106 protein-coding genes, 1 tRNA gene and 1 pseudogene (2 of these 108 only partly in view) are annotated in these 112,780 nt (G+C 72.6%); 58 read left to right on the top strand and 50 right to left on the bottom strand.

What is annotated here, in order from left to right:
- The 6 genes in view from RAN62_RS00785 to RAN62_RS00760 are tightly spaced (at most 25 nt apart) and all read left to right on the top strand, a layout consistent with a single transcriptional unit that may run on beyond the window.
- Positions 1-35 carry the end of a methyl-accepting chemotaxis protein gene (locus RAN62_RS00785; RefSeq protein WP_305782451.1) on the top strand. The gene continues 427 nt to the left of window position 1, outside the view, so 35 of the gene's 462 nt are visible here — the last part of the coding sequence; its start codon lies beyond the left edge, outside the window; the stop codon is at positions 33-35.
- Positions 36-60: 25 nt separating this feature from the next.
- Positions 61-510, top strand: coding sequence for a YchJ family protein (locus RAN62_RS00780; RefSeq protein ID WP_305782450.1), 450 nt, complete (start codon positions 61-63; stop codon positions 508-510).
- Between the two features lie 2 nt (positions 511-512).
- A complete protein-coding gene (gene kynU / locus RAN62_RS00775; protein WP_305782449.1) occupies positions 513-1,739 on the top strand; it encodes a kynureninase in 1,227 nt (408 codons plus the stop codon).
- On the top strand, positions 1,736-2,659 hold the full coding sequence (locus RAN62_RS00770; protein WP_305782448.1) for an amidohydrolase family protein: 924 nt from the start codon (positions 1,736-1,738) through the stop codon (positions 2,657-2,659). Before kynU ends, RAN62_RS00770 begins: the two co-directional genes overlap by 4 nt.
- Positions 2,656-3,468, top strand: a complete 813-nt coding sequence (locus RAN62_RS00765) for an SDR family oxidoreductase (protein WP_305782447.1) — start codon at positions 2,656-2,658, stop codon at positions 3,466-3,468. Before RAN62_RS00770 ends, RAN62_RS00765 begins: the two co-directional genes overlap by 4 nt.
- Complete coding sequence (locus RAN62_RS00760; protein ID WP_305782446.1) at positions 3,465-4,346, top strand: serine hydrolase domain-containing protein; 882 nt, start codon at positions 3,465-3,467, stop codon at positions 4,344-4,346. Before RAN62_RS00765 ends, RAN62_RS00760 begins: the two co-directional genes overlap by 4 nt.
- Here RAN62_RS00760 and RAN62_RS00755 read toward each other — a convergent pair.
- Positions 4,336-5,355 carry a Gfo/Idh/MocA family protein gene (locus RAN62_RS00755; protein ID WP_305782445.1) on the bottom strand — a complete coding sequence of 340 codons (1,020 nt, stop codon included), beginning with the start codon at positions 5,353-5,355 and terminating at the stop codon, positions 4,336-4,338. The genes RAN62_RS00760 and RAN62_RS00755 overlap by 11 nt on opposite strands.
- A 45-nt stretch (positions 5,356-5,400) precedes the next feature.
- Positions 5,401-7,587: a putative bifunctional diguanylate cyclase/phosphodiesterase gene (locus tag RAN62_RS00750; protein ID WP_305782444.1), complete on the bottom strand. Its 2,187-nt coding sequence runs from the start codon at positions 7,585-7,587 to the stop codon at positions 5,401-5,403.
- A gap of 87 nt (positions 7,588-7,674) precedes the next feature.
- Between RAN62_RS00750 and RAN62_RS00745 the strand changes: the two genes are divergently transcribed.
- The 3 genes from RAN62_RS00745 to RAN62_RS00735 all read left to right on the top strand — a co-directional run bounded on the left by RAN62_RS00745 (position 7,675) and on the right by RAN62_RS00735 (position 10,621).
- Complete coding sequence (locus tag RAN62_RS00745; RefSeq protein WP_305782443.1) at positions 7,675-8,499, top strand: methyltransferase domain-containing protein; 825 nt, start codon at positions 7,675-7,677, stop codon at positions 8,497-8,499.
- A gap of 65 nt (positions 8,500-8,564) precedes the next feature.
- A complete protein-coding gene (locus RAN62_RS00740; protein WP_305782442.1) occupies positions 8,565-9,674 on the top strand; it encodes a sensor histidine kinase in 1,110 nt (369 codons plus the stop codon).
- A gap of 38 nt (positions 9,675-9,712) precedes the next feature.
- The gene (locus tag RAN62_RS00735; RefSeq protein ID WP_369077129.1) at positions 9,713-10,621 is read left to right on the top strand and encodes a response regulator; all 909 of its coding nucleotides are present in this window, start codon (positions 9,713-9,715) and stop codon (positions 10,619-10,621) included.
- A 94-nt stretch (positions 10,622-10,715) separates the two neighbouring features.
- Here RAN62_RS00735 and RAN62_RS00730 read toward each other — a convergent pair whose 3' ends face one another.
- The 4 genes from RAN62_RS00730 to RAN62_RS00715 form a co-directional block, all read right to left on the bottom strand.
- Positions 10,716-12,218: a glycoside hydrolase family 130 protein gene (locus RAN62_RS00730; protein WP_369077128.1), complete on the bottom strand. Its 1,503-nt coding sequence runs from the start codon at positions 12,216-12,218 to the stop codon at positions 10,716-10,718.
- Positions 12,215-13,300: a glycosyltransferase gene (locus tag RAN62_RS00725; protein WP_305782440.1), complete on the bottom strand. Its 1,086-nt coding sequence runs from the start codon at positions 13,298-13,300 to the stop codon at positions 12,215-12,217. Before RAN62_RS00725 ends, RAN62_RS00730 begins: the two co-directional genes overlap by 4 nt.
- The gene (locus tag RAN62_RS00720; RefSeq protein ID WP_305782439.1) at positions 13,297-14,442 is read right to left on the bottom strand and encodes a glycosyltransferase; all 1,146 of its coding nucleotides are present in this window, start codon (positions 14,440-14,442) and stop codon (positions 13,297-13,299) included. Before RAN62_RS00720 ends, RAN62_RS00725 begins: the two co-directional genes overlap by 4 nt.
- A gap of 106 nt (positions 14,443-14,548) precedes the next feature.
- Positions 14,549-15,559 (bottom strand): glycosyltransferase family 4 protein, encoded by a 1,011-nt coding sequence (locus RAN62_RS00715; protein ID WP_305782438.1) that lies wholly within the window; start codon positions 15,557-15,559, stop codon positions 14,549-14,551.
- A 61-nt stretch (positions 15,560-15,620) separates the two neighbouring features.
- Between RAN62_RS00715 and RAN62_RS00710 the strand changes: the two genes are divergently transcribed.
- Positions 15,621-17,315, top strand: coding sequence for a glycoside hydrolase family 13 protein (locus tag RAN62_RS00710; protein ID WP_305782437.1), 1,695 nt, complete (start codon positions 15,621-15,623; stop codon positions 17,313-17,315).
- Here the strand turns inward: RAN62_RS00710 and RAN62_RS00705 are convergent.
- Complete coding sequence (locus RAN62_RS00705; protein WP_305782436.1) at positions 17,305-17,451, bottom strand: hypothetical protein; 147 nt, start codon at positions 17,449-17,451, stop codon at positions 17,305-17,307. The two genes, RAN62_RS00710 and RAN62_RS00705, sit on opposite strands and share 11 nt — an antisense overlap.
- 174 nt (positions 17,452-17,625) lie before the next feature.
- Between RAN62_RS00705 and RAN62_RS00700 the strand changes: the two genes are divergently transcribed.
- Positions 17,626-18,144 (top strand): hypothetical protein, encoded by a 519-nt coding sequence (locus RAN62_RS00700; RefSeq protein WP_305782435.1) that lies wholly within the window; start codon positions 17,626-17,628, stop codon positions 18,142-18,144.
- The gene (locus RAN62_RS00695) at positions 18,141-19,019 is read left to right on the top strand and encodes an NADP-dependent oxidoreductase (protein WP_305782434.1); all 879 of its coding nucleotides are present in this window, start codon (positions 18,141-18,143) and stop codon (positions 19,017-19,019) included. The genes RAN62_RS00700 and RAN62_RS00695 overlap by 4 nt, the downstream gene beginning before the upstream one ends.
- A gap of 31 nt (positions 19,020-19,050) precedes the next feature.
- Here the strand turns inward: RAN62_RS00695 and RAN62_RS00690 are convergent, their stop codons facing one another.
- Entirely contained in the window at positions 19,051-21,360 is a 2,310-nt protein-coding gene (locus RAN62_RS00690; protein ID WP_305782433.1) for a putative bifunctional diguanylate cyclase/phosphodiesterase, read from the bottom strand.
- 125 nt (positions 21,361-21,485) lie between these two features.
- Between RAN62_RS00690 and RAN62_RS00685 the strand changes: the two genes are divergently transcribed.
- Positions 21,486-23,483 carry an N-acetylmuramoyl-L-alanine amidase gene (locus tag RAN62_RS00685; RefSeq protein ID WP_305782432.1) on the top strand — a complete coding sequence of 666 codons (1,998 nt, stop codon included), beginning with the start codon at positions 21,486-21,488 and terminating at the stop codon, positions 23,481-23,483.
- A 77-nt stretch (positions 23,484-23,560) separates the two neighbouring features.
- Entirely contained in the window at positions 23,561-24,100 is a 540-nt protein-coding gene (locus tag RAN62_RS00680) for an NUDIX hydrolase (protein WP_305782431.1), read from the top strand.
- Positions 24,101-24,392: 292 nt separating this feature from the next.
- Here RAN62_RS00680 and RAN62_RS00675 read toward each other — a convergent pair whose 3' ends face one another.
- From RAN62_RS00675 to RAN62_RS00655, 5 genes are all read right to left on the bottom strand, one after another.
- Complete coding sequence (locus RAN62_RS00675; RefSeq protein WP_305782430.1) at positions 24,393-24,953, bottom strand: nucleotidyltransferase family protein; 561 nt, start codon at positions 24,951-24,953, stop codon at positions 24,393-24,395.
- A 32-nt stretch (positions 24,954-24,985) separates the two neighbouring features.
- On the bottom strand, positions 24,986-25,888 hold the full coding sequence (locus RAN62_RS00670; RefSeq protein WP_305782429.1) for a GlxA family transcriptional regulator: 903 nt from the start codon (positions 25,886-25,888) through the stop codon (positions 24,986-24,988).
- Complete coding sequence (locus tag RAN62_RS00665; protein WP_305782428.1) at positions 25,885-26,469, bottom strand: isochorismatase family protein; 585 nt, start codon at positions 26,467-26,469, stop codon at positions 25,885-25,887. Before RAN62_RS00665 ends, RAN62_RS00670 begins: the two co-directional genes overlap by 4 nt.
- 95 nt (positions 26,470-26,564) lie before the next feature.
- Positions 26,565-28,292 (bottom strand): alpha/beta hydrolase, encoded by a 1,728-nt coding sequence (locus RAN62_RS00660; protein WP_305782427.1) that lies wholly within the window; start codon positions 28,290-28,292, stop codon positions 26,565-26,567.
- Between the two features lie 71 nt (positions 28,293-28,363).
- Entirely contained in the window at positions 28,364-28,507 is a 144-nt protein-coding gene (locus RAN62_RS00655; protein ID WP_305782426.1) for a hypothetical protein, read from the bottom strand.
- A 53-nt stretch (positions 28,508-28,560) separates the two neighbouring features.
- On the opposite strand from RAN62_RS00655, the gene RAN62_RS00650 reads away from it, so the two are divergent.
- Positions 28,561-29,067, top strand: a complete 507-nt coding sequence (locus RAN62_RS00650; RefSeq protein WP_305782425.1) for a cytochrome P450 — start codon at positions 28,561-28,563, stop codon at positions 29,065-29,067.
- Here RAN62_RS00650 and RAN62_RS00645 read toward each other — a convergent pair.
- Positions 29,062-29,541 carry a hypothetical protein gene (locus tag RAN62_RS00645; RefSeq protein WP_305782424.1) on the bottom strand — a complete coding sequence of 160 codons (480 nt, stop codon included), beginning with the start codon at positions 29,539-29,541 and terminating at the stop codon, positions 29,062-29,064. The genes RAN62_RS00650 and RAN62_RS00645 overlap by 6 nt on opposite strands.
- Positions 29,538-30,098, bottom strand: coding sequence for a hypothetical protein (locus RAN62_RS00640; protein WP_305782423.1), 561 nt, complete (start codon positions 30,096-30,098; stop codon positions 29,538-29,540). Before RAN62_RS00640 ends, RAN62_RS00645 begins: the two co-directional genes overlap by 4 nt.
- A 95-nt stretch (positions 30,099-30,193) precedes the next feature.
- On the opposite strand from RAN62_RS00640, the gene RAN62_RS00635 reads away from it, so the two are divergent.
- Positions 30,194-31,129 (top strand): sugar kinase, encoded by a 936-nt coding sequence (locus RAN62_RS00635; protein WP_305782422.1) that lies wholly within the window; start codon positions 30,194-30,196, stop codon positions 31,127-31,129.
- A gap of 24 nt (positions 31,130-31,153) precedes the next feature.
- Here the strand turns inward: RAN62_RS00635 and RAN62_RS00630 are convergent, their stop codons facing one another.
- Positions 31,154-31,831, bottom strand: coding sequence for an HAD family hydrolase (locus tag RAN62_RS00630; protein ID WP_305782421.1), 678 nt, complete (start codon positions 31,829-31,831; stop codon positions 31,154-31,156).
- Between the two features lie 25 nt (positions 31,832-31,856).
- On the opposite strand from RAN62_RS00630, the gene RAN62_RS00625 reads away from it, so the two are divergent.
- Positions 31,857-32,735, top strand: a complete 879-nt coding sequence (locus tag RAN62_RS00625; protein ID WP_305782420.1) for a pyridoxal-phosphate dependent enzyme — start codon at positions 31,857-31,859, stop codon at positions 32,733-32,735.
- Between the two features lie 106 nt (positions 32,736-32,841).
- Entirely contained in the window at positions 32,842-34,263 is a 1,422-nt protein-coding gene (locus RAN62_RS00620; protein ID WP_305782419.1) for an amino acid adenylation domain-containing protein, read from the top strand.
- A 3-nt stretch (positions 34,264-34,266) separates the two neighbouring features.
- Here the strand turns inward: RAN62_RS00620 and RAN62_RS00615 are convergent, their stop codons facing one another.
- The 5 genes from RAN62_RS00615 to RAN62_RS00595 form a co-directional block, all read right to left on the bottom strand.
- Complete coding sequence (locus RAN62_RS00615; protein ID WP_305782418.1) at positions 34,267-35,109, bottom strand: lipase family protein; 843 nt, start codon at positions 35,107-35,109, stop codon at positions 34,267-34,269.
- Positions 35,110-35,194: 85 nt separating this feature from the next.
- Positions 35,195-35,317: a ribosomal protein bL36 gene (locus tag RAN62_RS00610; protein ID WP_015624451.1), complete on the bottom strand. Its 123-nt coding sequence runs from the start codon at positions 35,315-35,317 to the stop codon at positions 35,195-35,197.
- A 4-nt stretch (positions 35,318-35,321) separates the two neighbouring features.
- Entirely contained in the window at positions 35,322-36,254 is a 933-nt protein-coding gene (locus RAN62_RS00605; RefSeq protein WP_305782417.1) for an alpha/beta fold hydrolase, read from the bottom strand.
- 44 nt (positions 36,255-36,298) lie between these two features.
- A complete protein-coding gene (locus RAN62_RS00600) occupies positions 36,299-36,706 on the bottom strand; it encodes a hypothetical protein (RefSeq protein ID WP_305782416.1) in 408 nt (135 codons plus the stop codon).
- Between the two features lie 128 nt (positions 36,707-36,834).
- Positions 36,835-37,335, bottom strand: coding sequence for a flavin reductase family protein (locus tag RAN62_RS00595; protein WP_305782415.1), 501 nt, complete (start codon positions 37,333-37,335; stop codon positions 36,835-36,837).
- Positions 37,336-38,072: 737 nt separating this feature from the next.
- On the opposite strand from RAN62_RS00595, the gene RAN62_RS00590 reads away from it, so the two are divergent.
- From RAN62_RS00590 to RAN62_RS00560, 7 genes are all read left to right on the top strand, one after another.
- Positions 38,073-38,717: a winged helix-turn-helix domain-containing protein gene (locus tag RAN62_RS00590; protein ID WP_305782414.1), complete on the top strand. Its 645-nt coding sequence runs from the start codon at positions 38,073-38,075 to the stop codon at positions 38,715-38,717.
- 83 nt (positions 38,718-38,800) lie between these two features.
- Positions 38,801-39,760, top strand: a complete 960-nt coding sequence (locus RAN62_RS00585) for a DUF6454 family protein (RefSeq protein WP_305782413.1) — start codon at positions 38,801-38,803, stop codon at positions 39,758-39,760.
- A gap of 53 nt (positions 39,761-39,813) precedes the next feature.
- Positions 39,814-41,070, top strand: coding sequence for an FAD/NAD(P)-binding protein (locus RAN62_RS00580; RefSeq protein WP_305782412.1), 1,257 nt, complete (start codon positions 39,814-39,816; stop codon positions 41,068-41,070).
- Positions 41,071-41,226: 156 nt separating this feature from the next.
- Entirely contained in the window at positions 41,227-42,276 is a 1,050-nt protein-coding gene (locus RAN62_RS00575) for a S1 family peptidase (RefSeq protein ID WP_305782411.1), read from the top strand.
- 102 nt (positions 42,277-42,378) lie between these two features.
- Positions 42,379-43,242, top strand: coding sequence for an aldo/keto reductase family oxidoreductase (locus RAN62_RS00570; protein WP_305782410.1), 864 nt, complete (start codon positions 42,379-42,381; stop codon positions 43,240-43,242).
- A gap of 89 nt (positions 43,243-43,331) precedes the next feature.
- Positions 43,332-43,553, top strand: coding sequence for a type II toxin-antitoxin system VapB family antitoxin (locus tag RAN62_RS00565; RefSeq protein ID WP_305782409.1), 222 nt, complete (start codon positions 43,332-43,334; stop codon positions 43,551-43,553).
- A complete protein-coding gene (locus RAN62_RS00560) occupies positions 43,550-43,969 on the top strand; it encodes a PIN domain-containing protein (protein ID WP_305782408.1) in 420 nt (139 codons plus the stop codon). The genes RAN62_RS00565 and RAN62_RS00560 overlap by 4 nt, the downstream gene beginning before the upstream one ends.
- 171 nt (positions 43,970-44,140) lie before the next feature.
- Here RAN62_RS00560 and RAN62_RS00555 read toward each other — a convergent pair whose 3' ends face one another.
- Positions 44,141-45,472, bottom strand: a complete 1,332-nt coding sequence (locus RAN62_RS00555) for a hypothetical protein (RefSeq protein WP_305782407.1) — start codon at positions 45,470-45,472, stop codon at positions 44,141-44,143.
- 39 nt (positions 45,473-45,511) lie between these two features.
- Complete coding sequence (locus RAN62_RS00550) at positions 45,512-46,237, bottom strand: methyl-accepting chemotaxis protein (RefSeq protein WP_305782406.1); 726 nt, start codon at positions 46,235-46,237, stop codon at positions 45,512-45,514.
- A 132-nt stretch (positions 46,238-46,369) separates the two neighbouring features.
- Here RAN62_RS00550 and RAN62_RS00545 point away from each other — a divergent pair, with 132 nt between their 5' ends.
- From RAN62_RS00545 to RAN62_RS00535, 3 genes are all read left to right on the top strand, one after another.
- On the top strand, positions 46,370-47,272 hold the full coding sequence (locus RAN62_RS00545; RefSeq protein WP_305782405.1) for a serine hydrolase: 903 nt from the start codon (positions 46,370-46,372) through the stop codon (positions 47,270-47,272).
- 197 nt (positions 47,273-47,469) lie between these two features.
- Positions 47,470-49,095 (top strand): PAS domain-containing protein, encoded by a 1,626-nt coding sequence (locus RAN62_RS00540; protein WP_305782404.1) that lies wholly within the window; start codon positions 47,470-47,472, stop codon positions 49,093-49,095.
- Between the two features lie 61 nt (positions 49,096-49,156).
- Positions 49,157-49,420, top strand: a complete 264-nt coding sequence (locus RAN62_RS00535; protein ID WP_369077137.1) for a response regulator transcription factor — start codon at positions 49,157-49,159, stop codon at positions 49,418-49,420.
- A 6-nt stretch (positions 49,421-49,426) separates the two neighbouring features.
- Here RAN62_RS00535 and RAN62_RS00530 read toward each other — a convergent pair whose 3' ends face one another.
- From RAN62_RS00530 to RAN62_RS00520, 3 genes are read right to left on the bottom strand one after another with little or no spacing between them, the layout of a single operon-like run.
- Positions 49,427-50,020, bottom strand: a complete 594-nt coding sequence (locus RAN62_RS00530; RefSeq protein WP_305782403.1) for a DedA family protein — start codon at positions 50,018-50,020, stop codon at positions 49,427-49,429.
- Entirely contained in the window at positions 50,008-50,793 is a 786-nt protein-coding gene (locus RAN62_RS00525; protein ID WP_305782402.1) for an MBL fold metallo-hydrolase, read from the bottom strand. Before RAN62_RS00525 ends, RAN62_RS00530 begins: the two co-directional genes overlap by 13 nt.
- Positions 50,790-51,290, bottom strand: coding sequence for a DUF1990 domain-containing protein (locus tag RAN62_RS00520; RefSeq protein ID WP_305782401.1), 501 nt, complete (start codon positions 51,288-51,290; stop codon positions 50,790-50,792). The genes RAN62_RS00525 and RAN62_RS00520 overlap by 4 nt, the downstream gene beginning before the upstream one ends.
- Positions 51,291-51,346: 56 nt before the next feature.
- On the opposite strand from RAN62_RS00520, the gene RAN62_RS00515 reads away from it, so the two are divergent.
- From RAN62_RS00515 to RAN62_RS00500, 4 genes are read left to right on the top strand one after another with little or no spacing between them, the layout of a single operon-like run.
- Positions 51,347-52,318 carry a diacylglycerol/lipid kinase family protein gene (locus tag RAN62_RS00515; RefSeq protein WP_305782400.1) on the top strand — a complete coding sequence of 324 codons (972 nt, stop codon included), beginning with the start codon at positions 51,347-51,349 and terminating at the stop codon, positions 52,316-52,318.
- A 5-nt stretch (positions 52,319-52,323) separates the two neighbouring features.
- Positions 52,324-53,403, top strand: a complete 1,080-nt coding sequence (locus RAN62_RS00510) for a YihY/virulence factor BrkB family protein (protein ID WP_305782399.1) — start codon at positions 52,324-52,326, stop codon at positions 53,401-53,403.
- Positions 53,404-53,436: 33 nt separating this feature from the next.
- Positions 53,437-54,951 (top strand): phosphatase PAP2 family protein, encoded by a 1,515-nt coding sequence (locus tag RAN62_RS00505; protein ID WP_305782398.1) that lies wholly within the window; start codon positions 53,437-53,439, stop codon positions 54,949-54,951.
- Positions 54,948-55,727 (top strand): endonuclease/exonuclease/phosphatase family protein, encoded by a 780-nt coding sequence (locus RAN62_RS00500; RefSeq protein WP_305782397.1) that lies wholly within the window; start codon positions 54,948-54,950, stop codon positions 55,725-55,727. Before RAN62_RS00505 ends, RAN62_RS00500 begins: the two co-directional genes overlap by 4 nt.
- Here RAN62_RS00500 and RAN62_RS00495 read toward each other — a convergent pair.
- Positions 55,714-57,312, bottom strand: a complete 1,599-nt coding sequence (locus RAN62_RS00495; RefSeq protein WP_305782396.1) for a GGDEF domain-containing protein — start codon at positions 57,310-57,312, stop codon at positions 55,714-55,716. The two genes, RAN62_RS00500 and RAN62_RS00495, sit on opposite strands and share 14 nt — an antisense overlap.
- 263 nt (positions 57,313-57,575) lie before the next feature.
- Between RAN62_RS00495 and RAN62_RS00490 the strand changes: the two genes are divergently transcribed.
- Positions 57,576-58,298, top strand: a complete 723-nt coding sequence (locus tag RAN62_RS00490; protein WP_305782395.1) for a DJ-1/PfpI family protein — start codon at positions 57,576-57,578, stop codon at positions 58,296-58,298.
- Positions 58,288-59,310, top strand: coding sequence for a GlxA family transcriptional regulator (locus RAN62_RS00485; RefSeq protein WP_305782394.1), 1,023 nt, complete (start codon positions 58,288-58,290; stop codon positions 59,308-59,310). The genes RAN62_RS00490 and RAN62_RS00485 overlap by 11 nt, the downstream gene beginning before the upstream one ends.
- Here the strand turns inward: RAN62_RS00485 and RAN62_RS00480 are convergent.
- Positions 59,259-61,253, bottom strand: a complete 1,995-nt coding sequence (locus tag RAN62_RS00480; protein WP_305782393.1) for a fibronectin type III domain-containing protein — start codon at positions 61,251-61,253, stop codon at positions 59,259-59,261. The genes RAN62_RS00485 and RAN62_RS00480 overlap by 52 nt on opposite strands.
- A 233-nt stretch (positions 61,254-61,486) precedes the next feature.
- On the opposite strand from RAN62_RS00480, the gene RAN62_RS00475 reads away from it, so the two are divergent.
- Entirely contained in the window at positions 61,487-62,377 is an 891-nt protein-coding gene (locus tag RAN62_RS00475; protein WP_305782392.1) for a hypothetical protein, read from the top strand.
- A 227-nt stretch (positions 62,378-62,604) separates the two neighbouring features.
- On the opposite strand, the gene RAN62_RS00470 is transcribed toward RAN62_RS00475, so the two are convergent.
- From RAN62_RS00470 to RAN62_RS00455, 4 genes and pseudogenes are all read right to left on the bottom strand, one after another.
- Positions 62,605-62,790 carry a DUF4236 domain-containing protein gene (locus RAN62_RS00470; protein ID WP_305782391.1) on the bottom strand — a complete coding sequence of 62 codons (186 nt, stop codon included), beginning with the start codon at positions 62,788-62,790 and terminating at the stop codon, positions 62,605-62,607.
- Between the two features lie 227 nt (positions 62,791-63,017).
- Positions 63,018-63,473, bottom strand: coding sequence for an RrF2 family transcriptional regulator (locus RAN62_RS00465; RefSeq protein WP_305782390.1), 456 nt, complete (start codon positions 63,471-63,473; stop codon positions 63,018-63,020).
- 124 nt (positions 63,474-63,597) lie between these two features.
- Positions 63,598-64,583: pseudogene (locus RAN62_RS00460) on the bottom strand (helix-turn-helix domain-containing protein).
- A gap of 252 nt (positions 64,584-64,835) precedes the next feature.
- Positions 64,836-65,267, bottom strand: coding sequence for an SsgA family sporulation/cell division regulator (locus RAN62_RS00455; protein ID WP_014446635.1), 432 nt, complete (start codon positions 65,265-65,267; stop codon positions 64,836-64,838).
- A 316-nt stretch (positions 65,268-65,583) separates the two neighbouring features.
- On the opposite strand from RAN62_RS00455, the gene RAN62_RS00450 reads away from it, so the two are divergent.
- Positions 65,584-66,063: a TIGR02611 family protein gene (locus RAN62_RS00450; RefSeq protein WP_369077127.1), complete on the top strand. Its 480-nt coding sequence runs from the start codon at positions 65,584-65,586 to the stop codon at positions 66,061-66,063.
- A 61-nt stretch (positions 66,064-66,124) separates the two neighbouring features.
- Positions 66,125-66,196, top strand: a tRNA-Val gene (locus RAN62_RS00445).
- A gap of 263 nt (positions 66,197-66,459) precedes the next feature.
- Here RAN62_RS00445 and RAN62_RS00440 read toward each other — a convergent pair.
- The 5 genes from RAN62_RS00440 to RAN62_RS00420 form a co-directional block, all read right to left on the bottom strand.
- Positions 66,460-68,523, bottom strand: a complete 2,064-nt coding sequence (locus tag RAN62_RS00440; protein WP_305782388.1) for an Hsp70 family protein — start codon at positions 68,521-68,523, stop codon at positions 66,460-66,462.
- Entirely contained in the window at positions 68,520-70,334 is a 1,815-nt protein-coding gene (locus RAN62_RS00435; protein ID WP_305782387.1) for a dynamin family protein, read from the bottom strand. Before RAN62_RS00435 ends, RAN62_RS00440 begins: the two co-directional genes overlap by 4 nt.
- Entirely contained in the window at positions 70,321-70,911 is a 591-nt protein-coding gene (locus RAN62_RS00430) for a hypothetical protein (protein ID WP_305782386.1), read from the bottom strand. The genes RAN62_RS00435 and RAN62_RS00430 overlap by 14 nt, the downstream gene beginning before the upstream one ends.
- Positions 70,912-70,959: 48 nt before the next feature.
- Positions 70,960-72,651, bottom strand: coding sequence for a dynamin family protein (locus RAN62_RS00425; protein ID WP_305782385.1), 1,692 nt, complete (start codon positions 72,649-72,651; stop codon positions 70,960-70,962).
- 274 nt (positions 72,652-72,925) lie between these two features.
- Positions 72,926-74,659 (bottom strand): alpha/beta hydrolase, encoded by a 1,734-nt coding sequence (locus RAN62_RS00420; RefSeq protein WP_305782384.1) that lies wholly within the window; start codon positions 74,657-74,659, stop codon positions 72,926-72,928.
- Positions 74,660-74,790: 131 nt separating this feature from the next.
- Here RAN62_RS00420 and RAN62_RS00415 point away from each other — a divergent pair, with 131 nt between their 5' ends.
- Entirely contained in the window at positions 74,791-75,273 is a 483-nt protein-coding gene (locus RAN62_RS00415) for a GNAT family N-acetyltransferase (protein ID WP_305782383.1), read from the top strand.
- Here RAN62_RS00415 and RAN62_RS00410 read toward each other — a convergent pair.
- Complete coding sequence (locus RAN62_RS00410; protein ID WP_305782382.1) at positions 75,248-76,420, bottom strand: glycosyltransferase family A protein; 1,173 nt, start codon at positions 76,418-76,420, stop codon at positions 75,248-75,250. The genes RAN62_RS00415 and RAN62_RS00410 overlap by 26 nt on opposite strands.
- The gene (locus RAN62_RS00405; protein WP_305782381.1) at positions 76,417-77,505 is read right to left on the bottom strand and encodes a hypothetical protein; all 1,089 of its coding nucleotides are present in this window, start codon (positions 77,503-77,505) and stop codon (positions 76,417-76,419) included. The genes RAN62_RS00410 and RAN62_RS00405 overlap by 4 nt, the downstream gene beginning before the upstream one ends.
- Positions 77,506-77,797: 292 nt before the next feature.
- On the opposite strand from RAN62_RS00405, the gene RAN62_RS00400 reads away from it, so the two are divergent.
- Positions 77,798-78,502, top strand: a complete 705-nt coding sequence (locus tag RAN62_RS00400; protein ID WP_305782380.1) for a hypothetical protein — start codon at positions 77,798-77,800, stop codon at positions 78,500-78,502.
- Here RAN62_RS00400 and RAN62_RS00395 read toward each other — a convergent pair.
- Positions 78,441-78,674, bottom strand: coding sequence for a hypothetical protein (locus tag RAN62_RS00395; protein WP_305782379.1), 234 nt, complete (start codon positions 78,672-78,674; stop codon positions 78,441-78,443). The two genes, RAN62_RS00400 and RAN62_RS00395, sit on opposite strands and share 62 nt — an antisense overlap.
- 123 nt (positions 78,675-78,797) lie before the next feature.
- Between RAN62_RS00395 and RAN62_RS00390 the strand changes: the two genes are divergently transcribed.
- Positions 78,798-80,000 (top strand): MFS transporter, encoded by a 1,203-nt coding sequence (locus tag RAN62_RS00390; protein ID WP_305782378.1) that lies wholly within the window; start codon positions 78,798-78,800, stop codon positions 79,998-80,000.
- Positions 80,001-80,048: 48 nt separating this feature from the next.
- Here the strand turns inward: RAN62_RS00390 and RAN62_RS00385 are convergent, their stop codons facing one another.
- Both RAN62_RS00385 and RAN62_RS00380 read right to left on the bottom strand, forming a co-directional pair.
- Positions 80,049-80,345 (bottom strand): type II toxin-antitoxin system Phd/YefM family antitoxin, encoded by a 297-nt coding sequence (locus RAN62_RS00385; protein ID WP_305782377.1) that lies wholly within the window; start codon positions 80,343-80,345, stop codon positions 80,049-80,051.
- Between the two features lie 76 nt (positions 80,346-80,421).
- Positions 80,422-83,316 (bottom strand): GH92 family glycosyl hydrolase, encoded by a 2,895-nt coding sequence (locus RAN62_RS00380; RefSeq protein WP_305782376.1) that lies wholly within the window; start codon positions 83,314-83,316, stop codon positions 80,422-80,424.
- 158 nt (positions 83,317-83,474) lie between these two features.
- Between RAN62_RS00380 and RAN62_RS00375 the strand changes: the two genes are divergently transcribed.
- Positions 83,475-84,020, top strand: a complete 546-nt coding sequence (locus tag RAN62_RS00375) for a hypothetical protein (protein ID WP_305782375.1) — start codon at positions 83,475-83,477, stop codon at positions 84,018-84,020.
- A 107-nt stretch (positions 84,021-84,127) separates the two neighbouring features.
- On the opposite strand, the gene RAN62_RS00370 is transcribed toward RAN62_RS00375, so the two are convergent.
- Entirely contained in the window at positions 84,128-84,931 is an 804-nt protein-coding gene (locus RAN62_RS00370; RefSeq protein WP_305782374.1) for an SDR family oxidoreductase, read from the bottom strand.
- A 109-nt stretch (positions 84,932-85,040) separates the two neighbouring features.
- Between RAN62_RS00370 and RAN62_RS00365 the strand changes: the two genes are divergently transcribed.
- The 3 genes from RAN62_RS00365 (at position 85,041) to RAN62_RS00355 (ending at position 89,744) form a co-directional block, all read left to right on the top strand.
- A complete protein-coding gene (locus tag RAN62_RS00365; protein WP_305782373.1) occupies positions 85,041-86,573 on the top strand; it encodes a M4 family metallopeptidase in 1,533 nt (510 codons plus the stop codon).
- A 133-nt stretch (positions 86,574-86,706) separates the two neighbouring features.
- Positions 86,707-88,137: a pectate lyase gene (locus RAN62_RS00360; RefSeq protein WP_305782372.1), complete on the top strand. Its 1,431-nt coding sequence runs from the start codon at positions 86,707-86,709 to the stop codon at positions 88,135-88,137.
- 5 nt (positions 88,138-88,142) lie between these two features.
- Positions 88,143-89,744: a rhamnogalacturonan lyase B N-terminal domain-containing protein gene (locus RAN62_RS00355; protein ID WP_305782371.1), complete on the top strand. Its 1,602-nt coding sequence runs from the start codon at positions 88,143-88,145 to the stop codon at positions 89,742-89,744.
- 75 nt (positions 89,745-89,819) lie between these two features.
- On the opposite strand, the gene RAN62_RS00350 is transcribed toward RAN62_RS00355, so the two are convergent.
- The 5 genes from RAN62_RS00350 to RAN62_RS00330 all read right to left on the bottom strand — a co-directional run bounded on the left by RAN62_RS00350 (position 89,820) and on the right by RAN62_RS00330 (position 95,495).
- A complete protein-coding gene (locus RAN62_RS00350; protein ID WP_305782370.1) occupies positions 89,820-92,045 on the bottom strand; it encodes a DEAD/DEAH box helicase in 2,226 nt (741 codons plus the stop codon).
- Positions 92,046-92,047: 2 nt separating this feature from the next.
- Complete coding sequence (locus RAN62_RS00345) at positions 92,048-92,929, bottom strand: hypothetical protein (RefSeq protein WP_305782369.1); 882 nt, start codon at positions 92,927-92,929, stop codon at positions 92,048-92,050.
- A 150-nt stretch (positions 92,930-93,079) separates the two neighbouring features.
- Positions 93,080-94,141, bottom strand: coding sequence for an amidoligase family protein (locus tag RAN62_RS00340; protein WP_305782368.1), 1,062 nt, complete (start codon positions 94,139-94,141; stop codon positions 93,080-93,082).
- Positions 94,138-94,980, bottom strand: a complete 843-nt coding sequence (locus RAN62_RS00335) for a hypothetical protein (RefSeq protein WP_305782367.1) — start codon at positions 94,978-94,980, stop codon at positions 94,138-94,140. The genes RAN62_RS00340 and RAN62_RS00335 overlap by 4 nt, the downstream gene beginning before the upstream one ends.
- Positions 94,977-95,495 carry a SigE family RNA polymerase sigma factor gene (locus tag RAN62_RS00330; protein ID WP_305782366.1) on the bottom strand — a complete coding sequence of 173 codons (519 nt, stop codon included), beginning with the start codon at positions 95,493-95,495 and terminating at the stop codon, positions 94,977-94,979. The genes RAN62_RS00335 and RAN62_RS00330 overlap by 4 nt, the downstream gene beginning before the upstream one ends.
- 154 nt (positions 95,496-95,649) lie before the next feature.
- On the opposite strand from RAN62_RS00330, the gene RAN62_RS00325 reads away from it, so the two are divergent.
- Together RAN62_RS00325 and RAN62_RS00320 are read left to right on the top strand one after the other, a co-directional pair.
- Entirely contained in the window at positions 95,650-96,474 is an 825-nt protein-coding gene (locus RAN62_RS00325) for an SDR family oxidoreductase (protein ID WP_305782365.1), read from the top strand.
- Positions 96,475-96,573: 99 nt separating this feature from the next.
- On the top strand, positions 96,574-97,593 hold the full coding sequence (locus RAN62_RS00320; protein ID WP_305782364.1) for a phosphotransferase family protein: 1,020 nt from the start codon (positions 96,574-96,576) through the stop codon (positions 97,591-97,593).
- Here the strand turns inward: RAN62_RS00320 and RAN62_RS00315 are convergent.
- The gene (locus tag RAN62_RS00315; RefSeq protein ID WP_305782363.1) at positions 97,548-98,417 is read right to left on the bottom strand and encodes a dioxygenase family protein; all 870 of its coding nucleotides are present in this window, start codon (positions 98,415-98,417) and stop codon (positions 97,548-97,550) included. The two genes, RAN62_RS00320 and RAN62_RS00315, sit on opposite strands and share 46 nt — an antisense overlap.
- 127 nt (positions 98,418-98,544) lie before the next feature.
- On the opposite strand from RAN62_RS00315, the gene RAN62_RS00310 reads away from it, so the two are divergent.
- From RAN62_RS00310 to RAN62_RS00255, 12 genes are all read left to right on the top strand, one after another.
- On the top strand, positions 98,545-99,327 hold the full coding sequence (locus tag RAN62_RS00310; RefSeq protein WP_305782362.1) for a polysaccharide lyase family 7 protein: 783 nt from the start codon (positions 98,545-98,547) through the stop codon (positions 99,325-99,327).
- A gap of 17 nt (positions 99,328-99,344) precedes the next feature.
- Positions 99,345-100,349, top strand: coding sequence for a magnesium transporter CorA family protein (locus tag RAN62_RS00305; protein WP_305782361.1), 1,005 nt, complete (start codon positions 99,345-99,347; stop codon positions 100,347-100,349).
- Between the two features lie 121 nt (positions 100,350-100,470).
- The gene (locus tag RAN62_RS00300; protein ID WP_305782360.1) at positions 100,471-103,494 is read left to right on the top strand and encodes an FtsX-like permease family protein; all 3,024 of its coding nucleotides are present in this window, start codon (positions 100,471-100,473) and stop codon (positions 103,492-103,494) included.
- On the top strand, positions 103,491-106,490 hold the full coding sequence (locus RAN62_RS00295) for an FtsX-like permease family protein (RefSeq protein WP_305782359.1): 3,000 nt from the start codon (positions 103,491-103,493) through the stop codon (positions 106,488-106,490). The genes RAN62_RS00300 and RAN62_RS00295 overlap by 4 nt, the downstream gene beginning before the upstream one ends.
- Positions 106,491-106,499: 9 nt before the next feature.
- Entirely contained in the window at positions 106,500-107,150 is a 651-nt protein-coding gene (locus RAN62_RS00290) for an ABC transporter ATP-binding protein (protein WP_305782358.1), read from the top strand.
- 18 nt (positions 107,151-107,168) lie between these two features.
- Positions 107,169-107,624: an OsmC family protein gene (locus RAN62_RS00285; RefSeq protein ID WP_305782357.1), complete on the top strand. Its 456-nt coding sequence runs from the start codon at positions 107,169-107,171 to the stop codon at positions 107,622-107,624.
- A gap of 62 nt (positions 107,625-107,686) precedes the next feature.
- Positions 107,687-108,526 carry an ABC transporter ATP-binding protein gene (locus RAN62_RS00280; RefSeq protein WP_305782356.1) on the top strand — a complete coding sequence of 280 codons (840 nt, stop codon included), beginning with the start codon at positions 107,687-107,689 and terminating at the stop codon, positions 108,524-108,526.
- A 52-nt stretch (positions 108,527-108,578) separates the two neighbouring features.
- The gene (locus RAN62_RS00275) at positions 108,579-109,517 is read left to right on the top strand and encodes a ribose-phosphate diphosphokinase (protein WP_305782355.1); all 939 of its coding nucleotides are present in this window, start codon (positions 108,579-108,581) and stop codon (positions 109,515-109,517) included.
- Between the two features lie 520 nt (positions 109,518-110,037).
- Entirely contained in the window at positions 110,038-110,412 is a 375-nt protein-coding gene (locus RAN62_RS00270) for a hypothetical protein (RefSeq protein WP_305782354.1), read from the top strand.
- Complete coding sequence (locus RAN62_RS00265; RefSeq protein ID WP_305782353.1) at positions 110,409-110,843, top strand: hypothetical protein; 435 nt, start codon at positions 110,409-110,411, stop codon at positions 110,841-110,843. The genes RAN62_RS00270 and RAN62_RS00265 overlap by 4 nt, the downstream gene beginning before the upstream one ends.
- A gap of 14 nt (positions 110,844-110,857) precedes the next feature.
- Positions 110,858-111,742: a roadblock/LC7 domain-containing protein gene (locus tag RAN62_RS00260; protein WP_305782352.1), complete on the top strand. Its 885-nt coding sequence runs from the start codon at positions 110,858-110,860 to the stop codon at positions 111,740-111,742.
- A gap of 79 nt (positions 111,743-111,821) precedes the next feature.
- Positions 111,822-112,244, top strand: coding sequence for a roadblock/LC7 domain-containing protein (locus RAN62_RS00255; RefSeq protein WP_305782351.1), 423 nt, complete (start codon positions 111,822-111,824; stop codon positions 112,242-112,244).
- Positions 112,245-112,269: 25 nt separating this feature from the next.
- Here RAN62_RS00255 and RAN62_RS00250 read toward each other — a convergent pair whose 3' ends face one another.
- Positions 112,270-112,780: the 3' portion of a hybrid sensor histidine kinase/response regulator gene (locus tag RAN62_RS00250; protein ID WP_305782350.1), read on the bottom strand. The gene runs 1,556 nt beyond the window's last position; 511 of the gene's 2,067 nt are visible here — the last part of the coding sequence; its start codon lies beyond the right edge, outside the window — the gene reads right to left on this strand; it ends in the stop codon at positions 112,270-112,272.

Below are 112,780 nucleotides of genomic sequence, written 5' to 3'. Positions count from 1 at the left end.
TCAGCGAGATCGTGGTGGACCAGCAGTACCACTGAGCCGCGCGAAGGGAAGAATGGTCTTATGGCCCGACGTGCAACGCGCCGCCGTCCCGCGGCGCGGACCGAGATGACGACGACCATGGCGTGCCCGTGCGGGCTCGGCCAGGCGTACGGGCAGTGCTGCGGCGCCGCCCACGAGGGCCGCCCGCCGGCCACCGCCGAGGCGTTGATGCGCTCGCGGTACGCCGCCTTCGCGCTGGACAACGCCGACTACGTGCTCGCCTCGTGGCATCCGGACACGCGGCCGGCGGAGGTCGAGCCCGACCCGCAGCTGCGCTGGATCCGGCTGGAGGTGCTCGGCTCGACCGGCGGCGGGCTCTTCGACGCCGAGGGTGTGGTCGAGTTCAAGGCGCACTTCCGCGACCACGGCCGGGCCGGCGACATGCACGAGCGGAGCCGCTTCGTCCGGCACGACGGGCGCTGGGTCTACTGGGGGCCGATCCTGGCCGACGGCACGCTTGCCAATATCTGACCATGACCGATGACTGGCAGAAGCGCGCCAAGGACCTCGACGCGGCCGATCCGCTCGCCCCGCTGCGCGACCGTTTCCTGATCGAGGACTCCGACGTCGTCTCGTACCTGGACGGCAACTCGCTGGGCCGCCCGCTGCGCGCCACCGCCGAGCGCCTCGACGCGTTCGTGCGGGGGCAGTGGGGCGGGCGTCTCATCCGCGGCTGGACGGACGAGTGGCTGGACTGGCCGATGCGGCTCGGCGACCGGCTCGGCGCGGTGGCCCTCGGCGCCGCCCCGGGGCAGGTGGTGGTGGCCGACTCCACGTCCGTGCTGCTCTACAAGCTGGCCCGCGCGGCGGTCGAGGCCCGGCCCGGCCGCCGGACCGTCGTGCTCGACACCGACAACTTCCCCACGGACCGTTACCTGCTCGAGGGCATCGCCGCCGAACGGGACCTCACGCTGGAGTGGATCACCACCGACCCGGCCGCGGGCATCACGGCGGAGCAGGTCGCCGCGGCGGTCGGGCCGGACACCGCCCTCGTGCTGCTCAGCCACGTCGCCTACCGGTCGGGGTGGCTCGCCGACGCCGCCGCGATCAACGCGGTCGCGCACGCCGCCGGGGCGCTCACGCTGTGGGACCTGTCGCACTCGGTGGGCTCGGTGCCCGTCGAGCTCGACGCGTGGGACGCCGACCTCGCCGTCGGCTGCACGTACAAGTACCTCAACGGGGGTCCTGGTGCGCCGGCTTTCGCGTACGTCCGGAAGGGCTTGCAAGCCGACATCCGGCAGCCGATCTGGGGCTGGATGGGGCACCGCGCCGCGTTCGAGATGGGCCCGGGCTACGAGCCGGCGCCGGGCATGCGCGGCCTGCTCAGCGGGACGCCGCCGATCCTCGCCATGGTGCCGATGGACGCGAACTTGGACGTGCTGGCCGAGGCGGGCATCGACGCCGTGCGCCGCAAGTCGTTGCAGCTGACGGACTATGTTCTCGGGCTCGCCGACGAGTGGCTGGCGCCGCTGGGCGTGACGGTCGCCGGCCCGCGCGACCCGGCGCGGCGCGGCGGTCACGTGACGCTGACCCGGCCCGGGTTCGAGGCGCTGCTCGAGCCGCTGTGGACGGCGGGCGTCATCCCCGACTACCGGCGGCCGGACGGGTTGCGGATCGGGCCGGCCCCGCTGAGCACGAGCTTCGCCGAGGTGCACCACGGCCTCGGCGTCCTGCGCGACCTGCTCGAGCAGCAGCGGTGACCTGGCTCCTCCCGGACACCCTCTGGCACGACGGCGCGCTGCGCACCGGGCTCGCGTGGCGCGCCGGCGTGGTGTCTCTTTCCTCATCCGGACAGCGGCTCTCCGGAACGCTCTTGCCCGGGCTGGTCGACGCGCACGCGCACACGCAGCTGATCGACGTCACGGCGCTGCGCGGGCTGAGCGGTGTGTGGGACCTCGGCGGGAACCCGGCGGTGGTCGCCGGCCAGGCTTTGCGGTGGGCCGGACCGTTTTTGATCGCTCCCGGAGGCTATCCGTCGGACCGGTCGTGGGCGCCGGCCGGCAGCTGCCGCGAAGTCCTTTCGGTCACCGACGCGGAGGCTGCCGTGGCGGAGGTGGCGGCGGCCGGCGCCACGCTCGTCAAGGTGACCGCGCACGCGGGCGGGCCTGTGCTGCCGGCCGCGACACTGGCCGCGCTGGTCGATGCCGCACACACGTTGCGGCTGCCGGTCGTCGTGCACGCCGAGGGTCCCGGGACGGTGGCCGCCGCCTACGAGGCAGGGGCTGACCTGCTCGCGCATACGCCGTGGACGTCGTCGCTCGACGACGGGCTCGTGCGGGCGTGCGCCGGGCGCATGACGTGGATCAGCACGCTCGACATCCACGGGTACGGGGAGGAGACCCCGGCGCGGGGCACGGCGATCGGCAACCTGCGGCGCTTCGCCGAGTACGGCGGGACGGTGCGCTACGGGACCGATCTGGGCAACGGTCCCCTCCCGCCCGGCATCAACGCCCGGGAGATCCGGGCGCTGCTGGCGGCGGGGCTGACACCCGCGGACGTGGTGGCCGCCATGACCGACAACGATTGGGCGGCCCCGGCCTGGGTGCCGGCTGGGCTGGACCTGGATCCGGGACGGTTCCCGGAGTCCCTGGCCGCGGCGGGGCCTATCGTCGGGACATGACGATCGTGGTGAGCGGGGCGACCGGGCGGCTCGGCGGACGGATCGCGGCACGGCTCGACCGGCCGCAACGGCTGCTCGTCCGGGACGCCTCGCGCGCGCCGGCCATCCCCGGCGCCGAGGTGGCCGTGGCGGAGTACGCGGACCGGGCGGCGGTGCGGAAGGCCCTCGAAGGCGCGGAGACGGTGCTCATGGTCTCCGCCGCCGAGGCGCCCGACCGGGTCGAGCAGCACCTCTCGTTCGTCGACGCGGCGGTGGAGGCGGGCGTGCGGCACCTCGTCTACACGTCGTTCCAGGGCGCGGCGCCCGACGCGACGTTCACGCTCGCCCGCGACCACTGGGCGACCGAGGAGCACATCAAGGCCACCGGGCTCGCGTACACGTTCCTGCGCGACAACCTCTACGCCGACTTCGTGCCGCTCCTGGCCGGCGACGACGGCGTGATCCGCGGGCCGGGCGGCGACGGGCGGGCCGCCGTGGTCGCGCAGGACGACGTCGCGGACGCGGCCGTGGCGGTGCTTCGGTCGCCGGGCGAGCACGCCGGGCGTACCTATGATCTGACCGGGCCGGAGGCGCTGACCTTCGCCGAGATGGCGGCGATCGTCGGGCCGGGGGTCCGCTTCCACGACGAGACGGTCGAGGAGGCGTACGCGTCCCGTGCGAAGTACGGCGCACCCAGCTGGCAGGTCGACGCGTGGGTGAGCACCTACCTGGCGGTGGCGTCGGGTGAGCTGGCCGCCGTCAGCCCCGCGATCGAGCGGCTCACCGGGCACCCCGCGACGACCTTGGCGACGGTAGTCTCCGTCCGATGAGGATCGCGGGGGAAGTCTTCTACCAGCGGGGCGACGAGGTGATCGTCGGGCGGGAGTCGCCGCTGCGGCACCAGATCGCGTCGATCAGCAAGCAGTTCACGGCGGCGGCGGTGCTCCTGCTCGCGCAGGACGGCAAGCTGACGCCCGAGGACCCGCTCGACCGGTGGTTCCCCGGCTGGCCCGGCGTCACGCTGCACCACCTGCTCAGCCACACGTCCGGCATCGCGCACTGGGCGGACCACCCGGAGCTCGACCTTCGCGTGAGCCCGCCGGACTTCGTCGAGCTGGCGAGGGGCTGGCCGGTCATCACGGCGCCGGGCACGGAATTCCGCTACAGCAGCCCCGGCTACGTCCTCCTGGCGCACGTGGTGCAGGAAGTCGCGGGCGAGCCGTTCCGCGACTTCCTCACGCGCCGCGTGTTCGGGGCGGCGGGCCTCGTCCGTACCTTCTCGGGGTTGCCGGGAGACCGCACGGACGTGGCGGCGGGGCACGACGCGCAAGGCAACGCGGTGCCGTCCTGGGATCTCGACGGGCTCGGCCTGGGCACCGGTGACATCTGGAGCACCACGGCCGAGCTGATCACCTGGATGGACCGCCTGCACGAGGGCGCGGTCATCGGCGAGCCGTGGCGCACGCTGATGCTGACCCGGCGCGTGGCCACCGGCGGCGACGACTTCGGCAGCGGCTACGGCTACGGCGTCTTCACGGGTACGTGGCACGGCGAGCCGTGGATCCAGCACAGCGGCGACAACGCGGGCTACAAGTCCTTCGCCGCGATCCTGCCCGAGTCACGTCGGCGCGTCGCCGTGCTCACCGACAGCGACGCGCTCGTCGGCGAGCACCTGCAAACACTGCTGGAGCGCCTGCTCAGAGCTTGACGGTCTCGCCCGTGGTGGCGCTCACGCGGGCGGCGTCGAGGACGTCCATCGTGCGGATCGCGTCGCGGGGGTCGACCGGGAGCGGGCCCTCGCCCCGGACGGCAGCCGCGAAGGCCGGATAGAACTCGTCCCAGCGGCCGCGCTCGCTGCGCACCGGGGCGCCGGTCGCGCCGCGGTGCAGGCGGCCCCACGTGTGCTCGGGCTCGACGCCCCAGCGGTCGCCGAGGCTCGCGGGGGAGCGGCCCGCCTTCAGCGCGGCCTCCTGACCGTCCAGGCCATCCACGATGTACGTGCCCGTCGTCCCGCTGACCCGGAATCGCGGGCCGGGCGACGCCTGCCGCCAGCTGCCCCACAGATGCGACTCGACGCCGCTCTCGTGGTGCAGGGCCACGAAGACGTCGACGTCGATGTCGTCCTCGAGGCGCATCTCGGCGTACACCCGGGTGGCCGGGCCGAAGAGCACGTGCGCCTGGTCGACGAGGTGCGCGCCGAAGTCGAGCAGCGTGCCGCCGCCGGCCTCCGGGGGCCGGCGGGCCGGGTCGAAGCGCTCGAAGCGGGACTCGAAGCGGCGGACGTCGCCGAGCGTCCCCTCCGCGAGGAGCCTGCGCACGGTGCGGAAGTCGGAGTCGTAGCGCCTGTTCTGATAGACGCTCAGCGGCACGCCCTGCTTCGCGGCCAGCTCGACCACCTCGCGGGTGGCCTCGGCGTCGAGCGAGAAGGGCTTGTCGACCACCGTGGCCAGGCCGAGCCCGATCGCCTCGCGGGCCAGGCTCGCGTGGGTCGCGGCCGGCGTCGAGATCGTGACGGCCTCGGCCCCCGCCGCGGCGAGGTCGGCCAGCGTGTCGAAGGCCGGCACGTCCGGATGGCTCTTGGCCAGCTCCGCACGCCGCTCCGCCGAGCGGGTGACCACCCCGGCGAACTCGACGCCCTCCGCCGACGCGAGCAGCGGGGCGTGGAAGATGCGCCCACCCGAGCCGTAGCCCACCAGACCGATCCGTGTTGCCGTCATGTTTCGGATCTTACAAACCCGGGTGCGGGCCTACTGTGATCCAGTTCACTTCGTGAGACGCGGAGCGGTGCGGGCAAGGTCACTGGCGGTCATGACAGGCGCCACGTACGGGCCCTGGGCCCCCGTGGCGCGGGTCTCGTGCAGCCGCGCCAGCTGCTCGGCGGACGTCACGCCCTGGACGATCGACTCGGTGCCGAGCAGGGTGCTCACGGACAGCACGAGGTCCAGGGTGCCCGGGTCGCCGGTGAGGAACGAGCCGTCGATCTTGAGCTGGTGGATCGGGAAGGCGCGCAGCGACGCGAGGGAGACGTAGCCCGTCCCGAAGTCGTCCAGGGCGATGCGCACGCCGTGGGCGGCCAGGTGCTCGAGCCGCGCCCGGGCCCGCGGGTCGTCGATGTGCTCGCTCTCGACGATCTCCAGGGTCACCCGCTCCGGCGCCAGCCCGCACCCGTCCAGCGCGGCCAGCAGCGCGTCGGTGAAGCCCGCGTCGACGAGCTGGTGCGCGCTCAGGTTGAGACCGAGGCGCAGCCGGTCGCCGCCGGGCATCGACGCGGTCTCCGCCGCCACGGTACGCAGGAAGTGCGCCGTGATGACGCCGATGTCCCCGGTACGCTCGGCCAGCTCCAGCAGCTCGCGGCAGTTGACGGCGCCCTCGGCCGGGTGCTGCCACTGCAGCAGGGCCTCGACGCCGCCCCACGAGCCGGTCGCCAGGTGTGTCCACGGCTGGTAGTAGACGTGGAGTTCGCCGCGCTCGAGGGCGTACGGGAGCTGGTCCTCGAGGGTGCGGTGCCGCGCGACCGCGCCGTGCTTGTCCGCGCTGAACAGTTCGGTCCGGTTCTTGCCGCGCGCCTTGGCCGCGTACATGGCGATGTCGGCCCGGCGCGACAGCTCGCTGGCCGTGACGCCGGGCTCGGTCAGCGCGATCCCGATGCTGGCGCCGACACGCACCGTGGCCGCGGCGAGGCGCATCGGCTCCACCAGCCGGCGGCCCAGCCCCTCCGCGATCTCCTGCGCCTCGCCCGGCCCGGCCAGCCCGGTGAGCAGCAGCACGAACTCGTCCCCGCCCAGGCGCCCCGCGACCCCGCGAACGCCGCCGGCTTCGGTGATGCGCCGGGCCACCTGGACGAGCAACTCGTCGCCGGCCGCGTGCCCATGCCCGTCGTTGACCTGCTTGAAGTCGTCCAGGTCGATGTTGAGCAGGGCGACCGTACCCGGGTCGCGGTGATCGACCGCCGCGATGAGCTCGCGGAAGAACTTGGCCCGCGTGGGCAGCTGGGTCAGGGCGTCGTGGTTGGCCTGGTGGTCCAGCTCGAGGTGCGAGCGCAGGTTGGCCTCGCCCAGCCGCATCTGCGTGCCCAGCGTGCGGAAGGCGTCGACCAGCGGGTCCGGCAGGTCCCGGGTCGCGCCGAGGACGCGGTAGCGCCTGCCCGGCAGCAGCTCCTCGACCAGCCAGCGGCGGATGCGCGGAGCGTCGGCGTGCAGCACGCTCGCCGGCCCGGTGAGCACGCTTTCGGGCAAGAGGCGGTCGGTCAGCTTGTCGTTCAGGCCGCCCTCGGCGATGACCCGCAGCCCGCCTTCTTCCCTGTGCAGGACGAGAAACCCGGTGCCCGGGCTCACGCGGATCAACTCCCGGGCGGCGGCCAGCGCGATCTCCGGGAGTTCATCCAGCTGCGTCGCGGCCAGGATCTCTTTTCCCGTACGGGCGAGCAGCGCGTCGCGCGCGGCGGCCTGCTCCTGGCGGCCGAGCGCGGCGTAGATGGCCCGGGTGAGCACGGTGACCAGGATGATCTGCGGCACCATCTGCACCGACCGGCCGACGTCGACGAGGGCGCCGATCGGGGTCGGCGCGGCGATCAGGGCGGCCGGCAGCGACAGGGCGCCGAAGACCGAGCGGACGGCCCAGGAGCGCGTCGTCCCGTACAGCGACTGGACGAGCAGCAGGACCATGGTCAGCCCGATGGTCGACACGGGGTCGCGCAGGGCCGAGCCCGCCACAGCGACCAGGGCCGGCAGGACGATCGGGTCGAGGATCCACGGGCGTCCGCGCAGACAGGTGACGACGAAACCGGCGGCGATCGCGCCCAGAGACAGGTAGGCGAGCAGGTTCCAGGTCGGCGAGTCGGTGCCGATCTCGCCCGCCAGGCCCGCGACGCTCAGACCCGCGAGCAGCATCGCCCCGAGCCGCACCCGGCCCAGCGTCGCTTCTCCCACGTTGGGTTGATCGGCAGTCACTCTGTGCAACTTAGTTGTCCCCCGGGGGCCGTGTCGGATGACCGACGGGTACGGGCACCCGGCGGCGGCGCGGGTCAGGATGGCGCGATGGAGCCCGCACAGCTGGACCGCCCGCCCTTCACGGATCTCGACGGCATGACGCCCGAGATAGCCGCGCTCGCGGTCGCCATGCTCGACCGGATGTCCGGCCACCCCGAGATCCGCCGGGTCCGGCACACCGCGTGGGAGGCGCTGCGGCCCGCGCCGGGGCAGCGGCTGCTCGACGCGGGCTGCGGCGCCGGTGACGTCGCCCGGGCGCTGGCCGCCGCGGTGGGGCCGGACGGCGAGGTGGTCGCCCTGGACCGGTCCGAGGTGACCCTGACCGCGGCGCGCGAGCGTGATCCCGACGGCCCGATCCGCTATGTGTCCGGCGACGTCGCCGCCCTCGACCTGCCCTCCGGCGGCTTCGACGGCGTGTGGTGCGAGCGGGTCCTGCAGCACGTCGCCGACCCCGGCCGCGCCGTCGCCGAGCTGGTCCGGGTAACCCAGCCCGGCGGGCGCGTCTGCCTGATCGACACCGACTGGACCTCGCTGGCCTTCGACGGGGTCGGCGCGGCCCTCGCCGCCGCGGTCATCGACCATGCCCGGGGGCTGCTGCCCGACGAGGCCGACATGGGCCGGACGCTCCGGCGCCGGCTGGTCGAGCGGGGCCTCACCGGCGTGACCGCGGTGCCGGTGACCTGCTACTTCCCGGATCCGGAGTCGGCGGCGGTGGTGCTGCCCATGGTCAACCCGGCCGTGCCGTCCGAGACGTGGCCGCTCCCGCCGGAGCTGCGCGACTCCTGGTTCTCCCGGGTCGCCGCGGCCGGCGAGCGGGGCGACTTCCTCGCGGTGCTGACCATCTGGGTGGTCTGCGGGACGGTACCCACTTAAGTAGGTGGCGAATGGCTACTTTCGCGGGTTACGGGACGGCGCGGGCGGACCGTACCGTCCTGGGCATGAAACGGTCATGGCCGCGGGAGCTGGGCCTGGGCTGCCTCGGCGCGGCGCTGGGCGGCTGGTTCCTCCACGCGTCGGTGAGCGAGGGCGACGGCGCCCCGGTCGTCGTCGAGGTGGTCGCCGGGGTGCTCGCCTTCGCCGCCGTGGTGGCCTTCCGCCGCAGCCGCCCGGTGGGCCTGACGCTGGTGCTCATCCCCGCGGGCATCATGCTGGCGCTGCCCATGGGCTTCACGCCGCTCGCCCTCGTCGCGGTCGGGCTGCGCCGGCGGGCCCGGGTGGCCGCCACCCTGACCGCGCTGCACGCCGTCGCGGTCGCCGGGGTCTATCTGGCCGTCATGGGGCCCACCCGGCTCTATGCCGAGACCGCGACGTTCCTGATCCTGCTGCACGTGAGCCTGGTCGCCGTGGCCATGCTGGTCCGGTCCCAGCGGCTGCTGGTGCGCTCGTGGACCGAGCGCGCCCGGCAGGCCGAGGAGGGCGAGCGGCTGCGCGTCGAGCAGGCCCGGCTGGCCGAGCGCGAGCGCATCGCCCGGGAGATGCACGACGCCCTCGCCCACCGGATCTCGCTGCTGGCCGTGCACGCCGGCGCCCTCGAGGTGCGCCGCGACGCCCCCGAGGCGGAGCGGCAGGCGGCGGCCGTGGTGCGGCAGGGCGCCCACGACGCGCTCGAGGACCTGCGGGGCGTCATCCGGATGCTGCGCGAGCCGGCCGACGACCGGCCGCAGCCGGCGCTCGCCGACGTGCCCGCGCTGGTGCGGGAGTCGCGCGAGGCGGGCGCCCGGATCGAGCTGACGCTCAGCGCCGAGGAGCCGGTGCCGGCCGGGGTGGGGCGGCACGCCTACCGCATCGTGCAGGAGGGGCTGACCAATGCCCGCAAGCACGCGCCCGGGGCGAAGGTGACGGTCGCGGTGACGGGGCGGGCCGCGGAGGGGCTGGTCGTCGAGGTCGGCAACGGGCACCTCGACGCGGCGGGGCAGCGGCTGCCCGGCGCGGGGGCCGGGCTGGTCGGGCTGGCCGAGCGGGTGCAGCTGGCCGGGGGCCGCTTCGAGCACGGGCCGACCGCGGACGGCTGGTTCCGGCTCCGCGCGTGGCTGCCGTGGCACCCGTGACCGGGGCTTCGGGGGCGCCGGCGGATGGTCGCGGGCCGGTGGACGAGGCCGGGCCGCTCGCCGGGGCCGGGGCGGCGGACGGTGGCGGGCCGCACGACGAGGCCGGGGCGGCGGACGGTGGCGGGCCGCTCGACGAGGCCGGGCCGGTGGACGGCTCGCGGGTGGTGCGGGTGCTGCTGGTGGACGACGACGCGCTGGTGCGGGCGGGGCTGACGATGATGCTCGGGGCGTTCGACGACATCGAGGTCGTGGGCGCGGTCGGGGACGGGAGCGAGGTGGCCGCCGCCGTAGGGGCGAGCGAGCCGCACGTGGTGCTCATGGACATCCGCATGCCGGGCGTCGACGGGCTGACCGCGGCCGAGGCGCTGCGGGCCCGGCCGGGGGCGCCCGAGGTGATCGTGCTGACCACGTTCGACACCGACGAGCACGTGCTGCGGGCGTTGCGGGCCGGGGCGGGCGGGTTCCTGCTCAAGCACACGCCGCCGGCGGAGATCGCGCGGGCGGTGCGGCGGGTGGCGGCGGGCGAGCCGATGCTGTCGCCCGAGGTGCTCCGGCGCGTGATGACCTTCGCGTCGGGTGCCGCCGGGCCGCAGCGCGAGGCGTCCGCCGGGCCGCAGGGTGAATCGCCCGCCGGGTCGCGGGGTGAGGCGGCGGCCGGGTCGCGGGGCGGGGTGCTTTTCCGGGCGCGCAGTGGAGTGGTCGGCGGGGCGGCGGGGGAGGCCGAGCGGGAGGCGCGGCGGGTGCGGGCGCGGGCGGCGCTGACCCGGCTGAGCCCGGGGGAGAGTGATGTGGCCGGGCTCGTGGCGCAGGGCCGCACCAACCAGGAGATCGGCACGGCCCTGCGGATGAGCACGGCGACGGTGAAGGCCTACGTGTCGCGGATCCTCACCAAGCTCGACCTGACCAACCGCGTCCAGGTCGCCATCCTGATCCGCGACGCGGAGTGACGCCCCGTTCGCCGGCCCTCCGCCCGCCGACCCGCCGTCCCGCTCGCAGTCGTCGCACGCGCTGCCGTCCGGCCCGTGTGCGTCCGGCCCGTGGTCAGGCCACCGGGACCATGGCGCCGAGGAGGACTTCCATGCTGATGCTCGCGAAGCCGACCCGGACGTCGCTGGCGCCGTAGGGGAGCCAGAAGCGGCCGTCGTGGACGAGGCCGCCGCACGAGTAGACGACGTTGGGGACGTAGCCCTCGCGCTCGATCTCGTCCGGTTCGAGGAGGCCGCTCGGCAGGTCGGCGATGACGCGCTCGGGGTGGTCGAGGTCGAGCAGCATCGCGCCGATGGCGTAGCGGCGCATCGGGCCGACGCCGTGGGTGAGGACGAGCCAGCCGGCCCGGGTCTCGACCGGGGAGCCGCAGTTGCCGACCTGGATGAGGTCCCAGCCCCGGTGCGGCATGAGCAGCGGGACGGCCTCCTGCCAGCGGTTGGACTCGTCGCGCTCGCTGAGGCCGAGCGTCTCGCCGTCGGAGCGGCACAGGGCCAGGTGCCGGCCGTGGACGGGCCGGGGGAACAGCGCCATGCCCTTGTTCTGGGCGGCCGGCCCGCGGAGGGCGGTGACCTCGAAGTGCCGCATGTCGCGGGTCTGGAGCATGCGGCCGCCGATGTGCCGGCCGTCGTAGGCGGTGTAGGTGGCCGCGTACGACATGCGGCCGTCCTCCTCGAGGACCTGGACGAAGCGCGCGTCCTCCATGCCGTTGCTCTCGGCGGGGGCGGCCGGCCACAGGACCCGCTGGTGCAGCGGCACGGTGACGGGGAAGGCGACCGCGTAGTCGGCGGCGACGATCTCGCGCATGACGGCCAGGGTCTCGCCCGTGGTGGGGCGGGCGAGCAGCTCGCCCGGGAGGTGGCCGAGGATCTCCTCGAACTCCTCGTCGGAGTAGCGCTCGGGCAGCGAGGACAGCACGGTCGCGGACAGCTCGGTCTCGATCTCGTGCTCGGCCAGGCCGGCGGCGAGGAGGTCGCGCTGGTGCTTGGCCCCTGTGCGCTCGCCGACCATCAGCGGCCCCTCGCGCTCCTCGAGCTCGATGCGCTCACCGGGGCCGACGACCGCGGAGCAGAAGCCGATGGACGAGATGTGGCCCTCGCCGATCTGGCGCAGGCTGACGGCGACCCGGAGCTGGCCCGGCTGGAGCCCGCCCTGGTCGGGGTGCGGCACCATCGACGGGTTGCACAGGGCTGCCGCCTCGACCGCGAACTCGTGGCTGAAGTAGGCCCCGATCAGCGACCGCGCGTTGGGCGACAGCTCGATGTCCGGCGGCACCCGGTGGTGCACCAGGTCGAAGTGGTGCGCGAAGGTCGTGAGCAGGTCGTGGTGCCGCCCCGCGAAGCGGGTCAGCACGTCGTCGAGCAGGCGGGCGATCTCGTCCTCGTCGAGCTGCAGGATGCGGTCGATGAGGCTGGACACGCGGTTGCGGCCGGACTGGGCGTCCTCGCCGGGCAGGAAGAGCTTGATGACGACGCGGCGCCCGTCGGGCTGCATCGTCAGCGCGTGGCGCAGGGCGAGCGACGAGGTCTGGGCCGGCTGTGGGTCGAGGATTGCGGTCACGCCAGTCCCCCTGACGGTCGGGTCGCGCCGCGCCGGGCTGCCCACGCGCGGGCGTGCTGCAGCGTGGCGACGAGGGCGAGAGTGGATTCGGCTCCTTGGTTCAGATTAGGGCCATCCGGGGTCAAACCGTCATGACATCCACCAGTCAGGGGGTCGTACATGACAAATCCGCCGTCGTTGTCGCCGAGGAACCACGCGATCGCCTGGAACAACGGGGCGTCCCAGGCGTCGTCGCCGGTGACGGCCGCGGCGGTGGCGCACGCGTCGGCGGTGCAGGCCGCCTCGATCGGCTGCTGGTCGTACCGGTGCTTCGGCGTGCCCGGCCGCCACCCGCCCACCGGGACCGTCGACAGATGGCCCTCGTGCTCCTGCATGGCGCAGAGCCAGCGCAGCATCCGCAGGCCGTCGGTGAGCAGCGGCTCGTCGCCGAGCAGGTCGCCGGCGTGGATCAGCACCTCGGCGAGCGCCGGGTTGGCGTAGGTGAGCTCGCGCTCGGGCCACACCCACTCCGGGTCGCCGCCCGGCAGGCCGATCACGGTGGCCGCGTCGGCCAGCAGCTCGGCGGCCTCGCGGCAGGAGGAGTCGGCGCGGAGCAGGGCCGCGGCGCCGAGCCCGGCGAAGGCCATCGCGCGCGGCCAGGGCGAGCGCTGCCGGGCGCCGATCAGGAACGCCGTACGCGCCTCGCGCCTGATCCACGGCACGGTGCTGCGCGCGGCGGCGGTGCCGAGCCCGTGCAGCGCCCGTCCCCACCAGTCGCCGGTGCTCGGCTCGTCGAGCCAGCGCCGGTCGTACGAGAGCCGGTTGCGCACCCGCCCGTCCGCCGCCATCGCGTGCGTGACGAAGCCGAGCCAGCGTTCGGCGAGCGCCGTGACCTGGGCGGTCGGTTGCACCTCGCGGGCCGCCACGAGCAGTCCCCGGGCGACGTCGTCGACGCAGTAGCCGTGCTCGCGGCGCGGGATGGCGTGGCGGGCGTGCTCGAGCAGCCCGGTGTCGTCGGAGAGCCGGGCGAGGTGCGCCCAGCTGGGCTCCGGCGCGTCGATCAACTGCAGCGGCGGCGGTACGAGCCGCAGGGTCACACTCATGCGGGCACCGAAGCGACAGCGACGGGCGTACGCGCGGCGAGCAACCGGGCAGCGAGGCTCTGGTAGCGATGGGCGACCGCGGGCCACCGCAGCGTCGGACCGCCGGCCAGCCCGGTGAGATGCCCGGTGACGTCCGGCGCCTGGACAAGGTGCCGGATCGCGGCGGCCATCGCCTCGGGGTCCTGGTGCGGCACGAGGATGCCCGGCCCGTCGGCGAGCAGCTCGACGGCGTGCGGGAACTCGGTCGCGACCACGGGCACGCCGGCGCCGACGGCCTCGATCAGCACGCCGGAGGTGACCTGCTCGGTGGAGTCGTACGGGAGCACGACCACGTCGGCGGAGCGGATCAGCCGGCTCAGCGCGGTCTCGTCGAGGTACACGTCCTCCCAGCGCACCCGCTCGGCGACGCCCAGCTCGGCGGCGAGGGCCTTCAGCGAGTCGCGGTAGACGTCGCCGTGGTGTTCGAGCACCTTCGGATGCGTACGCCCGGCGACCGTGTAGACCGGCTCGGGCAGGTGCGCCAGCGCCCGCAGCGCCCACTCGATGCCCTTGCCCGGCCCGAGCAGCCCCCACGTCAGCAGGTGCGGGACGTCGTGACGTTCCCGCGGCACGCTCGTGTGGCTCGCGGCGCCGTGCGGGATCACGGTCACCTTGCGCGGGTCGACCCGGTAGCCGCCGGTCAGCCGTTGCCGCGCGGTGTCGGTCATCGTCACGACGGCGTCGGCGGCGGCCACGATGCGTTCCAGCACCGAGCGCTGCGACGGCGACGGCGTGGTGAGAACGGTGTGCAGCACGACGATCGTGGGGACCCGCAGGGCGCGCAGCAGGGGCAGCACCTCGTCGCCGTCGGCGCCGGGGTAGATGCCGTACTCGTGCTGGACGATCGCGACGTCGAAGCGGTTGAGGGCGTTCGCCGCGGCGGTCCAGCCGCCGGGCGTACCCGTCGGCCAGGTGTGCACCACCCGGGGTGCCGCGCGGTCGATCGCCAGGCCACCGCCGTCGGCCGCGTCCGCGTCGAGCAGCCGCACGACCCCGCTGCCGGGCGCGCCGCCGGTCAAATGGCCGGCGAGCGCCGCATTGAAGGTCGCCAACCCGCATTGCGTCGGCGGATAGGTGCTCAGAAAACCGTAGGTCACGGGCATGACAGGGCCCTTTCTGATCAGGCGGCCGCCTCCCCGCGCGCGCGGAAGTGCAGAAATAGAACCTTTCGGAGAATCGCCGCGAATGGTTAATTCGACGGTAACAAAATCAAGCCGTTCGGCTGAGAAGTTTGCGATACATCGCCAGGTAGTCGTCGACCATGCGGTCGGCGGAAAAGCGGCTGCGCGCGCGGGCCCGGCACGCCGCCCGGTCCAGCCGCCCGATGCCCTCGACGGCCGCCACCGCCTGGTCCACGTCGCCGACCAGCCGCCCGGTGACGCCCTCGTCGACGACCTCCGGCATGGACCCCTTCCGGTACGCGACCACGGGCGTCCCGCAGATCATCGACTCCACGACGGAGAGCCCGAACGGCTCGGCGAACCGGATCGGGTGCAGCAGCGCCGCGCCGCTCCCGAGCACGCGCGCCCGGTCGGCCGGCCCGACGGATCCCAGGTAGACGACCTGGTCGCCGTCGATGTGCGGCTCGACCCGCTCGTGGAAGTACGCCTCGTCCTGCACGATCCCGCACAGTGTCAGCCGCCGCCCGGCCCGGCGCGCGATCTCGATGGCCAGATCGGTGCCCTTGTCCGGATGGATGCGCCCGAAACAGATCAGGTCGTCGCCGCCGGTGGCCGAGAACGGCAGCGTCTCCACGTCCACGCCGTGATAGACCGTGCCGAGATAGTCCAGGTCGTGGCTGCGGTCGGCGTCCGAGATCGACACGTAGGCCGAGCGTCCCCGCCGGTACGCGGGCAGGATGTTCCGCCCCGAGAAGCCGTGGATCGTGGTGAGCAACGGCGCCGCGCAGTGCTCCGAGAAGGCGAGCGGCAGCCAGTCGAGGTGGTTGTGGACCAGGTCGAACTCCTTCGAGCGGCCCAGCGCGTACGCCACGTGCAGCGCCTCCCACACGCGGCCGTCGAGGTCCGGGTCCTCCTCGTAGCCGTGCACCGCGACACCGTCGAGCGTGGCCTTGGTGACCGAGTCGAGCGTGGCGAACAGTGTCACGTCCACGCCCCGCGCGGTCAGGCCCTCGGCGAGCAGGCTCGTGACCAGTTCCCACGGCCCGTAGTGCACCGGGGGCGTACGCCAGGCGATCGGTCCGAGCAGCGCGACCCTCATGATCCCGAGTATGGGAGGGGAACGCGTGTTTCGTCCGTGGTTTGCGTGTTAAAGAGGGACCATGGACAACCCGTGGTGGCACAGTGCCGTCGTCTATCAGATCTATCCGCGCAGCTTCGCCGATGCGGACGGCGACGGGATGGGGGACCTCCGCGGGATCATCGACCATCTGGACCACATCGCCGGGCTGGGCGTCGACGTGGTGTGGCTGTCGCCGATCTATCCGTCGCCGCAGGACGACAACGGCTACGACATCAGCGACTACCAGGACATCGAGCCGGTCTTCGGCACCCTGGCCGACTTCGACGAGCTGCTGGCCGGCATCCACGACCGCGGCATGAAGCTCGTCATGGACCTGGTCGTCAACCACTCCTCCGACGAGCACCCGTGGTTCGCCGAGAGCCGGCTGTCGAAGGACAGCCCGAAGCGTGACTGGTACTGGTGGCGCCCGGCCCGCGAGGGTTTCGAGCCCGGCACGCCCGGCGCCGAGCCGACCAACTGGGGCTCGGTCTTCGGCGGCTCCGCGTGGGAGTACGACCCGGCCACCGGCGAGTATTACCTGCACATCTTCAGCCGCAAGCAGCCGGACCTCAACTGGGAGAACCCGGCGGTCCGCGACGCGGTGTACGAGATGATGAACTGGTGGCTCGACCGCGGCGTCGACGGGTTCCGGATGGACGTCATCGACCACATCTCCAAGGACGTCTCGCTGCCGGACGGCGCCGTCGCGCCCGGTTCGCTCTACGGCCAGGGCGCCCCGCACTACATGCACGGCCCGCGCAACCACGAGTTCCTGCACGAGATGCACGAGCGGGTCTTCGCCGGCCGGGAGGCGCTGCTGACCGTCGGCGAGATGCCGGGCGTGACCGTCGAGGAGGCGGTCAAGTACACCGACCCCGCGCGCGGCGAGGTCGACATGGTCTTCAACTTCGACCACGTGTGGGTGGACCGGGGTGCGGACCCGTGGCAGCTCTACCCGTTGCAGCTCACCAAGCTCAAGGGCATCTTCGCCCGGTGGCAGGCCGGCCTGCGGGAGAAGGGCTGGAACAGTCTCTACTGGAACAACCACGACCAGCCGCGGGTCGTGTCGCGCTACGGCGACGACTCACCCGAGTGGCGGGAGCGCTCGGCCAAGATGCTCGGCGGCGTGCTGCACCTGCACCGCGGCACCCCGTACGTCTATCAGGGCGAAGAGCTCGGCATGACGAACTATCCGTTCGGCACGATCGCCGACTTCCGCGACATCGAGGCGCTCGGGCACTACGCGCAGGCGACGGAGCACGAGGGCCGCTCGCCGGAGGAGGTGCTCACCGTGCTCCGGGCCCGCAGCCGCGACAACGCCCGTACGCCGATGCAGTGGGACTCCTCGGCGCAGGCCGGCTTCACCACGGGCACGCCGTGGCTGGCGGTCAACCCGAACCACAAGGAGATCAACGCCGCCGCGGCGGTCGCCGATCCGGACTCGGTCTACCACTTCTACCGCCGGCTGATCGCGCTGCGGCACGACGAGCCCGCGGTCGTGTACGGCGACTTCACCATGCTGATGCCGGCCGACGAGCGCCTGTACGCGTACACCCGCCGGCACGGCTCCACGGAACTGCTCGTGATCGGCAACTTCACCGGGGAGCCCGTGACGGCCGAGGTGCCGGACGCCGGGGCGTGGCAGGAGCTCGTCCTGACCAACGCCCCGGCCCCGGAGAACTGGGTCCTCGAGCCGTGGCAGCTCGTCGTCTACCGGCGGCAGGTCACGCCGTGATGGTGTCCCAGCTGTAGGCGAGCAGCGCGAACGCGGCGCCGAGCAGCGCGAGCGAGACGCCCCGCGTGCCGATCGGCAGGGCGGCGAGGACAAGCAGGATCACGGCGATGAGATAGAACAGTCCCTGGATGGACATCGGAGAGCCTCGATTCTGGTGGGGGTGTGGCGGCGCGCCATGTACCCCCGCCGGAAGCGCTCCCAAACATGATCACGGCTGCGGCGGGTAACCCGTGATCTGAGCCGCCTGCCGGGCCGGGCTGAGTACGGCTACTCACGTCCGGCCGCGCGCCGCGCGGAAGGCTCTTCTCCCATGACGGACTTCATCAATTGGCTGGGCCGGTTCACCGTCGGGACGCTGGGCATCGGGGCGTTCACCGTGGTCAACGCGACGGTGGCCTGGTGGTGGATCGGGCCGCAGGGCGCGGTGCCGGCGGGCCCGGAAGCCGGCTACGCGGTGCGGCCGCCGCAGATCGCGCCGGGCGTGGAGGCCGCCGCGGGCGTCTTCGGCCTGCTCCTGGCGGTCGCGACCGTGGCGGTGCTCGGCTGGGCCACCGTCACCCGCCGCATCTCGCCGCGGTGGTGGCTGGTCGTCCCGGCGGTGGCGGTCGCGGGCGGGACGATCGGGCTCATCGGCCGCGCCGTGACCGCGCCGGTCGCCGGCGCCAACCTCGGCGCCGGCCTGGCCGTCCTCGTCCTCGGCCCGATCGCGGTGGCGCTGTTGCTCTGGTCGGCCGGGTGGACCGCGATCCTCGTGCGCGCGATGCTGCGGCCGCCGGTCCGCCCGCGCTTGACCTCAACCAATGTTTACCTTGCACGATCGGCCGCATGAGAGCTGTCGTGTTCGACCGCTTCGGCGGCCCCGGGGTCCTGCGCGTCGCCGAGCTGCCCGATCCGGAGCCCGGCCCCGGCGAGGTCCGGGTGCGCGTGGCCGCCGCCGGCGTGCAGCCCTTCGACGTCGCCGTGCGGCAAGGCGTCATGCCAGGACTGCCGATCGTGTTCCCGCAACGGATCGGCCAGGAGTACGCGGGCGTCGTGGAGAAAGGCGACCTGCCGATCGGGACGCCGGTGCTGGGCTCGACGATGCTGAGCGGGCACGCCACCCACGTTGTGGTGCCGGTCGCCAACGCCGTTCCGAAGCCGGAGCATCTCGACTTCGCCACGGCGGCGGGGATGGTCGCGGCGGCGCAGACGGCTTCCGGGGCGCTGCTCGAGCTGGACGTCACCACGGGGGACGTCCTGCTCGTGCACGCGGCGGCCGGCTCGGTGGGCACGCTCGCGGTCCAGCTGGCCCGGAAGGCGGGCGCCACGGTGATCGGCACGGCGAGCCCCGGCAACCACGACTATCTGCGGTCGCTGGGTGCGCTGCCGGTGGCGTACGGGGAAGGGCTGGTCGAAGCCGTGCGGGCCCTCGGCCGGAAGGTGACCGTGGCGCTGGACGCCGCGGGCGGGGAAGCCGTCGCGCAGTCGATCGCCCTGGGCGTGCCGGGGGAGCGGGTCGGCACGATCGTGGACGACGCCGCGGCGGCCGGGCACGGCGCCCGTGTGGTGCGGGCCGGGCGTGATCCGGAGCGGCTCGCCGCCGTCGTCGCGCAGCCCGATCTGGTCCTGCCGATCCGTGGCTACCCGCTGGACGAGGTGGCCGCGGCGCACGCGGCGGTCGAGAGCCGCCACGGCCGGGGCAAGGTCGTGCTCACGCCGATGTGAAGGCCGCCGCCTCGGCCGCGGCAAGGTGTGCTCACGCCGATGTGAAGGCCGCCGCCCGTAGCGGCTTGCCGAAGAGCCAGCCCTGCCCGAGCTCGCAGCCCTGGTCCCGCAGCCAGTCGCGCTGCACCTCCGTCTCGACGCCCTCGGCCACCACGCGCAGGCCGAGGGCGCCGGCCAGGGCGAGCACCGCCCGGACGATCTGCTCCTCGGAGCCGCCCGTGCCGACCTGCGAGACGAACGAGCGGTCCAGCTTCACGACGCCCACCGGCAGCCGGTTGAGATAGCTCAGCGACGAGTAGCCGGTGCCGAAGTCGTCGACGGCCATGACGACGCCGAGCGCGTGCAGCTCGTCGAGCGTGGCGAGGGCCGTCTCCAGATCCTCCATCACGCCCGACTCGGTGATCTCCAGCCACAGCGCCCCGGGCGGCAGCCCGGTCTCGGCCAGCACCTCGCGCACCACCCCGACCAGCGCCTTGTCGCGCAGCTGACGGACGGACACGTTGACCGACACGTGCAGCGGGCGCGACCCCGGCGCGGCGGCCGCCCGCCAGGCGGCGAGCTGGTGCACGGACTCGCGCAGCAGCCACGCCCCGGCCTCGACGATCAGGCCGGTCTCCTCGGCGATCGGGATGAACCGCAGCGGCGACACCGCCCCGAGCTCGGGGTGCTCCCAGCGCATCAGCGTCTCGAAGCCCTCGCGCTCGCCGGTGCCCAGATCCACGATCGGCTGGTACGTGGCGTAGAGCTCGCCGCGCTCCAGCGCGCCCCGCAACGCCTGCTCGAGCATCAGCCGGTCGCGGACGTCGTCGCGCAGCGAGCTGTCGAACAGCGCGTAGGCGTTGCGCCCCGAGCCCTTCACCTTGTTCATGGCCGTGTCGGCGTCGCGGATCAGCTCGAGCGCCTGGGCGCCGCCGCCCGTCTTGGCCACGCCGATCGAGGCCGAGACGACGACGCTGCCCACCGACAGCTCGAACGGCCGCCCGAACTCGGCGAGCACCCGGGTGGCCAGCGACTCCGCCGTCGCCGTGTGCGAGGGGCTGGCCAGCGCGATCACGAACTCGTCGCCGCCGATCCGGCACACCAGATCGGTGCCGCGCACGATGGCGCCGAGCCGGCCCGCGACCGCGCACAGCAGCTCGTCGCCGACCCGGTGCCCCCAGTGGTCGTTGATCATCTTGAACCGGTCGAGGTCGATGAACAGCAGGCTGATCTCCTGCCCCTCGGCCGCCGCCCGGTCGCCCCACGCGGTGATCGTCTCGGTGAGCAGCTCGCGGTTGGGCAGGTCGGTGAGGGCGTCATGGGTGGCCCGGCGCCGGCCGGCGCTCTCCGCCCGGGCGCGCGAGTCGTTCGAGCGCACCACCCGCCACAGCACGGCCATGATCATGAGTACGCACAGAGCGGCCCGGACCGTGCCGTCGAGCGGCCCGTGCATCGACTGCACGGTCGTCACGACGACCGGCACGGTGACCAGCAACGCGATCGCCACCATGCGCGGCTTGCCGAGCGTCCGCACGATCACGTGCTGCGGCTCGGTGAGCGTCCGCATCGAGGGGTGCAGCGTGCCCGCGCCGAAGAGCAGGAACGCGCCCGTGAAGAGCGTGTTGATCGTGGTGAGCGACGGGTCCGCGATCTCGTTGTCGCGCAGCATGAAGAGCAGGTCGCCGGCGAGCATCGTGCCGGACCCGGCGATGAGCAGCCACAGGGCGGGCGCGCGCACGCCGCCGGCCAGGGCGAGCTGCACGACCAGCATCAGCAGCACGACGTCGAGGACCGGGAAGAACGCGTTGGCCACCCGGATCGGGTCGATGCCGCCGCTCTGGTCGATCGTCGGCGACATGACGAACGTCCACGCCATGAACGCGGCGGCCGCCCCGACGAGCAGGGCGTCGCTGCGCGCCGGATCATCGTCGTCGGCCCGGCGGCGGCGCAGCATGCTCGCGAACGCGTACCCCATCACCAGATAGCCCGGCACGACGAACGCGTCGGGCCAGAGCGACCGGATCGTCGGCGGGGACTCGCCCGCCCCGGGCACGGCGGCCCGCACGATCATGCCCGCGAGGAAGAGCAGCCCGGCGACCCCCATGTGCACCCATGGTCGGCGGTCGGCGGGCACGGCGATGCGCAGGGCGCCGAACCACACCGCGGACAGGGCGGCGACGATGCCGATCAGGCCGGCCGCGTCCTGGACCGGCGCCGGACCCGCGACCAGCAGCGCCACGAGTGCGGCGCCGACGGCCAGGAAGGACCGGGACACCACCCGGGCGTACGGCGGCAGCGCGGAAGCGCGCCGACCGGCCGGCCGGACCACGGGGGCGCGCTCCGGTGCGAGCACAGGGGTCACGTAGCCATGATCGGCATCCGCGCCGCCGGGCTTAATGTGACAAAAACCCGTGAAAGCCCTCACGAATCGTGAGTTCGTTTCATCCTGTTCTGGGCCGGTACGAAGTCTTTCGCGGGGGGATACGCGTGAAGAGCGCGCACAAGCGAGTCCTGAGTACGTCACTGGGTACGGCGATGCTGCTGGGAGCGATGGTCGTGGCGACCGCGTCCGGAGGAGCGTCGGCCGCACCTTCCGATGAGGCGACCTTGCAGACTGTTCCGCTGGGCGTGGGCCGGCAGGCCTTCTCGGCCGGGCGGGCGACCGGATCGTTCAGCCTGGTCGGCGCCACCTGGGCGGATGCCCGGGAGCGGCTGACCGGAAAGGTCCAGGTGCGGACGCGGTCGGCGGACGGGCGGTGGACCGGGTGGCAGTCGCTGGAGGCGGACAACCCCGCCCCGGCCGCGCCCGGGTCACAGGACGCCGCGGCCGCGCGGGGCAGCACCGACCCGCTGTGGGTCGGCCCGTCCGACGGCGTCGAAGCGCGTGTCACGGGGGGCGGCCCGGTGCCCGCCGGGCTGCGGCTCGACCTGATCGACCCGGGGGCGGGCAGCGCCGCGCCGGCGCTGGAACGCAAGGCGGTCACCGAGCCGGCGCGGCCGATCCCGCCCGTGGTGACCCGGGCGCAGTGGGGTGCGAACGAGAAGCTCGTGAAGGGCGCGCCGGAGTACACGACCGACGTGGAGGTGCTTTTCGTGCACCACACGGCCGGGACCAACGGCTACAGCTGCGCGGACTCGCCGGCGATCATCCGGAGCATCCAGGCGTACCACGTGAAGAGCAACCACTGGAACGACATCGGCTACAACTTCCTCGTCGACAAGTGCGGCACGCTGTTCGAGGGGCGGCGCGGCGGCATCACCCGGCCGGTGCTCGGGGCGCACACGCTCGGCTTCAACGCGCACAGTGCCGCCGTGGCCGTGCTCGGCAACTACTCGTCGGCGGCGGTGACGGCGAAGGTCCGTACGGTCATCGCGCAGCTGGCGGCGTACAAGATCGCGGGTTATGGTCACGCCCCCGGCGGCCGCGCGGCGCTGGTCTCCAGCGGCAGCGACCGCTACGCCAAGGGCAGCACCGCGATCCTCAACCGCATCTCCGGGCACCGCGACACGGGCATGACCGAGTGCCCGGGCAACGTGCTCTACCGCCAGCTCGGCGCGATCCGCAGCCTCGCGTCGGCGGCCCCGTCCGCCCCGGCGATCACGAAGATCAACGGCGCGGTGCAGTCGGACGGCACCTGGTTCACGCGCGGCACGATCCGGCCCTACTGGACGCCGGGCACGGTCTACCGCCTCATGAACCGCTACGACGTGTACGTCGACGGCGTCCTCACCGCGTCGGTGCCCCGCGACCAGCGGCAGCAGCTGCTCACCCTGACGCCGGGCCGGCACACGATCCGGGTGCGGGCGCTCGCCCTCAACGGCCAGGTCAGCTATACCGACACGGCTGTCTACGCCGACGCGACCCTGCCCGCGTTCCCCACCGGCCCGAGCCTCTCGCTGCGCACCGGCTCGCTCAACAACATCGTCCCCGTCCGGCTGCGCTGGGCGGCGTCGGACGCGGGCGGCCTGCGCGACGTGACCCTGACCAGCCCGCTCACCCGCGACCTCGGCCCGCGGGCGACGACCTGGGCGGGGACGGCCACGTTCAACACCGCCACCGTGTACGCCCTCCGCGCCACCGATCGCGCCGGCAACGCCCGATCGGTGGCCACCACCCGCACCGCGGTGCTGCTGTCCGACGGCAGTGCCACGCGCACGGGGGCGTGGCGCACCGCGACCGGGACGGCGTACCTGGGCGGTCAAGCGTCGCGGGCAACCACCGCGGGCGCGTCGCTGAGCTGGACCTTCACCGGCCGCTCGGCCGCGCTCGCGGTGACCCGCACCGCGGTCTCGGGCGAAGCCCAGATCTACGTCGACGGCGACCCGGCGGGCGTGATCGACCTGCGCGCGACCGAGACCTTGTACCGGCGCGCGGTGTGGACCCGCTCCTGGACCAGCACGACCGAACACACCGTGAAGCTCGTCGTCCGCGGCACGAAGGGCCGCCCCGGCGTCATCTCGGACGGCCTCGTCTATCTCAAGTAGGCTTTCCCGACGTATGCGAGCTGCTCGACCGCCGGCGGCGGGCGTCATGGTCGTGCTCGCTCTGCGACCATCGGCCGATGCTGTCCGCACTGATCTCCGGCCTGCGCCCGCATGACGACCTCGAGGCGGCCCACCTCGCCGACGCCCGGGCGTGGCTCGCCTCCACCCGTGACATCTATCGAAGGGTCAAACCCGCAACCCCACCTCAACACCTCGTCTCGTACGTCGTCCCGACCGACCCGGACACCGGCGACGTCCTGCTGGTCGACCACCGCAACGCCCGGCTCTGGTTGCCGCCCGGCGGTCACGTGGAACCGGGCGAGGACCCGGCCGCCGCCGCGGCCCGCGAGTTGCACGAGGAACTCGGCGTGTCCGGGGCCGCCCCCGAGCCGATCTTCCTGACAGTGACAACAACCGTCGGCGTGGACGCCGGACACGTGGACGTGAGCCTGTGGTACCCGGCGAAGGTGTCCCGCACCGCGGAGCTCACCGTCGACGCGGGCGAGTTCGCGGCGGTCCGGTGGTGGACGCGCGCGGAGATCGCAGCGGCGGACCCGGCTCGCTTCGATCCGCACCTGGGCCGCTATCTGGCCAAGACGGGTGCGGCGGCCGGCTGAGTTCCGTGCCCCGGGCGATCCGGGACCGGGCCGTCGCCCGGGGACTGCTGCCGCCGGTGGGAGGGCCGTCGTGGGAGTCCCGACAACCTACGCTCCTGAAGGCGGCCGGGGCCGGTCACCTCCTCTACGGCACCGACTTCGCGGCCCGGCCCGCCGGTCAGGTCGGCGTGATCACGCGCGACCTCGACAACGATCCCGCCCTGGACGCGCGCGTCCGGGACGCCGTGAACCGCGGGAACGCCGTGCGCCTCTTCCCGGCTTCACCGCGGCGGGGCGAGGACCGGAGGAGTGGTCAGGCGCCGGGCGGGACGTCGAGGTCGGTGTCGTCGGCGACGTCTCCGACCGGGACCAGGCGGACCTCGGCGGCGTGGGCGCGCAGGTAGTCACGGGCGCCGCGGTCGCCGTGGGCGGTGGCGAGGACGCCGGGCCAGTGGTCGCGGCCGAGGAGGACGGGGTGGGAGCGGCGGCCGTCGTAGGCGCCCATGGCGAGGGCTGCGGGGGCGGCGTGCGCGGCGACCCGGCGTACGGCGTCGGGGGTGACGCCGGGCATGTCGACCAGCAGGACCATCGCCGCCCCGGCCGGGGTGGCGGTCAGGGCGGTGAGACCGGTGCGCAGGGACGATGCCATGCCGGTGGCCCAGTCGGGATTGTGGACGGTGTCGAGCCCGGGGGCGGCGGCGCGCACGTCGCCGGCCGCGGCGCCCACGACGACGAGGACGCGGTCGAGGCCGGCGGCGGTCAGGGTGGCGGCGGCCCGCTCGACGAGGAGCTGCCCGTCGAGGCGGACGAGAGCCTTGGGCATGCCGTAACGACGCCCGGCGCCCGCGGCAAGCACCAGCCCGGCAGTCTGCATGCGGCGAGTCTAGGGTCTCGCGGGCGGCGAGTTCAGGTCGCGCGGGCGCGGAGGCGGCGGAGCATGCGGGCGTCGCCGAAGCCGACCGCGCGGGCGGCGGCTTCCACGGTGTGGCCGCGGGCGATGAGGTGCTCGGCGCGTTCGAGGCGGAGCTGCTGCTGGTAGCGGAGGGGGGTGCAGCCGGCGGCGGCCTCGAAGCGGCGGGTCAGGGTGCGTTCGCTGAGGCCGGCGGTGCGGGCCAGGTCGGCCAGGGGCAGCGGGTCGGCGAAGTGGGCGTCGATGCGGTCCTGCACGCGGTGGACAGCGTCGCTGAGGTGGGCGCGGTGCCGGAGCATGACGCTCTCCTGCTGGTCGTCGCCGTTGCGCCGGGCGTAGACGACCATGTTGCGGGCCACGCGGGCGGCCGCTGCCGGGCTGTAGCGGGTGGCGACGAGGTGCAGGGCCAGGTCGATGCCGCTGGCGATGCCGGCCGAGGTGATGACGCGGTCGTCGGCGACGTAGAGGACGTCGCGCACCACGGTCGCCCGGGGGTGCCGGCGGGCGAGCTCCTCCTGCAGGTCGTGATGGGTCGTGCAGCGGCGGCCGTCGAGCAGCCCGGCCCGGCCGAGCGCCTCCGCCCCGGCGCAGACGCTCGCGACCGTGCCGCCGCGCGCGTGGTGGCCGGCGATCCGGGCCAGGGTCGCCGGGCCGAACTTGTCCGCCCCGCCGGCCATGTGCCAGCCCGGCACGATGATGAGGTCCCTCGGCTTCAGCTCGGGCCACTCCGTCGCGGCGTGCAGGGGCACGCCTTGGTGGCTCGGGACCACGGGCCGCTCCGCGACGTGGTCGAGGCGGTAGGCGAGCCCGTGGTCGGCCGCGGTCGAGAAGACCTGGGCCGGGCCGGCGAGGTCGAGCAGATGCACCCCCGGCGCCAGGACGAAGACCACTCTGCTCACGATCCGGTCAGCTCCCGCACGGTGGTCACCCTAGCGAACCGGCCCGCCAGCGCATATTCCGTACGGGCGATGACGTCGGCGACCGGCAACGTGCGCGGGTCGGCGAGCAGTTCCGCCACGCTGCGCCCGGCCGGGGCGTCGCGGTGCGCGATGGGGAACGTCGTGGTGGCGTCGGTGACGAACGTGACGGCGTAGCCGTAGTCCGCGGCCAGCCGGGTGGTCGTCTCGACGCATTGCTCGGTCTGGATGCCGCACACCGTCACGTCGCGGACGCCGCGCCCGGTCAGCAGCTGCTGCAGGGATGTCGTCGTGAATGCGTTGCGGGAGGTCTTGGTGAGGATCGGCTCCCCGTCCCGGGCCTCGAGCCCGGCGACGAGCCGCACGTGTCCCGACTCCGGGTCGAACGGCCCGCCGCTGCCCGGCTCGGCGTGCAGCACCCACACCACGAGGTCGCCGGCGGCGCGGGCGGCGTCGACGAGACGTTGCACCGGCACGGCGATGTCCGGGTTGCCGACGGCCTCCCACAGCGGGCGCACCCGGAACGACTCCTGCACATCAATCACGATCAGCGCTTTGCTCATGTTGTTGATCCTGCGCCGCCGGAACGTTGCGGGGTAAGACACAGTCGCGCCCCGCACCGGAACGATCCGGTCACGGGGCGCGGAGAGCCGACGGGTCAGCGGTTGCCGTTGAAGATGGACGGCGGCAGCGGTGTGGCCACCGGCGGCCGGGCGGTGACCGAGGCCGGGGTCGCCACCGGCTGCGTGGTCATGAGCGGCGTGGTGAACGGCTGCATGTCACCCGCGCAGCTCAGCCCCTTCGCGGGCGGCTTGCCGGTGAGCAGGAACGCGTCGACCGCGCCCGTCACGCAGGCCGAGGTGCCGTACGAGGTGTGCCCCCAGTTGTCGCTCGACAGCAGCCGGCCGTTCGGCAGCCGGCGCGAGGCGGACACCGCGTCGTCGTGATTGGTCGCGGGATCCCACTTCGCCCCCACGAACAGCACCGGCGCGTCGGTGCGGACGTCGAAGGGACCGGTGTACGCGTCCTCGTCCCGCACCGTCCACGTGTCCCGTGCACAAGGTGCGGAGAGCCAGCCCCAGACCCGCCCGAAGTACGGCGCCCGCTTGTCCGCCGCGGTCATCAGCTCCGGCCACATCGACACGTCGCGCGGATGCCAGGCGTCGGTGCACAGGACGGCGGCGAGGGACTCGGTCGTGTTCAGGTACGGGAAGTCGCGGCCCAGGTGGTCGCGAGCAGCAGCCGTGGCCCGCTGACGCAGCGCGGTCTTCGCCCCGGCGGTCGCGGCCGGTGACGCCGGGAACATGAGGTCCCACACGTACTTCGCGAGCGCTGTCACCAGGGCGCCCGCGTCCGTCCCGTACAGGGAGCCGAGAACGCCGCCCACGAAGTCGCCGTACGTGATGGTGAAGGTCCCGTACGGGTCGCTGAAGGTCAGGGGTTTCGTGCGCAGCCGCGCCGCGATCCGCTCGAAGTTGGCGAGCGGGTCGCCGGCGGCGAAGACGCAGTACTTCTCGCCGGCCTTGTCGCACCGGCGCAGCAGCTCGCGCAGGGCCCGATAGGCGCCGTTGCCCGACCGCAGTCGCGCGTCCTGCTCGCGGCCGGAGGTGGCGGGCGAGCCGACCCAGTGCACGGGGTCGAGCACGCCGTCCGCCACGATGGCCCGGAACCGGTCCGGGAACATGGCGGCGTAGTACTGCCCGATCACGGTGCCGTAGCTCATCCCGAAGAAGGTGAGCTTGCCCTCGCCCAGGGCGCGGCGGACCATCTCCAGGTCGCGCACCACCTCGGCGGTCGACATGGCCGCGGACAACGGGCGGCCCGTCGTGGAGCACGCCCGGCCGACCTTCTTGGCCGCGGCGACGTACGCGGACTCCTGGTCCCGGCCCCACGGCACCGTGACGTTGAGATCGGCGAGCACCGCGGTCTGCGCCTGCGTCGACCGCCAGCACTCGACGTGCTCGCTGGCCCCGACCCCGCGCGGGTCGACGCCGAGGATGTCGAACCGCTCGCGGACGGCCGCGCTGAGGAACGCCGGCGCCGCGATCGCCATGTCCGTCGCGGCGCCGCCGGGGCCGCCCGGGTTCACGAAGAGCGTGCCGATGCGCTTCGCGGGATCGGTCGCGGGCATCCGCAGCATCGCGACCTCGGTCGTGGCGCCGGTGGGCTCGTCGTAGTCGAGCGGCAGCCGGGTGACCGCGCACTGGGCGACGTCGTAGCACTTGTACCAGTCCAGCTTCGGCACCGGCACCCGGTCGAGCTTCGCGGCCTCACTCCCGGGCGAGGAACTGACGGGCGGCGCGGAGGAAGCCGGGGCGGCGAGGCAGCCCAGGCTCATGAGCCCGGCGACCCCGGCTGTGAGCAGGCGTTTTGCGAGAGGTGACATGGCTCGGATGGTAGGAACGGAAGGCGGCCCCACGCCGCGCGACGACGAAGAAGCACCCGGCCAGGCGACGGTCAGGCGGCCACCGCGTGACACGCGCCGTAGCCGTCGGCGCGGGCGACTATCCGGCCGTCGCGAACCCGCACGGCACTCTCCGTCGCGTCGCTGACCGCCGCGACGCCCGCCGCGGCCGCCAGGGCGCCGGACTCGTCGTGCACGATCCGCAGCCGGCACCACGCCCGCTCCGGCACAGCGGGGCGGAGGCAGCACGATGCAGCAGACCGAGGGCGAGGAACACGCGCGGCTGCGCAGGCTCGTGTCGCCGGCGTTCACCGCCCGGCGCGCGGCGGCGTTCCGGCCGCGGATCGAGCGGATCGTCGACCGGCTGCTGGACGGGCTCGACGACGGCACGGGCCGGGTGGACTTCCTGACGCGGTTCGCCCAGCCGCTGCCGATGGACGTCATCACCGAGCTTGTCGGCATCCCCGCCGACCGCCGGGAAGACTGGCGCGCGTACGGTGCGGCCCTGGCCGCCGTCAACCGTGATCCGCGCGTGTTCCCCGAGCCGGAGCGGCTGGACTTCGGCCGTCCGATCGGCGGTCACCTGGGCTACGCGTACGGGCCGCACTTCTGTCTCGGTGCGGCCCTGGCCCGCGTACAGGTGGAAGTGGCAGTTGTCGCCCTGCTGAAGCGCTTCCCGGGGCTCGAGCTGATCGCCGCGGAGCGGATGCCGGACCCCGGGGCGTGGCGCCTGAGCACCCTGGAGGTGGCGCTATGACATCGGCTCCAGCTCGGCCGGCAGCGGCAGCCCGAGCGCCCGCAGGAACCGGGCCGTCTTGATCTCCACGAACAGCTCGGCGTCGTCCATGTCGTCGACGTCGAGCTCCTCGTCCAGGTCGATGGCGGGCTCGATGTCCTCCGCCAGGTACTCCGCCAGCTCCGCCTCCTTGGCCCGGCGGGCCGGCGTGTCCGCCCCGGTCAGCCCGGCCCACCACGCCGCCAGGCCGGCCGCCTCACGCGCGACGTCCGTGGGCGGGGAGGCGTCCGGCGACTCGAAGTACGTGCGCGGGGTCAGCCCCAGATAGGCGACGCCGCTGCCCGTCCCGGCCGGCTGGTAGGTGACCGTCGTGACGTCGCTGTCGTGCACGGTGACGGCGAGCCACGGCTCGTTCGCGCCGGGCAGCGGCTCCTCGTAGTCGTACGAGGCCCAGGCGCCGTCCGCGAACCGGAAGTTGCCGAAGAAACCCGTCACGACTCGACCGGCTCCTTCGGCTTGCGCGAGGGCAGGCGCAGGGACCGGCCCGGCGGTTCCTCGGGCAGGGCGGGCGGCGGCGTGAGGCGGATCTCCAGTTCCTCGCGGACCGCCGCCTCGAGCTCCTGCATCACCAGCGGCACGTGGCCGAGCATCTCGCGGACGGCCTTGGCCGAGTCGACTCCGGGCGGCGGGGTGACACTGGGGGCGTACACCTTCTCCAGCAGGAGGTGGACCGCCATGACCGCGCTGCGCACCGGCCCGGACGCGAGCAACCGGACCCGCATGAGGGCCGGACCGGTCTCGTCGAGATAGAGGTGCGACGCCGGCATCGGCTGCCCCGAGTCGAGCGCCAGGCGCAGCCGCGCGGCCGACCGCTCGAACTGGGCCAGCAGCGCGACATAGGCGTCCCGCCGCTCCGAATACCACCGCTCGGTGCGCGCCGCCCGGGCGCGCGCGAATCGGTCCCGGGCTTGAAAAAGCACGGCCAAACCCGCTCCTAGCAGGGCAAACACGACGGCGACGAGGGGCAGCCCCCACCACGGGATCTCAGACACGCGACCACCGTAGCGATGCCGGGCGGACGGCGCACCGCTGGCCTCGGACGGGGGGATGAGGGGATGCTGAACGCCCACCGAGGAAAGGGGCGGGCATGACGTCCGGAGGCCTGCTGACGTTCGGCGAGACGATGGGTCTGGTCGGTGCCGACGGGATCGGGCGCCTCGAGCACGCCCGCGCGGTCACCTTCGGCATCGGCGGCACGGAGAGCAACGTCGCCGTCGGCGTGGCCCGCCTCGGCGGCCCGGCCACGTGGATCGGGCGGGCGGGCCCGGACGCGACCGGCGACCTCATCGAGTACCGGCTGCGGGCCGAGGGGGTCGACGCGGTGGTCCTGCGCGACACCGCCTTCACCGGCCTGATGGTCAAGCACCGGCGCACCGCCGGCCTGCTCCACGTCGACTACCACCGGGCGGGCAGCGCCGGCTCCCGGCTGTCCCCGGCCGACATTCCCCCCGATCTCGTACGGACGGCAGCCCTCCTCCACGTCACCGGCATCACCCCGGCCCTGAGCGCCACCGCCCGCGCGACCGTCTTCCAGGCGGTCGAGACGGCCCGCGACGCCGGCGTCCCCGTCTCGTTCGACTTCAACTACCGCGCCAAGCTCTGGTCCCGCTTCGATGCCGCCCCCGTCCTCCGCGACCTCGCCGCCCGCGCCGACATCGTCTTCGCTGGCCCCGACGAGGCCGCCCTCGTCGTCGAAGGGTCGCCCACGTCCGCCCTCGCCGCCATCGGCCCCCGCGAAGTGATCGTCAAGGACGGCGCCCACGGCTGCACCGCCCTCATCGACGGCGAACCCCACACCGTCGCCGCCCTCCCCGTGACCGTCGTCGACCCGGTCGGCGCGGGCGACGCCTTCGTCGCCGGCTACCTGGCCGACCGTCTCGCGGGCGCAACCCCCCGCCAACGCCTGACCACCGCGATCGCCGCGGGTGCCTGGGCCGTCACGGTCCCGGGCGACTGCGAAAACCTGGCGACCCGCGCCGACCTCGCCACCCTCACGACCGCCACCGACAACGTCGCCCGCTGACGCTCCCCGGCGGCGGCAATGTAGTCAGCGTGGGCGGGGCAGCGGAAGGTCACGCAGAGTGGTGATGCGGTGCTGCTCGTCGTGCGGGCCGCGGGCGAGGCGGTCGAGGTGGATGGCGTGCAGGCCGGCTTCGCGGGCGGCGAGGACGTCGAGGGCGTGGTTGTCGCCGACGCTCACGACGCGGTTCACCGGGCGGCCCCAGCGGTCGCACGCGCGGCGGAAGGCTTCGGGGTCCGGCTTGGCGACGCCGAGGTCGTCGACGGTGAAGACCGGTCCGAGGAGGGCGGCGATGCCCGTACGCTCGAGCTTCTTGCGCTGTTGATCCTTCGAGCCGTTGGTGAGCACGGCGGCCGGCACGCCGGCGGCGGCGAGGGCGGTCAGGGCCGGGACCACGTCGTCGTACGCGGACCAGGCCGCCTCGTAGTGACGCAGGTAACCGGCGAAGACGGCGTCGAGCTCGGCGTCGGTGCCGGAGACGCCGAGGAAGTCGCGGAGCCGGCGCCGGCGCTGTTCCGCGTACGTGACCCGGCCCGCCCGCCACGCCGCGAGGTGCGGCTCCTGCAACTCCGACCAGCGGGCGACCGCCTCGTCCGTCGCGGCGAGCCCGAGCGTCGGCAGCCAGGCCCGCAGCCCGGCGTCGGCGGCCGCGTCGTGGTCGACGAGCGTCCCGTCCAGATCGAGCAGCACCGCGAGCGCTTCCACGGGCGGGATCCTATGCTCGGCAGTCGTGACGATCAGGCCGATCCCCCTGGCCACGTGGCCGACCCCACTCGAGCCGGCGCTGCGCCTCGCGGCGGAGCTGCGGCTCGACGAGCTGTGGCTCAAGCGTGACGACCTCACCGGTCTCGGCGGCGGCGGCAACAAGGTGCGGAAACTTCAGTACACCTGCGCCGAGGCGGTCAAGGCCGGCGCCACGCGGGTGGTCACGACCGGTGCGCCGCAGTCCAACCACGCGCGCCTGACCGCCGCGGCCGCCGCCCGGCTGGGCCTCGGCTGCACGCTCGTGCTCGCCGGTGACCCGCCGCCGGCCGCCCGCGGCAACCTGATCCTCGACGAGCTCGCCGGCGCCACCGTGGTCTGGGCCGGCGCCGAGCCCGTCGCCGAGGTGGCGGCCCGTCAGCCAGGTCACGTCATTCCGTTCGGCGGCACGTCGGCCTTCTCGGCGCAGGGCTATGTGGACTGTGCCCGTGAGCTGCTCGCCCAGCTCCCGGACCTCGACCTCGTCGTGGTCGCCGCCGGCTCGGGCGGGACGATGGCCGGGCTGGTCGCCGCCCTCGGGCCGGAGCGGGTGCTCGGCGTCGACGTGGGCGCCGTCCCGGACATCCGCGCGACGGTCGCCGGACTGCTCGACGGGATGGGCCGGCCGGTCGGCCCCGCGGCGCTGCGGATCGACCACACCCAGGTCGGCGACGGGTACGCGACGCTGGCCCCGGCCGCCCGCGCCGCCGTCGAACTCGCGGCGCGCACCGAGGGCCTGTTCCTCGACCCGACGTACACGGGCCGGGCGCTGGCCGGTCTCACGGCGGCCCGCCCGGGCGGCAAGGTCGTGTTCGTGCACACCGGCGGCCTGCCCGGGCTCTTCGGCCACCCCGCCTTCGCCGGTTGACCCGCGGATGAGCCGGTTGACCCGCGGACAAGGGGAGCCGCCCGGCGAGCAGTCCGCCGCGGGGTGACGTCGCGCGTGGTGCTGGGGGTACCCGCATACTTGCCGCGTGGACGAGGTCGCGTTTCCCCGTACGCCGGACGGCCGGCGCAGCAGCACGAGCTTCGGGCGGGCGGTGGTCGCCGCCGCGCTGGAGGCCGTCGATCCGGGCGCCGCGGAGCGGGCCGGGCGCGAGCAGAACTGGCGGTCCGGCTATCTGCGGCACTTCCGGGCGCTGGTCGAGGCCGATCTGACCGACGGGTACGCCACCGCGGGCGCCGGCCTCGCGGCAGTCCACGAGCGGGTGGTCGTCGCGCGGGGCGACGGGGACGTGCCGCTGTCCGAGGTGTTCGCGGTGCCCGCCCGGCCGCCGGCGACGTTCACGGTCGCGGGGACGGAGAAGGCGGAGCGCGAGCTGCTCATCCCGTACGGGAAAGAGGTCTTGCGGGGTGACGCCCTGCACCGGCAGCTCGATGCGTGGATCGCACGCGGGGTGATCGAGGCGTCGTGCGCGGAGCTGGTGCGCGAGGTGGCCGCCCACCCGGAGTGGCTCGATCTGTCCGACCAGCGGCTCGTCGTGCTGGGCGCGGGGGCCGAGCTCGGTCCGCTGCCCGCCGTGCTCGCGTGGGGCGGCACGGTGCTGGGCGTCGACCTGCCGCGGCCGGAGCTGTGGGAGCGGGTCGCCGACACGGCCCGGCGCAGCGCGGGGACATTGATCGCGCCCGGAACGTCTCCAGTGGACGCCGGCATCGATCTGCTCAGCGGGCTGCCCGAGGTGGCCGCCTGGCTGCGGGAAGTGCCGGGCCGCCTGGTGCTGGGCAATTACGTGTACGCACCGGGGGCCGCCTATCCGTTGCTGTCCGCCGGGGTGGACGCTCTGGGCGTACGGCTGGTGGAGGAGCGGCCGGAGACGGCGCTGGCGTTTCTCGCCACGCCGACCGACACCTTCGCCGTGCCGGGGGCCGTTGTCGGCGAGGCGGCGTCGCGTTATCGGGCGCGATCGGCCCGGGTCAAGGTGGCGCAGGCGGTGTCGGGCGGGCGGCTGCTGGCCCCGCACTATCCGGAGGGCGCCGATCCGGGCATCGCCGACAGTCTCGTGCCGCAGCAGGGACCGAACTACGCGCTGGCGAAGCGGATCCAGCGCTGGCGGGCCACGGCGGCCCGGCGGGCGGGGACCGATGTCGCGTTCGCGGTGGCGCCGCCGACCCGGACGCGGTCGGTGACGCGGAACAGGTTGCTCGCGGCGGCGTACGCGGGGGCGCATCTGTTCGGGGTCGAGGTCTTCGAACCAGCGACCAGCAACCGGCTGATGGCGGCGCTGCTGGTGCATCAGCTGCGCAATCCCCGGCCGGCGGCGGCGCGGGCGTGGACCGACGAGACCGTGGGCGCGGCGCACGGCGGGTTGTGGCGGGTGCCCTATTCGCCGCGTACGGCGCTGGGGCTGGCGGCGGCGCGAGGGCTGCTGGAGCCGTCGGTCATCCGGGGGTCGTGAGAGTCAGGCCTTACCGGCCAGCCAGGATTCGACGGTGGCGATGACCGGTTCGGGGGAGCGGCGGGCCCAGCGGAAGTGGTCCGGCGTCGCTTCCACAGTGGCCCGATCGACATGCGCGGGCAGGCGGCGGGCCAGATGCTCGACGGCCGGGGCGGTGATCATGGCGTCGCCGGCGATCGTCACGAGCAGCGCCGGGAGCTCGAGGGCGGCCAGGGCGGCTTCGTAGTCGGTGCGGTCGCCGTGCAGCCGGTAGCGACCGTGCCGCGCCTCGTAGCCCCAGTCGGCCATCATCAGGCGGGGCTGGCGGCCGGCGAAGCCCAGGCGGTGGCCCGGCCAGTAGCCCAGCGATCCGGTGACCGCGCCGACGAAGCGGACCCCGGCGGCGCGGCGCACGCGGGCCAGGGGAGTGGCGTGCGCGGCCTTCGAACTGGTGCCGGTGCCGATCGTGACGACGGCGGCGGGCTTCGTACCTTCGGTGGTCGCGGTGGCTCCGGACAGGAGGGCCAGCTGACCGCCGAGGCTGTGACCGGTGAGGACGAAGCTGCCGGCCCGGCGCACCGCGTCGCTCGCGAAGACGGCGGGCAGATCCTCGCGCAGCAGGTGGGCGTACCCGAAGGAGGCCTTGCGCAGGTCCGCCACCGGGCTGCGGGGCATGCCGCGCAGCTCGACCCCGACGACGTGCCGGCCGCGCGCGGCCCAGGCGTCGAGGAACTTGTCGTAGTACGCGAGCGGCACGCCCAGCGCCGGCAGGAAGACGATCGAGGCCGCCGCGCCGGTAGTGCCCCGCTCCTCGACGGTCAGCGTGACGCCGTCGGCGGAGGACACCGGGTGCACGAGAGGATCCATGATCTCAGTGTGCCGGGCCGGGAACGAGAGACGCCGGAGACCCGTGGCGGCGGGTCCCCGGCGTTGGATGTCACGGTATCGCGTCTCAGCCCTGGCGGCCGTTCCACCGCGGATTCTTGCGGTTGATGACGACCATCCGCCCCCGGCGGCGCGTCACGACCGAGCCGGGCTTGCTCTTCAGCGACCGGAGCGAGTTCCGAACCTTCATGGTGTTACCTCCCGCGTTCCGGAACGTCGCCGGTGCCTCCCGCATTCCGCTCGCTCTCCTCCACCGCCCGGGCGAAGGCGACCGTCTGCTCCACGACGAGATCCGGGCTGTGCAGGACGAGGTCGTGACCCGCGCCCGGCACGACGACGGTCCGGACGTCCGGCACCCGGTCGCGGACGCGGGCGGCGGTGGCCCCGGCGTCGTAGAGCTGGCTGCGCTCGCCGAAGATCGCCAGCACCGGGGCCTGGATCCGGCCCAGCTCCTCGTCGCTCAGCGGCGTGACCTTGGGCAGCCGCGGGCGGAAGGTGAAGGTGCCCTTGGCCAGTCGCGGGATCGCGTCGTCGAGCAAGGTGCTGTTGTGGAACCACCGGGCGGCGCGGTGCCGCAGCGGCGCGGGCGCGAACATGAGCAGCCCGGTGACGATGATCCACGCCATGAACCGCCGCGTGACGCGCCCGAACCCGCCCGCGTCGAGCAGCGTGATCGACGCCGCCCGGCCGGGGTCGTCGAAGTGGTGCAGCAGGGCGACCCAGCCCCCGTACGAGCACCCGACGAGATGCGCCCGCCGGACGCCGAGCCCGTCGAGTGTCTCGGTCAGCCAGCGGGACAGGTCCGCGGGCGTGCTGATCGGCGCGGTCTGCGTGGAGAGGTTCGGCTCGCCGATCAGGTCGAGCGCCAGCACCGGCCGCTCCCGGGCCAGGCCGGCGACGTGCGGCGTCCACATCAGCGACCCGCCGCCCGACCCGGCGAGCAGCACGAACGGCGCCGCGGTGCTCCCGGCCGGCCCGCTGCGGAACACCCGGGTGCGCCCGAAGCCGGTCGGCACGTCGGTCTCGGTGCGGCCGACCGGCCAGCGCCGGTCGATGAGGTCCCGCAGCACGGCGAGGTGACGGGCCCGGTCGTCGTCGGTCCGGAAGCGGCTCAGCTCGGCGGTCATGTTTTTATGGTACGCGTGAACCATAAAAACGGCGACCCGCGGTGTCAGGCGCGGACGTCGAGCAGGTCGCCGCTGGTCAGGACGGTGCGCAGCTGACCGAGGTCGACGCCTTTGGTCTGGAGCAGCTCGACGAGCTTGGTCGCGCTCGTGGCGGAGGTCGTCACGTCGTCCTCGCTCATGTCGAGAAGACCGCTGAGCTGGTTCAGCTTGGACGAGTCGCGCAGCCCGGCGACCTCACCGCGGGAGCCGTCCGGCCCGCCGGGCGGCGGGGGCGGCGGCAGGTCCCGGGTGCGCGGGGCCTGCCCGGTGACCTGGTCAGCGGCCTGCGAAGTGCCCTGGATGGTGTCGGCGGCGGCCGGCTCGGTGGCGGTGACCGGACGGGTCTGCGGCGTCCAGGCCCAGGTCTGGGTCCAGCCCGGGCCCGACGAGCCCAGGGCGCTGATCGAAGTCATGACGAGTTCCTCCTCGGTGGGCCGGCCGCCGGCCCGTACGAGGGGTGTCATCGGCCTGTGATCCGCGATCTTGTGAGCTTTTGGATTTCTCTCAAGAACTCACAGGTCCGTCACAGCCAGGGTCGCCGTCAGGCGGTGCGGCGCAGATGGGCGTAGCTGCCGTCGTGGTAGACGAGCGGGGTCACCGTGGCGTCCTCGAGGTGGTCCCCGGACAGGGGCGTGGCCAGGACGATGGTGTGGTCGCCGGCCTCCACGCGCTGGGCGACGCGGCAGACGATGGTGGCGAGGACGCCGTCGAGCAGCGGTACGCCGTCGGGGCCCTCGTGCCACGCGCCGTGCGCGGCGAAGCGGTCGATGCCGCGGGCCGAGAAGGTGCGGGCCACGTGCTCCTGCGCCTGGGTGAGGACGTGCACCGCGATCGTCGACGCGGCGCTGATCGTCGGCCAGGCCGAGGCGGTGTGGGCCAGGCAGAAGGAGACGAGCGGCGGGTCGAGCGACACGGACGTGAACGACGTGGCCGTGAAGCCGACGGGTGGGGCGCCCGGCGCGGTGATGACGACGACGGCCGCGGCGTGCCGGCGCAGCAGGGAGCGGAAGAGCTGCGCGTCCACGAGGGTGGTGTCGGTCATGGGATCTCCCTTGGCACGGAGACGGAGGAGCGGAGGAGCTGCAACGCCGCAGATGCCTTCCACTGAGTGGGATGTGCCTCCCCGGGGGGCCAGGGCAGCGGTCGGCACGACCCCACGCTTCCCCGGAAGCCGGGGCGGCGTCAACGCGATCTCATATCCTAGTAAACCTATGGGGTTTTGTTGACATGACGGCGGCCGCCGGGAAGTATGGCCACCATGCCCACCGTAGCCGTTCATCATGGACAGTGGTGACCTCGCTGCGGAGGGTGACTCCAGGGCAATGTTGTGGGCGGTGTCACCTATGCGGGTGGCCGCCGGGATGCCATTGTGATGTGGCGGGAGACTGATCCCGCCCGATGGATGTGCTGTGACCGGACGCGACCGAGCGGGAAGGGTGGTTGACATGCAGTTGCGCGACGTGCGCCTGACGTCCCGCCTGGCCATCGATCTCCTCCGATGCGCCAGCGCGCGGTGTCGTTCCTCCCGGTGACCCGGCCGGTGCGCTGACCCGGTGCGGGTGAGGGTGTTCGCGATCGCGGCGACGACGGCGTCGGCCCGCGGTGATCTCGCCTCCAGGGCATGATCGTCCCCGTCGTGAACGACCCTCGGTGATGACCTCTTCCGCATGACCATGGGCGCGCTCCCGCGCCGTCAAACCTATCCCGCACATGGGAGAAGTATTCTTCAACCGCCGCCGAGATCCGGCTGCGGTGACACCTCACCCGGAGGCCCGTCTCATGTCCGTCCTCGCCGTCGCCGATCTCGCCCTCCCCTCGGCCCGTCCCTCCGCCCCGAAGCCGGTCGCCGAGCTCGCCGCCAAGCGGGCCGACGCCGCGGCGAAGCACATCGCGCCGCACGTGGCCGCCGCCCTGCGGGTGCCGGGCCTCCGGTCCCGGCCGGGCCGCCTGCGCGCGGTGACGGGCGACGCCGCCCCGAGCGTGACCGTCACCATCACGCTCGGCGCGCCCGGCACCGAGGAGAGCGAGCGCGTCCTCGCCGCCCTCCGCGACCTGGTCGTCGCGGCCGGCCCGGACGCCGCCGTCGCCCTCGACGCGCCCGCCTTCGCCCCGGTCGCCCGGCCCGGCCTCACCGGCCTGCACCTCGACCCGCGGCCGCGCACCGCCACCCTCGACGGCGTCCCGCTCGAGCTGAGCCGTCTCGAGTACGAGCTGCTGCTCTTCCTGGCCCGCCACCCCCGACAGGTCTTCAGCCGCAACCAGCTGCTCGGCCACGTGTGGGGCCACACCCACACCACGGTCCGCACGGTGGACGTGCACGTCAGCCGGCTCCGCACGAAGCTCGGCGACCCGGACATCGTGACCACCGTCTACGGCGTCGGCTACCGCCTGTCCGAGGAGGCCTCGATCACGATCGCGGACTGACTTACCGGGGCGAGGCGAGCTGTTCCGGCCGCGTTCACCCCGGCGGTCTTTCCCGCGCCGCCGCCGGGGCCGACAGTGGCCGGATGCAGAGGATCCAGAAACTCGCCCTGGCCGGGGTCGCCGCGGCCGCCGTCCTCACCGCCGGCAGCAGCGCCGTGGCCGCCCCGGTGACCCGTGACTCGGACACGGTCACGAACCTGCGCGCGGTCACCCGCTCCACCGCCTGGGAGCAGCTGTCCGCGCTGCGGCTGTCCTTCCCCACGTACCACCCCGAGGGCCTGGTCGTGACGAAGGACCGCTTCTACCTGAGCTCGACCGAGATCATCGAGCCGACGGTCAAGTATCCGGCGCCGGTCGACGGCTATGACCGGACGCCGGGCCGGGGCGTCGGGCACCTCTTCGTGATCGACCGGTCCGGGCGGCTGCTGAAGGACATCGTGCTCGGGCACGACATCGTCTATCACCCCGGCGGCATCGATCTCGCCGGCTCGGAGTTGCTCGTGCCCGTCGCGCAGTACCGGCCGGACAGCTCCACGGACATCTATCGGATCGACACGCGGACGTTGCGCGTACGCAAGGCCTTCTCCGTGCGGGACCACATCGGCGGCATCGTGTACGACCCCACCCGCGACCGGCTCGTCGGCAACACCTGGGGCTCGCGGACGTTCTACGAGTGGACGCCCGCCGGACGGCAGCTCGCCACGTGGGCGAACCCCTCCCACCTGCTCGACTTCCAGGACTGCCAGTATCTGCCCGCCGCGAAGATGGCGTGCGGTGGCATCACCGGCCTGACGCAGACGCCGGCCGCCGGGGGCGCCGCGGCCACGTACGAGCTGGGGGGCATTTCCCTCATCGATCTGCGCACGCGGACGATCGTGAACGAGTTCCCGTTCCAGCAGTGGTCGGCCGCCGGGCACGTGATGACGCGCAACCCGGTCAAGCTCGCGGCGGACGGCGGTGTGCTCACGATGTGGGCGGCACCGGACAATGGTGAGGAGACCGGCGGCACCCGGATCTACACCTGGCGTGCGGCGGTGCGATGAGGGCCCTAAAGACTCCTGCGCCTATCGTGTAGATAGGGAATGAGGAGGAGTTCATGCGGCGTACGGTGGCAGTGGTGGGCGGCGGGTGTTCCGGCGTCCTGACGGTCCGGGAGTTGCTGCGGCGGGGCGAGGACGACGTCGTGCTCGTCGAGCCGGGGGAGCCGGGCGGTGGGGTCGCCTACGGGCACGCGCGGCCCTGGCACGTCCTCAACTCGCGGGCCGGGGCGATGAGCGCCGATCCCGACGACCCGGGCCACTTCGTGCGCTGGTCGGGGGCGGCGCCGGGCGAGTTCCGGCCGCGCGCCGAGTACGGGCGCTATCTGCGTACCGTCCTGGACGAGGCGGCGGCGGACCACCCGGGCCGGCTGCACCTGCGCCGCAACCGCGCGACGGCCGTCCGCGGGGGCACGGTCCTGCTCGACGACGGCACGGACATCCGGGCCGATCACGTCGTCCTCGCCACCGGTGGTCCGGCGTCGGCCCGCCCGCGCCTGGACCACCCGCGCTACCTGGACGACCCGTGGCAGCCCGGCGCCCTCGACGCCCTCCCGCCCGACCGGCCCGTGCTGCTCGTCGGCACCGGCCTCACCGCCGTCGACGCCGCGCTCACCCTCACGGCGGACGGGCGCCGGACCGCCCCGGTCGTCGCGATCAGCCGCCGGGGGCTGCTGCCCCTCACGCACACCGTCGACGCCGCCCCGCCCGCGGCGCCCGCCCTCGACGACTGCGCGACGCTGCGCGACGTCGTCCGGGCGGTGCGCTCGGCGACGGCGGAGGCGGGGGACTGGCGGGCGGTGGTCGACGGGCTCCGGCCGTACCTGGATCAGTTGTGGACGGCCCTGAGCCCCGCCGAGCAGGACGCCTTCCTGCGGCATCTCGCCCGCACCTGGGAATGTCACCGGCACCGCATGGCGCCGGAGATCGCCGCGCGGGTCGTCGCGCTGCGCGAGGCGGGCCTGCTGGAGATCCGCCGCGGCGGGGTGGCGGCCTGGCCGGGCCTCGGCGACTACGCGGCCGTGGTCAACTGCGCGGGCCCGGGCAAGCTGCCGGGCGCCGCCGGGCCGCTGGTCCAAGACCTGCTTTCCTCGGGTACGGCCACCGTGGGCCCGCACGACCTGGGACTCGCCGTGGATCCGGCGGGCCGGGTCATCGGGGCGGACGGCCGCGTGAACGAGCGGCTGTGGCTCATCGGGCCGTTGCGCCGCGGCTCCCAGTGGGAGACGACAGCGGTGCCGGAGATCCGCGCGCAGGCGCAACGACTGGCGCGCGAAACGCGTTCCGAGCATCCCGACTTGGTGATAGCCCCGTGATATGCAACGGTCGTTTCCGCAGCTCAGAGCCGCTTTGGCGGCCGTCGAGGCGGTAGGGGCGGCTCTTGTCGACGCATTGAGTTCTCTCAATACTACGGATGGCACGAGGTGCGCCGGACATGCCCGGTGCACCCCCCATCCCCCTGGGAGGACCCTGTGCGTAACCCCGGCACCAAGCTCGGCCGACCGATCGTCGGCCTGGCCGCCGTCCTGCTCGCCGGCAGCGCGTTCGCGTCACCCGCGACCGCGGCCTCATCGGCGGCCGCCCCCGCCGCCGACCAGTCCCTCGCCTCCTCGAAGCTGGCCAGCACGCTGAACGCCCAGCTCGGCACCAAGACCGCCGGGTCGTACGTCGACTCGTCCGGCAAGCTGGTCGTCAACGTGACCGACGCGGTGACCGCCGCCTCGGCGACCGCCGCGGGCGCCTCGGTGCGCTACGTGAAGAACTCCGGCGCCGCCCTGGCCGCCGCGGAGACGACCCTGAAGACCGACCTCAAGACGCCCGGCACGTCGTTCGCGATCGACCCGGTCACCAACAAGGTCTCGGTCCAGGCGGACGCGAGCGTCACCGGCGCCAAGCTGGCCGAGGTCAAGGCCACCGTGGCCAAGCTCGGCGACAAGGCCTCCTTCGAGCAGGTCCCCGGCACGCTCTCCACCCTCATCTCGGGTGGTGACGCCATCTACACCGGCGGCTCGCGCTGCTCGCTCGGCTTCAACGTCCGCAGCGGCAGCACGAACTACTTCCTGACGGCGGGCCACTGCACCAACGCCGGCACGACCTGGACCAACGGCTCGACCACGCTGGGCACCCGCGCCGGCACGAGCTTCCCGGGCAACGACTACGGCATCGTGCGCTACACGACCACCAGCGTGACGATCAGCGGCGCGGTCGGCTCCCAGGACATCAGCTCCTCCGGCACCCCGGCGGTCGGCACCGCGGTCACCCGGCGCGGCAGCACCACCGGCATCCACTCCGGCACCGTCCAGGCCCTCAACGCCACGGTGAACTACTCCCAGGGCTCGGTCTCCGGCCTCATCCGCACCAACGTCTGCGCCGAGCCCGGCGACAGCGGCGGCCCGCTCTACCGGGGCACCGTCGCCTACGGCCTGACCTCGGGCGGCAGCGGCAACTGCTCCTCCGGCGGCACGACCTACTTCCAGCCGGTCGTCGAGCCGCTGAGCGCCTACGGCGTGGCGGTCTGGTGACCCTCTGATCCCTCTCGTGAGGCCCCGGCGCACGCGCCGGGGCCTTACGCACTTTCAGGTGCCTCCTTCCCGGCGGGCGGCGGCCGACGCACAGTGGTCGCCATGACAACATCTCTTCCCGGCGGCACCTGGACCCTCGGCGACCTGACCGTGACCCGGTTCGGCTACGGCGCCATGCAGCTCGCCGGCCCGGGGGTCATGGGCCCGCCCGCCGACCCCGGCGCGGCCCGCGCGGTGCTGCGCGAGGCGGTCGCGCTCGGCATCACCCACATCGACACCGCCGACGCGTACGGGCCGCACGTCACCAATCAGCTGATCCGCGAGGCCCTGCACCCGTACCCGGCGGCGCTGCACATCGTCACCAAGGTCGGCGCCCACCGTGACGAGCAGGGCGGCTGGCCTCCCGCCCGCGACCCGGAGAGCCTGCGCCGCGCCGTGCACGACAACCTCGACCGGCTCGGCCTCGACGTGCTCGACCTGGTCAACCTGAGGCTCGGCAACGCCCTGGGCCCGGTGCCCGAACCGGTCGCCGAGGCCTTCGGCACACTGGTCGAGCTGCAGCGTGAGGGCCTGATCCGGCACCTCGGCGTCAGCAACGCGACGCCGGAGCAGGTCGCCGAGGCCCGCGCGATCGCCCCGATCGTCAGCGTCCAGAACATGTACAACCTCGCCCACCGCACCGACGACGCGCTGATCGACGAGCTCGCCGCCGCGGGCATCGCCTACGTGCCCTTCTTCCCGCTGGGCGGCTTCAGCCCCCTGCAGTCGTCCGCCCTGGACAGCGTGGCCGCCCGCCTCGGCGCGACACCGATGTCGGTCGCGCTGGCGTGGCTGCTCCAGCGCTCACCCAACATCCTGCTCATCCCGGGTACGTCGTCCGTGGCCCACCTCCGCGAGAACATCGCGGGCGCCGGCCTCCCCTTCTCCGCCGGCGACATCGCCGAGCTGGACAAGATCGGCGCCTGACCCCGTCGCGGGCCTCATCAGCCCGCTCGGCCGCCGCGGATGTTGGTAATGTTGGAGCCTTCGATACATCGCCAACATCGGAGGTGCTGATGGCTGTCACGCAGATCGACCTGGACGACGAAGCGCTCGCCGAGGCCATGCGGTTGTCCGGGGCGAAGAGCAAGAAGGAAACCGTCAACCTCGCACTGCGCGAATATGCCGCTCGCCACCGGCGGATCGCGGCTCTCGATCACTATGCCGCTGCCGCGCGGGACTGGGACTACGAGGGCTGGCAGGAGATGCACGCGGCCGGCAAGGTGCCGGGCGAGTGATCAGGTATCTCATCGACTCGTCGGCCCTCTGGCGCATCCTCCGCGACGACACCTTGCGTAAGGCGTGGGGCGGCACGGTCTCCGATCACGCCATCGGCTCGTGCCACCCGCAGCGCACGGAGTTCCGCCGCTCGGCCCGCAACCTCGGCGAGTTCGAGCAGATGACCATGATGTTCGCCGATCTCTATCCGGACGTCGCCGTGCCGAAGAGCGCATGGCAGTGGATTGGTTCGGCTCAGTATCGGCTGCTCCGCGCCGGGGCTCACCGAGCCTTGTCCTGCGTTGATCTGCTGCTCTGCTCCTGCGCGGCCATCGGCGGCCTGACCGTTCTGCATGATGACAACGACTTCGCCGGCGCGGCCCGTCATCTGCCTGATCTGGCCGAGCGCCGAGTTCACGACGTTCCGGCGACCTGACGCCGGGCCCGGTCGTCCGGCAAGTATGCGGAAGCGGGGGCTCGTGGGCACTGGACTGTCCCGAGGCCGCCCGGGGCCGTCTTGGTGCAGGACAGCCCGGACAGCGGCGGCAGCGGGGCCGGGACGGCAGCGGCCGGGCCCGTAGCCACGGTCACTTCATGGTTCCCGTACCTATGAATCGGCAGGACCGGCCACGGCCTCAACGACGGCAGCGGGCTGGAGGGGCACGGTGATCGTGGTCTCGGCGTTCGCGACGGTGAGCCGGACCGTGCCGTCCTCGGCGGTCGTGGCCGTGACCGTCGCGTCCTCGCCGGGTACGGCCGAGAGCATCGTCGCCACCAGGTGGCGCAGCGGCGCGGGGTCGGCGCGGACGTGCGGCAGGTCACCGGGGGTGACGTCCGAGAGCTCGCGCACCAGCGCGGCCAGGTCGATCTCCGGGGGCTCGGCGCCGGGCGGGGTGAGGAAGCTGCCGACCAGGGCCTGCTGGGCGCCGAGGGAGCGGTCGAGCTGCTCGGCGACCTCGGCGGCGATCTCGCGGTCGGCGCGGGCGGTGGCGGACATCTGCAGGTACATGAGGATGCCGAACATCGTGGCCAGGGTGGCGCCGGCGATGACGACGACCATGTCGGTACGCCCGGCGTTCGGCAGCAGCGCCTGATAGCTCGCGCCGCTGCGGAGCACCCATTGGCGCTCGCCGGCCGAGAAGTTGGACGTGTAGCGGAACGCGGCGTTGCCGTTGCGCACCACCGCGGCCACCTCGGCCAGTTCGCCCGAGCCGGAGCGGGTCAGCAGCTGGACGTCGAGGTCGTTGCCGGCCGTGGCGAGCGACAGGCCCGTGGCGATGAGATCGCGGGCGGCCACGTTGAGCACCAGGAAGCCCTCGGCGCCCGTGACCGGGGCGACCACGTCGAAGGACAGCTGCTTGTCGGTCCCGTCCAGCCGGACGTAGGCGTCGGAGATGGCGATCGTCTTCTCCTTCGCGGCGACCTTCGTCACGTCGACGACTGCCTGCGCGGCGCCCTGGTCGGCGCCGACGGGCGGGGCCTTCTGGTCGGCGAGGCCCGCGGTGAAGACCGGATAGAGGTGTTCGCGCAGGCCGGCCGGCCCGGGCTGCTTGGTGAACCCCGTGGCGCCGCGGGCCCGCCAGCGCGTGGTCAGGCCCGGACTGTCGGGGACGACGAGCGACAGCGCGCGTACGGCCGTGAGCTCCTGCGCGTCCACCGCCGCGGCGAGCTTGGAGAAGGCGCCGGCCGTCGGCTCGGGCAGGGCGGTGAGCGCGGCGGCGGTCAGGCGCACGGCGTCGGAGTAGCGGCCGAGCTCATTGACGACCGTGGTCTGCACGGCGGCGCTCGAGGCGGCGAGGCGGGCCTGGGCGCTGCGCTCGAGGGCCCCGCGCAGCCGCACGCCGAAGCCGAACGACACCGCCACGCCGCCCAGGATGATGATCAGCGAGAAGAACGCCGCCCAGGGGCGCGACCACCCGCTGTTCCGCTCTCCCGCCACTCGTACCAATTTAGCCGTATTTGGAGCAGCTTGAGAGGCTTACTCCTCGGCGGCGTCGACCCGCTCCTGGCCGCGCCGGCGCAGCATCTTGAGGCCGGGCAGGCCGACGATCGCCAGGTGCAGGTCGTTGGTCACCTCGAGCAGCGAGTGCAGGTCGGGGCCCACCTGGTCGAGCTTGTTGAGCAGCGGCAGCACGTCGTCGGTCAGGTGCTCGCGCAGCTGCGGCAGCTGGTCGATCATCCGGATCGCCGCGGTGACCTCTTCCGGCGTGAGGTCCTCGATGAACCGGGCCAGCAGGGGCGCCGCCTTGCGCAGCGTCGGCGCGTAGCCGTCGAGCAGCTCCCGGCTCTCGCCCACCGCCGCGCCGGCCGCGCCGATGACGGTCTTGGTCTCCGCGACCGCGCCGCCGGCCTGGCTGATGATCGCGCGCGTGTCGGTCACGGCGGTCTCGGCGTCGGCGCTCACCCGGCCGACCCGGCTCACGATGGCCTCGGCGCCGGTGGCGACCTGATCGGCGCGGGAGATGATCGCCTGGGCGCTCGCCACGGCGCTCTCGGCCTCGCCGGCCACCCGCTCGACCCGGTCGATCAGGCTCTCGGCCCGCTCGGCCAGCACGGTGATCCGGCTCACCAGGAGCTCGGCCTGGCCGAGCAGGCCCAGCATCCGCACCGGCACGGTGGCCGCCGAGGCCGCGACCTCCACCGCCTGACCTGCCGCGTCACGCGTCAACCGGACCAGGGAGGCAGGGGTGGGAAGCAACGCCATGACCCCATTGTGCCCCGGCCCATCCATCACTAACCGTGTTGACCGGTGCGCCTAACGTGCGAGGGTTTGAACATCACCGGGGTGGGAGGGCAGTATGCACGGGTGCGGCGTTCTCGAATCGTGATTTTCGTAGTGGCTGCAGTGGTCATCCTGGGCGGTGGATCTCTCATCGCCCTCGGCCTGCGCGGCGACGGTGGCGGCTCCGGCGGCGGGCTGCTGCCCAGCTCACTCACGCTGGGTGACGACAGCCCCACGCCCTCGGCGTCCCCCTCGCCGACCGGCCCGACCCCCGAGGAGCTGGCCGCCGCCGCGCGCGCCAAGCAGGTCAAGGCGCTCGACAAGGCCCTCAAGAAGCTCGACGCCGAGTCCCCCGAGTTCTCGGTCGCCGTGCTCGACAAGACCACCGGCGCCAGGTACGCCTACCGCGGCACCGAGAAATACGAGACCGCGAGCATCGTCAAGGTGCAGGTCATGGCGTGCATGCTCCTCGAGGCCCAGGAGAAGGACCGCGACCCCACCTCCGGCGAGATGGCCCTGGCCAAGCCCATGATCCGGCTCAGCGACAACAACGCCACCACGTCGCTCTTCTCCCACCTGGGCGGCCGCACCGCGATCAGTGCGTGCAACAAGAAGCTGGGCCTCACCCAGACCACGGTCAGCAGCTCGTGGGGCCTGACCAAGACCACGGTCAACGACCAGGTCAAGCTGCTCGGCGAGCTGGTCGACACCAAGGGCCCGCTCGACGCCGCGTCGCGCAAGACCGCCTTCGGCCTCATGAACTCGGTCGACGACACGCAGACCTGGGGCGTCCCCGCCGCCGGCAAGACCGGCGAGACCACCACCGTCAAGAACGGCTGGCTCTCCCGCTCGACCGACAACAACCTCTGGATCATCAACACGGTCGGCCGCATCACCGGCGACGACGACACCAACGTCTCGATCGCCGTCCTGTCGCACAACAACCAGTCGATGGACAGCGGCATCAAGCTGGTCGAGAAGGTCGCCAAGCTGACCCGCACCTACCTCAAGTACTGATTCTCTGAGTACGGGAACCATGAGGCGACCGTGGCTACGAGCCCGGCCGCTGCCGTCCCGGCCCCGCTGCCGCCGCCGTCCGGGCTGTCCTGCACCAAGACCGCTCGGGGCACACCCGGCGGGAGAAATGGCGCAAAGGGTAGCGCTACGTATATAGCGACATGGACACACCGCAACCCCGCTGGTACTAGTAGGGCGTGCTGAGGGCCTTGGAATGGTTGGTGCTCGGCGGTGGCAGCGCCGCCGCCATGGTCTACGGTGTGCGCCGGCACCGGCCCGCCCGGATCGGACCGTGGCTGCTGCTCGCCGGGGCGATCCTGGCGAGCACGGCCGGCGACGTGCTGACCGCGCTCGGCCGGACCGGGGCGGCGGACGTCTGCTTCTACGTCATGTTCGTGCTGGTCGCCTGGAGTCTGCTGCGGCTGACCCGGGCCGGGGCGATCTTGGTCGACCGGGCCCGGCTCATCGACCTGCTCGCGCTGGCGTGCTCGACGCTGCTGGTGGTCTGGGTGTTCGTCGTCGGGGACGCCGGCCGGATCGGGGACGTCTCCGGGGCGTACGTCATCGGGGCCCTGCTGCTGCTCGCCGTCGTCGCCCGCCTGCTGGTCGCCGTGGGCCGCAACCTCTCGGCCGTGCTGCTGGTCGTCGGCGCGACGGGGGTCCTGGTCAGCGACATCGTGCAGCCGCTGTGGCCGGGCCGGCTGAGCGAGACCGGGTTCGTGGTGCTCTATCTGGCCTGGGGCGCCGCCGCGCTGCACCCGTCGATGGTCCGGCTGACCGAGCCCGCGGTGCCGCGCCCGGGCCCGTGGCGCGGGCGCTGGGCGGCCCTGCTGGGCATCTCCGCCGCCACCCCGCCGGTCGTGCTGCTGATCGAGGCGCTCAACGGCACGGTCGGCGACGGTGTGGTGATCGCCGTGGCCGGTGCCGTCACCCTGCTCCTGGCGATCACGCGGCTGACCGACTCGGTGACCCTCAACGCCCGGGCCCTCGCCCGGGAACGCGCCCTGCGGCAGGCGAGCGCCGCGCTGGTCGCCGCGGCCGACCCGCCGGCCGTGGACCAGGCCGTCCGGGCCGCGGTCGCCCAGCTCATGCCGCCGAGCGCCGTCCGCAGCACCGTCTTCGCGACCGACGACCGCCGGCCCGCGCCCGAGGCGGCGCCCGGCTCACCGCGCCGCAGCTGGTGGACCGAGGACTCGGACCACGACTACCCCACGCTGGTCTGCCCGCTGTGGCTGGAACCGCTCGCCGTCGCCCGGCCCAGCGGCGGCGCGCTGATCCTGGTGGGCCGCCGCGACACCCTCACCGCCACGCGCGACACCCTCGAGGTGCTGGCCGGTCAGGCGGCGCTCGCGCTGGACCGCATCGCCCTGGTGGAGGCGGTCGGCCGCCGCGACAGCGACCTCTATCTGCGCGCGGTGATCAGCAACAGCACGGACATCATGGTGGTGATCGACGAGGACCAGCGCATCCGCTACGCCAGCCCCTCGCTGCGCGAGCTGCTGGGTGCCGGCGACCTGCCGCCGCTGGCGACCCTGGGCGACCTGGTGCACCCGGACGACCGCAACCAGCTGCGCCAGGCCTTCCAGGGCTCCGGCGACGGCGTGGTCTTCTGCTCGCTCGTGCGGGCCGACGGCAGCCAGGTGCCGATCGAGGCCACCTATCGCGACCTGCGCGCGGATCGCCTGGTCCAGGGCTTCGTGGTGACCATGCGAAATTTCACCCGGGGCCGTGAGCCCGGCGAGCAGCGGCCCCGGCGCGACACCCTCGATCAGCAACCGGCCCGCGTCAACCGGCGCAGCGCCCGGCACAAGTTCCGTTACTAGCGCTTTTCCTAGCGCAGGAACAGCAGCTGGCCGGCGATGAGGATGTCGACCACACCGCACCATCCGCGACGTCGCCGCGGACCGGCGCCACGTCGATCCGGACATCGCCGCCTCCGCGCTCACCGAGGACGCCTGTCCCCTCGACGACCGCGAGCTGGAGGTGCTCCGGGCGGCCCGCTCCGGCGCCGCCGTCCAGGGAATCGCCGAGCAGGTTCACCTCGCGTCCGGCACAGTCCGCAACTGCTTGTCCGCCGCCATGACGAAACTCGGGGTCAGCTCGCGCCACGTGGCTGCCCACCGCGCCTGGGAGGAAGGCTGGATATGAGCCGGGTCAGGAGGGGGTGGGGTCGGCCTCGGCGGCCCGGGCGTCGCGGGCGGCCCGGCGGCGGTTGACCAGGCTGACGATCTGGGTGACGAGGACGACGAGGATGACGGCGGCGATGACGCCCTGCCAGGGCTCGGGGAAGATCGAGCCGCCCGCGACGCCGATGCCCGCGTAGACGATCGACCACAGGGCGCAGGCGGGCAGGTTGGCGACGACGAACGTACGCCAGGGCAGGCCGAGGAAGGCCGCCGCCAGCAGGACCGGGACGCGGCCGCCGGGCAGGAGCCGGGAGACCAGCAGGACCGGGATCTGGCTGTGGTGGAGGCGCTCCTTGACGGCGGCCAGGTGCTCCTCGTCGCGGAGCCAGCGCAGGCGGCGGGCCAGCTTCTCGCCGCCGGCGCGGCACATGGCGTACATGACGAGGTCGCCCACGTACGCGCCGGCGGCGCCCGCGGCGATGGTGAGCACGATGAGGAGCGGATGGTTGTGGAAGGCGAGGGCCGCGGCGCCGCTGACGGCCGCTCCCGTGGGGACGACCGGGACGATCGCGCCGAACGCGACGACCAGGAACAACCATCCCAGAGTTCCTAGTTCGGCCATGTGCTCGATTCAACCGTGAGGGTCTCGCCCGGCGCGAGCACCCGGACGTGGGTGTCGGGGCTGGTCGTGGCGGCCACGCGGGCGAACTCCGCACCCGGCCCGGAGAACATGTGCGGCCGGACGCGGCCCATGCCGATCGGCCAGAAGGTCCCGTAGTGCACCGGCACGGCGTAGGCCGCCTTGACCCGGCGCAGGGCCTCGGCGCCGTCCGCCGCGTCCAGGTGGCCCTCCGCGCCCAGGGTGGGACCCCAGCCCCCGACGGGTACGAGCGCCAGGTCGAGCGGCCCGAGCTCGCTCATGCCGTCGAACAGGCCGGTGTCGCCGCCGTACCAGGTGCGGGCGGCCCCCTCGACGACGAAGCCCATCGCCTGCGACTTCATGCGGGACCAGGGCCCGCGGTTGCCGTCGTGGGCCGCCGGCACCGCGCGCACGCTGACGGCGCCGACCGTCGTCTCGTCGCCCGGCTCCAGCTCGACGCAGCGGTCGGCCCACGCGCGGCCCAGGCCCTTGGCCACGAAGTCGACAGTGCCGCGCGGCACGACGAGCAGCGGGGAGCCGGGCACGGTCTTGAGCGACGGCAGGTGGAAGTGGTCGGCGTGCAGGTGCGAGACCAGCACGGCGTCGGGGGCCCCGGGCAGCGCAGGCGTGGGGCCCGCCATCCGGCGCAGATGGAACAGGCGATCGGTGAGCAGGGGGTCGGTCAGCAACGAGACCCCCGAGTCGGCCAGCCACATGGTGCTGTGCCCCCACCACGTGACCCTGATTGCGCTCACTCGACCACCTTAAGCTGCCGCTTCAGGGACAGGCCGCACAGGCGGGCGTACAGGTGCTGGAGAGGTTTGGCCGCCGGGCCCAGGGCGCGCATCGGCAGGCGGGCGGGGCGGCTGAACGAGCGGATGGTCAGCCAGGTGCCGCCGGCGTCGCGTTCCACCACGAACGACTCCTCGCCGCTGGCCTGGTGCCCGCGCAGGGTCCCGTACGCGAAGCCTGCGAGATCCTGCTCCTCCCGCACCCAGACCACCTGGCAGGGCGCGTGGATCGGGCCCCGGCCGACGACCGCGCGGACGCCGGGGGCGGCGCGGCCCGCCGAGGCCCGGATGCCGGTGCCGGTGCCGCGCTGCATGGCGAACGTGAGCACGACCTCGGCCGCCCGGCCGAACGCCGCCGCCGGGCCGACGCGCACGCGGTAGCGCAGGTGGCGATACCCGCCCGGGAACGGGTCGCGCAAGGTCGCCCCCACGTCGGGGTACGTGAATCCGGAAGTTGTCACCCCCTCGATCTTCCCTCAGGTTTCGGAACCCAACCTCCGGGGGCACACTGGCGCCCGTGACTGGACCCCGCTCCGCTGTCGTGTACAACCCGGTCAAGGTGACGGATCTCGACCTGCTCCGCCGGACCATCAACGAGGGCCTCGCGCAGGCCGGGTGGCCCGAGCCCGAGTGGCTCGAGACCAGCCCCGAGGACCCGGGCCGCGGCGTCGCGACCAAGGCGATGGAGAACGGCGCCGAGCTCGTCTTCGTCTCCGGCGGCGACGGCACGGTGATGGCCGTCGTCGACGCGCTCGCCGGGACGGACGTGGCATTGGCCGTGCTGCCCGCGGGCACCGGCAATCTGCTCGCCGCCAACCTCGGGCTGAGCACCGACGCCGCCACGGGCGTGCAGGTGGCGCTCGAGGGCGGCCGCCGGCGCATCGACGTCGGGGTGGCCGGCGAGCAGAGCTTCGTCGTCATGGCCGGCATGGGCTTCGACGCGCAGATGCTGGAAGGCACGTCCGAGACGGCGAAGAAGCACGTGGGCTGGATCGCGTACGTGGGCGGGGCCTTGAAGCACCTGAGGGACCGGCCGATGCGCGTGATCATCTCGCTCGACGGCAAGCCGGCCCTGCACCGGCGCCCGCGCAGCGTGATCGTCGGCAACGTGGGCCGGCTCCAGGGCGGCGTGCGGCTGCTCAGCGAGGCCGACCCGGCCGACGGGAAGCTCGACGTGGCCATCCTCAGCCCCCGCTCGCTGGCCCAGTGGGCCGCGCTGGGCTGGGCCGTCGTGCGCAACCGGGAGCGGATCCCGGCCATGGAGACCTACACGGCGGCCAAGGTGGAGATCCGCAGCGCCCGCCCGCAGCCCCGCCAGCTCGACGGCGACCTGATCGAGCCGGGCAAGAGCATGTCGATCGGCGTCCGGCACCGGGCACTGCTGCTCTGCGTCCCGCAGCCGGACAGCGACCCCGACCTGGCCTACGACGCCTCCGCCGCCGACCGCGCCGCGGAGGAGGTGCGCGCGGCGGCCGAAGAGGGTAAATAACTCGCATGAGCAGCACGGAACCGGTCCCGGAAACCCGGTGCATGTCGGGGGACGAGCTGTCCGCCGACGACGCCTTCCTCGCCCTGCGTCACTACGGGCGGTGGCCGCTGGTCCGCGACGCCTTCGTCCGCTTCCGTTACGGCGACGGCTTCAGCCACTCGCGGGCCCTGGCGTTGCAGCTGTGCCTGGCGATCGTGCCCTTCCTCATCGCGCTCTCCGGTCTGGCGACGGACCTGGGGGCCGAGGAGGGCGGGCAGGTCGTCGCGGACACGGTGCTGGCGATGACCCCCGGCGCCAGCGAGTCGCTGGTCCGGGACCTGCTCAACGAGGACGACTCCACCGAGGACGCCGGCGAGGTCGCGCTCTGGGTCGGTCTGATCACCGGCCTGGTCGCGCTGACCACGGCGATGGCCCAGATCGAGCGCGGCGCCAACCGCATCTACGGCGTCGAGCGCGACCGGCAGGCGATCAAGAAGTACGCCCGGGCCGCCGTGCTCGCCGTCGTGGCGGGGCTGCCCGCGCTCTTCGGCTTTCTCCTGCTGGTCGCCGGGCACGCCACCGGCGACTCCATAGCCCAGCAGTCCCACTGGGGGGAGAGCTTACGTACCGTCTGGACAATCGTCCGCTGGCCGCTGAGCCTCGCGCTGATCGTCTTCCCGGTGGGGATCCTCTTCCGGTACGCGCCCCGGCGCCGCCAGCCCGGCCTGACCTGGCTGCTCTTCGGGGCCGCGCTGTCCACGATCCTGTGGTGGGCGACGAGTCTGCTGCTCGCGGGGTACGTGCTCGTCAGCGACGGCTTCGGCGCCACGTACGGTCCCCTGACCGCGATGATGGCGCTCCTGCTGTGGGCCAACCTCACCGGCATCGCGATCTTCCTCGGGCTGGCCTTCGCGGCGCAGCTGGAGGCGCAGCGCGTCGGCGTCACCGAGCCCGCGTTGCAGGACCGCTGGGAGCCCGGCGACGACGAGCTGAAGACCTTCGACGGCGAGGATCCGATCACCACGCGCAAGCGCATCGAGATCCTCGGCGGCAAGCCCGTCCCCGCCCCGCGTGAACCCGGTGTGAGCGCCGAGCCGAAAGGGTAAAAGCCGCCTGCCGACGAGCGAGCAGGAGTGATGATGACCGATACGGTTACCGCTGATGAGGGCCGGGTGCACCGCCGGGTCGGCTGGGGGCCGGTCCGGCACTTCACCGAGCGCAGTCTCGTGGGTCTGCTCGTGGTGGCGGCCCTGGGGCTCGGCTTCGGGCTGCTCCTGCTGCTGGTGCGTTTCCACTGGGGACCGTTGCAGGACCTCGACCGGTCGATCGCGCAGGGGCTGAACGACCTGGTCGCCCCGCACCCGCCCGTGGTCACGGTGCTCAAGACGATCGCGGACCTCGGCGGCCGTACGATCATGATCTGGCTCGTCACCGTCGCGGTGGTCCTGCTGCTGATCCGGCGGCGCACCCGGCTGGCGGTCTACCTGATCGTCACGGGCGCGGGCGGGCTGCTGCTCGACCCGTCGCTCAAGACGCTGGTCGGCCGGCTGCGCCCGGTCGTGGACGTGCCCGTGGCGACCGCCCCCGGCAACAGCTTCCCCAGCGGGCACGCGCTCGGCTCGATGGTCGCGTACGGCTCGCTGCTCCTGGTCTTTCTCCCCGCCGTCCCGCCGCGCTGGCGCAAGGCCGCGATCGGGCTCGTCGCGCTGATCATCGTGCTGGTCGGCGTCACGCGGATCTCGCTGGGCGTGCACTACCTGTCCGATGTGCTCGCCGGCTGGCTGCTGGGCGCGGCGTGGCTGGTCGTCACCGCGTACGCCTTCCGGGTCTGGCGCCGCGAGACCGGCCGGCGCGCCGCGCCGCTCACCGAAGGTCTCGAACCGGAGGCCGCGCACGACGTCAAGCCGGCGCCCGACGAGGAGCGCCTGCTCCCGCACCCGCTGGCCGGCGTCGCCGAGCTGATCGTCGGCTGGGTCTTCACCTTCGGGCTGCTCTACCTGGTCGGGTGGACGCTGACCAACGTCGCCGCGGGCACCGCCTTCGAGAACGCCGACAACGGCGTGGTGCAGTGGCTCCAGACCTTCCGCACGCCGACGCTTGACGACATCAGCTACGGCTGGAGCAAGGCCGGCGACACCCACGCGATCACACTCGTCTCGCTGGTGTTCCTCCCCCTCGCCCTGGCCCTGTGGCGGCGGTGGCGGCCGGTGCTGTTCGTGGTGCTGGCCCTGTTCGGCGAGCTGAGCCTCTTCCTGAGCAGCGCCGCCGCGGTGGGCCGGCCCCGCCCGCCGTACGAGCAGATGGACGGCCAGATGCCGACGTCGTCCTTCCCGTCCGGCCACATCGCCGCGACCATGTGCCTCTACGCCGCGATCGCCGTCCTGTGCTTCCCCCGCGTGCGGGCGTGGTGGCGGTGGGCCTTCGTGGCGCTCGCGGTGATCATGCCGGTGGGCGTGGCCCTGTCCCGCATGTACCGCGGCATGCACCACCCGACCGACGTCCTCGGCGCGTGCCTGCTGACCGCCTGCTGGATCACGCTGCTGTGGTGGGTCGTCAAGCCCAACGAAGACCTCGCCGAGGGCAACCGGGCCGATGCCGGGGAGCTGACCGAGCGCGACGCCCACAAGGACCTGACCGAGGTGCCGGCCAGGTGAAGCTCCTCACCTGGAACATCAAGACCGGCGGCTCCGGCGGCCGGCTCGACGCGGTGCTGACGCTGCTGGCCCGGGAACGGCCCGACGTGGTCGCGTTGCAGGAACTGCGTGACTTCCATCGCCACGACGGGGCGCGGATGGCCTACCTGGCGTCCGCTCTCGGCATGACGGCGGTGCTGGCCCCGTCGCTCTTCGGTCAGCCGGTGGCCGTCCTCGTGCGCCCACCGCTGCGGGTGTCCGAGCGGTCAGCGGTGCGGTGGCGATTGCACCACGCGGCGGCTGTTGCCACTATCCCCACCGGGGGCGGTGAACTGACTGTGGTCAGCACGCATCTCAACCCGTTCCGGCCGTACCGGCGGCTGCGCGAGGCCACCTGGCTCGCCCACCGCTACCGCGCCCCGCTGACCGTCATCGCCGGCGACCTCAACTCGCTCGACCCGGACACCCAGCACCGCGAGCGCCTGGCCCGGCTGAGCGAGCTCTACCGGCGCCGCCACCTCGGGCCGGACGGCCAGGTGGACACCCGGGCCGTCGCCGCCTTCCGCGCGGCGGGCTTCCAGGACCTCTGGCGTACGGCCGGCAGCGGCGACGGTCTCACCGTGCCGACCAGCAAGGGCGGCGGTCAGGAGTTCTCCAACGCCGGCATGCGCCTCGACTATCTGATGGCCCGGCCCGCCCTGGCCGCGAAGGCCGCCGACGCCCGCGTGATCCGGGGCGACGAGGCGGAGTGGGCCTCGGACCACTATCCGCTGGCGGTGACGTTCAGAGGTCTGTGACGACCCGGTCCCGGCCTTCCCGCTTCGCCACGTAGAGGTTGCGGTCGGCCAGGGAGAGCAGGGCGGACGGGGAGCCGCGGCCGTCGTCGGAGGTCGTGACGCCGATGCTGGCCGTGACCGGCAGCGTGCCCGTGACCGGCTCCCAGCCGTGGTCGCGGATCAGCCGGCGCAGCCGCTCGCACTGCTCGGCCGCCTCGGCCGCGCCGGCCCCGGGCATGATGACCAGGAATTCCTCGCCGCCCATCCGCGCCGCGACCATCGGGCCGGTGGCGAACTCGGCGAGCAGCTCGGCGACCTGCTGCAGGACGGCGTCGCCGGTGCTGTGCGAGAGCCGGTCGTTGATCTGCTTGAAGTGGTCGAGGTCCACCATGGCCACCGAGATCGGGCTGCGCCGGACGAGCGCCTCGCCGAGCAGGGCGGGCAGGCGCCCGTTGACGTACCGGCGGTTGTAGAGGCCGGTGAGCGCGTCGCGGTGGGCCATCTCGCGGAAGTGCTCGCTGGCCTGCCGGGCCTCGGTCGCCTCGAAGACGGCCTGCAACGCCCGGGCGCGGGCCTCGCTCTGCGCCGAGTGCAGCGCCGTCATCGCCCGGTGGAACGCGCGGTGCTCCTCGTACGCGAGCTCGAAGCGCCCCGTGGCGGCGTACAGCGCGGCCTGCTCCTCGCGCGCCTGGGCGCGTACCCGGTCGAGGCCGCGCTCGGTCGCCATGCGGGCCGCCGCGTCCAGGGCCTCCTGGGCCGCGGCATAGCGCTGGTCCAGCCGGCGCGCCTCGGCCAGGGTCAGCAGGCAGACGGCCGGGGCGTCGCCCTCGTGCATCTCCACCAGCGCCTGGTCGGCGTCGAGGACGACGTGCAGGATCTTCTCGACCGTGCCGTAGTTGCCGCTCATCATCTCGATGCGCGCGATGGTGTCGAGCTCCAGCGCGCTGAACCGCCGCCCGGCCCCCGCGAGCGCGTCGCGCATGTGCGTGACCAGCTCGCGTGCGCCGCGCTCGTCATCCTTCTCGTACGCGGTGTAGGCCATGTTGTTCAGGATGTTGAGCGCCAGCTCGGCGTCGCCGGCCGCGCTCGCCAGCTGCAGCGCCTCCCGGAAACGGCGGGCGCCCTCCTCGGTCGAGCCGCTCTCGTCCAGCGCGACGGCCAGCGTCATCAGGTGCCGCGCGCGGACGACGTCGGGCTCGTCGTCGGCGAGGTGCGAGTAGGACTGCACGGCGTGCGTCAGCCCCTCGGAGAGGTCACCGACCTGCCGGTAGAAGATCGACAGCACCCGGTGCGCCCGGGCCAGCAGGAAGGCGTCGTCGTGCTCGCCGGCCCAGGCCAGCACCTCGTGCGCCCATCGCCCGCCGCGCTCGGAGCGGCCCTCGCGGACGAGCACGTTCGCGCGCAGCAGCCGGGCGCGCATGGCCAGGTCCTCGTGCCCGAGCGCGACGGCCCGGCGCTCGGCCGTGGCGGCGGGCGCGGCGACGCTGCGGAACTTGGCGGTCGCCCGGCCCTCCAGCTCGACGAGGACGGCCTCGAGCTGGGCGCGCTCGGTCTCGCCGGCCGGGGCGGCGCCCCGGGCCCGGGGCACAGCTGTCTCCGTCGTCACCCGGACACCCCGCATCCGTCGAGGGGCCCCGGCGGGGTCCCGGCCATGCCTGACTATCGGTCGCGGGCCGGAGCACTGAGGTGCAAGCCGGGTGCGGATCGGTGGCAATCGGGAACTTCGCCGCCCCGCACCGCGACTGATGGACCAGGCGCCGTGCGTTCTCCGGTGCGGCGGGAAGCAGGCGCAGGCTGGCGCGCCGGCCGCTTTCCCGCCGCCGGCCCGCGCGGTGGACTGATGTCCCGTCCCCGACGTCAGGAGCGACCATGCACCGCCGGACCGTCCTCAGCGCCACCGCTCTTGTCCCCTCCGCCGCTGCTTTCTCCGCCTCCGCCGCGGCCGCCGCGCCCAAGGCGGGCTGGTCGCCCGAGCGGCCGTTCCGGGTGCAGATGGTGCTCTTCGACGGCGTGGCGGAGGTGGACTTCATCGGGCCCAACGAGGCGCTGACGATCGCGGGCTTCGCCACGGGCGGTGCCGTCGAGGTCAGCTATGTGACCAGCACCGTGCCGCGCACGATCCAGGCGCTCGGCGGCACCCGCGTCGTCGTGGGCCGGGGCTGGTCACCGCGCCAGGCCGACCTGCTGCTCGTACCCGGCGGCGGCCCGGCCGGACCCGACGAGCCCGGCGTGGCCCACGAGATCAAGAAGGGTCAGCTGCCCCGCGCCCTCGCGGCCGCCGTGCGGAGCAATCTCGTGATCGGCTCCGTGTGCACGGGCGCACTGCTGCTGGCCGCCGCCGGCTTGACGCGGGGCCGGCCCTGCAACACCCACCAGACGGTACGCGACCAGCTCGCCGAGAGCGGCGCCATCGTCAAGGACGCCCGGGTCGTCGACGACGGCGACCTGATCACGTCGGCCGGCAGCACGTCGGGCATCGACCTCGCTCTGCACGTGCTCGACCGCGAGTTCGGCCCCGACTTCGCGGTGATGATCGCCGGGGTCCTCGAGTTCGAGCCGCGCGGCACCGTGTGGACGGCCCGTGGGCGATAAACCCCACGTGGTCGCCGTCCTCGCCCTCGACGGGGTCGTCGGCTTCGACCTCTCGGTGCCGTGCCAGGTGTTCGGCAGCACGCGGCTGAGCGACGGCAGCCATCCCTACGAGATCCGGGTCTGCGGCGTGCGGCCGAGCGTCCGGTCGAGCGTGGAGGGCATCAGCCACTTCCGGATCGAGGCGCCGTACGACCTGACGGGCGCCGCGGACGCCGACACGATCGTGGTGCCGGGCGTGGCGATGCCGTGGCGGGCGCCGGAGGCCGTGCTCGCGGTGCTCCGGGCCGCCGTGGCGCGCGGGGCGCGTACCGTCTCGATCTGCACCGGGGCGTTCGTCCTGGCCCAGGCCGGACTGCTCGACGGGCGCCGGGCCACCACGCACTGGTGGGCCGCGCCCGACCTGCGCAGCCGGCACCCGGCCGTCGACGTGGACGCGGCGTCGCTGTTCGCCGGGGACGGCCGGATCTGGACCTCGGCCGGCGTCGCGGCCGGCCTCGACCTGTGCCTGCACCTGGTGCGCCGGGACTTCGGGGCGGACGTGGCCGCACGGACCGCCGGGTTCGTCGTCATGGCCCCGGTGCGCGACGGGGACCAGGCCCAGTTCGCCGCGCCGGCGCCGGCCGGGGACGGCGGCTCGCTGGCGGCGACGCTGGAGTGGCTGGAGGCGCACGCCGGCGAGACGGTCACGGTGGCCGACGTCGCCCGGCACGCGCGGCTGAGCGCACGGACGCTGACCCGGCGCTTCCGCGAGCAGACCGGCACGACGCCGCTGGCCTGGCTGCAGGCCGCGCGGCTGCGGCTGGCCCGGCGGCTGCTCGAGACCACCGACCTGCCGGTCACCGCGGTCGCGGCGCGGAGCGGGCACGGATCGGCGAGTGCGCTGCGGGCGCATTTCCAGCGAGCCTTGCGTACGAGTCCCGACCGGTACCGGCGCGCGTTCGGCGCTCGGCCGGGTGGTTCCTACCGGGACGTGCAGGCGGGGGTTGACGTCGCGACCCGGTCGACGCCGTAGACGACGGCGACTGTGAAGCAGTAGTCGACCTGGGCGTTGAGGCCGTAGACGACGTATTCCGCGGTGCCGGGGGCCAGCTGCTGGAAGGCGCGCTGCTCCTGACCGGCGCGGCCGCCGGAGATCAGGACGGGACCGTCGGCGTCCTTCGGATAGCGCCAGCTGAGGGAGACGCTGTCCCGGTTGTCCTTGATCTTCACGCCGTCCGGGGCGCCCTCGTCGGCGGCCGGGACGCTGGTGCGCGGCGGGACCGAGGCGGCTTCCGGAGGCCGGGCGGTGGCTGCGGCCCCGGTCGCCGGGCCGGCGGCGTCGCCCCGGGGGAGCGTCACGGCCACGATCGCGGCGGCGGCGGCGATGCCCGCGATCAGGACGGTGGCCAGGACGAAGGGCTGGCGGGCGGTGCGGTCGCGGCTCGCCCTTCCTCCCACTACCGGGAGACGCCGTTCCTCGTCGAGCGGGAGACCCATGTCGTCGACCACGGTGGTGCGGTGGTCGACGGGGGCCGGGCGGGGGACGTCGTCGGGGGTGGGCGGTTCGGTGCGGTGGAAGAAGGCGGGGCCGGGCGGGTATTCGTCGGGATGGTGCGCCGGCGGCGGGAGGGTGTCGGGCGGGAACGGGCCAGGCGGGGTGGCGGCTCTTGCTTCGTCGGCTTTTGTTTCGGCGGCTGTGGGGTCGGGCGCCGGCGGGTTGTGGGGCTCGGACGGCGCCGGCTGGTGGGGGATGGCCGGGGCCGGGGTGTCGGCGGGGAGGGGCTCAGCGGCGAGCGGCTGGGCGTCGAGGGGCTCAGCGGTGAGCGGCTGGGCGGCGAGGGCCTGGGCGACGTGGCCCTGGGCCGGCCAGCGGGGCGGGTCCGCCGGAGGTGGTGTGACGGTGGACGGCGCCTGCTTCGGGACGTAGACGGTCTGGGTGGTGGGGGCGGGTTCGGGCTCGTCCGCTTCCCAGGTCTCGGTGACGGTCGGGTCGATCCGCCTCGGGACCGGGGGACGAGGGGGGTCCACCGGGTGCGGGTCGCCGGGAGCGTTCGGCGGCAGGTCGTGGCGGGGCGAGTCGTTCGCCGACGGGACTGTGCCCTGCGTGGGCGTGAACACCGCGGGGGGCGGCATCGGGGCGGCGGGGGTGCGGGGGGCGGGTGCGGGCTGGTGGCGTACGGGATGGGTGGGCGGCGTGGTCGCGGGGGTGCGGGCGATCCCCCGGGTCCTGGGCCGCTCGGCCGCGTCGCCGGAGCCCGGACCGGTGGAGCGCTGCACGCGGCCGCAGACGTGGCGGCCGGAGGGGGCGGCACCGGCGAGCCGGGCGACCTGCTGGGCCAGCGGATGGTCGGCCGGGAGGTGGCGGGCGCAGAGCTCCTGGGCCCGGGTGAGATGGACGGTGGCCTCGGTGGTGCGGCCGCACTCGCGTTCCATGGCGCCGAGGCGGGCGAGCATCTTGATGCCGGCGGGGGAGGACTCGCCGTGGTGGCGGGCGTGGCGCGTCCAGGCGTCGTGCAGGCGGTTGCGGGCGGTCGTGCACTGGCCGGCGGCGTGCTCGGCGGTGGCCAGGTCGGCCTCGGCGGCGAGGACGCGCGGAGCGAGGGGACCGTCGTGCTCGGTCAGCCGGGCGACCAGGTCCCGATAGAGCGGGACGGCCCGGCCGTGGCTGCCCACCCGGTGCAGGACGGCCGCGTGGGTGGCCGCCGCGGCGATCGTGCGCTCGTCCGCCGGCCCGTGCAGGTGCTCCTCGGCGGCATGGGCGAAACCGGCCCAGGTCTGCGCCCCGTGCGCGTCGCCGAGGGCGATCAGGATGCGCGCCTGCAGGGCGGCGGCGAGGGCAAGGTCCGGCGTGGCGCGCTGAGGATCGGACGCCGCCGGGTCGAGCGCGCCGGCCAGGACGTCGCGTGCGCCGGTGAGGTCACCTTCGGCGGTGAGCGTCTGCGCCCGGGCGGTGGCTTCGGTGAGGGCAGGGGGCACGTGCCCCATAGTGCTTGGTCAGCCACGGTGGGTACAAGTCCTGTGCCGCGTCGCACTCGCTTCCCGCGCGCGTCGCACTCGCTTCCCTCACTGCACCGGACCCGATTTCCGCGCCGCGCCGCACCCGGTTTTTCCGCCGCGCCGCACCCGGTTTCTCCGCCGCGTCGCACCCGGTTTTTTGCGCCGCGCCGCACCCGATGAAAATCGGGCGGCCCGCACTGTCAAACTCAGGGATGACTTCCGACAGCCTCGCCGCCGTCACACGCGAGATCCTTGTGCGCCATCTGGAGACCTGGGCGCCCGCGGCCCTGCACCGGGGGCGCCGGGCCGCCTATGTGCACGGTCACGCCGACGCGGCGCCGGAGCTGGCCGAGGCGGCGCTGCGGGTCTTCACGGAGCAGTCCGACCTGGTGCGCGGGCGGGAGCTCACCATGATCGCCCTGGGCCGCGAGACGCCCCGGCTGCCCGAGCCGCCGCCCGCCGCCGGACTCACCCTGCACACGATCGGCGGGGGGACGGAGGAGCGGCTGGCCGTGGCGCTGAGGGCGGGCGGGGCGGTGCGCGTACCCCTGCTGGGCTTTGTGGACGCGAGCGCGACCGAGCCGCCCGGGCCGGCCACCCTGGCCGCCCTGGCGCGGGGCAAGCCGGCGGAGGCGCTGGTCGTGCTGCCGGTGGGCGCGTCCGCGGCGGACTTCCGCGCGGCGCTCCACGAGGCCGGGTTCCCGCTGGTCGCGGCGGTCGAGCTGGCGACGTCCGAGGATCCCGGACCGGCCATCGTGTACGCCACCACGCTCGGCAAGAGTCTCGAAGCGTTCAAGGACCTGCTGTGGGCCGTGGACGAGTTCGCCGGGGTGCGTTATCGCGACCCGGAGGATCCGGAGCGGCACCTGATGGACATCTCGCTCACCCCGCACCCGGGTCCCCTGCGCCGGGAGCTGCTGCGTCACCTCGAGTCGCACGGGGCGGCGACGGTGACGGAGCTGCGGACGTTCGCGCTGACGGACACGGTGTACCGGGCCGCGGACGCCACGCGGGTGCTCCACACACTGCTCGACGCCGGCACGGTGACGCGGGAGCCGGCGCACGGGCGGCTCGGCGGCGACGTGGTGATCAGCCTGCCGTGAGATCGGGCCGTCCCGGCGGCTCCGCATCTCGCGCCGGCTCGGGTTTTCGCGCAGGTCGGCGGGCTCGGGTTTTCGCGCAGGTCGGCGGGCTCGGGTTTTTCGCGCAGGTCGGTCGGCTCGGGCGCGGGGTCCGGACAGGCCGACGGCTCCGGGGCGGGGGAGGGTGCCGCCGGAGCCGTCGTGGTCCTGCCGCCGGTCATGCCTGGATGACCGGCGATCGTCGTGTCCTAGGAGCGGGAGGAGGACTTGTCCTGCTTCCACGACAGCGGGCCGGGCAGGTCGACGCGGTGCGCCTTGGCCTTGGAGTTCCAGGACCAGCGACCGATCTTGATCGTCCAGGAGGAGAGGCCGTTCTGCGTGAAGTTCAGGATCAGCGGGCCGAACTTCTTGCGGCTGCGGTACATGATGGCCATCGGTCTGTCCTTCCGGGAATCGCGAGTTGTCTCTCGATTTCCCGATGGCCGAATTTCTGAAACGCACCCATCGACGGGCGTGCCCGGGCCGGCCGCACTCCGGCGTGATCAGAGGGGTGCTGCCGCTCCGGTCGAGCGGGCGGGCGGGCCGCTCTGGCTCAGCGGCGGGCGGGGCGCTCTGGCTCAGCGGCGGGCGGGCCGTTGTGGGCGAGCAGGGCGCCGCCGCGTCAGCGGGGCTGCCAGGCGTCGGGGCGGGTCGTGAGCTTGCGGACGTGGGCCGGCATGCGGCCGCTGAGCAGCTCGGCCAGGCTGACCTCGTCGACGACCTCGCGCACGGCGGAGCGGACGGCGACCCAGAGGTTGGGCAGATTTTCGGCGGCGCCGGTGTAACGGGTCTCCTCCGGGCGCAGGCCGCGGACGCCGGCGAGCGGGCCGTCGACGGCGCGCAGGATCTGGCCGATCGTCACGTCGCGCGGGGGCTGTGACAATGTGTAGCCGCCCTCGGCGCCACGCTGGGCGCGGACGACACCGGCACGGCGCAGATCGGCCAGGACGGCCTCGAGGAACTTCCGGGGCATGTCCTGGTCCTGGGCGATGGCCTGGGCGGACATCAGGGCCGGGTAGGCGTGGGCCAGGCTCAGCGCCGCCCGCACCGCGTAGTCGCCACGCGCGGAGATCTGCACCACCCCATTCTGCCCCGTCCATGCTCGTCCGCCTCGCGCACCCCGGGAAAGCTGGGAATTCGGGCATCACACAGAGTGAATGGTTGTCACCCTTGCGTGGCGATGCGGCTTGTTGCGGGGTCGATCACCCGAGGAGCGACGGGCCGATCACTCGGGGGAGAGGCGCTGCGTGGGGATCCGGGTGCCCAGCTCGGGCGCGTGGCCGTCGACGGCTCCGGGCGTACCCCCGGCCGGGCTGATCGGCGCGGACGGCCCGCCGGTCGCGGCAGCGGCCCGGAACGCGCCGGGGCTCGCGCCGACCTCCCGGTGGAAGAACCGGCCGAAGTTCGTCGGCTCGCCGAAGCCGAGCCGCCGCCCGATCTCCGCCACCGACAGGTCGGTGCACGCCAGCAGCCGCCGCGCCTCGAGCGCGACGCGGTCGTCGACAACCTGCTTCGCCGTACGGCCGGTGACCGCCAGGCTCGCGCGCGTGAGCGTCCGCACCGAGCAGCCGATCCGTGCCGCGTAGTCCTCGACCCGGCGGCTCTCCTGGTGCCCGTCCTCGAGGTCGCGCCGGAACTGGGCGAACGTGCGCCCCTCCGACGTCGACACCGCCGCGGGGCTGTCGGCCGAGGTCAGCAACGCGATCCGGAGCAGCAGCACCGCGAGCTGGTGACGCAGCAGCCCGGCGGCGACCGGCCCCGAGGTGTGCCGGGTGCAGTCGACGCCCAGCTGGGCGACCTCGGTGATGACGGCGTCCTCGTCCTCGCCGGCCAGCTGCCAGCGGGCGGGGCCGGGCAGGTCGTCGACGGCGATGCCCGCGACCTCGGCCGACGACAGCAGCCCGGGGTCCCACGTGACGAGCGTCGCGTCGAGCCCCGGGTCGGCGCCGAAGCGGAGGGCCTGCCCCGGGCGCACCCAGACCAGCGTGCCCGGGCGGCAGGTGTGCGCCGCGAAGTCGATCTCCACGGTGCCGTGCCCGGCCGTGGTCAGCGCCAGCAGGTGATAGGGCAGTCGCCGGGGCTGAGGCGGCCCGGAGGCGAGGTCGGTCGAGGACAGCGTGCAGGTGCCGACGCCCGCCCACTGAGGGGCGGGGGCGGGCCTGCTGAGGCGCTGCGCAGTGGTGACCATCGAGGCGACGGTATCGGGCCTTGACCTGGGATGCACGCCCGGATCTCCAGGTGGGCGGAGTTCCGACAGACAATCCGGAAAGCAGCGCATTCCGGCGGACAAAAACGACTTCTCTTTCGTACGCAAAAAGAGCGACCCGCGTGGACCGGCAGTATCCACGCGGGTCGCCCCGTAAATCCCTTTGTCGCCCCCGGGTCCGTTCGGCCGGCGCCGGCCGGTCCGATCGACGCGGGTTATTGCGTGATCTCGTCGTCAGCGACCGGCGAGCAGCCGGTTGACGGCAGCGTCCACGTCCAGGTGATCGGACTCCCGGCCCCGCGGCACCACCACATAGGTGCGCCGGAGGAACCGGACCAGGACACTGCGCGGCACTTCGAACAGGGCGTTGCCGTCGGGTGACGACAGCGCCAGGGCCACGAAGTCGCCCCGCGGCGTGGCCCACGGCCACACCCGGACGTCCCCGATGCCCGCCGGCTCATCGAGCCCGGTCACGAGCAGTTCCCGTGCGAAGGACCAGCTCACGGCTTCCCCACCGGCTGATTCCGCATGGAACAAAACGTGTACCGCATACGGGTCGGCTGGGTCGTACCGCAGACTGGCACGCACGGGCAGGGCCGTGGCATCAGGCGCTACGAGCCGCAGCGAAGTTTCGACCTCGACGGTCGTTGGACGGATGGTACTCATGGACGAACTCCCCCCGGCACCGCTGCGAGGTGGGTAACCCCGCGTTTCCCATACTCAGGTGATCCTTGTCATTACGCTCCGCCATACGCTGATCTCACCCAGTAGTGGGAAGACGGATCCGATTTGGCCTCAGGGGAAGCCGTGAAACGGTATCTTGCCGCGCTTTGCCCAAGTACTCGGTTCCGCCCGGCGTCGGGTGGTTCAGCAGTTGACTCACTCCGGTAACGTCCATTCCTCCCGGGTAGTGACGGGGGAAGGGAACACTGGGGGATGAAATGAGCGGGAACCCGAGATCTTTGCCGTGAAAGTGAACGAGATGTCCCAATCCGACCCCTCGTCCGATTCCTCCGCCGCCGTCTCACCTGCGGTTTCCCCCGCAGCTCACGACGCGGAGGCCCACCATCACTCTCCGCACTCGCCCCTGGGTGCCCTCGACCGCATCCGCGCCACCCCCGGCGGCCGCCTCGCCCTCAAGATCGGCGTAGGCGTCCTCGGCACCATCGTCGTCGTCGCGGGCATCATCATGATCCCGTTCCCCGGCCCCGGCTGGGCCGTGGTGATCCTCGGCCTGGCGATCTGGTCCGTCGAGTTCGCCTGGGCCAAGCGCCTCCTGCACTTCACCCGCAAACACGTCAACGCGTGGACGCAGTGGGTCCTCAAGCAGTCCCTGGCCATGCGCGCCCTGATCGGCCTCGTCGGCTTCGTCTTCATCAGCGCGGTGGTCTGGGCCTCGGTCTACCTGTCCCTCGACATCAACCTCTACACCGTGATCATGGACTTCCTGACCGGCAAGTGAGGACGCGCCGACCCTGGTTCGCGCACCGGGGCCGGCGTCCGGTAGAGTTCCAATCCGTTGAGGGCGATTAGCTCAGCGGGAGAGCGCTCCGTTCACACCGGAGAGGTCACTGGTTCGATCCCAGTATCGCCCACGCGTCAGCGGTGGTTTGTGCTCACGGAAAGCGTGAGCCGGGCTGCCGCTTTTTTCATTGCTCGGCCTTCGGCCTTCGCGTGGCGGGGGCTTCGCCACCCGCACCCCCACTGCCGCACTCGTTCGTCGTGGTGGACTGGGCTGGAAGGTGGCTTCGCCACCCGCACCATGCCACCCGCACCATGCCACCCGCGCCCCGGTGCCCGCGCCGCGGCGCCTGCGGGAGGGCTCGGTTGGGACGGGGGCGGGGAGGGCGGTGGGCGGTCATCGGGTGAGGCGGTCATTCGGGTACGTAAGTGTGTGGAGGCGGGAAGCGGGGACGCGCCCTCGGGTCGCGCGGCGGTCCGACTCGGCCAGTAGGTGCGCGACTGTGCGGATGTCGATCGTCTCCTGCTCGGCCAGCCAGTTGCCGACCACGTCGGCGAAGGTCCGGGTGGTGACGGGCTGGGCGCCCAGGCGGGCTCGAGTCTGCTCGGACAGCCGGGGCACCCGGGTGCTGTCGAAGACGATGAAGCCGGCGACCTCCGCCTTGGCGAGCGAGACGGTCCACGGTTTGACGGCCGCGGCCATCGCCGGGCGTGCCTGCAGCGAGGGTGCCATGTGGACGAGCAACACGAGACTGCCGCTCGAGACGGCGTACTGGAAGCCGTCGGAGGCTGTGCTCAGCTCGAAGATCCGCACCGCCGGGATGGTCAGCAGCCGCTCGAGGAACGCGGGAGGCTCGCCCGTGCCGAACCACCGCTGGCGCCGTACCCGATTCGCCGCCGAGGTCTGCCGCTCGAAGTCCTGACGTCTGGCCTCGAACCCTTCCCAGTCTTCCGTGGCCAGGACGAGGGAGATGCAGGAAATGACCGCACCGACCAGAATTCCGGCCGACCAGGCGGTGAGAGACCACTCGCCCCTGTAGCCGTGGACCACAGCGGCACCGACAGGCAGTATCATCCCGCCGAGCACCGCCGCGGTGTAGAACACCCAGCCGGCGGATCGGGGACGTGGCGTCTGGTGCACCAGTCCCGCCGCGGCGGCCAGCGCCGAGGCGATCGCGGCCGCGATCACTGCCGGCACCCAGTGGAGCACAGCCAGGCCGACCAGGGCGCTCGACCACAGCAGCAAGAAGAACCAGGTGGTGATGAGCCCGGACTTGCCGGGCCGGCCGGGTGCCGCCGGCACACCGACTATCTTCGCGGGCCTGTCGTCGGCCGGCTCGGCGAAGACCTCCGGCGAGGATTCGTGCCGTGAGCTGTCGGTGTACTGGCGATCCTGGGCGATCGCCACGGCCCCCAGCACGACCGCAAACTCCGGCGCCGGCACGTCCACGACCGCGCCCGGAACCAACTCGTTCAGCCGGGAGCGGACCAACGGGATGTGCGACGATCCGCCGACAGGCAGCACCGCACCCAGCTGCTGGGGGCTGATCGCGGCGTCGTCCAGGAGCGACCGGCAGACCTCGATCGTCCGGCTGATCTGGTGACCCACCATCCGTTCGAAGGTGTCGCGATGCACCGTTACCACAGGCTGGGTGGGCAGCTCAGTGAGTCTCTCGTGCACCACGGCGTCGTTCGAGAGGCGGCGTTTGATGCCTTCGCACGATCGCCTCAACCGGCGGACGGCGCCGGCGTCGCCTTCGAGCTGCGGCAGGATCTCCGGATAGCGGGAAAGAAGGTCGTTGAAGATCTGCTCGTCGAAGTCCGTTCCTCCGACGTCCGCCAGCCCCTTGCGGAACAGCTGCGGCCGTCCGGTGCCGTCGTCGGGTACCAGCAGAGCGCAGTCGAACGTGCTGCCGCCGAGGTCGTAGACGAGCAGCGGACGCCTGTCGTCGACCCCGGGCAGCGTCCGTGCATATTCGAAGGCCGCGGTCGGCTCGTCTATCAAGGTCAGGTGTTGCCGGGCGAAGCCGGCGCGCGCCGCTGCCTGCTTGAGAATCTCCCGCTGGTCGGCACGCCAGGAGGCGGGACAGGTCAGGACGACCTGAGCTGGGGCGGCGGGCACCGCCCGTTGGGCGCTGTCCCTGAGGAACCGGAGCATGATGCTGACGACCTCGACGAGCGCCACGTCGTTCCGTCCGACGAAAATACGGTCACTGATGCCGATCTGGCGCTTGAACCTGTCCACGAACAGCTCCGGCCGTATACCCGCGGCATTGAGGGCTGCCGCTCCCGCGTCGGTCTCCCGCATGCCGTCGCGGTAGGCGACCGCCGTGGGAATGAGCATTTCTCCCCCGAGCGGATCGGTGATGAGCCGAGGATCACCCTCATCGAGGGCGAGGGCCAGGGAGCACGTGCTCATGCCGAAGTCGAGCCCGTACGCCAAACGCTGCGTGCCTGTCACGAAGCCTCCCTGTGGTAGCGCCGTACCATGGCTGCTTCCGCGGTCAGCATGGTCAGCTGCTCGGCATCACTCCGGACCGTGGCGGGGTCGGCGCCCCGATCCTTGAGGATCTGCCGCAGGGTCGCCTCCTGCTCGCGGAGTCCGGACTCGACCAGGTCGCGCAGCCTGGTGGCCAGCGTCTCGCCCGATCGGGTCAGCCAGGCCTCCTCCTGCCCGGCGAAGTGCGACACCCAGCCGGGCGCCTTGCTGGTCAGCTCGTTGACCTTCTCCGCCCGCCAGATCGTGCGGGCCTTGCCCATCTCGTCCCGCAGGCCGGCGGCCCAGCCGATGAAGTGTCCGAGCAACGCTCCGACGCCCATGCCGATACCGGGAGCGATCGCACCGCCGATCAGCCCGCCGATGATCGTGCCGAGGCCGCCGCCGGCCGCCGCGAGCACATTCCCCGCGCCGGCTGCTCCCTGGAGGGAACCGATCGTGAGGCTCGGTGGTCGTCCGGCGTTGCGCAGAAGATCGGCGGTGTCGAAGGAACCGCGGCCGTCGTCCGGCCGGGGCGATCCGGCGTCGAGCTCGATGATGAACTGCGCGCGATCGGCCCAGCGCGTCACCAGATCCTTGTGGACCTCATCCAGCGCCTTGTCGGTTCCTTCCCGGATCGTCGTCAGCACTTCGAGGAAGCGCTTGATGTAGGTCTCCGGGTCGACGAAGGAGGCGAACAGCTGGGTCTGATCCGTGACGGCCTCCCGCAGGACCGCGAAACGCTCTCGCGCGTCCGCGCGGACTCTCTCGATCGCCCCGGCTGTCTCCCTCGGTACTGCCGTGGCCGCTTCGTGGCGCAGGGCCGCGAGGTCGCGGAGCTGCCGGATGATGAGCTCCTCGTCGTTGTGCCGGCTGCGCAGCGGGACCGTGATCGTCTCGATGGCCGTGAGCAGACAATTCGCCGCGGCCGCGGTGCGGGCCGCCACCCACCGCTTGTGCCGTCGCTCGATGGCGTCCCAGACGAGATCGACGCCGGACTCGGCCCGGTCCGGCACCGAACGGTCACGGTCGGCGGCGCGGGCGAGCCGTGCGGACGTCATGATGACCTCGAGGGCTCCTGCGGGCACGTCCAGCTCCCGGGCCACCCGCTCACGGGCGACGTCGGCGAACGGCTGGGCGTCCACCTGATCCGCCTTGGTCACCACGACGACGGGGAGCGGGCCGGCTCCCACGGCGGCCCGGAGCGCACGCAGCTGGGGAACGGAGAGCGGCGACCCGGCAGCGGTGGTGAAGAGGACGACATCGGCCTTGCTGAGGAACTGCCGGGTCAGGACGTCGTGGAACGGTTCGGTGCTGTCGAGGCCGGGGGTGTCGACCAGGACCACGCCTGACCGCAGCCGCTCCACCGCGGCGGACATCTCGACCAGCACGACCTGGCCACCCTCGTCCGCGGCAGGAGCCTGGCCGGTCTGGGCCGTGATGAACCTCTGCACCTGCTCAGGAGTCAGGTCGGCTGCCCCCGCACCGTCGGCGCTCGTGCCGTCCGACGACCGGATCACCCGGGCGACCGGTTGTGCGCCCCAGGAGAGCGTCGTGATGACGGCAGTCGTGGCGTTGGGATGGTGCGGGAAGATGTGCGGCCTGCTCACCATCGCACTGAGAAGGTGCGACTTCCCCATGTTGAACTCGCCGCAGACCACGGCCCGGAAGGGCGCGGGGTTGAGCAGCCGTCTGGCCTCCTGCAGCAGGCTGCCGGTCATCCGTACGTTGTCCGGGTCGGCGCCAAGATCGTCCGCGAGGGCGAGAAGCCGCCGGCGTTCCTCAGAGATTGTCATCGGGACCGTCCTGGTAAGCGACCACTTCCTGGGGACGCGCCACCTCGCCGTCGACGAGCAGCCCGGGGCGGGTGGAGGAGGCGATCGTCCGGGCCGCCCGGCCCGGGCCGGCGGGCAGGCTCGAAACGACGCGATGCCTGCGGGCGTCCAGGGCCCCTTGATCCGTGAACGGCTCGGCGCCGATGCTCCGTAACGCGTCGTCGACGTGCTGGACCGCCCACACCAGAGGATCTTGGTCCGCCCCTTGTGCACTGCTGCCGACCGCGCTGAGCCGCTCCCGGAAGTCGGTCAGCCGCAGCGCGATCTCCGTGCGCTGCCGTCTCCACTCGACCCGCTCCGCCTGCCACTGCTCGTGGCGCAGCTGGGCCTCCCGCCGGTCGTTGCGGTTTCGTTCGACGAGGACGTCGAGCGCGACATCCGTCTGCCGGACCAGCACGTCGGCGGACCGCGCCGCCGATGGTGGCGAAGGGGCGGTCAGACCGGCCAGTTCGGTCGCCCGGCAGGCCAGTTCGTAGACGGCGTGTGTCACCTGCCGGAGCTCTCGCTTCGCGCCGAAGCCGGGTAGAGGCACGGTCATCGCAGCACACCTTCCTCAAGGAACTCGCAGGTCGGGCTCATCGGATGATCAGAGGTCGGGCGCCCACGACAGCATGCGCAGCGACTTGCGGACCCGGCGACCGGTCTCTTCGGCCAGGTCGTAGAGAATGCCGGCGGCGCGCCGCGTGGCCGCGTCGTAGTGCGGGTCGTCCCGCCTGGCGCGCCAGTAGGCGATCTCAGCGACGGCCTCGCCGTCGAGCTCACTCAGGTTCACCAGCCATGCGGCGGACCGGCCGAGCCGCTCGGAGCACGACCGCCCGTGGGCGCCGGTGAGCCTGGTCATGTGGCTGACGTCTTCCGGCGTGAAGAGCAGCTCACCGGCATGATGAGCCCGGCGGACCTCGATCTCGGCGAATCCGGTCTCACTCTGCTCGATGCGATCGAGGGTCTGGAACAGATGGTCCAGACGGTCGCGATCGGGCTGGCCCACGGGCCGCATCAGACTGTTGCGGAAGATGGCGGCTTGTTGCCGCAGGTTCGCCAGCACGCTGCTGAGCTTCATCAGATAGGAGTGGCGGGCGAAGTGCTCGTCGACGAGCTGGCGCAGCGCTGCCACGCCGCTGTCGGTCTCCAGGTGCTGCCGGATCTCGGCCAGCGAGCAGCCGTCACGGACGTAGCGGTACGCCAGGAGCACCCCCCACAAGCCGAGTTCGTCGGCCAGGCGGGCGCGGCGGCTCGCATCGATCGCCGACCCGGCCGGCGCGTCGTTGCGGAAGCGATCGTTGCTGGACAGTTGCTTGATGATCGTCTCCGGCGGGACACGCGCGAGTTCCACCAGGTCGCCGTAGCGTTCCTCGTCGAGACACTGGGCACCGGCGGCCACGAGGCCCGCCGTGGGCAGGACAGTGTGAAACAGCCGGCTCACCTGCCCGTCCCGTCCGAGGAACCGCTCGATGGCCGGGATGCCGACCTGACGCAGCGGGTTGTAGTCCATCGGATGGATGCCCGCGTCATCCGCGTTCTCCGCGGACCAGTCGAGATCACACTGGTTGAGAACGCCGACAGTCCGGAGCGGATTCGTGCCGCCATGCATCTCGTCGCCGCTGAGAAATGATTGGAGTACGGCGCTGTCGTACTGGGCCAGCCCGCGTTTGAGAACGTAGAACATGGCGTCCGCTCGGACGGTTTCGTCAGCACTCGTCCGGTGGATGTCGTCGACGGTGTGACCAGCGCGCCTGATGACATCGACAGTCGCGTCGTCCACCGCGCCGAGCAACACGCGTTCGGCTTCGGCGCTGTCCTCGCCATACACACTGCCGAGGCCGGGAGTGTCGATCAGGGTGAGGTGCCGCAGTGCCGGCTCGTCCAGCTGTACGACGATGCGGCTCACCCTGCGGAGCCGATCGAGATGAGCCTCGTCCCGCACGCTGAGCTCCGCCAGCCGGGCCAGCTCGTATCGTTCGACCCCGGCATGACCGAACTGGTCACCGCGTACGACCAGGATTTCCTCCGGGCGGCCGAACCGCAGTTCGTAGACCTTGAAGGTCGTCTCCAGCATTCCCGTAGCCGCTATGTGCCGCCCGAGCAGGCCGTTCAGGAGCGTGGACTTCCCACACTTGATGAACCCCGCGACGGCGAGGCGCACCGGCTCGCCGAGCTGGGACCCAGCCGTCTCGATCTCCTCCCGGAGCGACGGTTCGAGGCCGTAGCGGCCGGGAAACAGGGGAATCAATTCCCCGAGAGCATTTTCTGCGGACGCCCGCGAAACAAATTCATACATTGCGACAGGGCTCCCGTGACGGTGTCACAAAATGCTCTGCCAAGTCGTCGGCGGAAGCAACGGTCTGTTCGGGGACGCCGGGAAGACACCCGTATCCGGCCCTTGCCCGACCAGGGCGGACAACGGCTCGGTCGAGGGATCCGATTCCGGGACCGCCGCCGGAACCGTCCGGAACGGCGACCCCGGAAGGCGGACCAGAAGCGGGGTGAGAGGCGTGGAAAGGCGCGAGCGCGGCGCCCCCGAGGGGACGCCGCGCTCGAGTGTTATGGGTGGGTCAGCGGGTGCCGGCGAGGGTGGAGACCATCGGCGGGCCGCTCACCGGGGGGCGGTGGGCTTCGGCGGTGGTGGCGCGCAGGGTGGTGGCGCTGTCGTCGGCGAGGGGCTCGCGGAAGGGCTGGTACTCACCCTGGCAGAGCTTGCCCTTGGCCGGCAGGGTGCCCTTCAGCAGGTACGTGTCGATCGCGCCGGTGGCGCAGGCCGACGTGCCGTAGGACGTGTGGCCCCAGTTGGTGCTGGAGAGCAGGCGGCTGTTGGGGAGGCGCTTGCTGGCGGAGACGGCGTCGGTGTAGGCGGTGGCCGGGTCCCACTGGGTGCCGACGAGGAGGACCGGGGCGGCGGTCTTGCGGGTCCACGGTCCGGTGTAGGCGTCCTCGTCGCGGACGGTCCACGTGTTGCGGGCACACTGGGCGGTGCCCCAGCCCCAGGCGCGGCCGAAGTACGGGGCGCGCTTGTCGGCCTTGACCATGAGGGCGGGCCAGGCGGCGGCGTCCTTGGGGTGCAGGCCGTCGGTGCAGTCGACCGCGGCGAAGGTCTCGAAGCCGTTGTCGTACGGGAAGTCGCGGCCCGGCTGCTTGGCCTGGTTGGCCCGGATCCGCGCGATCAGCCCGGCCCGCGCCGTCGCCTGGGCGGCCTTCGACGAGGAGCTCAGCAGCGTCTGGATAAACGCGGCGTCCTGCGTGACGTAGTCGCCGGCCGCGACGTCGTACAGGTCGCTGAGGATGCCGCCCACGAAGTCGGCGTACGTGATGGTGTAGTCGCCCAGCTCGTCGGTGACCACCAGCGGCTTCTTGCGCAGCTGCTGGGCGATCTTCTCGAAGTTCTGGACCGGGTCGCCGGCCGCGAACGCGCAGTACTTCTCGCCGGCCTTGTCGCAGCGCTTCAGGATCTCACGCAGCGCCCGGTACGCCCCGTCGGCCGACTTGAGCCGCTCGTCCTGCTCCTGGTTCGCGGTCTTCTTGGTGCCGACCCAGTGCTCCGGGTCGAGCACGCCGTCCACCACGATCGCGCGGAAGCGGTCGGGGAACATGTTGGCGTAGTACTGGCCGATCGCGGTGCCGTAGCTGAAGCCGAGGTAGGTCAGCTTCTTGTCGCCGACGGCCCGGCGAAGAACATCCATGTCCCGTACGACCTCAGCCGTCGACATGGCACCCGACAGCGGCTTGCCGGTCGTCGAGCACGCCCGGCCGAGCTGCTTGGCGCCCTTGACGTACCGGGCCTCCTCGGTCTTGCCGTACGGGAAGGCGACGTTCATCTGGCCGAGCACGGCGCTCTGGTCCTTGACCGACTTGAAGCACTTGACGTTGGCGCTGTTCGCGACGCCGCGCGGGTCGACGCCGATGACGTCGAACTTCTGCAGCAGCGCCGGGCTCAGGAAGTTCGGCGCCGCGAGCGCGATGCTCGTGCCGGAGCCGCCGGGACCGCCGGGGTTGAGGAACAGGCTGCCGAGCTTGTGCTTCTGGTCCTTCGCCTTGATCCGTACGAGGGCGATCTCGGTCTTCGCGCCCTGGGGCTGGTCGTAGTCCAGCGGCAGCTTCGTGGTCGCGCATTCGGCGTAGTCGTAGCACTTGTACCAGCCGAGCTTCGGCGTCGGCACACTGTCGACCCGCTTGCGCTCCAGCGTGCTGGTCTTGTCGGTCTTGGTGGCCGCCGCCGCGGGCGCCGCGAGCCCGGTGACCAGCACACCGGCGATCAGCCCGGCACTCAGGAGACGCCTGGAGAGATGTGGCATGCAGAACCCTTCTCTGGCAATTCCGCGGCGCCGCCCGCCGCGGCCCCGGATAGTGCCAGATGAATGCCACACATGTGCATGGATAATTGTCAAAGCAGTGGCGCGGGCGCGCGGAAAGTACATTGGGGACGATGACCGAGGAAAGTGATCTCCGGCTGCTGCGCCCGGCGGGATGGCGGCTGGCCCGGGCGGCGCGCCTGGCGGCTCTGCGGGACGCGCCGCAGCATTTCCTCCCGGCGCGGCCGCACGAGTCGTCGTGGGGCGCGGGGCGCTGGCGGCGGTCCTGCGAGACCGGGCGGTGGGCGGTGGCCCGGTCGGCCGGCGCGGTGGCGGGGCTGGCCCGGCTGACGGACAACCCCGACGGCCTGCACATCGAGTCGGTCTGGACGCGCCCGGACCGGCGGCGCCGGGGCATCGCGTCGGCGCTGGTGCGGCTGCTCGTCGACAGCGAGCCGGGGCGGGACATCCTGGTCTGGGTGATCCAGCCGAACGCGGCCGCCCTCCGGCTCTATCTCTCGCTCGGGTTCGAGCCGACCTTCGAGCGCCAGGTCCTCGACGGCCGGGGCCGCATCGAGGAACGGCTGCGGCTCAGCGGCAAGTCACACCCGGCATGACCGGCGGGCCGGCGACACCGAACCGGGCCTCCCGCCAGCGCTCGACGCCCAGGGCGGCGAAGGCGTCGGCGAGACCGAGCCGCTGCCGGGCGGCCTTGCGGCTGCGGTCGCCGAAGCGGGTCCGGTCCTCCTGCCAGGTCTCGAGGAAGGTCACGCAGTCGGCGGCGGTGATGCTCGCCAGCTGCCGGGTCGCGTCGTGGAGCGCCTTCCAGGCCTGGATGGCCTGGTGGGTGTCGTCGGACAGCCGGTTCATCACGTCCTCGATGAGCCGGTGGCGCTCGCCGATGAAGGCCTCCCAGTAGCCCTCACCGGCCTGGTGCAGGCTGCCGACATCGTTGAAGAGGGAGAACAGGCCCTCGGCGAGCAGATCGCCGAACTCCTCCGAGGCGGCGCGGCCCGGGTCCTCGAAGGGGTTGAACTCGAGCTGGCCCACGTCGCCGACGTGCGCGACCCCGGCCCGCTGGGCCTCGCCGGCGAAGGCGAACCAGTCCTCGTTGTAGATGTCCGGGAAGACCTCGAGGGCACTGTCGCCGGACGTGTTCACGCCCAGGCCGGCGCCGCTGACGAAGATGCCCTGCGGCCGCCCGGTCAGCCGGTTGGCGTGGCACACCACGGAGTTGTCCGGGAACTTCACCGTCCGCAGCCCGGCGAACCGGTTGCGGTCGAGGTGGTGCGCCACCCGGGTCACGTGGCCCGGGGTGATGCCGATGATGTCGTCGTCCAGGAACATGATCTTGTCCCAGCCGAGGTGACGGGCGAGCAGCAGGCCGATGTTGCGCTTCTGGCTGAGGTTGCTCGACCGGTGGTTGCTCAGCGCCCGGAACGTCTCCGCCGAGGTGCTCAGCCCGGGGATGTGCCGTGGCAGCCGGGCGACGACGACGCGCCCGCTCCCGGGCCGGCTCGCGACGAGGCCGGCGACGTCATCGGCGGAGCAGTCGTGGGAGGCGAGCACCACAAGCGTCGTCCCGCAGGCCGCGGCCAGGTCGATGAGGCCGGTCAGGGTGGCCGCGCGGCGGGAGGCGGGCACGATGATCGCGTCGAGCGGCCGGCCCGCCGGGCGCAGCGCGGGGGACCAGTCCATCCGGCGGAGCAGCCGGTCGTGGTGGGCCCGCTGCTGCGCCGGCCGGGACCCGGCTCTCGATCTCATGCGGCCCCCCGGCGGGTCTCGGTCGTGGGCCCCTCGGGCCAGGCGTACAGGATGTTGTCCTGGTTCTGCAGGTCAGGAGACAACGCCTCCCCGTGGAAGACGCGCACGCGGACGAGCAGCCCGTATCTCCCGCGTGGGAACCGGGCGGCGAGATAGGCCTCGTTCGCCTCGCGGATCCGCGCGTCGGTCAGGGTCCGGACCGCGCCCAGCACGCCCCGGCTGTGAATGCCGTTGCACAAGGTCAGCGTCTTGCTGGAGTTGAACGGATTGGGCACCCGGGCCAGCAGTCCGACGTCCTCCTCGAGCTCACCCGCCGGGGCGCCGTTGCCTTGCGAGAAAACGGGCAGGAAACGGCGCTCCGCCGCTCCGTGCCCCACGGCGAAGATCTCTCCGGTGCTCACCTCGGGGACGGCCATCTGCCGCACCGGCAGGTAGTCCAACTCGCGGAGCAGCCGGCGGGTTACGGGATTCCAGGCGATGCCGCCGATCAGCACCAGATGACCGGAAAGATCGTCGCTCTCGACCGACGCGGCCGGCTTGAAATGAACCGGGAACGACAGCCCGTTCTCCGCCCGGACGTGCCCGTGCAATTCGATCAAGGCGTCCAGGTCGAGTGATTCGTACAGCGCGGTGTAATTGGGATTGCTCTCGTCTCCGTACGGGCCCTTGGCGTCGGAGGGGGCGTCGGGCGTGATGATCGTGACGGGCCCGCCGTCCGAGAAGAACCACGAGCGGGCCGTCGGGGCCCGCGCCGCGTCGGCCGCCGGTGACCCGCCCCGGGCCTCCTCCGAGAGCGCGGTCAGCTCGCGGAGCAGGGTGTCGTAGGCCTGCCGCTGCTCCGGGGCCAGCTCGTCGGGGCCGGTCAGCCGGCCGTCGCGCAGCGCGGGCAGGCGCGCGTAGGGCTCGAGCCGGCTCTCGGGCACGGGCGCGGGATTGTTGACCCGTTCCCAGGACGAGATGGCCGCGGCGCCCACCTGCCGGCCGTCTGCGGAGAAGATCGCCGCCAGCTCGCCCTGGGTCAGTTTCGACTGGTCCCTGAGCGTCCGCAGCCGGTGGGCCAGCTGCTCGGCCGCTGGTGTCGCCATAAAGGCCGCCCCTCCCGGCTGCTGAGATCTCGTGCGTTCTCACTCCGTGAGGTCTTGTTCGCCTGAGAGTGAGCGGAGTAAATTGAGCTAAGCTCTATTCCATTTGACTGAAATCAAGTTTATTCAAGTTGAGTCTAGTTTAGACAGGCAAAAAGCCAGCATAGCAGAGCACGGCGCCGGGGGTGTTCGCATGGGCACAGACGCGTCATCGCTACAGACAAAGGGATCACTGATCCGGGACGAGCTCACCGGTCTTTCGATCCGTTACCGCCGCGACCTCACTGTCGGTCTGTTGAGCGGTCGCGTGCCCATTCCCCGGGAGTGGCTCAAGCCCGGCCTGAAAGACTTCATCGACCTCGACGACAGCGCCGTCCTGGACGAGGACGCCGCGCCGGTCGCCCGGGCCTATGTCCACGCCGTCGCGCAATTCTCCGAATTGATCTTCCGGCTCATCGACGCGTTCCTGGCCGAGCACGGCGCGTTCTACGGGCTCACCGGCAAGGAGCGCCACAGCTTGCGCCGGAACGGCGCCGCCGTCGTGCGGGACACGATCTACCGGCACGGCGCCCTCTGGCCGGCGGCCGACCCGGCGCGCCTCGGGCCGTCCGTCCGGGCCGCGGTCGAGCAGGCGCTGCACGAGCGGTTGCGGCACCGGGCGCCGCCCGAACGCCCGGCGGTCCCGCCGCCCGAGCCGCCGGCCTCGCGGGTGGCGCCGCACGCGTGGGAGCACGAGGTGCGCCTGCTGGTGAAGGCCGTCGTCTGGACGGGGGCGGGACTCGCGAACGCCGCCGCCGTCTCGGTGCTCTACCTGATGTTGTTTCTCATGCTGCGGCGCTATGCGCCCGACCTGACGGTCGCTCAGGACCTGCTTGTGGCCGGCGTGGCGATCGTCGCGTCGCTGGGCGGGCTGGCGATCGGCTGGCTCTTCCAGATGCTCAGAGCCCGTCGTTACCGGGGGCGGCTCGCCGGGGAGAGGCCCCCGGGCGGAGCAGGATAGGCGCGACCAGCATCCCGCCGAGCACGGCGAAGGCGACCACCGCGGCGACGATGCCGCCCGGCCGGTTCGCCGCGGCGAGCACTCCGAGCAGCACGGCGAGCGGGGCGACGACCCAGACGGCGAGGACCGCACGCCCGGTCGTCACCGGCGTCTCGCGTCGTCCGGCGGCCACAGGAGGACGTTACGCCGGGCCGCCGCCGCGGCACACCATCCGGACGGTCCGACCTGGACGCCGATCACTCCGGACTTGTTCTGTACAATATTTACAGGACGTACACGTGGATGAGGAGCTTTCATGACGCCGTACGGGCCGGTGCTGCGGCACCCCGCTGTGCGCCGGCTGCTGCCGGGGTACGCCGCGTCGGCGCTCGGGGACGGGATGAGCGCCGTCGCCGTCAGCTGGCTCGCGCTGGAGCTCGCGCCGGACGAGCATCGGGGCCTGTGGGTGGCCCTCGCGGTGGCCGCGTTCACGTTCCCGGGGGCGGCCGGCACCTTCCTCTTCTCCCGGCTGCTCCGCGATCGGCCCGGCGCCCAGCTCGTCACGTGGGACTCGACGCTGCGCGCGGTCACGCTGGGGGCGATCCCGGTCGCGGCCGCGTCCGGGTCACTGTCGATCAGCCTGTACGTCATCCTGCTCGCGATGTCGTCGCTGCTGCACGCCTGGGGCTCCTCCGGGACGTACACGCTGCTGGCGGAGTTGCTCCCCGAGCGGGACCACGTCGCCGGGAACGCGCTGCTCGCCATGCTCGGGCAGACCGGGGTGCTCGCCGGTCCACTGCTCGCGGGACTGCTGATCGAGCGGGTCGGTGCGACGTGGGTGCTCGCCGCCGACGCCGTCAGCTTCGCCGTGCTGGCCGTGACGTGCCGGGGGCTCGGCGGAGACAGGCAGCCACGATCCGAGCCGGGGTCTCCGGGCTTCGGCGTCCTGCTCGCCGACCGGCGGCTGCTCGGGCTGGCCGGGCTGACGTTCCTCTTCTACGCGCTGTACGGGCCGGTGGAGGTCGGGCTGCCCGTGCTGGTGTCGGACGTGCAGCAGGCGCCCGCGACGGTGCTCGCGTGGTACTTCACGGCCTTCGGCGGCGGCGCCGTCGCGGGCGGGCTGCTCGCCGGCTGGCTGCGGGACTGGCCGGCGGGCCCGGTCGTGGCGGGCATCGTCCTCGGGGTGGGCGCGGCGCTGCTGCCGCTCGGGTGGGACCTGCCCGTGGTGGCCGCGGCCGGGTGCATGGCGGTGGCGGGGTTCGTCTACGCGCCCTACCACGCGATCACGCTCGCGGTCTTCCAGCGGTCGGCGCCACGCGAGGCGCTGGCGTCGGTGCTGGCGGCGCGGCGGACCGTGCTGATCCTCTCCGGGCCGGTCGGCGTGGGCGCCGGGGGAGTGCTGGTGACGACGTACGGGGCGCGGCCGGCGTTCCTGGTCGCGGGCGGCGGCACGGTGCTCCTGGGCCTGGTCACGGCGGGCGTGGTGGCGGTCGCCCGGGCCCGTCGCGCGTCAGCCTGAGGCGGGCGGACGGTGCTGCTCCGAAGCGCCGGCCGGGCTCGTCGCGGGTCAGCTCGAGGCGGGCGGGTCGTGCTGGGCCGCGGCACCCAGCGGACGCGGGGCGGCCGGTGCTCCGGGCGTACCGGAGAAGGCGGAGGGACCACCGCCCAGCCGCAGGATCGTCGCTTGCTGGTTGCTCTCGGCCTCGTCCAGGCGCTGCAGGCGCTCGAGGTCGGCCGCCGAGATCAGCGCGGCGATGGGCTTGCCGTGCCGGGTGACCACGATGCGCTCGCCGCCGTAGGACGCCCGGTTGATCAGATCGGCGAACTCCGCGCGGGCCTGCGTCACCGGAACCTCGTGAGCCATGCCGGCCAGCCTATCCGCCGGTGCGGGGACCGGCGGAACGCCGCCGGGACGCGATGGTCCCGGCGGCGTTCGGGCGTCAGCTCACCGCCACGTCGAAAATGTGCATGATGCCCTTGTCGGTGGACTGCGGCAGGGTGACCGTGGCGACCGTCTTCGCCGGGTCGAGCGCCACCGCCGGCGACGCGAAGATCCGGAACGTGCCGGTGCCGGCCGTGCCGTTGGCGTTGTTGCGGCCGGCGAGCGTGACGACCGCCGTCTCACCCGCGACCGGGTTGGCCGCCCAGTCGCTCAGGGCGAAGGCGACGTCCTGGGTCGTGCCGTCCGTGTAGGTGACCACGGCCGTGCCGGCGGCGGGCCCGTTGGTCGACAGGCCGAGGAACGAGACGGTCGAGCCGACCCGGCCGACCGGGACCTTCTGGCCGTGCGGGATCCAGTTGTCGGGCGTGCCGGGCGCGGCCGACGGCCACGTGAACGCGGTGCCCGGCACGGTCGCGCCGGGCGTGACGCCCTGCGCGGCCAGGGTGGTACGGGACAGCGACCAGTCGCTCAAGTCCAGTGAGCCGAGGTTGCCCTGCCCGTCGGGCGTGGTGCCGGCGTTGTTCCGGGCGTCGGCGCCGTCGGTGTAGGACGGCGGGACGTCCGCGGCGCCGGTGCCCCACGAGCCGGCCGTGGACTTCATGGCGAAGTCGAGGGTGCCGCCCGTCCGCGCGACGGAGCTGTCCAGCCACGACGCCGTCTGCGCCTTGCCGTTCACGCGCAGGCCGGTGACGTACCGGGCGCCGGACTGCACGCCGGAGGCGTTGATCTTCAGCTTGGGGCCACCGACCGGTGCGATGACGATCTTGTCGAACATGGGCGCGCTGATCACGAGGTCGCCGGTGCCGTAGATCGCCGGGTAGAAGCCCAGGTTGGCGAAGACGTACCAGGCGCTCAGCGCGCCCGTGTCGTCGTTGCCGGGCAGGCCGGACGGCGTCGTGTCGTACATCTCGGTCACCGCGCGGTAGAGCACGTCGGTGCCCTTGGCCGGCGCCTGCAGCCAGTTGTAGACCCACGGCGTGCCGAAGGCCGGCTGGTTGGACAGGTAGTTGCCGGTCTGGGTGTACGCCCCGGCGTCGAGCTGCGCCATCAGCGTGTCGAGGGCGGCGGTCGACGCGGCGACCCCGCCCCGCGCGGCGATCAGCGTCGACAGGTTGTGCGGGACGAGCCAGCCGTACTGGTAACCGGTCGACTGGTTGAACTGCCCGCGGCCGGCCGAGTCGTCACGGACGCGCAGGTCGAACGTGCGGTCGAAGCCGTTCCGCGAGCGCGGCAGGATGTGCTTCGACTGCGGGTCGAAGACGTTCATCCAGCTTTGCGAGCGGGCGGCGAAGAAGTCGTACGCGGCCCGGTCGCCGAGCCGCTGCGCCATCTGCGCGATGGCGAAGTCGTCGATCGAGTACTCGAGCACGCGCGAGGTCGCGAAGTCGCCCTTGGCGTTCTCGATCAGGCCGGTCGAGAAGTACTGGTAGCCGTCCGACCGGGAAGTCTTCGTCGCCGGGAGGACCTGGGTCGCCTTCATCGAGGCGAGCGCGGCGGCCCGGTCGTAGTCGGTTGCGCCCATGTCGTCGAGCGTGGCCAGGATGACCTGGTAGTTGTCGCCCTGCATGCGCGCGGCGCCCGGCGCCCACGAGCCCTTCTGCTGGGTGAGCGCCACGATCGACCGGTTGATGTCGGTCGCGACCCGCGGGAACGTCAGCGCCACCAGCTGCACCTGGCTGCGGTAGCCGTCCCACCCCGAGCCCGGGAAGTTGATGTTCTTGTAGAAGTGGTGACCCTTGTCGACCGTGTGCACCTTGTCGTCGAAGCCCACGTACTGGCCGTTGACGTCGTCGCGCACGTTCGGGTTCATGAAGGCGTGGTAGAGCGCGGTGTAGAACTTCGTCCGCTGCTCGGTGCTGCCGCCGTCGGCGTCGATCGTGCCGAGGGCGTCCTCCCACAGGTCCTTGGCGTCGTGCTTGACGTCGTTGAAGCCGTCCCGGCCGACCTCGGTGTCCCGGTTGAGGGCCGCGTTGGCGACGCTGGTGTAGCTGAAGCCGGTCTTGGCGACGACCTTCGATCCCTGCTTGAACGTGATCCACGCGCCGGTGTCGTGGCGGTAGTCGACCCCGGTGTCCGTGGTGCTCTTCAGCGCGTGCGCCGACCCCGCGGTGAGCGTGTCGTCGGTCCACGTGCCGTACGACTCGAACGGCTTGTCGTACGTGGTCGAGAAGTAGGCCTTGTAGAGGTTGCCCACGTCGCAGACGTCCGTGCCGTACATCCAGCCCGACACCGTACGCGTCGCCGGGTCGATCGTGACCTCGCTGCCGAACGTCCGGTTGTTGGGCCCGGACACGTCGAGGATCAGCGACGAGTCGCCGCTCTTCGGGAAGTCGAACCGGCTCACCGAGGTCCGCGCGGTGGCCGTCAGCTCGGTCCTGACACCGTTGTCAGTCTCCACGGAGTAGTACCCGGGCTGGGACTCCTCGTTGGCGTGGCTGAACGGCAGGTAGTAGTCCTTGATGGTCGTCGCGGGGCTCGACGGCAGCACGCCGCCGGTCAGCTCGCCCGCGTACGGGATGGTCGGGAACTCGTAGCCACCGAACCGTCCGGTGCACCCGGTGCCCTGGTAACGGGTCAGGCCGAAGCCGCGGATCAGCGAGGCGGTGTACTCGTAGCCGCCCTTCTGCCCCACGTTGGCGTTGCCCTCGGCCCAGGTGGTCGGGCTCGGCTGCACCATGCCGAAGGGCACCGCGGCCCCGGGGAAGGTGTTGCCGTACGCGTCGTTGCTCTTGTTCTGTGTCTGGTCCAGCTCGGTGCCGATGAACTGGTTCACGGCGTCGAACGCCGAGATCTCCTTCGGCCCCGCGACGGCCGCCGTCGACGACATCAGCACCAGCGCGCCGGCGGCCACGAGCCCCCGCCGCACGGCGCGTCCACTACTCCACCCAGGCATGCGTTCCCTCACTGCTTCGACATGGATTCAGGTCACTGTCACGTCCTGAGGAGACCATCACACAACGATCAGGAGTACGGAAGATCAACTCCGGGCGCGAGGCGGACAGTTCGCCGGTTTTGCCACGTCGCGCGGGGCTGCTCCGGCATGGTGGACCGGTGACTGTCCGGGGGGTGCGGCGCCTGGTTGCCGCGATCGCAGTGGCCGCCGTGCTCGTGCCTGCCGTGCCGGCGCGGGCTGCTGTCGTTTACGGCGGGACGATCAGCCGGGACGCGGTGATGCGGCGGGCGGCGGACTGGTTGCGGCGGGATCTGAGCTACTCGCAGAACAACGCGAACGCTCGGTGGGACGTGAACCGGGGGCGCCGCTATCGGCCGGACTGTTCGGGGTTCGTGTCGATGGCGTGGGCGCTCGATCCGCGCCGGCAGGGGCGGGCGCTCGTCACCTGGGAGCTGCCGAGCGTGGCGGGCCGGGTGCCGTGGCGGGAGCTCCGGCGCGGCGACGCTCTGTTGTTGCTCATGCCGTGGAACCGGGCCGGGGAGCACGTACAGCTGGTTCAGGCGTGGGCCGACCGCACGCGCACGCGGGTGTGGGTGATCGAGCAGAGCGGGAGCGCCGACGGGATGCGGCGGAAGGTGGTGTCGCTGCCCCGCGCGAAACGGGTGGGCTACGCCGTCTACCGCTACCACCGCATCACCGGCTGAGCGTCACCGCGGCGGCCGTCACCGCGGCGGCCGTCACCGCGGCGGCCTTCACCGCGGCGGCCTTCACCGCGGCGGCCTTCACCGCCCGGTCTTCACCGCGGCGGCCCTCACCGCTTCAGACCGAACTTGCGGTTCGTGGCCTTGGCCATCAGCGACCGGGGGATCAGCCGCTGCACCAGGAAGACCCACGGCGCGCCGCTGCCCAGGGCGTAGAACTGCCGGGGCCGGTCGGCCTCCAGCGCGCGCACGATGACCTCGGCGATCTTCTCGGGTACGGGACCCGCGCGCTCGATCCGCCGCATGTGGTCCAGCAGCGTCTCGTAGTCGGCGTGGTGCGGTGAGCCCGGCGCGATGTCGGTGACGCGCCGCTCGCTGATGCCCGTGCTGATCGAGCCGGGCTCGACCGTCGTCAGCCACACGCCGAACGGGGCGTACTCGGCCCGGGCGGCCTCGGCGAAGCCCTTGATCGCGGCCTTCGTGGCGATGTAGAGCGACCGGTACGCCATCGGGAACGACGCGTTCATCGAGCCGACCATGACGATCCGGCCCGACCCGCGCTCGCGCATGGCGGGCAGGGCCAGCTGCGCCAGGCGTACGGGGGCGAAGACGTTGATCTCGAAGAGCCGGCGCAGCACGTCCTGGGGCAGATCCTCCAGCGGGCCGGCGTGGCTCTGCCCGGCGTTGTTGACCAGGGCGTCGACGTCCTTGAGGCGGCCGGCGAGGGCCTCGACCGAGGCGGGGTCGGCGACGTCGAGCGCGACGTACTCCACGCCGGGGACGCGCTCGTCCGGCGGAATCCTCTCCGGGGCTCTGCTCGTACCGACGACGGTCCAGCCTCGCGCGACGAGCAGGGCGGCCGTGGCGCGGCCGATGCCGGACGAGGCTCCGGTGATCAATGCCGTTCGTGACATACCGGAGATGGTAGGGGTCTTTCGATATCCCCACGGCGAGGGTTTTCCCTGATTCATCGGCGCGGGTCGATAACTAGCGTCAGCCTTCTCCCCCCTCGAAGGAGTACGCATGGCTCGCAAGCCCTTCGCCATCGCCCTGGGTGTCGCCACCGCGGCCGCCTCGGTGCTGGCCGCCGGGTCGGCCCACGCCGCCCCGCTCGGTGCGAAACCCGCGCCCGCCGACCCGGCCAAGGCCGCCAGTGCCTTCGTCGCCACCCGGCCCGCCTCGCTGCACGCCGGCGCGGCGGAGACCTTCCAGCAGCAGGCGGCGATCGTCTCCGCCGGTGTCACCTACACGCCGTTCGAGCGTACGTACAAGGGGCTCGAGGTGCGCGGCGGCGACTTCGTCGTGGCGACCGACGCCCTCGGGCAGACCCGCTTCACCTCGGTCGCCCAGGACCGGGCGATCGGCGAGCTGTCGACGACCCCGGCGCTGACAGCGGCCGCCGCGCTGGCCGTCGCGAAGAAGGAACTGAGGACCGTCGCGAACGTCGAGGGCACCGAGCTCGTCGTCGTCGCGCCCGAGGGCGGCGCCGCGGCGCTGGCCTGGGAGTCGACGATCAACGGGACGACGGCCGAGGGGGTCAGCCGGCTGACCGTCGACGTCGACGCGGCGAGCGGCAAGGTGCTGCGTACCGAGGAGCACGTCACCGACGTCACGGGCACCGGCACGGGCTGGATCAACGGCTCGGTGTCGCTGAACACCACGCAGTCGGGCTCGACCTACTCGCTCAAAGACCCGGCGGTCACCAACCTGAGCTGCCAGGACGCGTCGACCCGGACCACCTTCTCCGGTACGGACAACGTGTGGGGCAACGGCGTCGGCACCAGCAAGGAGACGGGCTGCGTCGACGCCCTCTACGTCGCGCAGAAGCAGAACGCGATGCTGACCGCGTGGCTGGGCCGCAACGGGCAGAACGGCAGCGGCGGCGCGTGGCCGATCCGCGTGGGCCTGAACGACCAGAACGCGTACTACGACGGCACGCAGGTCCAGATCGGCAAGAACACGGCCGGCAAGTGGATCTCGTCGGCCGACGTCGTCGGGCACGAGCTCGGCCACGGCATCGACGACAAGACCCCGGGCGGGATCTCGCGCAGCGGCACCCAGGAGTTCGTCGCCGACACGTTCGGCGCGGCCACCGAGGCGTACGCGGCCAACCCCAACGACCCGGCCGACTACCAGGTCGGCGAGGAGGTCAACCTGGTCGGCAGCGGCCCGATCCGGTACATGTACAACCCGTCGCTCGCCGGTGACGACAACTGCTACTCCAGCAGCACGCCGTCGGACGAGGTGCACGCGGCCGCGGGCCCGGGCAACCACTGGTTCTACCTGCTGGCCCAGGGCACGAGCGGCAACGGCCAGCCGGCCAGCACCACGTGCAACAGCACGACGATCACGGGCCTCGGCATCCAGAAGGCCATCAAGATCATGTACAACGCCATGCTGCTGAAGACGTCCAGCTCGTCGTACCTCAAGTACCGCGTCTGGACGCTGCAGGCCGCGAAGACCCTCTACCCGGGCAGCTGCACCGAGTTCAACACCGTCAAGGCGGCGTGGACCGCGGTGAGCGTACCGGCGCAGTCGGGCGAGCCCACCTGCTGATCGCGACCTCGCACGACAAGGGCCGGCGCCCGCGCGCCGGCCCTTCCGCGTTCTTAAGGATCTCTTGAACAACCTTCCCGGCGCCGCGGGCCACTTGATGCACGTTCGACGAGTTGATCGGGAAGGCAATCGGATGACACACGCAGGTCAGGCCCAACCGGGTGGTCGGCGGCGGCGCCGCGCCGCGGTGGTCGGCGGGTTCGCCGCCGTGGTGGTCGCGGCGGCGGGCATCACCGCGACGGCGTTCGCGGACAGCACCTCGCTGAGCGCGACCTTCGAGGACGGCGGCACCTCGGGCTGGGCCAAGTCCGGCGGCAGCTGGTCGGTCGTCGCCGACGACACCAAGGTGCTGCGCCAGGCGAACGCGGGCAGCGCGCTCGCGCGCATGTTCGCCGGGGACGAGGGCTGGGCGGACTACTCGCTGCAGGCACGGGTCAAGGCCGTGAGCCTGACCGGCGCCGGTACGGCCGGCATCGCGGCCCGCGCGACCGGATCGAGCCAGTTCGAGCGGCTGGTGCTGGTCCCGGGTGCCGTCCGGCTCGAGGAGGTACGTGGCTCGAGCGTCACCGTGCTCGGCTCGGCGACCCTGGCCAGTGCCGCGACCGCGTGGCACACGCTGCGTGTGGACGTGAGCGGCTCGTCGATCACCGGGTACGCGGACGGGGTGAAGGTGGCGTCGGGCACCGTCGGCGCCAAGTTCGCGAAGGGCCGGGTCGGGCTGGTCACCACGACCGCGTCGGCGTCCTTCGACGACGTGAAGGTGAGCACGTCAGCCGCGGCGCCGACGCCCACCGTGACCGCTTCTCCTTCTCCCACGAAGACCGCGTCGCCCACGCCTTCTCCCACCAAGACTGCGTCCCCCACGGCCACCGCGGCACCGGTCGCCTCCAAGTGGCCGACGGCGACGAAGACCGAGAAGCTCAGCGCCACCAAGAAGATCACCGGCTCCTTCGACGGCGGGAACACCCAGTTCGTCGGCACCGGTGACCTCGGCGGCGACGGGCAGGAGGAGGGTCAGGACGCGCTCTTCGACCTGGCCGACGGCGCCACCCTCTCCAACGTCATCCTGGGCAGCCCGGCCGCCGACGGCGTCCACTGCCTCGGCACCTGCACGCTGACCAACGTCTGGTGGCTGGACGTGGGCGAGGACGCCGCGACCTTCAAGGGCACCTCGGCCGGCCAGACGATGACCATCAACGGCGGCGGCGCGAAGAGCGCCTCGGACAAGACGTTCCAGCACAACGGGCCCGGCACGATGATCATCAAGAACTTCCAGGCCGAGAACATCGGCAAGCTCTACCGCTCGTGCGGCAACTGCTCGAAGCAGTACGCCCGTCACGTCCAGGTGCTCGACGTGACCATCACCGCGCCCGTCAAGGCCGTGGTCGGCATCAACCCGAACCTGGGCGACACCGCGGTCATCGACGGCCTGAAGCTGGTCGGCGACACGGCCAAGACCGACGTGTGCGCGCTGTTCAAGGGCGTCACGAGCGGCGAGCCGACGCAGGTCGGTGACGAGCCGGACGGCGTGTCCTGCAAGGCTTCCCACGTGACGAAGGGCTGACGACGATGGCCCGTCGATCCACGCGACTCATCGCCGCCTCGTGCACCGCTGCGGCCGTACTCGTCGGGGCTGGTCTTGTCGGCCGGCAGCATCTCGCCTCGGCCGCGGCCAACGTCAGCTTCGACAGCGGTACGGGCATGAGCTTCATCATCAACGGCACGAACGGCAACATCACGTCGCTGAAGCACAACGGCGTCGAGCTGGCGGCCTCCGGTCAGGCGGCCGGGCAGTTCCAGTCGGGCTGGGACTCGGCGACCGTCACCAGCAAGACGTTCAGCAACGGCGCCCTGCTGACGACGGTGGCGAACAGCGGCATCGGCGTGACGATGTACTACTTCGCCCGCAAGAACGACAACACCGTCTACCTGGCCACGAACATCACCAAGGCCCTGAACCCCGGCGAGGCCCGCTTCATCACCCGCCTCAAGTCGTCGCTGCTCACCACGTCGCCCGCGGCCGCGAGGACGGCGAACTCGACCGCGACCGTCGAGGGCTCGGACGTCTTCGCCTTCGGCAACGGCCGGACGGCGTCGAAGTTCTACAGCTCGCAACGCTTCATCACGCAGCAGCCCTTCGGCGCGAGCGGCAACGGCCACGGCGTCTATCTCACCGGCGGCAGCCACGAGATGAGCTCGGGCGGCCCGTTCTTCCGCGACATCGAGGTCAATGACACCGGCTCGGCCGTGAACATCACGCACTACATGTTCAGCGGTCACGAACAGACCGAGCCGCTGCGGCTGGGCCTGCACGGACCGTATTACATGTCGCTGACGGACGGGGCCGCGCCGGCCGGGCGGAGCCTCGACTTCCTGTCCGCGTACATCCCGGGTCTGCTGAGCGACGCCCAGCGCGGCGCCGTGCAGGGGACCGCGACCGGCTCCTGGCGGGGCAAGCTCGACGGCACGGTCGCTCTGGCCGGAACCGCCGGCCAGTACTGGGGCGCGGTCAAGAGCGGCGCATTCGTGATCGGCCACATCAGGCCGGGGACATACACCGCCACCCTGTACGCCGGGGAGCTCGCCGTGGGCAGCACCAAGTCCGTCACCGTCACGGCCGGCGGCACCGCGTCGCTGACCCTGGCCGGTGACCCGCCCGCGGCCGGCACGCTGCTCCAGCTGGGCACCTTCGACGGCACGCCCGCGGGCTTCCGCAACGCCGACAAGATCGAGACGATGCACCCGTCCGACACCCGCATGGCCGCGTGGCAGCCGGGCCCGGTCGCGGATGCCGCCGCCCTGCCGATGGCCCAGTTCAAGGCCGTCAACTCGCCCCTGGCCCTGACCTTCCCGCTGACCACGGTCCCGCCCGCCGGCGCCCGCCTCCGCATCGCCACCACCGGCAGCTTCGCCGGCGGCCGCCCCCAGATCACCATCGGCGGCTGGACCTCCCCCGCGAGCGCCTCACCCGCCCCGGCCGACCTCGACAGCCGAGGCATCACCCGAGGCACCTGGCGCGGCGTCAACGCCACCTACACCTTCACCATCCCGGCAACCGCCCTGAAGACCGGCACCAACACATTGTCGATCGCCACCATCAGCGGCAGCAGCGGCGCGACGTTCCTGAGCCCGAACTACGTCTTCGACGCCCTGGCCCTGGACCCCGCGTAAAGCTTTCCCCGCGGTATCGAACCGGCCCGCTCCCACTGCCCCTGGGGACCGGGCCGGTTCGCCGTCACCGGGAAGTCACTCCGCCCGGCGGAGATGTCCCGACTTCAGTGCGCTCTCGAGAACCTCGGGGAGCTTGCCGCTGTCGGTGTTCACATGGATCTCCACATGGGAACTGGCTCGTGAGATGGCCAGGTAGAGCTGGGAAAGCAAGTAGCGGGTCTGAGGCCAGCCGGCACCACGACGCATCCGGGGCAAGCCGGCGACGATGACGGTGTCGAACTGGAGGCCGGCCACGTATTCAGCGGGTCCCAGCACGACGGTGCGTTTCTCGTACTGCAGACTCGCGACGTCGTCCCGGCTGGTCAGAACGTTGAGCCGGCAGGCGTCGGTCTGCGCTGCCGTCTCCGCGTAGAGGTCGAGGGCCTCCCGATCGACCAGCACGACGGCTATGCGCCCGTTCTCCGACCGCGAAGCCCAGGTACGGCAGGACCGCAGAGCTGCCGTGGCCTCGTCCTGCCGGGTGATGTGATGGTGCAGCCGGGGCACCTCGGTCGCCGCGCCGTCCGAGCCGACCTGGTCGAGGTCGAGCTCCCAATCCTCGCCCAGGTCCAGCTGTGGCCAGCTCTTGTTGATGTGGCGCAGCAACCCGAGTACCTCACGGCCGAAGCGATGGATGCGGGTCAGGGACAATTGCTCGACTTCTCCCAGTGCCTGACTGCCCTGGGCGGAGTCCTCACGGGTCAGGGCCCGCCCGGACACGCCCGTATAGACCATTTCCGCGGACTGCCGCGGGTCGAGGGCCATGAACATCTTGGGGTAGACGCTGGGATCGCGGCTCAGATGGTGCAGGGCGCGACGTTCCTGCTCATTGAAGAGGTGCAGCTCGTCGACGAAGATCAGGTCATAGCCGTCGGTCATCCGCCGGTGCGCCTGCCAGCTGCTCTTCTCGAGATCCTTGACGAAGTCGTTGACGACCTGGTCAGCGCTGATCAAATTGTCCTGGCGCAGGCCGTCGACGTAATCGCCGTAAAGCCCGAGGACGAAATCCTTCTCGCCGTCCGTCTCGAGCGACATCATCCACGACGAGCGAGGCAACTCGCGATATTCCTGCCCAGCGCTGTACCCGCGGGGAACGATGCCCTCCGGCCCGAGAACGCAGGCGAACTCGTTCAGCACCCCCCAGGCGAAGAGCAGATGCTGGTCGGAGTCGGGTGCGCTCTCCACCGCCTCGGCGAAATCGGCGCGGCACCGGCTGCGATAAGCCGGCCAGTCCGTGGACAGCGCCCGTGCTATGAGCGCGCGGACGCGGACCATCTGTTCCTGCTTGCCCGCATGACTGTCTTCACCGAGAGATCGGAGACCAGGCGGCAGCTTGCTGTCCATGAGCATGCTTCCCGCACTGAACAAGGGGAAGACGTCGATGTCCTTGACCGCCTGCTCCTCGCCCATGGTTTCCAGCAAATGATCTACCTGGGCCTCCATCGCCCAGCTGTGGGTGAGGAAGAGGATCCTGCACCGTTGTCCTCGCTTCCGTGCCTCGGTCACCTCTCTGACGGCCTTCAGCAGCAAGCAGAGCGTCTTGCCGGTGCCGGCCGGTCCACGGAGCTTGACCGGAGGCTTCTTGTCGAGAAAGCGAGCCTGGTCGTGGCTCAGATGGGGCAGCCACTCCGAGTAGGTGCGGCCGCCCGCCGTGGCGTTGAACGTGGCTTCCAGTGCCACCGTCGGGGAAAGCGACGGGGTGCGGGGCGAGGTGCGGCCGAATCGCGATCGTGCCTCGGCCACCGCCTCGTCCCAGAAGGCCACGGCGTCCTCGTAGCGTGAGTGGTCGGGACGGAAGCTTTCGAGCGTGATGAAGTGTTTCTCCGACACGAGCCGCCAGAACAGGACGTCCGGATTGCCCTTCGGCCGGATTTCCGCTGTCCAGCGCATCGTCTTGTCGCTGCGGTCGCGCGGGCTGCCGAAGAACGAGAAGAGGTTGTCGTGGTGATAGGCGTGCCATTCGCGCGGCAGCGACATGCGACTCAGGCCGGCGACTATCGCGGCTCGATGTATCCGTTCGAGAACGGTCTTCTTCTTCCATCGGCCGTTCGCGACGCCTTCGTCCTCCTGGTCCATGATCACGATGCGCCGGTCCGGCCCCTCGTCCGACTCGTGCACGAAGTGGACGGTGTCACCGAGTTCGACGCGTTCGACCTGCCAGCCACGGCACTCGGCGCCGGGCATCCGGGCGAACCAGGACGGGCCGGCCGAGGTGAGACAGGCCTGCAACGAGGCGATGCTGAAGACATGGTGGAGAGTCATGGTCAGGCGGCACCCGCCGGAGTGAGCGGACGCAGGCATGCCTCGAAGACGGCCGCCCGGGACTCCTCGTACTCGTCCGGCAGGCCGATGGCGGCGAACACCTCCGCCAGCAGCTGGGTCAGCCGATAGACATAAGGTGCGCGCAATCGCGAGATCCGCTTCGCCACCACGCCGCGAAGGCTCTGGTCGTGATAGCTCAGGGCGATCTGCTGACTGCGAATCTCTCGGACCAGCCGGAGATAGGCCACGAAGCCGCCGGTGTGATCCGCCCCCAGCGAACTCATGAAGAACGAGTCGCCCGGCAGATTACGCAGACGATTGAGAATATCGTCGTTCAAGCGGTCGGCAGCCGTCTTCCTGGACTTCGTGGTGCTCGGCTGAAGAGTTTCCAGAAGAGCGAACATCTCGTCGTAATCGTCGATATGCCGGGCGGCAGTGCATTTCTGCACGGAGGTGACCGCTGCCGTGATGAGGCGCTGGGTCTCCGCGGGCAGCGGGCCGAAGTGCTCGATCAGCTCAGCTGCGCCGTCGGCCTGTGCCGCCCATGCCTCGATGGCACGCGAGGACAGCCCGGGGCCGGCACCGCGCCCCTGCTCCAATTCGCGGATGCGCCCGGTCAGAGACTTCAGGTGGCGCTGGCGCTGATCCTCGGCGTAGCGAGGAAGAAGGCGATGCGCCAGATACTCCTTGAGCGGCAGAACAGGCACATAGGACACGATGCCGGCATGTTTGTTGTTCGCAAGATCGCAGTCGGCCGTGACGACCACTCCGGCGCGCTGCCATTTGTCGAGGTGCTGATTCTCGTCGAGGAAGACGAACACGTCGCCTTGGCACAACGCGGCCCCGGGGAGCACCGCAGCGGATTCTGTGAATGCCTCGGTCACCGTTGACATACTTCTGCCGTCGCGTCGGCCGTGTCAACGATCCACTTTGCGTCGCGGGCGTATCAATGATCGATGAACAAAGATTCACGGGTTCCGCATCAGGTCAGGCTCCGCCGGATGGCTGACCTTTTCCGGTTTGGCGGCCGTGACTCAAGATCGGTCGGCGAGGGCCTCGGCGGCCAGTTCCAGGAGGGCGTCCTGGGCGGCGGCGGGGCTGGTGGGTGGGCGGGGGATGGGGGCCGGGTCTTCGCAGCGGGCGAGGAGGAGGTCGACCAGGGCGGCCCGGTTGATGATGTCCTCGGTGCGGATGGCGCCCGGGAGGATGCGGATCTCGACCGTGTCGCGGATGGGGTCGGGGCGGAAGAGCTGGGTGAGGTTGACGTCGTAGAACTTGGTCAGTTCGCCCTCGTCGGCGGCGCGGCGCAGGTCGTCGAAGGTGGGGGTGCCGTCGGCGGCGGCGACCAGGGGGGCCGGGAGGGGGGCCAGGCGGCGGCAGTTGGGGTTGGTGGCGAGGAGGGTACGCAGGGGGTCGCGCCAGTGGGCGAAGAGGCGGATCACGTTGGCGAGGGCGGGCGCCGCGTGGAAGGGGGCGCCGTCGACGTGGAGGTGGACGGCGGCTTCGGCGGGGACGGTGAAGCCGAGGTCGCGGGCCGGGCCCAGCAGGGCGTCGAGGGCGGCCGTGTGCCCGGTGGCCAGGGGCGGGGTGACGAGTTCGCACGGGCGCTCGCGTTCGCCGCCCTGGGGTGCCGCGAGGGCGATGGTGGCACCGTGCGGCAGGTCGAGGCGGTGCACCGGGCCCAGCTTCTCGACTTCCGTACGCCACAGCGTGGCCGCCGGGTCGAGCACGGTCGCCAGCGGGGCGCCCGGGTCGCAGACGGTGGCCAGGAGCGCGAGGAGGCGCGCGTCGTCGCTCAGGATGCGGTACCAGCCGGGCGCGGGGGGCGTACGGGGATCGAGGTCGTCGAGCAGGGTGACGTCGTCGACCAGGGTGACCAGCGGGGTGCCGTCCGCGCGGGTGACCTCGAAGCCCTGGGTGAGGTGCAGGAAGCGGCCGAGCCCCGGGACCAGGGACGGCTCGCTGTCGTGGTGCCACACCGGGCGGACCTGGCCACCGTGGCGGGTGGCCAGGTCCTCCGCGAGGGTCCGGCGGCTGTGACCTGGCGGGGCCGTCAGCTCGATCTCGAACCCGATGCGCCGGTGCGGGTCGGTCACTGCGGGTCGATCGGCAGGGCTTGTCCGGCGAGGAGCTTCTCGCCGCCGGCGACCTTGGCGTCGTACGGGGTCGGCAGCTTCCAGATCCCGGCCAGCTCGGCCGCGTCGTCCATGCTGTAGCCGCCCGCGAAGAAGGCGTCGACCTGCTTCGCCTCCTGCTCGCTCTGCTGCTCCACCGGGGTCGCCTTGACCGGCAGCTCCTCGCCGGCGAGCAGCTTCTTGCCCGCCGCGACCTTGGCGTCGGACGGGTCGTCGAGCTTCCAGATCTGGGCGAGCTTCTTCGCGGCGTCGTAGTCGTAGCCCGCGTTGAAGAAGGCGTTGAGCGCGGCGTCCTCCTTGGCCTGCGCCTTCTCGGCCGCGGAGAGCTGCACCGGCAGCTTCTTGCCGTCCAGCAGCTCCTGGCCGGCCTTGGCCTTGACCGCCGTGAGGTCCTCGCCGTGCTTGATCTTCCAGGCCTGGGCCAGCTTGACGGCGTCGTCGTAGTCGTAGCCGGCGGCGAAGTAGGCGTCCAGCCGCGGCCGGTCCGCGGCGCTCTGCCTGGCCGCCTTGACCGCCGCGAGCGCCTTGTCCGACGGGCCCGAGGGGGACGGGGCCGCGGCCGGGGCGACGATGGTGCTGTCGTTGCCGGCGGACGGGTTGGTGAACAGGGCCGGGGCCTGGAAGGCGCCGACGATCAGACCGGCACCGAGCACCGCACCGCCGGCGAACTGGGCACCCCGGCGGCGGCGCTTGTAGGTCTGCGACAACTCCTGCACCCGGGCGTAGACGGCAGCGGGGTCGGGGGTGTCGTTCTCGCGCGTGCCGAAGGCCTCACGCAGCTGCTCTTCGTGATCTGTCACGACTTCTCCTGGGCGTGGATCCTGGTGCGGAACTCCGGGGACAGCCGGAGGGTCTTGAGGGCCCGCGACGCGTGGCTGCGGACGGTGGCCGGGGTGCACCCGAGCAGGTCGGCGATCTGGTTGTCGTCCAGCTGCTCGTAGTAGCGCAGCACGAGCACGGCGCGCTGCTTGCGCCCGAGGGTGGCCAGCCTGTTCCAGAGGGCGTCGGCCTCGACGACACTGTCGGCGTGGTCCTGGACGCCGCGCCGCTGGTCGTCGAGGTCGGCCAGCCGTTCACCGACCGCGTGCACGTTGCGGACGGCCCAGCTGCGCCGCCAGGACAGGTACTCGTTGAGCACCATGCGCCGGACGTACGCTTCGGGGGAGTCCGCCTCGCTGATGCGCCGCCACTTGAGCTGGGCGCGTGCCAGCACCTCCTGCACCACGTCCTGGCCGAGCTCCCGGTCGCCGGTGAGCACGACCGCGTAGCGCAGCAGGCTGGGCAGGCGGGCCATCGCGAATTGCTCGAAGGTCACGTCCTCTATGACGCGCCTCCCGCCGGTGTTGTGCAACGGGTTCTGAAGTTTCTCGAAAATAACCGTGAGCTTCCTCGCGTGCCGTCAGGTGGGTGCCGGCGCCCGGAACGGAGAAGACTGGGGGCGTACACCTCACAGCCTTCAGGAGGACCGGATGGCGAAGACCTGGTTCATCACGGGCACGTCCCGGGGGTTCGGCCGCGAGTGGGCGATCGCCGCCCTCGAGCGCGGCGACTCGGTGACGGCCACGGCCCGCGACGCCGCGAGCCTCGACGACCTGGTCGAGCGCTACGGGAGCGACAAGATCCTGCCCCTGGCGCTCGACGTGACCGACCGCGAGGCGGCGTTCGCGGCCGTGCGGCAGGCCCACGAGCGGTTCGGCGGGCTCGACATCGTGGTCAACAACGCCGGCTACGGGCAGTTCGGCATGATCGAGGAGATCAGCGAGGCCGAGGCCCGGGCGCAGTTCGAGACGAACGTGTTCGGGGCGTTGTGGGTGACGCAGGCGGCGGTGCCCTACCTGCGCGACTCCGGCGGCGGGCACATCATCCAGGTGTCGTCGATCGGCGGCATCTCGGCGTTCATGAACATCGGCATCTACAACGCGTCGAAGTGGGCCCTCGAGGGCTTCAGCCAGTCGCTCGCGCAGGAGGTCAGCGCGTTCGGGATCAAGGTCACGCTGGTGGAGCCGGGCGGCTTCTCGACGGACTGGGCCGGCTCGTCGGCGCGGCACGCGACCCCGCTTCCCGCGTACGAGAAGGTGCGCGAGGTGGCGGCCGAGAGCCGCAAGAAGCGCGTCACCGACCCGGGCGACCCGGTCGCGACGCGCGCGGCGATCCTCAAGCTGGTCGACGCCGACGAGCCGCCGCTGCGGGTCTTCTTCGGCGCGGCACCGCTGGGCATCGCGACGGCGGACTACGAGTCGCGGCTGGCCGAGTGGCGGAAGTGGGACTGGCTCGCCCAGGAGGCCCAGGGCTGAGAGCGGCTTGCGCCCGGCCCGCGACGGCCACCCGCAACGCTTCGGCCAGATGTCAGGTGGAGGTGCCCGGCCTGGGACGGCGCGGCAGGATGACCGGTCATGGGAGATGTGCGGGGAGAGCTGCCCGCCGGGGCGGTCGAGTGGGTGGCGGAGGCCGTCGGCGGTCCGGTGATCGGGGGGCGGAGGCTGACCGGTGGCACGCACGCGGTGACGCATCTGCTCACGACCGGGGGCGTGCCGGAGCGGGTGGTGCTGCGGTGTTTTCCGGCGGGTGATCCGGCGCCCGGGCGGGAGGGGGCCGTCCTGGCCGCGCTGGACGGGCTCGGTGGGCTGGCGCCCCGGCTGGTCGCCGAGGATCCGGCGGGGGAGCGGCTCGGGGTGCCCGCGGTGCTGACCACCGTGGTGCCGGGGCGGGCGGACATCACCGTGGCCCGGCCGGTGGCGCTCGGGGCGGCGCTGGCGCGGCTGCACGCGGTGCCGGTCGGCCCGGCGGTGCCCGTTCGGCGCTGCCCAGGTGCGCCGGCCCCGGAGGGCGTGGCGGTGGCTGGGAGCGGCGGGCCGGTCGCGGATGGCGCGGCGACGGCTGGGAGCGGTGCGGCGTTTCCGGACGGCACGGCGGTGCCGGTCGGTCCGGCGTTCCGGGACGGGATGGTGGTGGCCGGGCCGGGGAGTGGGCCGGCGCATCGGCCGGTGGAGCGGGAGCGGCTGGCGGGGCAGGCGCGGGTGCTGAGCCACTTCGACTACTGGTGCGGCAATGTGTTGTGGGAGGGCGACCGGGTCAGCGGGATCGTCGACTGGTCGGGGGCCTGCGTCGCGCCGCGGGGGTTCGACGTGGGGTGGTGCCGGCTCGATCTGGTGCTGCTGTTCGGGGTGGGTGCGGCCGGCGAGTTCCTGGCCGGTTACGAGGCGGCAGCCGGGGTGCGGGTGGCGGACGTGCCGGCGTGGGACCGGTTCGCGCTGGCCAACGCGTACGCGGACGTCGAGAACTGGACGGACAACTACCGGGAGCTCGGGCGGCCGGACCTGACCCCGGAGGTGCTGCGCGCCCGTCACACGGCGTGGAGCGCGGACCGTCAGGCGACGGTCTGGAACGAGCGCTTGGAGAAGCCCAGCATGTAGCCCTCGATCGCCGTGCGTACCGGGGCGGTGGGGTCCGCCGCCGCGCCCAGGGTGATGAAGAGCGGGGTGTAGTGGTCCGGGGTCGGGTGCGCATAGGGCATGCCGGGTGCCCGGTGCTGATAGGCGGCCAGCTCGTCGACGTCGCCGCGGGCGAGGGCGTCGGCGGCCCACGCGTCGAAGTCGGCGGACCAGGCCGGGACGGCGCCGTGCCGCACCATGTCGCGGGTGAGGAAGGGCAGCCCGTGGACCATGAAGCCGGAGCCGATGACCAGCACGCCCTCGGACCGCAGCTCCCGCAGGCGCGCACCCAGGGCGAGCAGCCGGGCCGGGTCGTGAGTCGGCATGCTCATCTGCAGGACGGGCACGTCGGCCAGCGGATACATGGCCATCAGCGGCACCCAGGCGCCGTGGTCGAGGCCCCGGCGCGGGTGCTGATACACCGGTTCGGAGTCGGGCATGGCCGCGGCCACCCGGCGGGCCAGGGCGGTGGCGTCGGGGGTGGCGTACGTCATCTCGTAGTAGCGCCGGTCGAAGCCGCCGAAGTCGTAGACCAGCGGCGTGCCGGCCGTGCTCGCCGACAGCATCAGCGGCGCGGTCTCCCAGTGGGCCGAGACGATGAGGATGCTCCTGGGCTTGGGCAGCGACTGCGCCCAGCCGGCGAGCTCGCGCAGCCACGGGCCGTCGTCGAAGAGCGGCGGGGCGCCGTGGCTCAGGTACATCGCCGGCATCGGGCCGTCGGCCGGGGTCCAGGCCTGCTGGGCGCGGGCCCGGGCCAGCGCGTCGGGGAGGAAGGCGTCGTACGCGGCCGCCGGTCGGTTGTTCACCGCCCCAGCATGACGCCTCTGACTTGAAGCGTCAACTGACAACAAAATCAAAGCTTGATAGAAAGGGCTGTCGCATCGACCCCCATCGGTGCGGCCGACCTCATCCCCTCAGTAGCGGAGGCCCGGCATGAAACGCCGAACCCAGCTCCTCGCCCTGCTCAGCTCCGTCACCGTCGGCGCCCTCGGCGTCGCCGGCACGATGAGCGCCAGCGCGGCGGCCCTCAACCCCGACGTCGCGCCCGGCGGCAACTTCAACCTCGCGGTCTGGTCGTTGCAGCTGCCGATCGGGTCGCCCGGCGCGCCGACGACGATCCCGCCCGCGCAGCTCAAGGGCGCGAACGGCTACAGCAACCCCGCCTACTTCTGGACCGACAAGAACGACGGCTCGATGACCTTCTGGGCGCCGGAGAAGGGCGTGACCACGCCGAACTCCAACTACGCCCGCTCGGAACTGCGCGAGATGAACGCCGACGGATCGGCCGCCGACTGGCCGCTCGCCGGCAACCACACGCTCCGCGCCGACCTGCGGATCCCTCAGGTGACCAAGAACGTCGCCGTCGGGCAGGTGCACCTCGGCTCCGGCGGCTCGTCGACCAAGCCGCTGCTCGAGCTCTACTACCGGCCCAACGGCGACATCTATCTCGGTACGGAGAACTCGCCCGCGGGCGGCCAGACCCTGCACAAGGTCGGCAACGTCGCCCTGGGCGTGCGGTGGACGTACGTCATCAATGTCACCGGGAACACGATCAACCTGACCGTCAACGGGTCGCGGACCAGTTACGCGATCCCGTCGTCCTTCAACCCGTACAAGCAGTATTTCAAGGCGGGCTCGTACAACCAGTCCTCCTCGGAGAGCACCACGAACGGCGCGAAGGTGAAGTTCTACGCGCTGACGATCACGCACAGCTGAGGATTTAGAGTCCTAGGGTGACCGAGCCACAGCGCCTGAAATGCCCGACCATGTCCCGTCTCTACGAGGACGGCAAGGTCGTCGCCGAGAACTTCGCCTTCGAGGAGATCCCGCAGCTCCTGGCGAAGCACCGGCACGCGGCGCTGTGGCTCGACCTGCTCGACCCCGACGAGCTCGACCTGCAGCTCGTCGCGCCCATCTTCGGCCTGCACCCGCTGGCGGTCGAGGACGCCGTCCACGATCACCAGCGGCCCAAGCTGGACCGCTACCGCAACCACCTCTTCATGAACGTGTACGCGGTCAGCGTCGGCACCGACGGACCGACACCCGTCTCGGACAAGCAGGAGATCAGCTCCTTCATCACCGAGCGCGCCTTCATCACGGTCCGCAAGTCCGCCGGCGACTTCGGCCCGGTGCTGCGCCGCTGGGACGACGAGCCGGAGCTGGCCAAGCACGGCGTCTCGTTCCTGGTCTACGGGCTGCTCGACGTGGTCGTGGACGGGCAGTTCGCCGGCGCCCGCGCGCTCGACGAGGCGATGGACAAGACCGAGGACGCGATGCTCGAGGAGGGCGGCGCCCCGCGGCCCGTCCGCATGTACGGCTTCGGGCTGCGCAAGGCGCTCGTCCACCTGCGCCGCTCGGTGGCGCCGATGCCGGACGTCATCTCGACGCTCCTGCGGCTGGAGCTCGACCTCGTCGTCGACGGGCTGAAGCCGTACTTCCGGGACGTGGACGACCACGCGCGGCGCGCGACCGAGACGCTCGACCAGGCCCGCGACCGGATCAACGGGCTGCTCGACGCCGACCTCAACGAGCAGAGCAACAACCTGAACGTGACGACCCGCAAGCTGGCGGCGTGGGCCGCGATCATCGCCGTGCCGACCGCGGTGACCGGCTACTTCGGACAGAACGTGCCCTACTGGGGCTACGAGACGACGGGCGGCTTCCTGGTCAGCTCGATCGTCATCGTTGTTTCGGGAGTGTTGCTGTATTGGTACCTCAAGCGCCGCGGCTGGCTGTGATCTTGCCGCTACCCTCCCCGGGGATCATCTCGGGCGAAGGCCCGGGGATCATCCCGGGCGGAGGCCCCGGGGACCATCTCGGGCGAAGGCCCCGGGATCATCCCGGGTGGAGGGCGGCGGCATGCTGGCGTTGGTACTGCACGCGGTCCGGGCCCGGGCCGCCCAGGCGCTGACCGTGCTGATCCTGACCACGCTGGCCGCCGCCGTGGCGGTCGCCGGCCCCTGGTACGCGATCGCGGGCGCCTCGGCCGCCGCCCTGTCCGACGTCGAGCACGCCCCCGCCGACCAGCGCGTGGTGTCCGTACGGCAGACGGGCGTCCTCGACGACCCGGAGCAGTCCCTGGCCGCCTTCGCCGATGCGGCCGGCAGGGTGCTCGACCTCCCGGCCGGAGGACCGGAGCCGGTGCGCGGCCTGGCCGCCGACGAGACGGTGCTGACGGGCGGCTCCAACCAGACGGTGGCGCTGGCCTACCGCGACGGCTTCTGCAGCCGGGCCACGATCACCGGCACCTGCCCCGAGCGCCCCGGCGACATCGCTGTCAGCGCGGACACCGCCCGCGAGCTGCGCCTGAGCGCGGGCTCGCCCCTCGAGGTCGGCGTCACTCCGTCGTCCGACCCGCTCGCGCTGCGGGTGACGGCCGTCTACGACGTCGTGGACCCCACCGGGCCGTACTGGGGCAACCGGCCGTTCGGCAACGAGCAGCAGCTCGACCCGATGTTCACCGCCCTCGGCACCTTCGCCGACCCGCTGATCCGCGAGCCCCGGTTCATGTACGACGTGGAGCTGCCCCGCTCGCTGTTGCGCGGCGAGGAGGGTGACCTGGCCGCGGTCCTCGCGAACGCCGCCCGGGCCGCCAACGACGCGTCGGACATGAACCTGACCGACCCGACCGCCCCGCTGCTGGCGGCGATCGCCGCCGACCGGGCCCTGGTCCGCGACGGCGTGCTGGTCGCGCTGGTCCAGGTGCTGGTGCTGAGCTGGTTCGCCATGGGGCTGGCCGGGCGGTACACCGGTCGCGAGCGCCGGGCCGACGCGGCGCTGCTCAAACTGCGCGGCAGCCGGCGCCGGCGGATCCTGGGACTGGCGTTCGGCCAGCATCTCGTGCCGCTGCTCGGGGGCACCCTGCTCGGCGTCCCGCTCGGCGTCGCCCTGGCCTGGGCGCTCGTCGGGCCGGTGGAGGCGGACGAGCGTACGTCCGTGCTGGTGGGCTCCGGTCTCGGCGCCGCCGCGGTCCTGCTCGGCGGCCTGCTCACCCTGGCCGCCGTCGAGCTCGTGACGTTGCGGCTGCCCGTCGCGCAACTGCTGCGCCGGGTCCCGGACAGCCGCCGCTCGTGGCGGGCCGACGTGCTCGACCTGGCCCTGCTGGCGATCGCCGTGGCGGCCGTCTACCAGACCCGCACCGGCACTCCGGGCCGCGGCTTGGCCCTGGTCGCCCCGGGTCTGGTCGCGCTGGCGGTGGCGCTCCTGCTGGCGCGGTTGCTGAGCCGGGCCGCCGACGCCGCCGGGGCGGTCGCCCTGCGCGGCGGGCAGCTGCGGCTCGGCCTGACCGCCGTCCGCATCTCCCGCCAGCCCGGCACCGACCGGGTGTTCGCCCTCGTCACCGTGGCGGTGGCGCTGTTCGTGACGGCCGGCGGGCTGTGGTCCGCCAACGATCGCGCCCGCACCGACCGGGCCGAGGTGGAGGTGGGCGCCGCCCGGGTGCTGACCGTCACCGCCGCGAACGCCACGGCGCTGCTCGAAGCGGTCCGGACCGCGGACCCGGGCGGCCGGGACGCGATGGCCGTCGTCAGCGATCCCGCCGCCGTGCCGCCCCTGGTCGCGGTGGACAGCGGCAGGCTCGGCGCGGTGGCGAACTGGCGGCCCGAGTACGGCGACCCCGGCACGCTGACGCGGTCGCTCAGTCCCGACGCCCCGGTCGCCCCTGCGATCACCGGGGATACCGTGACCGCGCGGGTGCGCAATGAGGGCGCGAAGACGGTCCGGTTCCTGGTCACCGTGCAGCAGGAGGCGACGGGTGCGGTCGCCACGGAGGGTGCGGTGCTGCCGCGGGGCGAGCACACTTTGACCGTACGGGTGCAGGGGTGCGCGGAGGCACCAGGCTGCCGGCTGACCCGGTGGGAGGTCGCCCGTTACAAGCCTCCCGTGGCGCCGCCGAGCAACACGGCCGCGGCGGATCCGCCACCGGAGCTGCGCAAGGTGACCCTGCTCGGGCTGCGCCAGCAGAACCCGGATCGCGACGTGCTCGACGCGGCGGCCCTGGGCGACGCCCGCCGGTGGCGCGGTGACTTCACCGGTACGCCGACCGCGCTCAGCGCCGCGCCCGGAGCGCTGACTCTGTCCCTCACCGTCTCGGCCGCCGACGACCTGCCGAAGGGCAACCGGGTGTACGCGGTGGACAGCACGCTCCCGGTGCCGGTGCTCCTGGCCGGGACGCCGCCGAAGGAATGGCTGTTCGAGGACCCGTCGGTGAGCTCGGTGGGCGACTCGGTCGTGCCCGTGCGCATCGCCGGGCGGGTGAGTGCGTTGCCCGTCGCCGGCGGCAGCGGCGTGCTCACGGACCTGGAGACGACGCGCCGGATAGCGGGTGCCGCCGGCTCCCGGGGCATCTCCCAGGTCTGGCTCTCGGAAGACGCGCCGGCCGGCCTGGTGCCCGCGCTGCAGCGGGCCGGCCTCACGATCACCGGCGACTCCACGGTGGCGGCCCAGGCGGCGCGGCTGGGGGAGCAGGGTGTCGCCCAGGCCGCCCGGTTCGCGCTGGTCGCCGCCGCGGCCGGGGTGCTGCTCGCCGCCGCGGCCGTCGCCGTCGCCACGGCGTCCGACCGCGGCCCGCACCTCGACCAGCTGCGCGCCCTGCGGGTGCAGGGTCTGCCGGTCCGGTCGGCCGTCGTCGTCGGGTACGCGGCGGGCATCGCCCTGGTCCTGCTGGGAGTCCTCGCCGGACTGGTCGCCGCCCTGCTCGCCCGGCCGCTGGCCCGGACCGGCGCCCCGATGTTCACCGACAGCTGGAGCGTGGTGCCACCGCCGGGCCCGCTCGGGGCCGTCGCCCTGCTCGCCGCCGGTGCCGTCTGCCTGCTGGTGCTGGCCGTCACCGGCGGCCTGTCGCTCCTGCCGCTGCACCGGGCCCTGCGGGGAGGCCGCCGATGACCGCCCTGATCCTCGCCATGCTGCTGCGCCGCCGCCGGCAAGCCGTGGCCATGGCCCTGCTGGCGATGCTCGCCGTGGCCGCCGCCGTCGCCGCCCCCGCCTATCTGCGCGCGGCCGACCGGGCCGTGGCGGCGGGACAGGTCGACACGGCCACCGCGACCGAGCGCGGCCTGGCCCTCACCCGGACGGAGAACGACGCCGCGTCGGCCGGCGCGCGCGGTGTGTCCTTCGCCGACCTCGGCCCGGCCCTGGCCGACCTGCCCGGCTTCACCCAGGTGTACGCCGTGGAGTACCCGGCCGTCGGGATCGAGCCGGACACGGTACGGGCCTCGCGGCTCGTCTTCCGGCAGGACTTCTGTGCCCACCTGACCATGGTCACCGGCCGGTGCGCGGCGGCCTCCGGCGAGATCGTGCTCGGGGCGAGCACCGCGGAGCGGCTGAAGCTGACCGCCGGGGACAGCGTCACGCTGGCGTACGCCGAGTACAGCAAGGACCCGGCGTTCCAGATGTACTTCGAGGCCGGGAAGCCGTTGACGATGATCGTCGCCGGGACCTACACCGTGCCGGCGCCGGGGGCGACCTATTGGGGCGGGCACGGCTACTTCGCCGCGAACCCCGGCAACCGGCCCGGCGAGCCCGTCTTCACGCCCGGCGCCACCGTGGCCGCGATGGACCACAAGTTCGCCTCGAAGTCCGTGGACAGCAGCGCCGGGCCGGGCGCGCTCGGCGTCGACCGGCTGGACGACCTCCGCGCCGCCCTGGACACGCTGGACAAGATGATCCAGAACCTGGGCGCGAGCGTCTCCGTGTCCACCGGCCTGCCCGAGCTGCTCACCCGCATCGACGACGGCCGGGCCACCGCCCGGCTGATCGTGCCGGTCGTCGCGGTGCCGCTGATCGTGCTCTCCTGCTTCGTCATCTTCCTGGCGGCCGGCTACGGCGCGGAGGCCCGGCGGCCCGAGCTCGCCGTCGTCGCGCTGCGCGGCGTGCGCCGGTGGGAACGCCTGCTGCTCGCGACCGGCGAGAACCTCGTCGCCGTCGTCGCCGGCGCGCTGGCCGGCTGTCTCGCCGGCCAGCTGCTGATCAACCTGATGGCCGCGGTGCTCTTCCCCGGCGTCGGCACCGCCGCGGGGTTCGGCTCCCTCGTGTACGCGGCCCCGGCCGCCCTCGCCGCGCTGCTGGCGGCCCTGCTCGCCCTGCGCCGGCAGCTCTTCGCCCCGGTCGCCGTCCTGCTGCGGCGGGTCACCGGCGCCGGCCGCCGCGCGCCGGTCCTGGAGATCCTCGCCGTGCTGCTCGCCGTGGTGACGACCGTGCAGCTCTCGCTCTCCGGGGTCCCCGAGGGCGCGGGGGTCTTCGCCGCGGGCCTGGTCATCTTTGCCGCCGCGCTCCTGGTCGCCCGGATCCTCGTCCCGGTCGCGGCCCGCGTCGCCGCCCGGGCGCTGCGGCGGGGCCGGACGGACGTGGCGCTGGCCGGACTCCAGCTCGCCCGCCGATCGGGCGCCACGAGCCTGCTCGCGCTGCTCGTGGCCGTCTCGGGTGTGGCCGCGTACGTGACCTGCGCGATCGGGTCCGGCCTGCGCGACCGGAACGTCATCGCCGAGCAGGGCACCGGCGCCGACCGGGTGCTGACGGTCACCCCCGTCTCGCCGTGGAAGCTGCTGAGCGCCGTCCGGGCGGCCGACCCGGACGGGCGCTTCGCGATGGCCGTCGTCCGGACGGAAGGCAACCACAACGGCGAACCGGCCGGTCTCGCCGTCGACAGCCCCCGGCTGGCCACGGTGGCGACATGGCCCGGCAGCGGCCCGCAGGCGGCCGAGGTCGCGCGGGCCCTGCGCCCCGCCGTGCCGCAGGAGCCGGTCGTCATCCCGGGCCGGGACGTGTCGCTGCGGGTCGACGCGAGCAACCTGCCCTCCGGCGGACGGATGCTGGGACTGCTCGTGGCGGTCAGCTCCCTGCGCGGCGGCGACTCGACCCTGCTCGACCTCGGGACCATCCGCGAGGGCGTGAAGGATTACAGCCAGCGCACCGAGCTGTGCGCCGGCGGCTGCCGGCTGGACGGCATCCAGGTGCAGGCGGCCGTCTCCGGAAACGTCACCGCCCACCTGGTGGTGACCGCGCTCGGCAGCGTCAACCCGGTCGCCGCGGCCCTGCCCGCCGACCGGCTCGCCGACCCTGCCCGCTGGCGCGTGTCGGCGGACGGCAGCGTCTCCGGCGGCCCGGCGGGCCTGGTCCTCGACATCGCCGCGCCGAACGGGCTCAGCCAGAACGGGGTCCTGCTGCAACCGGCCGACAGCCCCGGAACGGTGCCCGCCGCGATCGCCGGACGGGCCGGCAACCAGATCACCGGCCTCGACAAGCAGCTGCACCCGGTGGACCGCGCGGTGGACCTGCACAGCATTCCGCGGCTCGGGCTCTTCGCCTGGATGACCGACCTCGAGTACGCCGACCGCGCCGCCGCCGTCGAACAAGCGGCCGACAAGCCCGAGGTGTGGCTCACGGACGACGCCCCGGCCGACGTCCTCGACCGGCTGTCCACCCAGGGCCTGACGATCGCCGGCGACGTCCGCACCGCCGAGGTCCGCGCGCAGCTCGCCCGGCAGGGTCCGGCCATCTCCCTGTGGTTCTACGTGCTGGCGACGGTCCTCGCGCTGCTGCTGGGCGCCGGGGCGCTGCTGCTGGCGGCCGACGTGGACCGGCCGCGCCAGGCGGAGGACCTGGCGGCGCTGCGGGTGCAGGGGCTCAGCGCGCGGGTGGCGCGGCGGGCGGGCCTGTGGGCGTACCCCATGCTCGTGCTCGTGGCGGTCCCGGCCGGGACCGGCGCGGGTCTGCTCGGCTACAACCTCACCGGCCGGACCCTGCCGCTGGCCGGCCTGAAGCCGCCGCCGCTGCCGCTGCCGGTCTGGCCGCACTGGTGGCAGGTCGTGGGCGTGGCCGTGGTGGTGCTGATGGTGCTGACCGGTGCGGCCGTCGTGGCGGGCCGGCGGATCTCTCGATAGGACTCTGTGATGCGCACGCTGACGATCAAGGACGTGGACCTGGGGTACGGCCCCGGGGACCCGGTGCTGCGCGGTGTCACGGTCACCGCCCGCCCGGGGGAGCTGCTGGCCGTGACGGGCACCTCCGGCGCCGGCAAGACGACCCTGCTGGCGGCGATGGCGGGAGTGCTGCGCCCCCGTGCGGGCCAGGTGCTGGTCGACGGGTCCGACCTGGCCGGCCGCGACCACGGGGTGGCGCTCGGCGTCGTGCTCATCCCGCAGGAGAACGCGCTGGCGGCCATCCTCACCGCCGCGGAGAACGTGGCGGTGGCCATGATGGCGACCGGCTCCGACCCGGCCGCGGCCCGCCGCACCACCGCGGAGTCCCTGGACCGGCTCGGCCTCGCGGGCCAGGCCGGCCAGCTGGTCGAGGAGCTCTCCGGCGGCCAGCAGCAGCGCACGGCCATCGCCCGCGGCCTCGCCCTCCGCGGCGACGTGCTCCTGGCCGACGAGGTGACCAGCGAGCTCGACGCGGCCAACCGCCAGAAGGTCATGGACCTGCTCCGCGCCGAGGCCGCCCGGGGCGCCGCCGTGGTCCTCGCCACCCACGACCCGGAAGCCGCGGCGGCCTGCGACCACGAGCTGCACCTCGCCGACGGGACAGCCGTCCTCGTCCGGTAGGTCTTAGGCTTTCGCCTCATGGAGCGACTCGCGCACGAGACCCGGCTGGAGTGGGACGGCTCGACGGGGGCGGGCTACCGCGCGTACAGCCGGGAACACCGCGCCACCGCCCCACCCGCCACCGCGGCGCTGACCCTGAGCGCCGACCCGCACTTCCGCGGCGACGCCGCCCGGCTCAACCCCGAGCAGCTCGTGGTGCTGGCCGCGAGCTCGTGCCAGCTGCTGTCCTTCCTGTCGCTGGCCGCGCGCAAGCACCTCGACGTGGTCCGCTACACCGACGACGCGACCGGCTATCTGAGCGAGGACCTGCGCAAGGCCCGCATCGAGACGATCGAGCTGCGCCCGGTGATCGAGGTGGCCGGCGCGGCCGAGTCCCTCGTCCTCGAGCTGGTCGAGCAGGCGCACGAGGAGTGCTACATCGCCAACTCCCTGAACTCCACCATCACCATCACCCCGACCGTGGTGATCGCGTAGGCACGGGGATTGCCGCTCGGGCGTGACCATGGCCACTGGTTCGTGGGCTAGGTTGATCAGCCATGAACGGTCTTGCGGTGGCCTGCCGGCGCGTCGTCCACATCTATCGCGCGGAGGCCGGTGACGTCGTGGCGCTGGCCGGGGTGGATCTGTCGATCGCGCCCGGCGAGACGATGGCGTTGGTGGGACCGTCGGGGTCGGGGAAGTCGACGCTCATCTCGCTGCTGGCGGGCATGATGCGGCCGTCCGCGGGGCGGATCAACATCGGCCCGTACGACATGGGCAAGCTCACCGACAACGAGGTGTCGCGGCTGCGGGGGACCGAGATCGGCGTCGTGTTGCAGGGGGCGGCGCGCAACCTGCTGCCGTACGCGTCGCTGCACCGCAACATCTGGCTGGCGCAGCGGCGGGCCGCCCGTACGCGGGGGGTGGAGCTGGACGACCCGGACCGCATCCTCGATCTCGTCGGTCTCCCCGGCCGGGGCCGCGCCCGCCTCGACGAGCTGACGCCGGGCGGGCGGCAGCGCGCCGCACTCGCCGTGGGCATCGCCGCGGGGCCGGGGCTGCTGCTGGTCGACGAGCCCACCAGCCGGCTCGACACCGCCGGGCGGGACGAGGTGCTCGAGGCCATGGAGACGGTCAACACCGAGCGGCACACCACCATCGTCGTCGTGACGCACGACAACGAGGTCGGCGCGCGGCTGGGCCGGGCCGTGACCATCCGCGACGGGCGGGTGGGGGCCGAGGGGCGCGACGGGCAGGACTTCGCCGTGGTGGCCGGGGACGGGACCGTGCAACTGCCGCCCGAGGTGCTGGGCAGCTTCCCGCCCGGCACGCTCTTCACCGTCGACCACGAGAACGGGTCGGTCACGCTGGTCCCGGGCGGCGTCGAGGCGGCCTGAGCGGCCCTGGTCACCCGGACGTGGCGGGCGGACTTTGTCTAGGGTGGGCGCCGTGCGCGACATCGCCGTGTTTACCGGTAATGCCCACCCCGAGCTGGCGGCCGAGATCTGTGAGCATCTCGGCGTGCCCCTCCTGCCCACCCGGACCTCCCGTTTCGCGAACGACTGCATCGAGGTGCAGCTGCAGGGCAACTGCCGCGAGCGGGACGTGTTCCTGATCCAGCCGCTCGTGCCGCCCGTACAGGAGAACCTGGTCGAACTGCTCTTCATGCTCGACGCCGCGCGCGGGGCCTCCGCGGGGCGGATCACCGTGGTGCTGCCGCATTACGCGTACGCCCGGAGCGACAAGAAGGACGCCCCGCGCATCTCCATCGGGGGACGCCTCGTGGCCGACCTGCTCCAGACCGCGGGCGCGCACCGGATCCTGGCCATGACCCTGCACTCGCCGCAGGTCCACGGCTTCTTCAGCGTCCCCGTCGACCATCTGCACGCGCTGCGTGAGCTGGCCCAGCACTTCCGGGGCTACGACCTGAGCAACTCGGTCGTCGTCTCGCCCGACCTGGGCAACGCCAAGGAGGCCGCCGCCTTCGCCCGCATGCTCGGCATCGAGGTCGCCGCCGGCGCCAAGCAACGGTACGCGGACGACAAGGTCGTGATCAGCACGGTCATCGGCGACGTGGCGGGCCGGGACGTCATCATCCTGGACGACGAGATCGCCAAGGGCAGCACGGTGTTCGAGCTGCTGGAGCGGTTGCGCGAGAGAAATGTCCGGAGTATCCGGGTCGCGTGCACCCACGGCCTGTTCGCGGCCCGTGCGGTGGAACGTCTCTCCGAGGAGAAGGACGTCGAGGAGATCGTCTGCACCAACACGGTGCCGGTGCCGTACGCCGGGCGTACCGGGAAACTGACCGTCCTGTCGGTGGCGCCGGCCCTCGCCGAGGCCATGCGCCGCATTCACAACGGGGAATCGGTCAGCGCCCTCTTCGCATGACCGTGAGTGACTGGTCGCCGTCACTCATTGTGGTGGTAAAGATAAGGACGAATCGGGAATCAGGCCAGTTCAGGTGGGGATCGGCGTTAATCGCGGCGCCTACTCTCCGTTGACAAAGTGGTCCCGGTCATGATTACCTCTGGTCTACGCCGGGGCGGGACGTGACCTGCTCGCCGCGGCGGCCCGGACGGCCGGTGCGACGGATGTCGTGCGGGGTGCCGCCGGCCCGGGCGGAGCGCCGTCCACTGTGGCCGCGAAGGGTGCCGGATCCCCCTCGCGGTGGCACATATGGGCCGTGAGCTGCGTCGATTCGGTTGAGCCGGGTGGTGCGTTTGTCCATCCCCCGGTCGGGGGACGGGCTAGCCTATGTTCAGGTTGATCTCTCACGGCATGCGGGCAGCGCTGTGCAGTTCGGCGCAGACCTGTGTCACGCTGGCCGTCGCATGATCCGGACCGCTCCGGCCCGACAACTCCGCAGGTCACGCGCTGCGGGCCGGGGCCATGAGCACACGGAGGACACGTGGCTAACATCGAAACGTCCCTCAAGGAAGCGATGTCCATCGACGGCGCCGTCGGCGTCGCGCTGGTCGACTACACCAGCGGCCTGACCCTGGGCGTCATGGGCGGCGGCCCGACCATGGACATGAACGTCGCCGCGGCCGGCAACACCGACGTGGTCCGCGCCAAGGTGCGCACCCTCGAGATGCTCGGGCTGACCGACTCGATCGAGGACATCCTGATCACGCTGGACACCCAGTACCACCTGATCCGCCTGCTCAAGAGCTCCCGCAGCGGCGACGCGTTCTTCCTCTACCTGGCGCTCCACAAGAACCGCGCCAACCTGGGTCTCGCGCGTCACCAGCTCCGCCGCATCGAAGCCGACCTCGAGGTATGACGAGCGCCACCCGCAGCATGTCGGAGATCGTCACCAGCGCGGTGGCGGACTTCCGGGCCCTCGTGCCCGACTGCATCGCCTCGGGACTCGTGGACATGTCGACGGGGATGCTGCTGGCCGTCGACACCCTCGACGACTACCCGGGTGAGCTGCTCGACCTCCTCGCCGCGGCGACCTTCGACCTCTTCCAGGGCCGCAACGTGACCATGATCGAGGAGATGTTCAAGGCCCGTCGCGGGGTCACCGACACGCGGCACTACTTCCAGGAAATCCTGGTGCACAGCGACAACCTGATCCACCTGTTCCTGCGGAGCCAGGCGAACCAGGACATCGTGGCGGTCATCGTCTGCCGCCGCGACGTCAAGGTCGGCATGGTCTCCGCGCAGGCGCGCATCGTGATGAAGCAGCTGGAATCCGGCTTCGCCGGTTGAGCTGCGGAGGTTCTATGAGGCTGGACGATGCGCTCCGGATCCCGGGCGCGTACGCGGTGGCGCTCATCGCCGCGGACGGCCCCGCCCTCACCTGGTGGGGGCGGACCCCCACCGACGACCAGGCCCGCGCGGCCGCCGGCGTGGGCCGGTCCGCCGCCGACCTGGTCCGGCTGGGCGCGGCGGACCAGAGCGTGGACGACACCCTCGACGACGTGCTGATCACGAGCGCCAGTGCGTTCCACGTGCTGCGGCTGCTGCCGGGCGAGGGGGAGGCCGGGCGGGTCGCGCACCTCATGCTGCGGCGGGCGGGGGCCAACCTCGCGATGGCCCGGCACGATTTCCGCCGGCTGACCGCGGCCTATGTGGCGTCGTCGGCCCCGGCGGCGCCGACGGTACGGGCGTCGGCTGCCGTCGTCCCGGCCCCAGCGGCGCCGGTCTCGGCCGCGCCGGTCTCGGTCGCGCCGCTCTCCGCGGCACCGGTATCGGCGGCGCCTGTCTCCGCCGCGCCGGCCCTCGTGGAGGACGAGCCCGGCTCCGCACCCCGGCACGCGGCCGAGGTGGAGGACGAGGTCAGCGTCGTCGCGGAGGAGGAATCCGGCGAGCCGGACGAAACCGGCGAGCCGGGGTTGCGAACAGGCGAACAACCCGCCCCGGGGCTGGAACCGGACGCCCTCACGGAGGAAGATCGGGTCGCGGAACCGCAGCCCGAGGCGGCCGAGGAGCCGGGGGAGGGGAAGAAGCCGCTGCTGCCCCGCCGGGAACCGCGCACGGACAAGATCCCGCCGGCCGCGGTGACGGCCACCGCCACCCCCGCGGCGTGGCTCGACCTGCTCGGCCAGCCCTACCTGAACGACGAGACCGTGCTCGAGCGCGTGCTCGGCTCGCTCAAGCAGCTCTGAACGGCCCACCCCGCTCGCCGCCGGACGGCGTGATGCGCGACCGACCCCCCGTACGCCCGCTGGAGAAGAGAACACACCGGTGCAGAGCACGTCCACGGAGCAGCAGTTCAACGCCGTACGCCAGGAGATGGCCGGCCTCAGGCACCAGGTGACCGGCGTGCAGGGCTGCGTCATCGCCGGCGTCGACGGCCTGCTGATCCTGCACGACACCCTGGGCAACCAGGAGCCGCACGACCTCGCCGCCCTCGCGGCCGGGGCCCACGGCATCAGCCGCACCTGCGGCAGCGCGCTCGACCAGGGCGGCTTCCACGAGTGCACGATCCACAACCAGCGCGGCTACCTCGTCGTCTACTCCGTCGGCGAGCTGGCCCTCCTGGCCGTCCTCGGCGACGAGCGGCTCAACGTCGCCCGCCTCCACCTGGAGGCCCGGCAGATCACCGGCCGCCTCGCCGCCCTCCTCCAGATGGCGACGGCCCAGCAGCAGCACCCGTTCGACTACTGAGCCACGGACCGGGCGTGCCCGGCTGCTACTGGCGGCCCGGCTGCGGGCCGCACAGGGAGCGGATCGCCCCGAGCAGAGTCGAGCGGGTGAAGGGCTTCTCGACGAGCATGCTGTTCGCGTCCAGGGTGAGCTGCGGGCCCAGCGACGCGGCGGTGTAGCCCGACATGTAGAGCACCGGCAGGTCCGGGTGGTGGGTGCGCAGCGCCGAGGCGAGCTCCGGGCCGGTCATGGTCGGCATGACGACGTCGGTGATGAGCAGGTCGGGATGGGCGCCCGCGGCCACCTGGGTCACCGCGGTCAGGGCGTCGGTGGCGACCGTGATCTCGTACCCGGCGGGTTCGATGAGGCGTTGCACCAGCTGGGCCACCTCGGGCTGGTCCTCGACGATGAGGACGCGGCCGATCACGGCGGGCGTGGTCTGGCGGTCGACCGACGGGGCGGGGCGCTCCTCGGCCGCCGGCAGGTAGAGGTGGACCGTCGTGCCCATGCGCGGCTGGGACTCCAGCTCGATGTGGCCGCCCAGGCCCTGCACGATG

This window comes from Symbioplanes lichenis (assembly GCF_030709675.1).
Taxonomy (GTDB): Bacteria; Actinomycetota; Actinomycetes; order Mycobacteriales; family Micromonosporaceae; genus Actinoplanes; species Actinoplanes lichenis.
Note: the sequence above shows the minus strand (reverse complement) of the source record. Positions and strands in the feature narration are given on the sequence as shown.

Bases quoted from the DNA above. Each gene is read 5' to 3' on its own strand.
- RAN62_RS00780 (WP_305782450.1), top strand. From the start codon at position 61: ATGGCCCGACGTGCAACGCGCCGCCGTCCCGCGGCGCGGACCGAGATG.
- kynU (WP_305782449.1), top strand. From the start codon at position 513: ATGACCGATGACTGGCAGAAGCGCGCCAAGGACCTCGACGCGGCCGAT.
- RAN62_RS00765 (WP_305782447.1), top strand. From the start codon at position 2,656: ATGACGATCGTGGTGAGCGGGGCGACCGGGCGGCTCGGCGGACGGATC.
- RAN62_RS00760 (WP_305782446.1), top strand. From the start codon at position 3,465: ATGAGGATCGCGGGGGAAGTCTTCTACCAGCGGGGCGACGAGGTGATC.
- RAN62_RS00755 (WP_305782445.1), bottom strand. From the start codon at position 5,355: ATGACGGCAACACGGATCGGTCTGGTGGGCTACGGCTCGGGTGGGCGC.
- RAN62_RS00745 (WP_305782443.1), top strand. From the start codon at position 7,675: ATGGAGCCCGCACAGCTGGACCGCCCGCCCTTCACGGATCTCGACGGC.
- RAN62_RS00740 (WP_305782442.1), top strand. From the start codon at position 8,565: ATGAAACGGTCATGGCCGCGGGAGCTGGGCCTGGGCTGCCTCGGCGCG.
- RAN62_RS00725 (WP_305782440.1), bottom strand. From the start codon at position 13,300: ATGAGTGTGACCCTGCGGCTCGTACCGCCGCCGCTGCAGTTGATCGAC.
- RAN62_RS00720 (WP_305782439.1), bottom strand. From the start codon at position 14,442: ATGCCCGTGACCTACGGTTTTCTGAGCACCTATCCGCCGACGCAATGC.
- RAN62_RS00715 (WP_305782438.1), bottom strand. From the start codon at position 15,559: ATGAGGGTCGCGCTGCTCGGACCGATCGCCTGGCGTACGCCCCCGGTG.
- RAN62_RS00710 (WP_305782437.1), top strand. From the start codon at position 15,621: ATGGACAACCCGTGGTGGCACAGTGCCGTCGTCTATCAGATCTATCCG.
- RAN62_RS00705 (WP_305782436.1), bottom strand. From the start codon at position 17,451: ATGTCCATCCAGGGACTGTTCTATCTCATCGCCGTGATCCTGCTTGTC.
- RAN62_RS00700 (WP_305782435.1), top strand. From the start codon at position 17,626: ATGACGGACTTCATCAATTGGCTGGGCCGGTTCACCGTCGGGACGCTG.
- RAN62_RS00695 (WP_305782434.1), top strand. From the start codon at position 18,141: ATGAGAGCTGTCGTGTTCGACCGCTTCGGCGGCCCCGGGGTCCTGCGC.
- RAN62_RS00680 (WP_305782431.1), top strand. From the start codon at position 23,561: ATGCTGTCCGCACTGATCTCCGGCCTGCGCCCGCATGACGACCTCGAG.
- RAN62_RS00675 (WP_305782430.1), bottom strand. From the start codon at position 24,953: ATGCAGACTGCCGGGCTGGTGCTTGCCGCGGGCGCCGGGCGTCGTTAC.
- RAN62_RS00665 (WP_305782428.1), bottom strand. From the start codon at position 26,469: ATGAGCAAAGCGCTGATCGTGATTGATGTGCAGGAGTCGTTCCGGGTG.
- RAN62_RS00660 (WP_305782427.1), bottom strand. From the start codon at position 28,292: ATGTCACCTCTCGCAAAACGCCTGCTCACAGCCGGGGTCGCCGGGCTC.
- RAN62_RS00650 (WP_305782425.1), top strand. From the start codon at position 28,561: ATGCAGCAGACCGAGGGCGAGGAACACGCGCGGCTGCGCAGGCTCGTG.
- RAN62_RS00635 (WP_305782422.1), top strand. From the start codon at position 30,194: ATGACGTCCGGAGGCCTGCTGACGTTCGGCGAGACGATGGGTCTGGTC.
- RAN62_RS00615 (WP_305782418.1), bottom strand. From the start codon at position 35,109: ATGGATCCTCTCGTGCACCCGGTGTCCTCCGCCGACGGCGTCACGCTG.
- RAN62_RS00610 (WP_015624451.1), bottom strand. From the start codon at position 35,317: ATGAAGGTTCGGAACTCGCTCCGGTCGCTGAAGAGCAAGCCCGGCTCG.
- RAN62_RS00605 (WP_305782417.1), bottom strand. From the start codon at position 36,254: ATGACCGCCGAGCTGAGCCGCTTCCGGACCGACGACGACCGGGCCCGT.
- RAN62_RS00600 (WP_305782416.1), bottom strand. From the start codon at position 36,706: ATGACTTCGATCAGCGCCCTGGGCTCGTCGGGCCCGGGCTGGACCCAG.
- RAN62_RS00595 (WP_305782415.1), bottom strand. From the start codon at position 37,335: ATGACCGACACCACCCTCGTGGACGCGCAGCTCTTCCGCTCCCTGCTG.
- RAN62_RS00590 (WP_305782414.1), top strand. From the start codon at position 38,073: ATGTCCGTCCTCGCCGTCGCCGATCTCGCCCTCCCCTCGGCCCGTCCC.
- RAN62_RS00585 (WP_305782413.1), top strand. From the start codon at position 38,801: ATGCAGAGGATCCAGAAACTCGCCCTGGCCGGGGTCGCCGCGGCCGCC.
- RAN62_RS00580 (WP_305782412.1), top strand. From the start codon at position 39,814: ATGCGGCGTACGGTGGCAGTGGTGGGCGGCGGGTGTTCCGGCGTCCTG.
- RAN62_RS00570 (WP_305782410.1), top strand. From the start codon at position 42,379: ATGACAACATCTCTTCCCGGCGGCACCTGGACCCTCGGCGACCTGACC.
- RAN62_RS00565 (WP_305782409.1), top strand. From the start codon at position 43,332: ATGGCTGTCACGCAGATCGACCTGGACGACGAAGCGCTCGCCGAGGCC.
- RAN62_RS00550 (WP_305782406.1), bottom strand. From the start codon at position 46,237: ATGGCGTTGCTTCCCACCCCTGCCTCCCTGGTCCGGTTGACGCGTGAC.
- RAN62_RS00530 (WP_305782403.1), bottom strand. From the start codon at position 50,020: ATGGCCGAACTAGGAACTCTGGGATGGTTGTTCCTGGTCGTCGCGTTC.
- RAN62_RS00510 (WP_305782399.1), top strand. From the start codon at position 52,324: ATGAGCAGCACGGAACCGGTCCCGGAAACCCGGTGCATGTCGGGGGAC.
- RAN62_RS00505 (WP_305782398.1), top strand. From the start codon at position 53,437: ATGACCGATACGGTTACCGCTGATGAGGGCCGGGTGCACCGCCGGGTC.
- RAN62_RS00490 (WP_305782395.1), top strand. From the start codon at position 57,576: ATGCACCGCCGGACCGTCCTCAGCGCCACCGCTCTTGTCCCCTCCGCC.
- RAN62_RS00475 (WP_305782392.1), top strand. From the start codon at position 61,487: ATGACTTCCGACAGCCTCGCCGCCGTCACACGCGAGATCCTTGTGCGC.
- RAN62_RS00470 (WP_305782391.1), bottom strand. From the start codon at position 62,790: ATGGCCATCATGTACCGCAGCCGCAAGAAGTTCGGCCCGCTGATCCTG.
- RAN62_RS00455 (WP_014446635.1), bottom strand. From the start codon at position 65,267: ATGAGTACCATCCGTCCAACGACCGTCGAGGTCGAAACTTCGCTGCGG.
- RAN62_RS00450 (WP_369077127.1), top strand. From the start codon at position 65,584: ATGTCCCAATCCGACCCCTCGTCCGATTCCTCCGCCGCCGTCTCACCT.
- RAN62_RS00435 (WP_305782387.1), bottom strand. From the start codon at position 70,334: ATGACAATCTCTGAGGAACGCCGGCGGCTTCTCGCCCTCGCGGACGAT.
- RAN62_RS00430 (WP_305782386.1), bottom strand. From the start codon at position 70,911: ATGACCGTGCCTCTACCCGGCTTCGGCGCGAAGCGAGAGCTCCGGCAG.
- RAN62_RS00425 (WP_305782385.1), bottom strand. From the start codon at position 72,651: ATGTATGAATTTGTTTCGCGGGCGTCCGCAGAAAATGCTCTCGGGGAA.
- RAN62_RS00420 (WP_305782384.1), bottom strand. From the start codon at position 74,659: ATGCCACATCTCTCCAGGCGTCTCCTGAGTGCCGGGCTGATCGCCGGT.
- RAN62_RS00415 (WP_305782383.1), top strand. From the start codon at position 74,791: ATGACCGAGGAAAGTGATCTCCGGCTGCTGCGCCCGGCGGGATGGCGG.
- RAN62_RS00410 (WP_305782382.1), bottom strand. From the start codon at position 76,420: ATGAGATCGAGAGCCGGGTCCCGGCCGGCGCAGCAGCGGGCCCACCAC.
- RAN62_RS00405 (WP_305782381.1), bottom strand. From the start codon at position 77,505: ATGGCGACACCAGCGGCCGAGCAGCTGGCCCACCGGCTGCGGACGCTC.
- RAN62_RS00390 (WP_305782378.1), top strand. From the start codon at position 78,798: ATGACGCCGTACGGGCCGGTGCTGCGGCACCCCGCTGTGCGCCGGCTG.
- RAN62_RS00385 (WP_305782377.1), bottom strand. From the start codon at position 80,345: ATGGCTCACGAGGTTCCGGTGACGCAGGCCCGCGCGGAGTTCGCCGAT.
- RAN62_RS00380 (WP_305782376.1), bottom strand. From the start codon at position 83,316: ATGCCTGGGTGGAGTAGTGGACGCGCCGTGCGGCGGGGGCTCGTGGCC.
- RAN62_RS00370 (WP_305782374.1), bottom strand. From the start codon at position 84,931: ATGTCACGAACGGCATTGATCACCGGAGCCTCGTCCGGCATCGGCCGC.
- RAN62_RS00365 (WP_305782373.1), top strand. From the start codon at position 85,041: ATGGCTCGCAAGCCCTTCGCCATCGCCCTGGGTGTCGCCACCGCGGCC.
- RAN62_RS00360 (WP_305782372.1), top strand. From the start codon at position 86,707: ATGACACACGCAGGTCAGGCCCAACCGGGTGGTCGGCGGCGGCGCCGC.
- RAN62_RS00355 (WP_305782371.1), top strand. From the start codon at position 88,143: ATGGCCCGTCGATCCACGCGACTCATCGCCGCCTCGTGCACCGCTGCG.
- RAN62_RS00350 (WP_305782370.1), bottom strand. From the start codon at position 92,045: ATGACTCTCCACCATGTCTTCAGCATCGCCTCGTTGCAGGCCTGTCTC.
- RAN62_RS00325 (WP_305782365.1), top strand. From the start codon at position 95,650: ATGGCGAAGACCTGGTTCATCACGGGCACGTCCCGGGGGTTCGGCCGC.
- RAN62_RS00320 (WP_305782364.1), top strand. From the start codon at position 96,574: ATGGGAGATGTGCGGGGAGAGCTGCCCGCCGGGGCGGTCGAGTGGGTG.
- RAN62_RS00310 (WP_305782362.1), top strand. From the start codon at position 98,545: ATGAAACGCCGAACCCAGCTCCTCGCCCTGCTCAGCTCCGTCACCGTC.
- RAN62_RS00300 (WP_305782360.1), top strand. From the start codon at position 100,471: ATGCTGGCGTTGGTACTGCACGCGGTCCGGGCCCGGGCCGCCCAGGCG.
- RAN62_RS00295 (WP_305782359.1), top strand. From the start codon at position 103,491: ATGACCGCCCTGATCCTCGCCATGCTGCTGCGCCGCCGCCGGCAAGCC.
- RAN62_RS00290 (WP_305782358.1), top strand. From the start codon at position 106,500: ATGCGCACGCTGACGATCAAGGACGTGGACCTGGGGTACGGCCCCGGG.
- RAN62_RS00285 (WP_305782357.1), top strand. From the start codon at position 107,169: ATGGAGCGACTCGCGCACGAGACCCGGCTGGAGTGGGACGGCTCGACG.
- RAN62_RS00280 (WP_305782356.1), top strand. From the start codon at position 107,687: ATGAACGGTCTTGCGGTGGCCTGCCGGCGCGTCGTCCACATCTATCGC.
- RAN62_RS00265 (WP_305782353.1), top strand. From the start codon at position 110,409: ATGACGAGCGCCACCCGCAGCATGTCGGAGATCGTCACCAGCGCGGTG.
- RAN62_RS00260 (WP_305782352.1), top strand. From the start codon at position 110,858: ATGAGGCTGGACGATGCGCTCCGGATCCCGGGCGCGTACGCGGTGGCG.